Here is a 109,932-nt window from a genome sequence, read left to right as displayed (position 1 = left end):
TACATCGAGCCGTTTTATAATCAGAAACGGCGACATTATAAATTGGGGAACATCTCACCAGCAGAATATGAGATGAAATTAAGAAAAAGAGCCTAAAGAAGTCTCCAAGTTTATTTGACTGTTACAAGCTGATACCGAATGCTGATGTGGTTTGTCTAGCTGAAGTTGGTCACTACCCACAAGTTGAAAGCCCTGATCAGGTATTAATGTCTATTAATGAATTAATTGAACAGTAGCTTAAGCAGTATTAATCAGAGGCTAGCGCCTGTTTAATAAGAAGTAAAACTGGCTCTTGATAACTAAAATTTGATAACTAAGATTTGATAACTAAGGTATCAGATTAAAGTTGTCCATGGTGTCGAATTAAGTTGTGATAAACATGATGAAGTCTATCTAACTCGGCTCTATCCGCCGTCTGATGTGCAATAAGGTTTTGAATACTTTTATCTAACTGAAACAATATCTGCCGTAAATTGGCATCAGCAATCATGCTTTGCATCCAGGTAATTGCAGCAAGTCGCTTGCCTTTGGTTACTGCAGTAACTTTATGTAAGCTACTTGACGGATAAACTACCGCTTGCCCTGCTCTAAGTTTAACTTTTTGTTCGCCAAATTCAGTGGCAATGACAAGCTCGCCGCCTTCATATTCTTCAGGCTCATTAAGAAACACTGTCATCGAAACATCGCTACGCAATACTTCTTGGCTATTTGGCAAACGCATAATAGCAGCATCCACATGATAGCCGTACTGTTCTGACTCACCATACTGATTAAAGCACGGTGGAAAAATTTTGTGTGGTAAAGCCGCAGAAATTAATTGCGGCGTTTCGCCAATGCGCGCTAGTAACCGATTAGCTAGCGCACGAATATTAGGGTGTTCACCATCGGCTTGATGGTTGTTTTTAACATGACTGGCCATACCCATGGCGGTTTTCTTGCCATCTAGCCAAGGGGACTGTTCAAGTATTTGGGCAAATTCCTGAACTTCCGCTTGCGTTAATATCTGTTCAATAACAACCATCTTTTGCCTCTTAACTAAAATTCATAGTTCATGGTTAAACGAGCATTTTGAGCATCGCCTAAGTACATAAACGACCCTGAACGATATGCCGCTGTCCAATATTCTTCATCAAAAACGTTACCGACATTTAACCTAAATGATAAGGTTTCTGTTGGGTAATAATTCGCAAACAAGCCAACAACTTGATAGCTTGGTACGACAATGCTGTACTGATTATTTTCTTGATCATAGCCAGCTGCGGTATCAGGTTGGCCGCCATACATTTTACTTTGGTAAGAATAATCACCACCAACTACCCATTGCTCATTAATTTGGTAACGTAATTGTACAAATGCACTCTTGTCAGCAAAGTTGCTTAATGCTTTACCAATGTAATCTTCATTAAATGAATCAAGTACTTCTGAGTCCATTGCCGCAGCAGATAACTGCACACTTAATTGCTCAGTAATTTCGCCAACCAAACCAATTTCTAAACCTTCAACACGGTTTTTACCAGTATTTAACGAGCCTAAAGTTGAGTAGCTATCACCTACGCTTTCCATGACATCGTCTTTAGTCATACGAAATAGGGCAGCAGTGAACATCAGTTCATCACCAAACATCACTTTGGTGCCTAGCTCAATATTTTCAACTGTTTCTGGGTCAGCAACGGTTGCTTGTTCTGGATCACCACATAAACCGCCGTAGCCACAGTTAGCGCCTAAATCAGACTCACCGCCATTAATATTGGTTGCTGTGCTGTAGGTTAAATAAAAGTTAGTGTCTTTATTTAAGTCATAAACCAAGCCTAAGTGACCATTATAAAGATCGTCATCATAAGCATATAAGTTTGACTCACCACGACTTACCGTGTCATTGCTGTAGTCGAAACTATCTTGGCGCAGGCCAAAGAACAAGCTGGCTTTTTCAGTTAATTGAACGGTATCCATAAAGTAAATTGATACCGTTTCAATATCATATAAGGCATCAGCATCGCCGCGAGTATATGAGCGGTTCATAATGCCCGAAATATTGTCTAGGGTATTGCCGTTGCCATCAACTATACAGTAACCAGCAGAAACACCACGACGACCATTAAGTAAACAGTTACCTTCATTACCGTAACTAATGTTATAAACACCGTTATCAACTGATTCGTCGCTGTATTCCAAACCAAACACTAATTGATGTTTAAAATCAGCCGCAGTGAAATCCCAAAATAGGTTAAATTGCGTCGCAAAATAATCAACATTCTGCCAGCCTTGGTGCGAGCTTAATGACATAGTTGCCGCATTCGGCGCTACTGGATCAGTATCAGCACGATTGCCACCACGAATACCTGTGGTGATGTAGCCATTTTCTGTTTCACCATAACGGGTAGCGTTATAAAAACGTAAGTTATCACTAATATTGTAATGAGTGCGTAAGGTAAAGGTAGTCACTTCCGAGTCTAAGAAATCTGAATCTTGTGCATATACCGGAATATCCTCAACTGGCTTTCGGGTATCACGGTCGAAATAACTACCTAAATCAGGAATATCATTCGCCTGTAAGTAATAAACATCGGCAAGGAATTTTAATTTTTCAGAAACGTCATAAACACCTGAAAGCTGTGCACCTTTGCGTTCGCGTTCAATACCTTCTCTACCTGGCTTATCTTCTTGGGCATGCAAGGCGTTTATCCGCAGCGCTGCACTTTCTGCCACTGAAACATTATAATCAAGCGTTAATCGAGTATGTTCGTCGGTACCAATTGCGGCATCAACACGTCCAAAGTTGTAAGAAGTTGATGCTTGCTTAGTAATTGAATTAACCGCACCACCTGCAGAGCCGCGACCAGCAAATGTTGCACTTGGCCCTTTCGTAATTTCAACTCGCTCAGTCGCAAAGCTTTCACGCGTGGTCATGCCAGGATCACGCAAACCATCAACAAAAACATCGCTGCGTGCTTCATGACCGCGAATAATGTAACGGTCACCAAAAGCATTGCCGTTTTCACCAGTGCCTAAGGTCACACCAGCTTGGGCCGATAAAATATCTTTAAGATCAGTATTTCCTGATTCTTGAATTTGGTCTTGAGTCAGTACGGTAATAGTGGTTGGTGTGTCGACTAAGTCAGCAACGCGGCGAGGGTCGCCTGATTTGTCAAAACGATAAATAGAACTGCGCATTCCGTGTACTTGAATGCGTTCCATGGCGTCTTGGGCTTCACACGCCTCTTGATCAACTTGTTCACAGTTTGATTTTACATCTTCAGCAAACGCTGTTGGGGTAGCAAATACCATTGCTGCGGCAAGTGCGCTAGCACCAAACAATTGATTTTTATCTTGGCTTACTTTTTTTGTTGTCATTGCTAAGGCTCATTTGAAAAATTAACGAGCCGTAGTGTAATCAAACGTAAATCTCATGCAAATAACAATCGTTCTCATTTGTATTAATATTTATAACTAGCCGTTTTTAGTTATAACCAAACTGATTACTTACACTCTGTGCATAGCTCCGCAAATGCAAACTTCTTTGTCGCGTAATAGTTATTAATTGATGTTGTTATAAATAATGTTCTCTCATAAAAGCTAAGTAGTCTTGCTCATTAACCATCTCAAAGCCCTTGGCCGCAAAGTCATGGCAGTCTTGCAATGTTGGAAAAGTAAAATAACTATCGCTACTTTCTTGGGGTAAGGTCGTAAGTTTTTGTCCCTTAGCTAAGCAATCAACGGCAACGATAATATCAACCACGCCCTGACGATAAAGCGAAAGCACATGAGTTAAATAGCATTTGGCAGGTACAACCGCATGCTTAGAAATTTTAATAATTTCTCCAGTATCTATACTGCCATCATCGATAGTATGTAACGTAGTACCAATTTGGCTGTCGCCATTTTTCATCGCCCAAAACGTCGCCATCACCCCTCGATATTTTGGCAAAATACCAGAATGTAAATTAACAACCCCCTGTTTAGGTATTTGAATAATTTCATCTTTTAAAATGCCACCAAAGCGTATGGATATAATTAAATCTGGCGCTAGTTCATGCACTGCGCTTATAGACTCAGCTGAGTTAATTTGACTGACCTGCTTAATCTCCGACGACAACCAAGTAGTAAAGTTCTCAAATGTTTGAAAGCTCGCTGTACTCCTACCAGCCAAGGCCGGACTAAGTATCGAATTAAATAAGTCTTGCTCAAAAAATTTTAACAGCTGAAGCTGGCGCGGACGCTCACTTTGTTTACCAACCTGTGCTGACAGCCATAAATGCACTTGGTGTTGTTCTCTGAGTTGAGGTAATAACATATTAAGCGCATAATTAGTCGCAAGGTCTTTGTTGCCTAAAATCAGTATATTCATTAATTTTTATTTCCTTCACTCAATTAGGCTAAGTTAACGCGTAAACTTAATACCTGCGTTTCTCACTTATTGTGTCATCATAAAACTATCGCGACAAAGCCATAATATATGGTTTGAAGTTTTTAGCTAAAAATGTAATAACTAAAACAACTCCCTTCAATTTCTGAATTCGCAAGGCCAAGCTATCATTTTGAAAACGTTGTTGATTTGTTTAACCCTTAGCTACTTTATTTTTAGCCATGCCTCGGCTAACGCGGCAGAAATTAACCTCACTAGTTATAATCAAGCCATTGCCATTCAACCTGAACAAACCTTTTACGAATTGCAGGCACAACTAAACAGCGAAATGTCGCCAAAAGAACAAGCAAAATTACTGGTTCTGTTGTCAGAAGTGGCGTACTTCGTTGATCAATCAGAAAAAATACTCACTTATGTTGAACAGGCAATGGCTTCAGGCATGCTTGATAAAGCTTGGTACTCAAGTGCACTCGTTAACAAAGCACGCGCACATTACCAGCGCCGAGAGTACGAGTTGTTTTTACTCACCGCACAAGCGGCCTATGAAAGTGCCAAACAAAGTAGTACACCAACGATAGAAGCAGCGGCATTAATAGAACTAACCTTTGCCAACGTAATTTTAGAAAAAGATAATCAATTAGAACTCAATTTAAAATTGATCCAAAAATACTTATCGTATTTAAAAGATGACTTAGACAAAGGCGTGCTTTTACAACGATATAGTGCGGTATTACGCAATTTAAATCGCTTTGATCAAGCCCGAATCCCGATTCAACAAACCATTCCAATTTTTGAAAAAATTGGCAGTAAACATTTTATATCAATCAGCTATTACAACTTAGGGCGAATTGAACAAGAGCAAGGCCATTATCAGCAAGCGGCCGACGCCATGGAACTTTCTTATCAATGGGCGAGTAAAGATAAGAACTTTTTAAATCAGGCATTTTCATTATCCAGACTGGCTGAATATCAAGAACATCTAGGTCAAATAGAGTCGGCGAAAAAATCACTTGAGCTGGCAAAAGACAGCGCGACGAAAGTCACTTCGACCAGAGTACAGCTATTAGTGTATAAAAAAGTGGCCGAATTTAGTTGCAGAAATGAAGCCAGTACTTTGTGTTATCAACAATTAAATGACGCTATCACGCTTGCCAAAAATAGCGGACTAGTAAAAGATGATATTGAACTGACGCGCTTTTTGGCCACTATGTATGCCAAAGATAAACGCTACCAACAGGCCTATGAAACGCTTGCTGCTAGCATTGAGTCATCATCAAATTAAGGACAATACTTGCTCCGGTCTACTGCTCTGTGGTACTTTTCCTGCGTGTTTCTCTATGGGATCGGGTTTGGAACTCGCTAATGTTAACGTCGATATCTAAAGTATTCGTAATTGTCAGCTTTATGTTTGCACTAATTGGGCAAGCATTAGCATCGTCTGCGATGTCTTGTGATATTTCAATGCACACCAAACATTCAGCTAATACCTCCAGCCATCATGAAATGATGTCGATGGCATCAATGACCAATCATGATCATGCTAATATGAAAAGCCCTATGGCTGCTAATGTTCAACCTCATAGCCAAGATAATAAAGAATGCTGTGTAAATGATTGCTATTGCCCGAAAACGGGCTGCGGTCATGTGGTATTCTTAACAGCAACGCCAATTAAGCACCCTAAAGTGAACAACATTGAGCGTGCATTTTATATCGATCCTGCCCAACGCCTTACTTCAATTTCCGAGCTGTTTCGCCCACCAATTTTTGCCTAATCTAGGATCAGTGCGCCTAAAATTTGCTGCACTGAGTTAAGCTGGCTTTTATTATTTAGTTATTTTTCATTCAGTTAATTTTTTAATTCGAATAACTTAAGCCAAAAACTTACACAAATTCCAGATTTTCTGGAGGTAAAATGAAACAACTCTGTTATTTACTATTTTTATTTTTGCCGATGTCGTTAGTGGCTCAGCCATTAACCTTACAACAAGCAGTTGCACTAGCGCAGCAAAACGATCCTTGGCATCAAGGCAATAGCGCTAAACAAGCTGCAACATTAGCCCGCAGCAAAGCAGCATCAACCTTACCCGATCCACAACTGTCGATTAGTGCGATGAATTTACCCACTGACGGTTGGCAATTTAATCAAGAGGCCATGACCCAACTGAAAGTTGGTGTCAGCCAAATGCTGCCACGTGGCGATAGCTTGGCGATTAAACAAGCACAGCTTAGCACTCAGGCCAGTAGTTTCCCGTTATTAAGTGCTAATCGTGTTGCACAAGTAAAACAACAAGTCAGCCAATTATGGTTAGATGCCTATCTTGCCCAAACAACGATTAATTTAATTAACAAAGACAAAGTGTTATTTGAACAAATGGTGGAAATTGCCGAAGCCAATTACACCACTACGTTAGGCAAAACGCGCCAGCAAGATGTTATTCGCGCGCAATTAGAATTAGTTCGCCTCGATGATTTGCTAGTGACCGAACAACAAAAATTAGATACAGCAATTGCCACACTGTCAGAATGGCTAACGCCAGTTGAACAGAATCAATCACACTCAAATAGTGCTGAGCTTTATCAGCATTTGCAATCAGTTGCTATAGCACAGGAGCTGCCTAAGCTTACCGTAAACTATAGCCAGATAGTTTTAACCGAGCAGTATAACCAACAGCAATTAGCTCAAATTATTGCTCAACACCCTGCGGTTCAAGCAATTGATGTTAAACAGCAAGTGGCGAAAAAAGGCGTTGAATTGGCTAAGCAATCTTATAAACCGCAATGGGGGGTTAATGCCAGTTACGCTTATCGTGATGATGCGCCAAACGGCATGAGCCGTGCCGACTTTTTTTCCGTTGGTGTAACTTTTGACTTACCGTTATTTACTGAAAATCGTCAAGATCAAGAAGTCACTGCCTCAGTTGCAGAGTCTGAAGCCGTATACACCGAAAAGCTATTACTAATGCGCAATATAATGGCGCAGGTTGATAAAGAATTACGCAACCTTAATCGGATTCACCAACGCCAATCGCTATACCAGCAGCAACTGGTAAGCCAAAGCCATGAACAAGCTCAAGCGGCATTAACCGCTTATACCAATGATGACGGAAGTTTTGCTGATGTCGTATCGGCTCGTATTACCGAATTAAATACCACTATCGCTAAAATCAAAATTGACGTAGATGCATTAAAAACTATCACCCGATTAAATTATTTGCTTACCAAGCCACATACGCACCTAGCAATGGAGTCAAACCATGCCAACTAATTCTAAAACCTTAATAACACTTACCTTAGGTGCAGCACTTGGCGCAATTATCGCTGTGACATTAACGCCAAGCAACCCAGCTTCAGAGCAGCAAGCCAGCAACAGTGACGAGAAAAAGCCGCTGTATTGGGTGGCACCAATGGATGCTAACTATCGCCGAGATAAACCGGGTAAGTCACCAATGGGCATGGATTTAATTCCGGTATATGAAGAAGCCAATTCTGCCGATGAACACGGCCCTGGTGCAGTAAAAATTGCACCTAATGTTATTAATAACCTTGGTGTGCGCACAGCACCCGTTGCACTAAAAGCGATGCGCACCGAAATTAATACCGTCGGTTATGTGCAATATGATGAAGACAAATTAGTGCATATTCATCCAAGAGTGGATGGCTGGATAGAACAGTTATTTATTAAAGCCGAAGGCAATAAAGTCAAACAGGGCGAGCCACTTTACGCACTGTATTCACCAGAGCTAGTTAATGCGCAAAAAGAAATGTTGATAGCCCTGAATCAAGAAAGCCAACATTTAGTAGGGGCAGCTAAAAAGCGTTTGTTGGCATTGCAAATGTCACCTAAGTTTATTGATAGCTTAATTGCCACCAAACAAGTTCAACAAACCGTAACCTTTTATGCACCGCAATCCGGTGTAGTTGAAAACCTTGCGGTACGAGAAGGTTTTTATGTTGGGCCAGGCACCACCATTATGAGTATTGGCCAACTTGATCAAGTCTGGGTAGAAGCCGAAGTATTCGAGCGTGATGCCGCGCTTATTACAGCCGATTTACCGGTAACCATGACCTTAGATTATCTGCCCAACAAACAATGGCACGGTGTGGTCAATTATGTTTATCCAACACTGAATAATGAAACCCGCACCCTACGAGTAAGGTTAAAGTTTGATAACCCCAGTTATCAATTAAAACCGAATATGTTCGCGCAAATTAGTATTTCATCTGATGCCGATCACAATGCACTGGTTGTGCCCAAAGAAGCAGTAATTAGAACGGGTAAACAAGACCGCGTCGTATTGGCATTGGGCGAAGGACAATTTAAATCAATTGAAGTTAGTGTCGGGCAAGTGGGTCAAGAGTACATTGAAATTGTCAGTGGCCTTAATGAAGATGATGTAGTGGTCACTTCTGCGCAGTTTCTTATTGATTCAGAATCAAGTAAGAATTCTGATTTTAAACGTATGACCGCAGACCAAACACCTAACTCGGTATGGCTTGAAGGTCAGGTTAATAGCGTAATGACTGATCACCGCATGGCTAATATCAGCCATGGTCCTAGTGATGAATGGGATTGGCCAGAAATGACCATGGATTTTATCGTCGCCGACAGTGTTGATATTAATGCATTAAGCGCTGGGCAAAGTTTACATTTTGAAGTAACGAAATCTCAAGATGGCGGCTATCAAGTAACAGGCATCCATATTATGTCTGAACCTGGGCCTGAGTCCGACGAAACCATGCAAGTACCATCGGCCACGGTTAACGGTGTTATTAATACGATTGCCCTTGAAAGCCGAGTGTTGAATATTAGCCGCGACGCCATTGAAAAATGGGATCGCCCTGCTGCCACTATGGATTTTATTGCTGCTGAGCAAATTGACTTGTCACAACTTCAGCAAGGGCAAGCCATTACCTTTACCTTTGAAGTACGCGATGACTTAGTGATTATTGATTTAAAACCAGCTGATTCAAAAGCTGAAAATAACGCTATGCCAGAGATGGAACATAGCCAACACATGAACCATTAAGCGAGACTGACATGATAGAACGTATTATACATTGGTCAGTCTTCAACCGCTTTTTTGTGTTGCTGACCACGTTAATTTTAGTGGGCGCCGGCTTATTTGCTTTTAAAAATACACCGGTTGATGCCATCCCAGATCTGTCGGATGTACAGGTCATTATTAAAACGTCCTACCCAGGGCAAGCACCGCAAGTGGTGGAAGATCAAGTAACTTACCCATTAACCACGGCAATGTTGTCGGTGCCGGGGGCGCAAACTGTGCGAGGTTACTCATTTTTTGGTGACTCCTACGTATACATTATTTTTGATGATGATACCGATCTGTATTGGGCGCGATCGCGCGTACTTGAATATTTATCGCAAGTCGCGCCGAGTTTACCTGATTCGGCCAAACCGCAGTTAGGGCCAGACGCCACCGGTGTCGGCTGGGTCTATTTATACGCATTAATTGATAAAACTGGTCAGCACGATATTAGCCAACTGCGCAGTATTCAAGACTGGTTTTTAAAGTATGAACTGCAAACCGTTGACGGCGTTTCAGAAGTCGCGGCAATTGGCGGCATGGTTAAGCAATATCAGGTGATGGTAAATCCTGATAAATTGCGCGCCTACGATATTCCGTTAAGTTTAATTCAAACCGCGATCAGCCAAGGTAACCAAGAAGTTGGCGCGTCAGTAGTGGAAATGGCAGAAGCAGAATATATGGTTACCGCTTCAGGCTATATTCAATCGGTTGCTGATCTCGACGCTATTCCGCTTGGTCTAAACGTTAATGGCACGCCACTGCTATTAGGTGATGTAGCTGATATTAAAGTGGGTCCGCAAATGCGCCGCGGCATTGCCGAACTTAACGGTGAAGGTGAAACCGTTGGTGGTGTTGTGGTGATGCGTTATGGTGAAAATGCGCAAAAAACCATTAACGGAGTAAAAGCCAAATTAGCAGCGCTGAAAAAAGGCCTACCCGATGGCGTAGAAATCGTTACCGTTTATGACAGATCTGGCCTTATTGAACGAGCAGTTGATAACTTATGGTCAAAGCTGATTGAAGAATTAGCCGTTGTTGCCCTGGTGTGTGTGGTGTTCTTATTCCACGTCCGTTCATCCATTGTCGCTATTATCAGCTTGCCGCTCGGCATTTTAGTGTCCTTTATCATCATGTATTTTCAGGGCATTAATGCCAATATCATGTCACTTGGCGGTATTGCCATAGCCATTGGCGCTATGACTGATGGCGCTATTGTCATGATAGAAAATATGCATAAGCATATGGAAGCCTATACCAAAGACAAGCCACTCACTAACGAAGCGCGCTGGCAGCTGGTTGCTAAATCAGCCAGTGAAGTCGGGCCTGCGTTATTTTTTAGTTTATTAATTATCACCGTAAGTTTCTTACCGGTATTTATTCTGGAAGCCCAAGAAGGCCGAATGTTCGCGCCACTGGCGTATACTAAAACCTATGCCATGGCAGCATCCGCTGGCTTAGCCATTACCTTAGTACCAGTATTAATGGGCTATTTTATTCGCGGCAAGGTTATTTCCGAACATAAAAACCCGGTTAACCGCGCCCTTATTGCTGGCTACAAACCAATTTTAAAGTTAGTACTAACCTACCCTAAAGCGACGATAGTTGCTGCATTAGTAATCACTTGGGTTGGCTTTTCACCACTAGATAAAATTGGCAGTGAATTTATTCCGCCACTTGATGAAGGTGACTTAATGTATATGCCAACTACCTACCCCGGCATATCCATAGGTAAGGCTCGTGAGCTATTACAGCAAACCGATAAACTGATCCGCACTGTACCTGAAGTACAATCGGTATTCGGTAAAGTGGGACGCGCTGAAACCGCCACCGATCCAGCGCCGCTGACCATGATTGAAACCTTTATTCAATTAAAGCCGAAAAGTGAATGGCGAGACGGGGTAACTACCGAAAGCTTAAAACAAGAATTCGACAAGCTGGTGCAATTTCCGGGCTTAACCAATGCTTGGGTAATGCCAATCAAAACCCGAATTGATATGCTCGCCACCGGTATAAAAACACCGGTCGGTATTAAGGTGGCAGGCAGTGATTTAGCGGTTATCCAAAAAATAGGTCAGCAACTTGAAACTGTACTTAAAGATTACCCAGGCACCGCCTCGGTTTATTCTGAGCGCGTTGCTGGCGGTCGTTATATTAAAGTCGATATTGATCGAGTTAAGGCTGCACGCTTTGGCCTTAATATCGCCGATGTTCAGCAAGTGGTGGCAACCGCCATTGGCGGTATGAATGTGACACAAACCGTTGAAGGATTAGAGCGTTATCCGGTTAACCTGCGCTATCCGCAAGATTACCGTGACTCGCCAGAGCAATTGCAAAAGCTGCCAATTGTTACGCCGAAAGGCCAACGTATTGCCCTAGCTGATGTTGCCAATGTTTATGTCGAAGACGGGCCGCCAGGCATTAAAAGTGAGAATGCGCGAATTAATGGTTGGACGTTTATTGATATCGATGGCGTCGATATTGGTAGTTATGTCGCTGGTGCCAAAGCAAAAGTAGCCAGTGAAGTTGACTTGCCTGCCGGATATTCCATTAGCTGGGCCGGACAATATGAATATATGGAGCGCGCGCAAGAGAAGTTAAGTTATGTCTTGCCGCTGACCCTAGCCATTATCATTGTCTTGCTTTACTTGAACTTCCGCAGTTTTGCCGAAGTAGCCATTATTATGGGTACGCTGCCACTGGCAATGATCGGTGGCATTTGGTTGATGTATCTTGAAGGCTTTAATTTCTCAGTCGCCGTTGGTGTTGGCTTTATCGCACTGGCTGGGGTTGCCGTCGAAATTGGCGTGATCATGCTGGTCTATTTAAACCAAGCCTACAATGAAGCACAAAGCGCGGCAAAAGCCGAAGGTCGAGCATTTGATCATCAAGCGTTAGTTGCTTCAATTATCCAAGGCGCAGGCTTACGTGTAAGGCCAGTCATGATGACAGTAGCGACCATTATTATTGGTTTAATGCCAATTTTATATGGCAGCGGTACTGGCTCTGAAGTGATGAGCCGCATCGCTGCACCTATGGTAGGCGGCATGGCCAGTGCCATTGTGCTGACGTTATTAGTGTTACCGGCTGTCTATTTATTGTGGAAGTCGACCAAGCTCGAACACCATCACAAAGCACCATTTAGTTTGCTAAAAACCAGTCGTAAATATCATAAATGGTTAATGGCATTTTTAGGTGCTCAATTTGTTATTTGGTCGGTAACCGGCGCTTATATGGTGTTCTTTGATATTGACTATATTCACGGCGATAGCTTAGTGAACAACCAGCAAACCAAAATCAATAGTAACAAGATCAATTACACCTTGGCCGAGTTAGCTACTAAGTACGGCACACCTGATGACTTATCACTTGGTGTATTTATCGATACACCGGTTTATCGCTTTAGCCAAGGGGAAAATAAATATTTAGTTGATGCCACTAACGGTGAACTACTATCACCGTTACCCAAAGCGCTAGCGGTAAAAATAGCGCAGCATGAATACACCGGTGATGGCGCGGTAATAAATACCCAGTTAATTGAACAAAACCCTCCATTTGAATTGAACCCCAAAGTATTACCTGCGTGGCGTGTGAATTTTGATAATTTTGGCGCACCGTCAATTTATATCTCTGCCACGACAGGTGAAATTGTTGGTAAGGTCCACGAGTGGTGGCGCTTATTTGATTGGATGTTCCGTTTTCATGTCATGGATTACCAAGACAGTGAGGCCGATAACCAATTATTATTTTGGACGGTACTATTCGGGTTATTGGCCGCCACTTGTGGTTTATGTTTAACCTTTTACCGAATATTTAAAAGTAATACTCCCTTTGTGACTCCGGTTAAACAGCCGCTAACCAGTAACTTAAGCTCTAGAGGTGCCATTAATGAATAAGCTTAAAAAAATTCATAAATGGCTGTCGTTGCTTGTTGGTATTCAACTGCTGATTTGGTTGCTATCAGGTTTTTACTTTAACTTGATGGACCATCGCAAAGCCGCAGGTCACCAATATCGCGCCCATCATCAACAAGCCCCACTTAATAGTGCTCAATTGTTAGAGCCAGCGAGTATTTTAGCTAAAGCAGATGCTGCGACTTCAATTAGCCTGATTCAGCTACTCGGCGAACCGTATTATTTGCTTAACCATGAGCATGGTTTATATCGGCATTTCCGTAATCGCTACAGCCTTTATCACGCCTACAGTGGTGAACGATTAACCATTGATAAAAACTTAGCGAGCCAATTGGCTATGCAGTCATACAATGGCCCAGGAACCATTGACTCAGCTACGCTTATTAATGGCGCTATTGATGATTTTCCCAAGCAGAAAAACGCCAGCTGGCAAATTAACTTTAGCGATGATGTTAATACCAGTGTTTACATTGAAGCAGGCTCAGGGCGATTAGTCGGACATAGTGACGATGATAAACGGCTCGCCGATATTTTCTTTATGCTGCATTTTATGGATTACACCAATGTTGGCAGCTTTAATAATATCCCGATGATGTTATCTGCGTTACTGGTGCTAGGCTTGTCGATTACTGGCATTATTTGGACTGTTAACCTAGCGATCAACGGCCAATACAAATTGCCGTGGTTTACCAAAAAAAGTAAGGTCAAGCTGTTTGATAATCATCAACAAAGCTTAGGTGAAGTGTCGTTATCAACTGCTAACAACCTGCTGCATGAGCTTGCCGAACATCATGTTGTCTTGCCTTCAAGTTGCGGCGGCGGTGGTACGTGCGGTCAATGTCAGGTGCTGATCAGCCCCAATACCCGCATCACGTCTGCCGATGCTCAGCAATTTAGCCAAGAACAGTTAGCCGAAGGCTACCGACTAGCCTGTCAACATTTTGCTAGCGATGTTGATCATATGACCTTAATTGATGTCAGTGACGCGAAAAAACACACGCTGAAATTGGTGGCAAATCGCTTTATCAGCCCTGATATCAAAGAGCTTACCTTTACCGTGCTGGGTGATAATGTCAGTTACCGTGCTGGTGCCTTTATGCGCTTTTTAATTCATGCAGGTCAAGGCCAAGCTCGTCCGAAAGACTTACCCGTTGAATTTCAGGCTCGTTGGCAACAAACGCCTGATCAAAGCTATGCATTTGATGCTTGTTCACGAAGTTACTCAATTGCTAATACCGGCGATGGTCATACACTAGTTTTTACTATCAAAATGCAGCAAGCGCCAACTCAAGAAAAAGACAGTAAATACTTGCCCGGTATTGGCTCAAATTACTTGGGTAATCTTGCGATAGGACAAGCCATTGAAGCGTTAGGGCCATTTCAAGATTTCGCGATAACCCCCCAACACAAGTTACCTGACGCGAACACAACATTAGTGTTAATTGGAGCAGGCTCTGGTATTGCGCCATTAAAAGCAATTATTGATGAGCAACTTGTGGTTAATAACCCAACCAAAATCATCTTTATTTATGGAGCGCGCACTGAACAAGACTTGGTATATCAACGGGAGTTTAAGCAATTAGCGCAAACCAATCAGCGTTTTCGCTATCTGCCAATATTGTCAAAGCCAACTGATCATTGGCAAGGCGCTACCGGCTACGCCCAATCATTATTGGCAGAAATCTGGCCACAGTTACCTGAACCATCAAGCCTAGCGTTCTATTTATGCGGGCCTGCAACTATGATGTCTGAAACTATAGAGATGCTAAAACGACGTCAAATTAGTGAGCAGCAAATTGCATTTGATGATTTTAGTTAATAGGAAATCAGTTTTAACACAGTTAAGCAGTTAACAAGTTAAACCGTTAATCTAGCCCCTAATTGTTGGGGCTTTTTTATAAACAATGTTAGATTAAAAACAGCGACTAAAACGCATCCCAATAAGGTGGCGACCCAAAAAATCCGTCAATGGTGTCGATAAATGCTCTTACTTTTGAGGTGATTAATTTTCGATGCGGATAAACCGCGTATAACCCTATCGCTTCGGGTTCGAAGCCTTCAAGCATGGTTTGAAGTTTCCCCTGCTTTATTGCCTCTCCAACAATAAAAGTAGGTTGTAAAGTATAACCCTCGCCAGCAATAGCAGCCGCCATCAGTAGCTCACCATTATTAGCCACCATAGTCGCTCGTTTAGTTTGGCTATACAATTTAAAAGTTTTTAATAACTCATTATCGGGTTTATCAAAATCGGCATAGCGATAATGTAGTAAGTGTTCAGGGTTTAGTTCAGTAGGGTGTTTCGGCATGCCATTGGCTTTAATATAATCTGGCGAGGCACAAACCACTAGCCTAACCGGTGCTAGTTTTTTAGCGATCAACGACGAGCTTTTTAACTGCCCAATCCGAAGTGCAATATCATAACCGTCTTCTATAACATCAACTTTCCGGTCATTTAACTGAACATTTAGCGCTATTTTCGGGTATTGCCGTTTAAACTCACAAAGGAAGTTAGCTAAATGCAAAGTAGAAAATGATACCGGCGCGCTAATATTTAATGTGCCCTTGACCTCTGTTTGCAGCTCACCAAACTGCTCTTCCATTTCATTAACGCTTTCCAAAATATGCTTAGCGTATTGAATACATTTCTCACCCGCTTCGGTTACATATACTTTTCGGGTGGTGCGATTAAGTAAGCGAGTATTCAGGTGCTCTTCCAGTTGAGCAACATATTTGCTCACCAATTGATTAGACATTCCCAACCGCTCTGAAGCCTTGGTAAAGCTGCCTTCTTCTGAGACAGTAACAAAGACATTTAATAAATCGACTCGAATCATAATACTCAACTTACCTACAATAATTACTCACGCCAATTATCAACGCACTGTTGATAGTTATACAACCTAAGCGCTATTAATCATATAAAAGATTAATAGTACACTTATTTTCATTGGTAAAGCCGTTAGCTTTGATCGCTAATCGTTTAACAACATGCAGAGGTAGAAATGATTAAAAACACTACAACAACTTATGGTTGGCTAGCCATTTTTTTTCACTGGCTGACCGCTCTTGTTGTTATTGGCATGTTCACCTCAGGTTGGTGGATGGTCGAGTTAAACTATTACAGCCAGTGGTATAAAACTGCACCTTACCTGCACAAAAGTGTTGGCTTGCTGCTGTTTGCTCTGCTGATCAGTCGCATGGTTTGGAAAAAAACAAATCCTGCACCAGTGGCAATGGGCAGCTCAATAGAACAAGCTGGGGCTAAGATTGCCCATACGCTGCTGTATCTATTAGTGCTGGTGATTTGTTTAACTGGTTATTTAATTTCTACCGCTGATGGCCGAGGCATAGAACTGTTTTCTTGGTTCACCATTCCAAGTGCCGGCAGCTTAATTGATCAACAAGAAGATATCGCTGGGCTTATCCATCAATACAGTGCTTATGGGTTAATGATTTTAGTCGCGATTCATGCGCTTGCCGCAATAAAGCATCACTTTATTAACAAAGACAATACCTTAAAACGTATGCTGTCGCCTCGAATAGAAACACATTAATTTACGACATTAACTTAAAACATTAACAATTACCTTAATTTACAACTGGAGAACTAGGATGAAAAAAACACTAATTGCTGCCCTATTGTTAGGTGCATTATCACCGTTGGCCAATGCCGCAGACTATATTATTGATACCAAAGGCGCACACGCTAGCATCAATTTTAAAACCTCGCATTTAGGTATTTCATGGCTTACCGGCAGATTTAACACCTTCGACGGTAAATTTTCATACGATGAAAGTAATGTCGACGCGGCCAAAATTGAAGTAAATATCGACACTACTAGCCTTGATTCTAATCATGCTGAGCGCGATAAGCATTTACGCAGTGATGACTTTTTAAATACCGCTAAATTCCCTAAAGCTTCATTTGTCAGCAGTAAAATTACCGATCACGGTAATGGCAAATTAACGGTAAACGGTGACTTTACCTTACACGGCACCACCAAAAATATTGTGATTGATGCTGAGAAAATTGGTGAAGGTAAAGATCCTTGGGGTGGCTACCGTGCTGGCTTTTCAGGTACCACACAAATTCGCTTAGCCGATTACGGTATGAAAGAAATTTTAGGGCCAACGACTGTGCTATTAGAGCTGCATGTAGAAGGTATACGCCAGTAACACCTGCTAGCTTATCAGCCTATTTTTTAACATGTACTGGCTAATTGGGCCCTTTTTCTAGCTAATTGGAGAAAATCATGACAGAAAATAAAAACATATTTTATATCTCTCATGGCGGTGGCCCAATGCCATTACTTGGCGACCCTAAGCATCAAGCCATGGTCACCACGTTAAAGCAACTGGCACAAAGTATTCGCAAACCAAGCGCTATTCTAGTAATTAGCGCCCATTGGGAAGCATCGATGCCAACAATAACGGCAAATCCTAAACCTGCTTTAATTTACGATTATTACGGATTTCCCGAAGCAGCCTATGAAATTCAATACCCAAATTTAGGCGAGCCAGCATTAGCGCAAGCCATTTATCAAAGCTTGCAACAAGCAGGTATTGATTGCCAATTAGACCAAGATCGCGGCTTTGATCACGGCATGTTCGTGCCGTTAAAAATCATGTATCCCGATGCTGATATTCCTTGTGTGCAGTTGTCATTGGTACAATCGCTCGATTCAAATTTACACTTAGCTATTGGTGAAGCCCTTAGCAAATTAGCATGGAATAATTTGTTAGTGATAGGCTCTGGTTTTTCGTTTCACAATATGGCGGCATTTTTTGCGCCTGATCAGGCAGCAAGTAACCTTAAAAACATCGCGTTCGACAATTGGTTGACCGAAACCATCACCAGCAACAAACTATCGGAAGCAGAGCGTAAGAAGCGCTTAAACAACTGGCATCTTGCGCCTGATGCTAAGTATTGTCACCCGCGAGAGGAACACCTATTACCGCTGCATATCTGTTATGGCTTAGCGCAAAAGCCAAGCGATAACAGCTACACAATTAAGATATTGCAAAAGCAAGCATCGATGTTTAGTTGGCACTGTTGAAAATTTGGCGATAGCCTTTCAAGCAATGAAAAATATTGCCGATACATCAATGCTTTCACAACAGCTAACCAGCTTTCAAAATCAGCTCAATAACTATCGTTTAATGCAAGACAACTACTTTCAATTGATCGACAAATGTCTGTTAAATGATACTCGCACGGAAATGCTTGAGCCAATGTTGGCGCCGTTTAATCAAATGGTTGAATTATTAACCACCATGCAGTCTGAGTTGGAATCTGAGTCGTTAACCGGTACCGCGAATATCATCGACGAGGTTGCCGCTCAAAGTGAGAAAATCACAGTGATCACCGATGTTATTCGAACCATCACCGAACAAACCAATTTACTGGCACTTAACGCTGCGATTGAAGCAGTCCGAGCAGGTGAAGCTGGTCGAGGTTTTGCGGTAGTTGCTGGTGAAGTACGTCAACTTTCATTAAAAACCCAAGAAGCTTTAGCCGATATTGGTGAAAATGTTGAGCTGCTCCAAACTAAAGCTAAAACAGCAGTAAGACAAATGGCCGAAAGCCAAAGCCAGATGACCTCAGATTTAGAAGGTGTTAAAGATGCCGCTGACGCTTTCAACGATATTCGTCAGGCGTCAGAGCAAATCGCTGAATTAGGTAGTGATATTTCTGAAGCGACTGAGCAACAAATTCAATCGGCGAATGCACTAAATAATAGTGTTACTGCCATTCATTTAGCGTCAGATAAAATTGGCAAAGGCGCCAATGACACTATGGCGTCATATCAGCTGCTTCGAAAAAGAAAGTGATCACTTAAAAATGTTGGCAAACAAATTTAACCAATAATGTTTGTTTCTGACGCTAGCATGTATTAGCTAAAGGCTAGCCTCAAATATCAACGAGGTATCCCCGATGATTCGTTATTAGAATTTTCTACGTCTTACCAATAAACCAATTAAACCTGCCAGCATTAGATGTAGCAGTGATGGCTCAGGTATATTAGCTGTCGGGTCTTCAGATATCGGCGTAGTATTGGTGACATCAAGCAGTTCTACTGAGAGAGAGGCTGTTCCCATAGCTGTAGAGTTAGGGTTAAAATTTTCGTCATCTAAGGAAACGGAAAAAGATCCAAAAAAGTTATAACTGCTACCTGCAGCCAGAGAGCGGCTAAAGGAGTCTGAACCAAGCATTTGATAATAACCGCCATATTGATCTGGAAATGTCGTACCATTAATTGTGTTTCCACCACCTCCTAACTCAATCAAATTAGACAAAATACTTCCGTTACTGTCGCCAACATAAACATCTACTAGCGAATCCGCGCCTATGGGTGAAGATTGTGGCCCTGCGTTAGGATCAAATGCCATAACATTTGCATAGGCTTCAAGGAAGAAATCCAGTCCAAAAGTCACATCAAAGCTGTCTGTTGCAGAGTTATTCAACACGCTGAAACTAAAATACATATTGAAGGAACTTAGCTCAGAAAAAAACTCACTCCCCGTTATTGCATTTGAAATGTAGGCCTCAGCATTATCACCGGTTTCGGTAAACGTCTTATCAGATGAAGCACCTTGATCAGAATCATTAAACCCAATTCCATTTATCTGGCCGTTATAGGTAACATCGGTTCGAATAGGTGGGAGTTTAGCGCAACCCGTTCCGAAACAAATGTTGGATTCAATTGATAAGTCCGCTGGAATTAGCGTAGCATTTACACTGCTGGAAATGAGTGTAAATACGCTTACCACAGCAGCATAAAGTAGTGCCCTTGTTTTATTGAGAGGTTCCATCTTGGCTTGCCTATAGTTGAGTGAAGAGATGATTTGTTTTTGTTGTCTTTCAGAACCATGCAAGATTTGCTCTCAATTTAAATTTATTTATTAAATCAACAACCTAGTCCAACACCTATGTTGTTCACTGTAGGTAAGTGCATATTTCTCTGACACTTTGAAGCACAGTCTCGGTAAAGTTTTGTGGAGTGTTAGGTGATCCCGATTTGTAAAAGGTGGCTATATTTGCACCTCAAGACTAGTCGAGATTAGTCCTAAGAAAAATCTGATAAAAACAGCAAACTGCCTTACACAACACTAACACGCCTGCCCACAGGCGACGCCACTGCTCCAAGCGAACTGGAAATTGTAGCCGCCAAGCCAGCCGGTAACATCGATCACTTCACCGATAAAATACAAGCCTTGCGCTTTTTTCGCTTCAAAGGTTTTACTGGAAAGTTCATCGGTATCGACACCACCTAAAGTGACTTCGGCTGTGCGATAACCCTCAGTGCCATTGGGTTTAATTTGCCAGTGGTGCAAATATTGAGATAAATAGCGTACTTCATCATTACTTAACTGGCTAATAGCTTTGTCGGTAATGTCTTTATGATTAACGAGGCTTTCAATAAAACGCTTTGGTAGCACTGTTGATAGCATATTTTTCAGTGATTTTTGACCACTGGTTTGGCGCCATGTTGCCACTAATTCACTGATTGGCGACTCGGGTAATAAATTAATGGTTACCGCTTGTCCAGCTCGCCAGAATGAGGAAATTTGTAAAATAGCTGGCCCTGATAGGCCGCGATGAGTAAATAAAATATTTTCGCGAAATGCCGTACCGTCTTCACTACTAACTAAGCAATCTATGCTAATGCCCGATAAGCCTTCAAAGCGTTGCTTGTCGTGATCGTGCAAAGTAAAAGGCACTAATGCCGCCATAGTCGGCAACACAGTTAAGCCAAACTGCTCCGCAATTTTATAGCCAATTGGCGTAGCGCCCAGTTTTGGCATAGTTAAACCGCCTGAGGCCACAACCAGCGACTGACATTGATAACTGTCACCACTAGTATTAACTAAATAGCCTGACTCGTTTTTTTCAACCGATAGCACTTCACTGCGCAGCGCAAGATTAACGCCAGCCCAATCACATTCGGTCAGTAAAATATCGACAATATCTTGGGCGGAATTGTTGCAAAATAGCTGACCAAGCGTTTTATGGTGATATTCCAGACCATGACGGTCAACCAATTCAATAAAATCTCGCGCGGTGTAACGGCTTAATGATGATTTAACAAAATGCAGATTTTGGCATAAATAATTTTCAGGGCTGGCATTTTCATTGGTGAAATTACAACGGCCACCGCCACTGATCAAAATTTTTCGGCCAGGCTTTTTGCCCATATCAACCACGGTAACCGAGCGCCCGCGATAACCTGCAGTAGCGGCACACATTAGCCCTGCGGCACCAGCGCCAATAATTAATACATCAATTTGTTTAGCTGACATCAATATGCCCAGTGAATAAGGAAAGCGCTATTATAAAGCGATAAGCTACACCAGAGCGATAAAAAAAAGGGAGCTAGTCAGCCCCCTTGTTAAAATCAATTACTAACATGTTTATGCTGGCGAATTAGTCATGATACTTTCTGAACCTGTTTTGGCTAATTCCGCAAGGTCTTTATCAATAAAGAATAACGCTTTGCCATCATTACCCACTAATTCAATTTTATCGATAATGCCTTTGAATAGTTTTTCTTCTTCATGCTGCTCGGCAACATACCACTGTAAGAAGTTGAATGTTGAATAGTCTTGGCTAGTAAATGCCGCATGCGCTAAGGCATTAATACGCTCGGTAACTAAACATTCGTGCTGATAGGTAGCTTCAAACACTTGGCTTAATGAATCAAAGTCATGTGGTGGCGCTTCAATTGCCCCTAAAATTGGCATAGCACCGGTTTCACTGACATAAGTGAAAAGGCGATTCATATGACCCATTTCTTCATTAGCATGCTTACGCATAAATTCAGCGGCACCTTCAAAGCCTTTTTCTTCGCACCATGCGCTCATTTGTAAGTAAAGGTTAGAAGAATAAAACTCTAAGTTAATTTGATCGTTTAGTTGGTCGACCATCGCTGGTTTAAGCATGTGAATACCTCGTGTTGGTTCAATCGGCGCATTTTGCCTTTTCCGATCACAAAAATCAAACAAATCCAATAAAAACAAATGGATACACAATGATAATTGTTATCGTTTGTATTATGTTATCGATATAGATAACTGCGATTACAAAGCGTTAAGCGTTACTTCTGCGCCACTTACTTCAAATTCTTTTGGCTTTTCAATATTTAAGTGAGTGACTACACCGTCTTCAATGATCATCGCATAGCGCTGCGAGCGTAATCCTCCAAAAGTCCCTGTTTCCATTGCTAAGCCTAACGCTTGGGTATAACTACCGTCACCGTCAGCCATCATGGCAATATGCTCAGCGTTTTGCGCTTCACCCCAGGCTTGCATGACAAAGGCATCATTTACTGATAAACAAATAATTAAATCTACCCCCTTAGCTTTTAATTCATCGGCTGACACCACATAGCCTGGCAGATGTGCAGCTGAACAAGTTGGGGTAAATGCGCCAGGTACGGCAAATAACACCACTTTTTTACCGGCAAATAATTCGTCAGTATTGTGGGTTAACATATTGCCGTCTTTTAATTCTTGTAATTGGCCACTTGGCATTTTTTCATTTAACGCAATCATAATTTCTCTTTATCGTTCGCTATTGGTTAAGCATTGATTAAACATTTGCTAGGCATATATTAGGCATTAGTTACGCCAATTTAATTGGCTTGCATAAAAAGCCTTTATCGTGTGCACTTCGGGCACAGTCTTTACAGATAAACCTAGGTTTATCAACAATGTGGATTAATTCATGGATATTTTTTTCAATATCTTTCTTTTTCCACTTACACAGTGATTTAGCCATAAAAAAACCTCTGATCCTATTGTAGAAGATCAGAGGTTAGTTTGCAGTGCTTAACTGCTGATTATTACCAGAAAAATGCTATGAAACCAGCTTCAAGGTTTCGCTAATATCTCGCATTTGCGTAGCAACATCATGGGAAATAGTTTCAGCCAAGGTTTTTGAATGCCCTACTTCATTATTAACGCTAGCCATGGCTTGCTCAAACTCTGCAAAATGATGACGCTGTTGAGTAATTTGCTCTAAAGAATCTGCCGCTACCGTAGCTGAAGCAATTGCCTGCGCCACCACTTTTTCTGCATTATCTTTTAACACTTGCGAAATTTCTTGCTGGCGACCTGATGCTTGCTCAATACCAAAAATATTTTGCTCTAGTGCGCTGCTAGCAGTATTTAACTGCGCTAAACGTTCACTGACCTGTTTCAGCGAATCTTGAGTTTTGCCAGCTAATTGACGTACTTCATCAGCAACCACCGAGAAACCTCGACCATGCTCACCTGCTCGTGCCGCTTCAATCGCAGCATTTAGCGCTAGTAAATTGGTTTGGTCAGCAATGGCGCTGATCACATCAACAATAGAGCCAACACTATCTACCGACTGCGTTAACGATAAAATGGCTTCTTTACCTGATTGTGCTGCGCCATTGGTTTCCTCGCTAGCTTTAAGCACTTCGGTAACTTGCAGTTGGCTATCATTCATCGCACTTTCGGTTGCTTGGGCATTTTCCACTACCTGCTGTGACAACGTATGAACAGTATCTGTTACCTGAGTTAAAGCCTGCATAATTTCACCAGCTGCCACTAAATGTTCATTGGTGGTTTCTGAGGAATTTAAAATGGTTTGCGCCTGAGATTCCATGGTTTGCATGGCACTAGAAACCATCGATAACTGCTGTGCTTTCTGCTTATCTTCTTCCGCTAATTGCGAGACCATTTGGTTAAAGCTAGTGGAAATTTGGCCAAGCTCGGTGCCTTGATCAATACCGGTAATTAAATCAACCCGCCCTTCTTGCACTAAAGTAACAAAACTGTCGCGTAATCGGCGCAGGGGTTTAAGCACGACAGAGCGCGTTAACCAATAATTAGCCGCAAGGAAAATGACTAAAATTGACATCAACATAATAACCACCCAAGTGATGCGATTATTAATATTTTCTTGCTCCGCCAGAATGGCTGATTCACCTGCCAAAATAATAGTTTCCAACGCTTGTACGTCTTGGTTAAGTAGCTTTAAACCTTGCTGCTTCATTACTTGTTGCTCAAGCGTGTTAGCAATTTCACCACGGTATCTGGCGACTAATGAAGTTAGTTCACTTAGCGCTTCTTCACTTAGGTCAACTTGTTCGTCGTCATCACCTAGCAGTAAGTCATCATCGTCAACTAGGCTGTCCTCGTCATCATCGCTGGTTTCAATAATATTTAATGAAGGAAATTGTGTTAGCTGATCTGTTAAACGAGCTAAGGTTTTTAGTGGTTGGTCGATCAGTGCGACATTAGGTTCATCACTAGCAAAGAGTTTTTCCCGAATATTAATGACTGCACTTAACGCTGACGATATTTGCTGGGTAGTGCTGAGGTAATTAAGTTGCTGTTTGCTTTCTAGCTCGGATGATTTAAGTGCATAGTCGGCCAGACTGGCGGTTAGCGACAACATGCCTTGCTCGCTATTTCTCAGCAACGCCATTGGATCGCCACTTAATTTCCCTAGCGCGCGATATTTAGTGTCGATATCAGTTTTTAACTTGGCAGATTTTTGCGCCAAGGTTTCGGTAAGCTCGGCAATCGCTAAACGCTCACCACTTTGATTTATTTGGTCAATTTGCTTTTCAGCTGTGGTTAATAAACTAGCATCGCCAGATTGTAAATAACGAGCAATGGTGCGATAAAAATCAACCGTCGTTAATGATTTTAGTTGTTGATATTCAGCAATATGAAGCCGGTTTGCTGCCAAAGTATTATCCACTTGATACATGGCTAATAAAAAGATCACCGCAAAGCAGCTGATCGCTATAACTGACGTTCGGGAAAAGGTAGAAACTCGCACTAAATAAACTCATCGCAAAAATAATGAGCGAATTTTAACGCCAATATATTTCACTTTTGTTACGGCGCAAGACAATACCCTACGCTTGCTAGCTATAGTAACAATAAATGTTTTCTATCAGATTTAGCTAAAGCTAGCTGAATTTAGTGCTTAGGAATGCCTTGATTAACATAAATATCAAAGCGATTTTTTTTCATTTTTATTTCAGTGCTAGGTTTAGTATTGGCAATTGGCGATGCATAACTGGGTCGTTTAACTACCACCCGATATTTTGCCAATGCCTTTGCTGGTGCCAGCAGTAGATCGGCATCATCATCAGCGCCGACCAGCGATTGAAACACCCGCATTTCTTTTTTTACTTGCGCCGACTTTTCTTTATGCGGATACATAGGATCAAGGTAAACCACATCAATATCATTAAGCGTTGTCATTTCGTCGATCGATGATTGATGAATAAGTGTCATACGTTCGGCAATTTCTGCAATATCCGTGTTAAGTTGCGCTCGAGCAATACCGTCTTCTAACAAAGCCGCTACCACCGGGTTACGCTCAATCAAAGTTATCTTACAACCTAGCGAAGCTAAAACAAATGCATCACGCCCTAAGCCGGCGGTGGCATCTAACACATGTGGAGTAAAGCCGTGTTTTAGACCAACGGCTTTAGCAATATCTTGGCCGCGACCACCACCAAATTTCCTTCGATGAGCGACCGCACCTTCAACAAAATCGACCTTAATTGGCGTGAGCTTAGGTTCATCGGTTTTGGTGAGCTCAAGCACCTGATCATTTACCTGAAGCACAAAAGCTAAGTCAGGGTGATTAGTTGCTGCAGCGATATCACCGATGTAAGTAAACTGCCATTTTTGCGCAATTTTCTTGGCATATTCAGCATCTGATGAATGGACATAACCAACAGCCACATTTTCCATTACGCTTCGACCTGAATATGGTTATCGCCGGTGGCGTAAGCGACGAGGCGACTTAATTGCGTAAGTGATAATTCAGATTCTTGTTGCCACTGGTTAAACGCTGCTTGAATAGTGGCTAAGCTTTTCTTGGTTTGAATGCCGCCATCAATCAGTTGATGGGCACGAAAATAACCTTCAACATCACGCGATAATAAAAAGGTATCTTTGCCCAAGGCGCGCAGTGCGTAAGGGCCAGTATTTCCCCCTAAGCGCGCACCATGTTTTTTCAAGTATTGCCAAAGACCAATAATATCGTCACTTGGCCACTGATAAATAAACTCAGCAAATGAATAGCCATTTTGCTGCTGTTCAAAAATCATTTGGGCATTGGCTTTAATGGTTTTAACTTTATTGAAATTACGAATAATTTTCGGATCGCCAGCTTTTCGCTCAAGCATATCGTCTGGCATCATTAATATTTTTTCGATATCGAAGTCAAAAAATGTTGCTTCAAAATCTGGCCATTTATTTTCAACGACACGCCAAACAAAGCCCGATTGAAACACTTTTTTAGTAAACGCTGACAAGTAGCGATCATCGGTTAGTTCCAGCAATGCTTGCTGGTTTTCTGTCGCTGGCAATAATTGATTCAGCGCCGAAACACCGCCTTTTCGTTCAGCGGCACGTTGATATAACTTGTCAAACGTTTCTAATTTCATAGTTCGTTCCGTTGTTATCCACTATTAGCCGTTATTGACAAGCAATACCGCTGTGACGAAGTAAAGGTTCAATATCGGGTTCACGACCTCTAAAGGCAGCAAATAACTCGCTTGGTTCTTGTGAGCCGCCCTTTTCTAAAATATTTTCTAAGAATGACTGGCCAGTCTCGCGATTAAATACGCCCTCTTCTTCAAAACGTGAAAAGGCATCGCTCGATAACACTTCTGCCCATTTATAACTGTAATAGCCAGCGGCATAACCACCACCGAATATATGACCAAAGCTGTGTTGGAAACGATTAAATTCCGGCGCTTTAACAACCGCGACTTCACTGCGTACCTGATCTATCACTGACTGAATATGATCGGTGTTAGCAGGGTCATATTCGGCGTGCATTTTAAAATCAAATAAGCTGAACTCCAGTTGACGTAACATTTGCATAGCCGACTGGAAGTTTTTCGCTGCCAGCATTTTATCCAGCATTGCCTGAGGTAACGGTTCACCGGTTTGATAATGACCCGAAATAAACGCTAGCGCTTCTGGTTGCCAGCACCAGTTTTCTAAAAATTGACTTGGCAGCTCAACAGCATCCCAAGCAACGCCATTAATGCCGGAAACCCCCGACGCATCAATTTGGGTAAGCATATGATGCAAGCCATGACCAAATTCATGGAACAAGGTCACGACTTCGTCATGGGTAAATAATGCTGGTTTGTCGCCAACTGGGCCATTAAAGTTACAGGTTAAATAGGCCACTGGCAGTTGCACGGTATTAAGACTGGTCGCGCGACGGCCAACGCAATCGTCCATCCAAGCACCACCGCGTTTTTTCGCGCGAGCGTATAAATCTAAATAAAAACTGCCACGTAATTGCTGCTGTTGATCGTAAACATCGTAGAATTTAACGTCTTTGTGCCAAACATCAACACCTTCGCGCTGTTTAATGGTTAAACCAAATAACCGATTAACTACGGTAAATAATCCTGAAACTACCGTTTGCTCAGGGAAATATGGGCGAAGTTCTTCATCAGAAATAGCATAGCGTTGCTGTTTGAGTTTTTCACCGTAGTAGGCTAAATCCCAAGCATTTAATGAACTTACACCATGTTCAGCTTCGGCAAATTGCTTAAGCTCATCAAGCTCTGCTTGACCTTGCGCTTTTGATTTATCGGCTAAATCGGTTAAGAAAGTTAATACTTGCTCAGGCGTTTCTGCCATTTTAGTGGCCAATGATTTTTCAGCGTAATTGTTAAAACCTAATAGCTGAGCAAGTTCATGACGCAATGCCAATAGTTCATCCATAATTTTTGAATTATCAAATTCACCGGCATTTGGCCCTAAATCTGAAGCACGGGTGACAAATGCACGATACATTTGTTCGCGCAACGCCTGATTATCACAGTACATCATAATTGGCAGATAGCTTGGGAAGTCTAAAGTAAATAACCAGCCTGATTTTTCTTGTGACTGTGCTAAGGCAGCTGCCGCATCCTTAGCGCTTTCTGGTAAACCCGCTAATTCACTTTCATCTGTGATATTAACGGTAAACGCTTGCGTTGCATCCAATAAGTTATTGTTAAACATTGAGCCAAGCTCAGACATGCGGGTAACAATTTCGCCATAACGTGCTTGTTGATCTTTCGGTAGAGCAATACCCGATAATTGAAAGTCACGTAACGCATTATCAATCACTTTCTTTTGAGCGGTATCTAAGGTTTGATAGTGCTCACTTTCCGCTAATTGCTTATAGGCTAAATACAGCCCTTGATGTTGGCCAACGAAAGTGCCGTACTCAGATAGCAGCGGTAAGCAGCTTTCATAGGCTTCGCGTAATTCATCGTTACTTACCACAGAGTTCATATGTGACACTGGCGACCACAGCTTACCAAGCACATCATCGACCTCATCAATAGATGCGACTAAATTGTCCCAAGTAAATTCAGAATGCTCTGCTAATACTTGCTCGATGCAATCTTTACAATTGGCAATGGCTTGTTCTACAGCAGGTTTTACGTGCTCAGGTTTAATCGCTGAAAATTTTGGTAAGGTATCGAATGCTAATAACGGATTGGTCATACTGTTGGCCTTGGGAGAATATATAACTCCTATACATTTATAGCCACGCTCGACAATATTCAAGGTTAAGGCAAATAATTTTGGCTTCTATACCAAATATTTTGTTAAAGCCCTTAATATTTGTTTGATTTTCATCCAAGCTAAATTCTGTATTCAATTTTATTAGGCTTATTAGTAGAGCAAGCTCTTTTACAAGCCTTTAGTTTAAGCACTTGTAAAAATGGCTTTCACCCATATTTAGTAAAGTTATTGATAAAAGTATTCGTTAAGGTTGATATATGACACAACATTTTGATTTTTTAGCCATTGGTGCAGGTAGTGGCGGTATTGCCTCAGCTAACCGCGCTGCCAAACTTGGTAAAAAAGCGGCAGTTATCGAAGCAAAAGTCATTGGCGGAACTTGTGTTAATGTCGGCTGTGTCCCGAAAAAAGCCATGTGGTATGCCGGCCAAATAGCTGACGCCCTGCACTATGCCCGTGATTACGGCTTTAATGCCCCTTTACAATCTTTTGACTGGGCTACACTGATTAAAAACCGCGAAGCTTATATTGAACGTATTCATGCAGCCTATCAACGAGGCTTTAGTGCTAATGGCGTCACTGTTATTGAAGGCTTTGCCAAGTTTGTTGATAAGCATACGGTTGAAGTGAATGGCCAGCATTACACCGCCGATCATATTGTTATTGCCACAGGCGGCCGCCCCAGTATTCCCAATATTCCTGGTGCTGACTTAGGTATTGATTCAGATGGTTTCTTTGCATTAACTGAGCAACCTAAATCAGCCGCAGTCATTGGCGCTGGCTATATTGCCGTTGAATTAGCGGGTGTGCTTCATGCGCTAGGCAGCGAGTCTCACCTGATTGTTCGAAAAGAAAAACCGTTACGAAGCTTTGACGATATGCTTAGTGATACCTTGGTTGAACAAATGGCTAAACATGGTCCAAGCCTACATACCAACAGCGTTCCTAAAGAAATTACCAAAGATGAACAAGGCCAACTCACCATTCACCTAGAAAATGGTAATAGCGTTGGTCCTGTTGATACATTAATTTGGGCGATTGGCCGAGAACCTGCCACTGACACTATCAACCTTGAAGTTACTGGCGTTGAAACCGACAGCGTCGGGTTTATTCCTACCGATAAATACCAAAATACTAATATTGATGGCATTTATGCGGTTGGCGACAATACTGGCCGTGTTCAGCTAACACCTGTAGCAGTTGCCGCTGGGCGAAGATTATGTGAGCGCTTATTTAATAATAAACCAGACGAGCATTTAGATTACGACAATGTTGCCACTGTCGTATTTAGTCACCCGGTTATTGGTACAGTTGGCTTAACCGAGCAACAAGCAATTAATAAATTCGGCCAAGAGCACGTTAAAGTTTATAACTCACAGTTTACTGCGTTATACCAAGCAATTACCGAAGATTACCGCGACCCTACCCGCATGAAACTAGTGTGCGTTGGTGATAATGAAAAAATTGTTGGTATTCATTCGATTGGCTTTGGCTCTGATGAATTACTACAAGGCTTTGCGGTTGCGATGAAAATGGGCGCGACTAAAGCAGACTTTGACAATACCGTTGCTATTCACCCAACGTCGGCGGAAGAATTTGTAACTATGACGTAAGTGGCGAGCTAGTCACTTCATTTTGCTCAACGCGATTTTTTATAGAAATTTAAGGCCTGTTTTACTTATGTGGAATAGGCCTTAGTTTAGAATGCTATGCTAACCTTGGCTTTTGTGCGCTAATTTATGGGCATGTTGCTCCCAGTTTTGACCATCAAAAGCAATAATCGGGACATTTTCTGGCGGCTTATCTAGGCAGCGAAAATTAACATCAATACCATCAGGGTTAGAGCGCGGAATATAAAACGGTTTAATACCGCAGACCTTACAAAAATAATGCTGCGCTACACCCGTATTAAACGTAAAAGTGGTTAATTGGTCTTGACCTTGAATTAAATTGAATCGCGCTTTTGGCACAATTAAATGAAGAAAGCCTGACTTTTGGCAAATCGAGCAATTACAGTTATCCACTTCAATGGGTTCATCAACAGTTACTTCAAATCTCACAGCGCCACAATGGCAGCCACCAGCTAATTTCATAAGTTAATCCATTTTTTTGTAAAAAGTATTACTAACTTTATAAAAAATTAATTTGAAATTTACCAATTTTTGTCCAGCAATTGATTTTACTGGCTTATAAATTTTGGTTATTTAGCACTGTAAAAAAACAGTAAAAATAATTTAATAATGATCTGGTAATCATTTTTCAATCTGGTAATCTCTTATGCCTTGTTCAAGGAATGTGCGATTTCAACACATATTTTGAACAACACGAGATAAATATTTTATCCACAAAAATAAAAATAATAAATGTTGTGTGTAAAAAGGATTTTTGCCTCTCCTTTTTGAAATATATCAACTACTTACAAACCTTAATCCGACTTGAACTCAACTTCATCTTGGAGGTTCACCATGTTTGCTCACAAAGTTATCCACAGAAGTTGCTAAGTTTTCTCATTAAAAAAGACATAAGTATTTAGTTCTATATGGAGACAATCGCGCCGATATGGCATGCTTAGCGAAATTTTCTATCAGGCAATGTAACCAATGGCAAGTTCGACTCTTTCACCACTAATTTTAGTGGACGGCTCTTCGTATTTATTCCGTGCATATCATGTTCCTTACCTTCAGGCACTTTCCACTGCCGATGGCCATCCAACAGGTGCAATTACCGGCGTATTGAATATGATCAAAAGCCTGCAAAAGGAATATCCTCACGGAAATATTGTCGTGGTCTTTGATGCCAAAGGAAAAACCTTCCGCAATGATTTATACCCTGAATATAAAGCCAATCGACCACCAATGCCGGAGGACCTGCGCTGCCAAATTCAACCACTGCATGAAATGATCGCCGCCATGGGCTTTCCATTGTTAGTCATTGAAGGGGTAGAAGCGGACGATGTTATCGGCACACTTGCGGCTCAAGCCACTGCCAAAGGCTTAGAAACGGTTATTTCAACCGGTGATAAAGATATGGCACAACTGGTTACGCCTCATGTTCGCCTGATCAATACCATGACCAATGTTGAAATGGATGAAGCTGGTGTTGTTGAAAAGTTTGGCATTAAGCCTGATCAAATTATCGACTATCTTGCATTAATGGGTGACAAAGTTGATAACATTCCAGGTGTTGAAAAGTGCGGTCCTAAAACCGCAGTAAAATGGCTTACTGAACACGGCACCCTTGAAAACGTTATCGCCAATGCCGACCAAGTAAAAGGCAAAATAGGTGAAAACCTGCGCGCGGCACTTGAGCAATTACCGCTTTCTTATGAACTCGCCACCATTAAGCTTGATGTAGAACTTGAACAATCGGTTGAAGATTTAGCGCCAAATGATGCCGACATCGACAAATTAACCGAGCTATTTAGCAAATTTGAGCTACGTCGCCATTTAGCTGATCTACACAAAGCAAAAGCAAGTAGTGACGAGCATCCAGAGTCAATCGCAGAAGAAATTGCCGAAGAAGCTGAACAGGTAGTAGCGGCACCAGAAACTACAGATTACGACATTGTTTTAACTGAACAACAATTTAATCACTGGTTAACCCAGCTTGAAAACGCCGAACTATTTGCCCTTGATACCGAAACCACCAGTGTTGATTATATGGCGGCAGAGCTCGTTGGTTTATCTTTTGCTATTGAGCCAGGAAAGGCGGCTTATGTGCCAGTAGCTCATGATTACATTGACGCGCCACAGCAGTTAGATCGCGATTGGGTGCTGTCAAAATTAAAGCCTCTACTTGAAAGCGACAGCCATAAAAAAGTGGGGCAAAACATTAAGTATGATGCTCATGTCCTTAACCACTACGATATCGCATTAAACGGCATTGCCTTTGATACCATGCTAGAGTCGTATTGTTATAACAGTGTTGCCACACGCCATAATATGGACGCATTGGCAGCAAAATACCTAGATGTCCAAACCGTTAAATTTGAAGATATTGCTGGCAAAGGTGCCAAGCAGTTAACTTTTAATCAAATTGATTTAGAAAAGGCCGGTCACTACGCCGCTGAAGATGCCGATATTACATTACGCCTGCATCAAGTGTTGTATGGAAAGTTAGCCAAAGAGCAGGGGCCAGCAGCTATTTTCAATGAAATAGAGTTACCGCTGAGCAAAGTTTTAGAGCGCATGGAAAGCCATGGCGTATTAATTGATAGTGATTTATTAGCCGAGCAAAGCCAAACCATTGGTACACGTTTATCTGAGCTGGAAATTGAAGCCCATAACCTAGCGGGTAAAAGCTTTAATTTAAGTTCGCCAAAACAACTTCAAGAAATTTTATTTGATGAATTAAAAATCCCGGTCATCAAAAAAACACCAAAAGGTGCGCCTTCTACCGCTGAAGATGTGTTACAGGAGCTGGCATTAGATTATCCGCTGCCAAAAGTAATCTTAGAGCACCGCGGTTTAGCCAAATTAAAGTCAACTTATACCGATAAGCTGCCGTTATTGGTACAAGCGAAAACAGGGCGGGTACATACTTCTTATCAGCAAGCCGTTGCCGCAACTGGCCGATTGTCATCAACTGATCCTAACTTACAAAATATTCCAATTCGTAGCGAAGAAGGGCGCAAAATTCGCCAAGCGTTTATCGCGCCTGAAGGTTATAAAATTGTCGCTATCGATTATTCCCAAATTGAATTACGAATAATGGCGCATTTATCTGACGACCCAGGTTTAGTTAAAGCCTTTAGCGAAGGCAAAGATGTGCATAGTGCTACCGCTGCGGAAATTTTTGGTGTTGATGTTGAAAGTGTCACCAGCGATATGCGCCGCAGCGCCAAAGCCATTAACTTTGGCCTAATTTACGGTATGTCAGCATTTGGCCTATCCAAACAAATTGGCGTCGGGCGTAATCAAGCACAAGAATATATGAATAAATATTTCGAGCGTTATCCAAACGTTATGCAATATATGGACGACACTCGCCAGTTAGCGAGTGAAAAAGGCTATGTCGAAACGTTATTTGGTCGCCGTTTATATTTACCTGATATTAAAGCCCGTAACCAAGCACGGAAAAAAGCCGCTGAACGTGCAGCTATTAATGCGCCAATGCAAGGCACAGCGGCTGATATCATCAAAAAAGCGATGCTGGCGGTAGACCAATGGATCAGCACTCAAAGTCCAGATACCGTGAAAATGACTATGCAGGTACACGATGAATTAATCTTCGAAATTAAAGCATCGGAATTAGAAACTGTGACTGAAAAGCTAGTAGAAATTATGAATAATGCCGCCGAACTAAAAGTGCCATTAATCGCCGAAGCAGGAAGTGGCGACAACTGGCAGCAGGCGCACTAAATGTTACTTACTTTCCATTTAGGATGAAAAATTCATGATTTTTTCGATTATTTGTCATTAAAATTTAAAATTCCTGTTTCTTTACAACATTTATGTAAATTAATTACAAAAACCACTTTACAAGGCTAGAGTGGTTACTCTATAATTCATTTCGTTCCTCAACGTGAACGCTTGTTGTAATAATTGTAATTCTAGCTTTCCTCATAGCTAATACGCCGGTGATAGTTTTATCACCGGTTTTTTTATGCCTGAAATTTAATGACGATTGATTATTAGGATTATAAATATGAAGAATTTCTTCGGGTTAAAAGTTTTAAGTTAATGCTGAAACTAGGCATTAAGCAGTAGATTAATTACCGATTAAAGTTAAATATTTCATCCCATTGCTGATCTAATTGTTGTTTGGCTTGAGCAAGAGGAATCGCGCGATAAATACCATCTTGACAATTAACTAAAGAAAATCGCTCCAACTTGGCTAATGCGTCACTAACTTCAAAATCAAACTGACACTGATATTGGCTATCAAAATAACGTTCAATTTTACTATCGAGCGCTTGCGAGCAAAGACCATGTTGTTCATTAAGTAAAAAGCTATACGCTAAAATAGCTTCTTTAAAATCTTCATCTTCGGCGGCATCAACTAAGGTGTGAAAGACACCAGCATTATTATCGAGATTTTTAAAATATAAATTATCTGCTAATGCCTTCATAAACTTAATTTTTCGGCTTTTAAATTTGCTCCATTCTTTAAAAATAAAACCACCAAAAACACCTACGCCTAAGGCAAACGACAACATATGCTGCTGTGTCATTTCTACATTTTTATCACTTAACCCTAACCAGAACGCAAATAAACCAGCAAGCAATAACAGTGAAGCGCCAAGCTTAGTGACTAATACCACACTGCCGCCGACCACGGCCGATGCCCCAATAATCACTTTGTCTATTTTCCGCATCCGCACTTCGCTATTAGGAAAGAGCATTTCTAAATCAGCCTTAGGCACATTTTGGAATAATTTGACAATGGTCGAACCCGGCTCAAAACCAACCACTTGTTGGCGCTTTTGTTGAAAATGCGCTTTATCTTTTAATGTTAAAAATATCGCTACCCGCTGGTAATTCGTGAAATGTATCGTTTGTTTACGTAGGCCGAACAGCGAAGAAAGGGTTTCTGTTTTTTGCGATTCACCACGTCGATAAAACACCACCTGTTCAAAATCATCAAACTCAACGGCTAAGCGCACTTTAAACAGTGACTCTTCATGCAAAGCATCTTGTAAGTCTTGCTCGGTAATTTTTTCATAGTTGGCGGCATCCAATACTTTCGCAAAGTTATCGGCGAAAGCTTGCTGTTGCAGTGCTCGCTGCTGAGGATTTATTTGATGAAGCTGACGCAAATCATTACTCGGATCAAACGGTGCGTAATCTTGTTTTAATGATTCAACAACTTCATGATATTGAAAGTGAATATAACTGCCAAGCAACTCGCATAGCTGCTGGAACGATTCAACAGAGACATCAGTCGGTAACTGCGACTGACAAATCTCTACTACATCCTGCTTGCTATAGGGAATAAACCGCTCTTGTATCATTAATTAAACCTTAAACCTAGCTTTGCGAATAAATATTACAGATAAAGCCAGCTTAATAAAAACGATAAGGTTACCCACATCAAAATGATCAAAGGTGTACCGACACGAATAAAATCAGAAAACTGATAGCCACCAGCATTCATCACCAGAATATTGGTTTTATAAGCCATTGGCGTGGCGTAACTTAAATTTGCGCCAAATAATACTGCCAGAATAAACGGTTCAACCGGCTGGTTAAGTTGAGTCGCAACAGAGATAGCGATAGGAGTGCCGATAACCGCCGCAGCATTATTCGACACAATATTAGTCAGCACCGCCAGCATCAACATTAACGCGGCAATAATGCCACCTGGCGGTAAGTCAAAGGCGAGGGCGACAAACAGCTGCGCGATATATTCTGCACCGCCTGTTTGCATCATCGCCGAGCCTAACGCCAGCGATGCCACAACAATGAGAATAACTTGGCTACTAAGCGCCGCTGACACTTCGCTCCAATCCAAACACTTAGTGGCCAGCAACACTAAAATTCCACACATTGAGCTGATCGCAATTGGTAATAAGCCAATGGCTGCAACCGCTATCACGCCAAATAACACAAACAATGCCATTGGCGCTTTTTTCGAATAAGGTAAATCTGCCGCGCCATCAATGATTAAAAAGCCCTGCGAGCGACGTAATTCTTCAATTTGCTCAGGATCGCCCTGTACCAATAAAACATCACCGGTATTAATGACGATATTGCCGATACTGCGGCGTCCAACTTCCATCGCTTTACCATTACGGTGCAATGCCAGCACAGATATACCGTAACGCCTTGCAAACTGCATACTTTTCAGGGTTCTACCAACTAACGCCGAAGATTGGATCACAACAATCTCCGCCAACATTTGTTTATCGGCATTTAACGGGTGATCATCATCGACTTTATGATTACCAGAAAATAACGTCGCCTGTAATACCGATTCAAATTCAATCAGTTGATCAGGCGTATCTTTAACGAGTAAGCGATCACCTTCTTTAAGCACAGTATCAGGAAAGGGTCTGATTGGACGATAATCTGGGCTGCGCTGAATGGACTCTATCGACATTTGATCGTCAGTTAGCTTTAAGATTTCCGCAACAGTTTTACCATTGGCAATACTGTCTTCGTTAATATTTAAGTAACCACTAAATAGCCTAGGAGAGGTATCTGGCAATGACGCAGAGCGATTAGGCAATAGTTTAGGGGCAATCACCCACAAATAAATCACCGCTATCACCGCAGCAATTAATGCCGGTAAGGTAAAATCAAACATCCCCATCCGTGGCAAACCCATATCACTGGCAACGCTTACCACCAGTAAATTGGTTGAAGTGCCGATAGTGGTGGTCATACCGCCAACCAAAGTTGCTAACCCCATAGGCAGTAACATAGGCGAGGTCGACATTTTTGTCCGCAAAGCCACGCTAGTTAATATCGGTAATAACAACACCACAATAGGCGTGTTATTCACAAACGCACTTAAGGCACCAGCCAGTAATAGGGTGATCAATAATGAAAAAGTTGGGCTTATTTTCCACAATTTAGCCAAGCTTCGCCCAACTGGAACTAATGCGCCAGTGCGCACCAAGGCGTGACCAATAATCATTAGTGCGCAAACAGTGACTAATGCTTCATGACCAAAACCAAAAAACAACGATGACGGCTCAAGATGCTGGCCATTAATATCAAAAGGAAAAACTGTGAACAGCAAACATAAAATCACCAGTACAGCCAGTGAAGAAGTTTCAAGGGGAATATCGTCTCGACGAAATAAGTAAAGAGCGATTACGGTAAGCACTAACATCGCCAGCGCATGCTGATTAGGCAGGTCAGGTATAGTCACGTACGTTCAACAATCTTTTTTTAAATGCTGAGTTAACGTTAGCATCAGCCAGCCAAAAAAGCGAAATATCTATTTTGAGTTAACAATGCTACAAATTATTAACAATGTAATTAATAACTTACACTCGCCATTCAAAACTGATAACAGGCCTTTTATCACAAACACATTTCAAATTGCTTAGAAAACGAACTAGCTTATAACGTGGAACTGATGAAACATTGAGAGAAGGATAGCAAAATGAAAATGTTCGTTTATTTATTACTATTGGGAATCAGTGTACTAAGCGCCAATTTAGCCAATGCTGGCTCACCCATTAGCGAATGCAGCACTGATGCATGTCAGCAAATGTTTAAACAATATCATGCCGCCGCGGCCAGAGGACATACTGGCGCTATTTCTATTTTAGGGCAATTTTATCAAGCGGGTTATGGCACTAAACCAGATATCGACAAAGCATTATTTCTTTATAAAAAAGCAGCAAGAAGTGGTGATATTGCCGCTAACTATAAGGCTGGGTTATTTTATTTAAGTGACTCTCAGCAGCAAGATATAGACAAGGGCATACGTTACCTTGAAGAAGCGGCAGCGGATAACTTTAAAAATGCTGAATTCCTATTAGCCATTATTTACGTTAACCCCAATTTTGGCCCTTACAATTTAAAAACTGCCGATCCCTATTTAGCAAAGCTTTATCAAGAAAGACATCCAGATATACCAGCGGTCATTGATTATATCGAAGAAACCACCAAGATTAACGAAAATACGCTGCCACAATTAACGTCAGCAATGACACACACACCGCTGGCGCTAAATGAAATAAATCAACACGTATGGCCGAAAGAATTCACCGAAGTTATTACTATTACGTCGCCGCCAATTGAGCAAATACTTGAACAAAACCTCATGACGTTTCGTAGTAAAAGTAAAGCCCTAGGTTCTCGTTTACCCAGTGCAAAGTGTGAAAATAAACTTGGCTGTTACAGCACAATTAATATGGAATATTTAGCTGACTTTACCTTTCTTCGCCTACAATAACGGGTTTGCGCTGGACCTACTAAGCCAAACTTACTAAGCAGATCTTAGCTGGTTTGGCTTAGTCTATTGTTTTTCATCGCTAATAAATCCCCAATGATGGCAAAACATTTGCCTGCTGCCATTAACGTATGCTGAAATTAGCCCAATAAAAATAAACTGCTATGGTTAATTTATCGTATTGCCGATATTAGCCAGTTATTAGTACAGCATAAGGAATCAAAATGGATACCACTGGGTTTATCAAGTCAAAAGCCGCTATTGCTTGGGCACCTAATCAACCTCTTTCGATTGAAGAAATTGATGTTATGCCACCGAAAGCGGGCGAAGTACTAGTTAGAATTATTGCTACCGGTGTTTGCCATACCGATGCTTATACACTTTCTGGTGAAGATTCAGAAGGCAAGTTCCCTTGTATTTTAGGCCATGAAGGTGGTGGTATTGTAGAACAAGTCGGCGAAGGCGTTACTTCGGTTGCAGTTGGCGATCATGTTATTCCACTTTATACCCCTGAATGTGGTGAATGTAAGTTTTGTTTGTCGGGCAAAACCAATTTATGTCAAAAAATTCGAGAAACCCAAGGCCAAGGCCTAATGCCAGATGGCACGACGCGCTTTTATAAAGATGGCCAGCCAATTTATCATTACATGGGCACTTCGACTTTTAGTGAATATACAGTTTTACCTGAAATCTCATTAGCCAAAATCAACAAAACGGCAGACCTTAAAGAAGTGTGCCTACTGGGCTGTGGCGTAACTACCTGTATGGGCGCAGTTATCAATACAGCAAAAGTGAAAGCTGGTGACACAGTAGCCGTTTTCGGATTAGGCGGTATTGGCTTATCGGCGATAATTGGCGCGCAAATGGCAGGTGCTAGTCGCATTTTAGCGATTGATATCAATGAATCGAAATTTGAATTAGCTAAACAACTAGGCGCTACCGACTGCATTAATCCAAAAAATGTCGAAGGACCAATTCAAGATTATATTGTCAAAATTACCGATGGCGGCGTCGACTTTTCATTTGAATGTATCGGTAATGTTGATGTGATGCGCTCAGCACTTGAGTGCTGCCATAAAGGCTGGGGTGAGTCAGTGATTATTGGTGTTGCTGGCGCCGGACAAGAAATTCATACCCGCCCATTTCAATTAGTTACTGGCCGTGTGTGGCGCGGCACCGCTTTTGGTGGTGTAAAAGGGCGCAGCGAATTACCTGATTATGTTGAACGTTACTTAAATGGTGAATTTAAATTATCAGATTTTATTACCCACACCATGTCGCTAGAACATATCAATGAAGCTTTTGATTTAATGCACGAAGGTAAGTCAATTCGAAGTGTTATTCATTATTAAGGGCTTGATAGCTTATGGAATTACTTAGCGAAAACAAAATGTTTGATGGTTGGCACAAACGCTATCGTCATCACTCAGATACGACAAACTGTGAAATGACCTTTGCTATTTACTTGCCGCCTAAAGCAATTGCTGGAAGCAAAGTGCCAGTAGTATATTGGCTGTCAGGTTTAACTTGTAATGACGAAAATTTTTCCCATAAGGCTGGAGCGCAACGTATTGCCAGCGAACTTGGGCTTGCATTAGTGATGCCGGATACCAGCCCACGTGGCGATAGTGTTCCGGATGATCCTGATAACGCCTATGATTTTGGTCAAGGGGCTGGATTTTATTTAAACGCTACTGAAGCTCCTTGGCAACAGCATTATCAAATGTATGATTACGTGGTATATGAATTACCGGCATTAATTGAAGCGAATTTTCCAGTGACGAATAAAAAATCTCTGGCTGGTCATTCAATGGGTGGGCATGGCGCATTAACCATAGGTATCAAACAATGCAACGACTATCAGTCGGTATCAGCATTTAGCCCCATTGTTAACCCAATTAACTGTCCTTGGGGACAAAAAGCATTCAGCCATTATTTAGGTAAAAATCAATCTACTTGGCGTGCATATGATACTTGTGAGTTGTTAAAAGAATTAACCAACGAACAAGTTGAAGCCTTGCCACCGATGTTGGTCGATCAAGGTTTAGCTGATAATTTCCTAATTGAGCAGCTTCAAACCGACAAACTAGCGATAATTGCTGAAGAAAAAGCACTAAATATCATCTTCAATAGCCATCAAGATTATGATCATAGTTACTTTTTTATTGCCAGTTTTATTGAGCAACATTTAAGGTTTCATCAGCAATATTTAGATTAGGATCTGTTGATCTTTCATTTATTACTGAGTTATACCAAGTGTAGTAAACCCAATAACAAAAAGCCCAGCCAAGCAGGTAAAATTGCAAGGCTGGGCTTTTTAATATTTAACCGGTGTCAGTTAACAACTAATGGCTATTCATCATGGAAACCATGTGGAATTGGCTTCATAGTTTCTGGATCAACCACCACAAACGTCACATCGTGAACTTCACAAATCACACAATGGGTTGATTTATTACGCACCAATACATCAACAGTAATAGATGTGCGCCCTAAATTGGTGGTTTTCATACCGAACTCGATAATATTGCCTTTAAATGCTGGCGAACGGAAATTGATCTCGCCAAAGCGAGCGGTCACCATGGTCATTTCATCTTGATTACCTAACTGGCATTTCGCGTAGATATAAAGCTCTTCATCTATCCATGACATCATGGTGCCACCAAATAAGGTGTTATTGTGGTTTAAATTTCCCGTTTGTACCAAACGTCGCCCATAAAAAACCCATTCTTGGTTTAAGTCATTCATTGTTACCGCCCAATTAGCTGATGTCATCGATGTTTATTTTAATATACCCGATAGTTAATTGAATGCGAAAGCACTTACTTTCAGCGCAAATGCTGATTTTAGCTTGAGCTTGCAGTACACTAGCAACAATTCGATCATGTAAGTGAATAGTTCATGTCTCAGCACCAAGAAAATAGTCAGCAAACTAACGACGATAAAACCCATTTTGGTTACCAAACTGTCGACAAAAATGCTAAAGAATCGCTGGTCGCGGGTGTTTTCCACTCCGTTGCTCAGCAATATGACATCATGAATGATTTAATGTCATTTGGCATTCATCGGTTATGGAAACGATTTACCATTGATGCTTCAGGTGTACGTCCTGGCAATAAGGTCCTTGATTTAGCCGGCGGTACTGGTGATTTAACCGCAAAATTTTCTCAATTAGTTGGCAAAGATGGCCAAGTCGTTTTAGCGGATATCAATAGTTCTATGCTCAATGTGGGTCGTGACAAATTACGTGATCGCGGCTTAGTGCAAAATATTGATTATGTCCAAGCCAACGCTGAACATTTACCGTTTGACGACAATACTTTTGATATTGTTACCATCGCTTTTGGCCTGCGTAACGTCACCAATAAAGATCAAGCTTTAGCTTCTATTTTCCGTGTACTTAAGCCAGGTGGTCGCCTGTTGGTACTAGAATTTTCTAAACCTGATCACGAATTACTGTCAAAAGCTTATGATTTTTACTCGTTTAGTATTTTACCGAAAATGGGCGAGTTGGTTGCCAAAGATAGCGAAAGCTACCGTTACCTTGCGGAATCTATTCGTATGCACCCAGATCAGGAAACCTTAAAAGGCATGATGGAAGACGTTGGTTTTGAGCAAACCAGTTATCATAATTTAACTGGCGGCATTGTTGCACTGCACAAAGGTTACAAATTCTAAGTGAGCATGAATTTTATGCACCCTCAGTTACTTTGCAGTACCTTAGAAGCTATCGTTAACCAAGCGCTGGCTATGAGTTTGCATCAACCGACGCTTTATCAAAAGCTTGAAGGAAAAAGTTTATGCATACTGCTCAGTGAGATCGGTATGCCAATACAGTTGCATTTCACCGAATCACGAATTTTGATCAGCAGCCTTAGTGAAATGAACGCTGACTGCAGTGTTTATACCAGTTTCGCCACGCTTAATGACATTAGAACTGAGCACCAGCTTACCGATTTAATCAAGCAAGATAAGCTTAATATTGACGGAGATATCAAGGTTGCTCAACAATTTGCCGCATTAGCAGAGCATATTGATATTGACTGGGCCGCACAGTTGGAACGCCACTTAGGCGATATCGCCACCCATAAGCTACTTAACCTTGGCAAAAATATCTCAACTAAAATTGGCTTTGTAAAACAACAGATCACCAGTGATGCCAGTGAATACTTAATTCACGAACAAAAGCTCGTAGTGACTCAGCCTGAATTAGCGCGATTTAATCAATCAGTGAGCTTATGTCAGCAAGCGCTTAGTTCGTTAGAACAACGTATTAAGCTTTTAGAACAGCAACCATTAACGCCATCGTCTCATTAGCAGGGAAGTCATAAGTGCGCAGCCTTAGAATATATAAAATAATCAAAACCTTTTTAAATTATGGCCTAGACGACTTATTACCAAAAAAATCACTACCTTGGTATGCGAAACTAGCGCGATTATCAATATTTTGGTTACGCAACAAGCACAAAGATAAATCTTCCGCCCAGCGTTTTCGCTTAGCGATTGAATCACTTGGTCCGGTATTTATTAAATTTGGCCAAATGCTGTCAACAAGACGCGATCTACTGCCACAATCTTTTGCCGAAGAGCTTGCTTTATTACAAGATCAGGTGCCGCCGTTTTCCGGAGACTTAGCTTTAACCCAAATTACCGCAGCAATTGGCGCAGAAAATTTCGAACAACACTTCAAAGAATTTGATCCAAAACCGCTGGCATCTGCCTCAATCGCCCAAGTGCACACCGCACAACTACTGGACGACAACGGCGATCATCAAGATGTGGTAATTAAAGTACTAAGACCAAATATTGAAAAAACTATTATCGCTGATCTTAAAGTGATGTTGATGTTTGCCGGTATCGTGGCTAAATGGCTACCTGATGGTAAACGTTTACGCCCGAAAGAAGTGGTGAACGAATACAAAAAAACCATTTTAGATGAACTAGATCTTAATCGAGAAGCCGCGAATGCTATTCAGTTAAAGCGCAATTTTACTCAGGGGCGACCGCAAGACCACCATTTATTTGTGCCAGATATTTACAGCTCTTTTAGCCATAAAAACGTACTGGTCATGGAACGTATTTACGGCATCGGCGTTGGTGAAATCGAAAAGCTGCATAGCCTCAATGTTAATATGAAACTGCTGGCAGAACGCGGCGTAGAAGTGTTCTTTACCCAAGTATTTCGCGACAGTTTTTTCCATGCCGATATGCACCCGGGCAATGTTTTTGTTAACGCCACTAATCCTAATGACCCTACTTGGATTGCCATTGATTGCGGTATTGTTGGCACCTTAAATAAAGAAGATAAACGCTATTTAGCTGAAAATTTTGTCGCATTTTTCAACCGTGATTACCGAAAAGTAGCCGAGCTCCATGTTGATTCTGGTTGGGTGCCTAGAAACACCAGTGTTGATGAATTTGAATTTGCTATTCGCACCGTTTGCGAACCAATTTTTAACAAACCTTTAGCAGAAATCTCATTTGGCCAAGTGCTGGTGAATTTATTTAATACCGCTCGTCGCTTTAATATGGAAGTGCAGCCTCAGCTGGTATTGCTACAAAAAACCTTATTATATATCGAAGGCTTAGGGCGTCAGCTTTACCCACAATTAGACTTATGGCAAACCGCCAAACCTTTCCTTGAAAACTGGGTTAAAGAGCAAATGGGAGTTAAAGCGGTATTTACTAAGATCAAAGATAACCTGCCATTTTGGAATGAAAAACTGCCTGAAATTCCTGATCTGATATATGACTACCTAAGCACCGGCAAAGCAGCTTCTGAGCGACAAGTTGAATTACTTGAGCAACTGCAAAGCCAACAAAAAGCGAATAGCCAGCAATTAATTTACGCGGTATTAGCTTCTGGTACCGCTATTAGCAGTGTCTTACTAACAGAGCATTCATCAGCTTATGCTGCTATTGCCGCAGCATTATTGGCGGGCTATTTTGCATTGCGAGCACTTCGCGCTTAATGTTGCAATTGGCTTTGCTAAGGCAAAGCCTTTGAATAATGCCCACTAGTTACACGTTCAATAGCTATACTAAGTGAATAATGAGTAACAATACGCCTTGTAATGGTTAAACAACGCTTTTGGCGAGTATTGTTATTAGTGTTAAGCACTAATGCCTATGCTCGCGAAGATATTAGTATCCAACACACACTAACCTTAGCAACCACAGCTTGGTGTCCGTATACTTGTGACTCCAACAACTACCCACATGGCGTTATCGGTCACTACCTGACGACAATTTTAGCTGAACAAAATATTTCACTGCGAATCGTCAGTTTTCCTTGGGCCAGAGCAATAAAGTTAGCAACCGATGGCAGTATTGACGGCTTGTTAACAGCTGTACCATCAGAGGCACCACAATTAATTTTCAGTGGCCAACCAATTAGCCATTATCAAGTATGCTTTTACACCGCCAGCAACAGCACATGGCAATACCAGCAACCTTTAAATTTCTCAGGCTTAACCTTGGGTGTGATCAAAGGCTATGGCTACGGCTCACCGCTTGATGAATACCTTACTTCGCCGCCCGCCAACAATGCTATTGTCGAATTGTCTGGGCAACAAGGAGCCACTCGCTTAGCTGAGATGATATTGGCCAAACGAATTGATGTTTTCGCCGAAGATCAACTGGTGGTCAGCTCCTTACCAACTACTAATAAATTTGCGCCAAGTATGTTGCGCAATGCTGGCTGTATGAGCTCAGAACCTTTTTATCTTGCGCTATCGGATACTGAACAACACCGGGCCTTACTTCATAATATCAATGCAATACTTGCCGATGATACGAATCAGGCTTGGCTGGAAACTTTGTTTAAACAGCTAGCAAAGCATTAGTCTAATCATTTAGCTAAGTTATTGATTTAATTTAGCTGTCGTGTAATTGTCAGCATAGTGTCGTGGTGTTAATCCTGTAAAAACTTAATGATGAGCCCGCAAATGACAGCCAAGGAACTTTTAATGATTATCAAAAAATTACGCTTACAACGAGGTTGGTCTCAGGAACATTTAGCACAATGCTCAGGCTTAAGTGTTCGCACCATACAACGTATTGAACGCGGCCACAACGCGGGCTTAGAGTCATTAAAATCTTTAGCTGCAGTTTTTGAAGTAGAACTTACGACATTACAGCAGGAAAACAACATGTATACCGACAATTCACAAAACACAAACCAACCAAGTATCAGCGTAGAAGAAAAACAAGCCATGGCATACGTACAGGGCCTGAAAGAATTTTATTTACACTTAATTATGTTTAGCACTGTTATGCCAATACTCGTTGCCGTAAATTTAGTTTTGACACCAAATTATCAATGGTTTTGGTGGGTATTGATGGGGTGGGGTATTGGTTTATGTAGCCATGCTATTGGCACATTTGACTTAATCAATATCTTTAACAGCGACTGGGAAAAGAAACAGATAGAAAAGCGTATTGGACGGGAGCTATAACCGGCTTTGCCGGTTAACCATATCTTATCTATGAACGGTTAACCAAAAACAGATAATCTAAAGCCAACAGTAATCTGAGCTGATATGAACTGACAACCATCAGGTTCTTCAGCTCACCGCTAACTATGGCAGCCTGAAACTAATTTAACCGGGAATCGGCAAGTTATGCGCTTTTAAAAAGCTTAGCTTATCCCAATAGCCACGTTGAAAGACGATAAGCCCATCAACCACGTGAAAAAAGCCACAACCTCGCAGACCAATGGGATCTTTCCACTCTAAAATAGCCCATTCACCATCTTGAAAAATTTGTTCAACAATGCACACCATATCGGCTTGAGAAAATTCTTCAGCGAACATCTCAGCAATGGCTTGTTTGCCAACAACCGGCTCATTGGCCACTTGGTGGTTGACCGCATGTTCAGCATAAAATGTTGCTATTTGCTGAGCATCTCCGGCATTAAACGCCTCAACCCATTGCTCAACTAAAACTTTTGGCTGCATTACAGTTTTCTCCCCTTGGCCGTTATTGCCCTTATAATCTATCTGCCTATCATTCGACTAAATGTGCGATCTTTATCGATGATTTGATGCTTTGAGCAAGTAGTTCAAACTTCTACGCACCACGAGGTAATTCTACAATATAAAGCACCAGCGCAAATACCGCCGCCCGCTAGCCAGTGAAACAATACCGTTGACTTAGATAATTCTGGTTAATCATGCTTACCACCATCAATAACCTCAAATTCACTTTTTTGATGGCTTTTATCTTTATTTAGCATCTTCACCAACGCCAGTGCCGAATGACATGAAGCATTAACTTGTTCATTGCCAATATCGCTGTCAGCCTGAGTTTGAAGCATTAATTGCAGCGTGTTGATATATTCTGGTGGCAGCACTTTAAGTAGGCCAAAGATGATCTGACTTTGGGTATTAAGTTGGTGACTAAGTTCTTGATTCGCGGTAATGAGCTCTTTAATAATTTTACTTTCCATGCATTACCCTCCATTTAACCATTTAATAAATACATAGCTTAGCACAGTATTTAGCCAGCTCGATTTAGCTTAACTTAGGCCTAGCTTAAACTTGGCTGGGCAAGCTGCGCTTTAATCGAATTAAAACCAACATAATGGCAAAGTAGCCAATAAATTGCCCAAATGAATAAATAACAAGTTTAGGAGTAAACGGTAATTCCTCGCTAAAAAAACTTAACGCTAACATTGCGGGTGCCATAAAGAATTGGTAACCCCAAAGGCTAAAGTCAGCAAATTGGTAATGTAAGAAATTCGCTAAAAGGCCCATTGCCACACCAACAACGCCAGCTAATGTCGCCATTCGATATTTTGAATATTTCAAACCATTCATTTTTTATGTTCAACTTCTATAGCTAACGGAATATGTTAGCTGATACATGAGTGTTCACTAGCCAATATGGCATAGAGGTATTCATCTCCCCATGCCCCTTTAAAAAAGATATTCTGCTTAAAATGGCCTTCTTGGCGAAAGCCCAGCTTTTCCAATAATTTTACTGAAGCAATATTGCGAGTATCAGTGATTGCCGTTATGCGATGGCAATTTAGTTGTCCGAATGCATAATCGAGAAAACAGCTAACCGCTTGAGTTGCAATATTTTTTCCTTGATATTGTGGAGCCACAGTAAAGCCAACTTCTAGTTGTTCACAATCAATAAAATGTACGGCGATATCACCTAGTATTTCGTCATTAACGGCATCAGCAATGGCTAATTGATACCAATTTCCTTCTTCGCCAAATGTTGAATAATCCATAGCATTAAATAGTGCCAAGGCATCTTGATACTTATAGTCACTCCAGCTTTGATACACAGCAACAGCCTGATTTGAGCGATACTCAGTAAAACGAGTAAGATCTTTTCTCTCAAATGGTCGAATGTCTAAGTTCGCTGTTTGGATGTATGGAGCTTGCAAATCTGTACCTTTGAAAGTTCTTGGTAAGAAAGTAAGTTTTTGTCTGATTTTTTAACAGTTTTAAAAAACAAAAAACTCAAACCAAACTAACTAGTTGTTTTATCTGAGATTAAATTCATTGGCATATAGTTCGCTTATAGTTACTGATGGAAAAAATAATTTAACTAGAGGGCTATCTAAAATGAATTTATTTTTAAGGATATCACTGTTCGCTTCATTAACAATATTGAGTTTATTGTGCGGCCAAGCCAAAGCGGACTTAATATATGACGAGGATGTTACACCCGGCATCATTTTTGGTTCAGGTAATAGCAATGGTTTTTTTGTTGTAGATAGAAATAACAATATTGAGGTAGGCCTTAGAGCTAAGGTGCCCTATGCCGGTGAATATAATAGCGATGGTTCTGGCATTTACAATATGACTACTGGTGTTCACCCCAAATGGGGAGCACCAGGCGTAGGTTGGAATTATGAATTTTCAATTAATACAAATTTAGACGGAAGTGTTGATAACACCATTATTCTAGATGATTTATTTTTCGTTTTAAGTATTGATATGGATCCTAGCGATGGCGTTAATTTAATTGAGTTCGATCCTATTGATGTTTTCAGTGATAATGCGATAAGTAATGCCAACACCCTAGCTCAAAACTCTATGAATATTGGTTGGTTAGGTCTACCTGTAGATCCATTTGCAACAGGTGTATACGATTTTCAATTGTCTGTGTACGCTCCTCTTGTAGATCAGCAAAGTAGGCTTCTTGCTTCAACCGAAATGTCTGTACGAGTAGCAGCGGAGGTACCAGAACCTTCAAGTTTAGCCATCTTGGCATTAAGTGCAGGACTATTAACTTTTAGATTAAGAAAAGCATAAGTAATGCAACCTTGAATTAGGAATAGCTATGTTGATCACTTGGCTATTCCTATTAACTGCTGAATATTCTCCCCATTTATATTTTTATAAAATAAGCATTACCGCGACATACAGTATGTAATACGCAACTACCGGATGTTCTATCAACTTGACAGGAATCAAACACTAAGGCATTACCGCCCAATAACTGAGCCTCAATTTCCAGTTGCTCAATTAAGCCTTCAACACTGGGCCCTCGGTTGCCATCATATTGTCGGCAAAAGTCTGACTCAACATAACCCACCAAAGTGCCGCCACGCTCCCATACTTCATAATTGGTATAGCGTTTAACGACACTTTTTCTAATACTATTTTGGACTTTGTGTTTAGCGTACTTACCTAAATTAGAATTAAAGTTAGCGCTAGAGCAACCAACAAGCCCCGTGGTTACCAAGGCCAAAATCACAACCATATATTTCATGATACTTCCCTGTTTTACTTAACTTAATTGAGATGATAACACCGGCGTTACTGCAAAAACCTGTCCTTTTCATCTATAGCACAGTGCTCCACTTCTACGCTTTTATTGTTTCTATCGGTCAGCCAACATTCGTCATAAATAGAGCAATAGCATAGGGTGATTGTTAGGGAGTCATTTAATTTAAGCAGATCAGCTATTTTATCTCCTTGATATAACAACGGCTTAATAGTTTGTTGAGCAGGTAAAATACGGCGACTAACTTGCGATTGAGTAAAAACAGGTAGCCCTTCAATATCGTGCCAACTTTTCACTACTTTCCCGTCAACAGTTACTTTTACCTGTTGAATTAATGCTGGACCAGTTCCCGCATTAAATATGGAATAATAAAAACTATCTAATGTTGAGCTTTTCATGATTTCAACGCGCGGCCAAACTGACGCGCGAGCATAAGCACGATCAATATACGCCGAATAAATACCCACTACCGTAGTCACGACGCTAGAGCGCGTTGAACTTTGCTGTATGATTTTGCAGCAGTCAATTACGTTTGTATACAAGGCTAAGCTTATGTAGTGTGGTTATTCCACATAAATAAGCGAAAACGAAGTAGACAGACGTAATTGACGCTGTCTATCGATTCGTTTTAAAGGCTTTTATTCGTTGTTACACCGCATTTATTTGGAATAACCAAACCTCATTTGGTGTGCCTAGACTAAAAACCATTAAATTCGAACAAAATTTATACCACAAAGGTCAACACGCTCTATTAATAATGCAGAAAACGCGACAATCATTTCTGGTTGGCGATACCACTTAGCTTTCTCCATTTTAGTTTTTTCCATAAGCGCTTTAATTCCTTATTACGTTTAATTGTTATTATCGTGTTTGTTGATATTGAGTCAGTGATGGCTCAGCACAATCCATCGTTTTGATATATATGTTTCGCTCAGCCCACATCACTTCCATATCGTATAAGCAAAATGAGTAAAGGCTGGCATCTTCAACCCAGCCATGTTCGGTACGCACAGAAACTGAGGTAAATAGTTCATTATCATTTCCCCACCAGACAAGCACTAAATAATCACAACTGGCACCATCATGAAAAATGGCAAATGCTGCTGTGCTTTGCCAATCGATATGCCATTCAATATTTCGCGCAGCTTTGACTTGCTTTAATCTTGGCAGGTATTTTTCAAACTCAACATCTTGATTACAAGCCGAAATGGTATAAATTTTTACGCCGGTTTCATCAAGCCAGTCAGCATGGCTTGCAAGGGTTCTTGGTTTATACATTGCCAGATAAAGAAGTGGTAAATTATTGTTCTAGCATAATATTTTTTTGCCAATCGTCAATATCAATACCGTATTGCAGCAAAATAGCCAGCAACAGCGACTTCTTCTCATTCAGTAAAATCGCCATCCCTTGATCAAAAGCCTTAGCAAAGTAATTCGATTGTTCCGGATGTTTAGGTGACAAGGCAAGATAACCTACATTATTCACCGCCAAACAACCGGCAGGGTGAATATCATCACCAATCACTTGAGTTTTACTTAAGTAGCTAATTAATAAAGTATCATCAAGGAAAGCATCAAAGCGTTGAGTTTGCACCATTTTATACATGCGCTCAGGCACTTCACTACCTTTCATTAGCTTAACGTTATTTCCATCTTGTGCTTTTAAGTACTGATCTATGACTGCATCATATGAATAACCAGATGTGGCCAATAACTTGACATTATTAAGTGAATTAAGCCCTTGATATTGCCAGTTATTGTCGCTGGTATAAAAACAAAATTGCGACGCTGAAATAGGTTGTTTAGGAAAAATAAACCCTGGCACTTCTTGTTTAAAGGTAGGTAGCACGGCGTCAAACTCACCTTGCTCGACACTAGAAATCGCTCGGTCATAAGGGCGATTAACATACAACATTTCAATTCCAACTTGGGCAAATGCCGCTTTGGTAATTTCAATAACAAAGCCTTGCTGGTCACTTTTCGCATTGCAGGAATATGGGCACCAATAATCTGGCGCCACAAGCTGAATCTGCTTAGGCATTTCAGCCATTGCCAACAACGGCAAAACAGTTATCGCGAATAGCGCAAGCCTCATTATTCTCCTTACTCAAGTTCAATCAAGTTAGCCGCTCAAAAAAGAGTCTAGCGTATTGCATTTTATAATAGTGCTTTTTTAATAAAATACTTAACCAGCTCGTTATTTTTATCGTCCATTAGTCATTCAGTGTTTTCGAGAAGATTTGCTACGAGTTTTTATAACCAAGTCCCTGAGACTATTTAGTTAAACTATTGTGCGCTTTAATTAACGACAAAAACGACGCGCCATAACGCGCAAGCTTGGTATCACCAACACCGCTAACCATCAACATTTGGCTTTCTGTTTCCGGTTGACGGCGGGCAAGCTCAGACAATGTGGCATCATTAAATACAATAAACGGCGCAATATCTTCAGCGTCGGCAATTTCTTTACGAAGTGAGCGTAATTTAGCAAAAAGCTTACGATCATATTGTTTTTCCGCAGGTTTTTGTCGCCAATAGCTCGCTTGCTGCAAGCGAGGTGCTGCTAACATCAGTATTTCTTCACCTTTGAGTACGCTACGAGCCGCTTCGGTAAGTTTTAAGTGGGAATTTTGAGAAATATCTTGCTGTAAATAACCCAAATGAATTAGCTGACGTAAAATAGCAAACCAGTAACTTGGGGTTTTATCCTGACCAATACCAAAGGTTGAGACTTTTTCATGCCCCAGTTTTTGCATTGCTGGCGTTACCTGACCACGCAAAACAGACACCACATACTGGACATCACCACTTTGATCGATACGATACACACATGATAAGACTTTTTGCGCGACTTCAGTGGCATCAAATTCGGTGGGTGGATCAAGACAAATATCACAGTTGCCACAGCGATTTTTAGTAAACTCAGCAAAATAGTTAAGCACCACTTGGCGGCGACACGTTTGAGCATCGACAAAGTCTGTCATGGCATGAAAGCGCTGCAATACCACCTGCGCTCTGTGCTCATCTTCATGATCATTGATACGTTTTTTAATACGTTCAATATCCTGATCGTCATACAAAAACAAGGCTTCGGCAGGCAAACCATCACGACCGGCACGACCAATTTCCTGATAATAAGATTCTATGGTCCGTGGGGGCTCAAAATGCACGACATAACGCACGTTAAGCTTATTAATGCCCAAGCCAAATGCCACAGTGGCTACAACAATTTGAATATTGTCTTTAGTAAAGCCATCTTGAACAATCGCCCGAATTTCTGGCTCTAGGCCAGCGTGATAAGCCGCGCAATTTACTCCAGCTTTGGCTAAAAATTCGGTGAGTTTTTCCACTTGCCAGCGACTGCTGCAATAGACAATGCCAGAGTCATCTTTACGCTGCTTGATATAAGCTAATATTTGCTTTTGTCCGTGATACTTCTCCGCCAAGGTAAAGCGAATATTAGGTCGGTCAAAGCTATCGAGGTGAACATAAGGATTGATTAACCCCAACTGGTTAAGAATATCTTTACGCGTGGTGACATCCGCGGTCGCGGTAAGTGCCATTACCGGAATATGAGGAAATTGCTGTTTTAAACAACCGAGCTGGGTATAGGCCCGTCTAAAATCGTGTCCCCACTGTGAGATACAGTGCGCTTCATCAATAGCAAAAAGTTTAATTGGTAAACTGGCTAGCCCTTGCAGAAAGTAATACTGAGTTAAGCGCTCCGGCGCAACATATAACAACTTAATTTGACCGGCGGCTAAACGCTGGAAAATATCGTTCACTTGCTCACTGGTCAGTGACGAATTAACGAAAGCCGCGCTGATCCCCTGACGGGTAAGACTATCAACCTGATCTTTCATTAATGAAATTAACGGTGACACGACAATCGTGATGCCATCAAATAAGGTTGCAGGCAATTGATAACACAACGACTTACCGCCACCGGTTGGCATTAGCACCAAACAATCTTGCCCTGCCAATGCACGCTCAATAATCTCCGACTGACCAGCGCGAAAGTCGGTATAACCAAAATGATGTTTTAAAGAGTCGAGCAGGGTTGCTTCGGTGGGTAAGGCCGCTTGTGTCAAAAGAAATCCAAGGAATTAATGCTGGCGAGCATTTTAGCCTAAGCACTGCTGTTTCCCTAGTCACAGGGTTAAAAAATTTGCAAAAAACTGCTAGTCTAGTTAACAGATCTGACCAGCATAACAATGCATTTTAGTGAGTTCCCAATACTCCAGTGGAAACAATATGGACAAAAAAGATATATATCAAATGGTTACTGATATTTGGAATCAGAATATACCGTTTAATAATTTAGTAGGCTTTCATATTTCTCGATTTGATAGTCAACGTTCAGAAGTGACTTTTGCATGGAATGACAATTTAATTGGCAACCCCAAACAAAAAATATTGCATGGCGGCGTTACTGCAGCAGCACTGGATATGGTCGGTGGCGTGGTCGCGGCAGCCAATATTATTGCCAATATGGAAGAAGTCTCGCCGCAAATTATTCAAGAAAACCTTAGCAAACTCGGCACCATTGATTTACGCACAGATTTTCTGCGTCCAGGTCGAGGTGAGCATTTTGTTGCCACCGCTCATATTATTCGTAGTGGCAGTAAAGTCGCTGTGGCACGGATGGAGTTGCACAATGAACAAGGCGACCATATTGCCTTTGGCACTGGTACTTACATGGTTGGCTAAGTGACGAAATAAGCTCGGCAAAGGCGTAGTGCCTTAACTTGAGTTTATGATAGAATTCGCGCCCATTTATTTACTTAAGCTCAACCAAGCTAAGCGCGACACGCCATGTCATCTTCTCCAACACAAGCATCAACACCTGAAGCCAGTGCCAGTAACGCTGGTATTATCAATGCCATTCTTGCCTATGTCATGTGGGGCATAGCGCCGGTTTATTTTAAACTTTTGGCAGATGTTGGCGCAGGTGAAATATTAGTGCATCGCGTTGTTTGGTCGAGTATTTTCCTACTGATATTAGTCGTAGCGATCAACAAATGGCAGCAATTTATTGCCATTATCACCAACAAAAAAACCGTTAGTCGACTGGCACTAACGGCAACCATTCTTGGCGTTAACTGGTTTTTATTTATTTGGGCGGTAAATAATGATCATATTCTTGATGCCAGTTTAGGTTATTACATCAACCCGTTACTCAATGTTGCTTTAGGTATGGTGTTCTTAGGTGAACGCTTGAGGAAATGGCAGGGCATTGCCGTTGCTATTGCAGTATTAGGAGTAATGATTCAGGTAATTATGCTGGGGACGTTACCAATTATCTCACTGGCGCTAGCGGGTACGTTTGGAGTTTATGGCTTACTGCGCAAAAAGCTGCATGTTGATTCTTTTGTCGGCTTATTAGTTGAGTCATTAATTTTACTGCCTATCGCGCTTATTTATTGGCAATTCTTTGTCGTTAGTGAAGCCAGCAACATGTTGGCAAATAGCTGGCAACTTAATACCACGCTAGTATTAGCCGGTGTCGTAACCACCGCCCCGCTTCTTTGTTTTACCGCGGCAGCGAAACGCTTAACACTGGCAACATTAGGCTTTTTCCAATATATCGGCCCAAGTTTAATGTTTTTAATTGCGACGTTCTGGTACAACGAGCCATTAGCGCCAGCAAAATTACTTACCTTTGCGCTAATTTGGGGCGCGTTGGTGATTTTTAGCGTCGACTCATTCAATGCCAGACGCCTACGAAAGCGAGCAGCTTAAGCACAGTTCAAGTTTAGTCTTGCCCTGCAATACAAATTTGATTGCGGCCACCTTCTTTGGCCGCATACAAGGCTTTATCCGCGGCAACCAGTTGTTCATTTAAGCTATCAGCGCTATTAAATACCACGCCAATACTCACTGATACTGAAATTTGCTGATTTTGATAGGGCACTTGAGAAATCGACAGTTCACGTCTGAAATCTTCTAATCGGTTATAAAGCTGGTCTTCATCAACCCCTTTAAGTAAAACGGCAAACTCTTCACCACCTAAGCGCGATAACATGCCACCCGACAAATGTCTGCGCATATATAACGCCAGTACTTTAAGGACATTATCACCAGCGTCATGACCATAGTTGTCATTAATTTTCTTAAAGTAATCAACATCAATTACCGCTAAACAATACGGAGTTTGCTGGCTGATAAACGCTGGAATTTGTGCTTCAGCATGCATAACAAACGCTCGGCGATTTGGCAGTTCAGTTAAATAGTCGGTATTAGCAATACGATGGATTTGGGCAATGTTATTTAAGTTTTCGATATTTTGGGTTATACGACAATAAAACTCTTCAGGACAAAACGGTTTACGTAGAAAGTCGTCTGCACCGTTTTTAATAAAACGCGCTGAATGCACGCCATTACTGGCACCAGAAATGCCAATCACCGCTAATTTATCTCTGCTATAGCGTTTACGTATTTCATTGGTGAGTTCAATGCCACCCATCACTGGCATTTCCATATCTGTGATCACCAACTTAATATCATCATGCTCGGCCAGCACTTCCAACGCTTTAACACCATCACTGGCAACATAGACATTAAAATTACGACGTTTGAGTAACTCAACAATATGATTACGCGCGGCAATACTATCATCCACCACTAAAATGCCATTAGCTTTATTGGTTAACTGCCAGTGTAAAATGCGTTTTAGGTATAAAAATGCTTGACTGTTTTCTTTCGGAATGTAGTCGATCACAGGTTGTTCGAGAATTTTCTGGCGAGTGGTATCATCCATTTTCCCTGTTAGCACTACACTGGGGATGCCATGAGATAATACGCAAGCAATGGCTTCGCCATCGGATGCATCAGGCAATGCAAAATCAATCGTTGCCGCAAAAAACTGAGTATTGCCCTGCAGCAAAGCTTCCACTTCTGCCAGGCTATAAGCTACGGTAACTTCCAACTCAAGCGATTTACCAATTTGTTCAATCACTTTTGCCAATGCTTTACTATCTTCAACAACCAATAAACGCTCTGCCATAGTTACTCCTAAATGAACTATTCAAGAGGTGTTAAATTAGCGTATGACACCACCAACCATTTAATACCTACTTGCTCAAAATTAACTTGAATGCGACTTTGTGCACCGGAACCTTCATAATTTAGCACTACGCCTTCACCAAATTTTTGATGTAAAACACGTTGCCCTAAAGTAAAACCAGTATTTTCAAATGTTTCTGTAGTAAAGGTAGACGAAAAACGGCCAGTTGACACGGGGCGAGACACTTGGCTTTGCAAACGAATTTCTTCAACACATTCACTAGGTAGCTCACGCAGAAAACGACTCGGTTTATGATATTTTTCCTGACCGTATAATCGGCGACTTTCAGCATGACACAAATAAAGCTTTTCCATCGCGCGAGTCATACCAACGTAGCACAGGCGACGTTCTTCTTCTAAACGGCTAATATCTTCTTGTGACTGCTGCGACGGGAACATACCTTCTTCAAGGCCAGCAATAAATACCAGTTTAAACTCTAGGCCTTTTGCCGAGTGCATAGTCATTAACTGTACCGCAGGCTCGTATTCATCGGCTTGCGATTCACCCGCTTCCAACGCGGCATGCGTTAAAAATGCGGTTAATTTGGTTTGCTCTTCTTCAAGCTCAGGTTCCATTTCAAAGGTTTGGCAGGCGGTCACTAGCTCATTTAAATTGTCAATACGCGCTTGACCTCGCTCGCCTTTTTCCGCTTGATACATGGCTTTTAAGCCACTTTGACGAATAACAAAATCGACTTGCTGATCCAAATCTAAATTTGTTGAATCATCTTCAAGTTGGTCAATTAAATCGAGAAATACGCCAACATTCTTAGCCCCTCGCCCTTTAAGTGATTGCTCAGCTATCATGTGCTTGCAAGCTTGCCATAAGGTCATATCTAAAGATTTAGCACCGTTACGTAACAACGCAATTGTTTGTTCGCCAATACCTCTTGTTGGGGTGTTTATAATACGTTCAAACGCGGCATCGTCATCACGATTATTAATGAGGCGCATATAGGCTAGGGCATCTTTAATTTCTTGACGTGAAAAGAATCGTACACCACCGTATATACGATAGGACAATTGCGCCTGCAATAATGCTTCTTCTAACAATCGCGACTGGGCATTAGAGCGATATAAAATGGCAACATCATCTAAAGAGCCATTGTCTTCACGCCATTTAGTAATGCGACCGGAAATAAAACGCGCTTCATCAATTTCATTAAATGCGGTGTAAACTGAAATTTTCTCGCCTTCGCTGTCCTGCGTCCACAGCTCTTTTCCTAAGCGATTATTATTATTGGCAATCAGTTTATTGGCCGCATTGAGGATATTGGCGGTAGAGCGATAATTTTGCTCTAAGCGTATGGTTTGCGCGTCAGCATAATCATTTAAAAAGCGCTGAATATTTTCAATTTTGGCGCCGCGCCAACCGTAAATTGACTGATCATCATCACCAACAATCATGACCTTGCTTTGCGCTTTACCCAGCATAGTTAGCCAAGCATATTGAATGGCGTTAGTATCTTGGAATTCGTCCACCAAAATATGTTTAAAGCGCTGTTGATAGTGCGCCAGCAATGCCGGATGGTTTAACCACAACTCATGAGCGCGCAGTAATAATTCTGCAAAATCAACAAGGCCTGCACGATCACACGCTTCCTGATAACTTTGGTAAATATTGATAAAGGTTTGTTCAGTTGGATCATAGCCAGCATCGATATGCTTAGGACGCAACCCTTCATCTTTTTTACCATTGATATACCAAACCGCCTGCTTAGCTGGCCACTTCTTTTCATCAAGGTTTAACGCGCGAATAGTACGTTTAACTAAACGCAATTGGTCATCGGAATCTAATACCTGAAAACTTTGCGGTAAGTTGGCTTCTTGAAAATGCATTCTCAGTAAACGATGGGCTAAGCCGTGGAAAGTGCCCAACCACATACCAAAGACATTACCACCCGTTGCTTGCTCTACTCGGGCACGCATTTCAGCGGCCGCTTTATTGGTAAAAGTTACGGCTAAAATGCTATGAGGTGAAGCGTGCTCTACTTGCATCAACCAAGCAATGCGATGCACTAAAACTCGGGTTTTGCCACTACCGGCACCTGCTAGTACCAACATATTTTGCAGCGGCGCCGCCACTGCTTCGCGTTGATGGTCATTTAAGCCATCTAATAAATCAGAAACGTCCATCGCAAAATTGCTCTAGTTTGAAATCTTGTACTTAAAAAAAATTGATTTAACAACTAATGTTAAAAGCTTACGTTAATAAATAAGTTAGCTGAGTAATATCTGTTAACTCTAGATGAGGTAAAGTGCTTATTGGCTTTCCAACGTCATAGCAAGAAATCCATGCTGCTTGCATTCCTGCGCGCAGTGCGCCAGTAATGTCAGCATATCCACAATCACCAATATGTAGTATTTGATTAAGCGGCAAAGCTAAATCAGCGCTCGCCAGATGAAATAAATCACTGGCTGGCTTTTTCGCAGCACCATTGCCGGCATGATAAATAAAATCAAAATACTGATGCAGACCAATTGCCTTAGTATCAACATTGCCATTACTGATCGCCACTAAACGATACTGCTGACTTAGCGCATCAAGTAACGACAAGCTTGATGCCGGCACAGTAAAGTCGCTGCGTTTTTTCAGGAAATACGCCATTGCCTGTTCAGCTAGCTGGCTAGCCGTTTTATCATTAAGACCTAGACTAGCAATACCTTTGGTATACGTCGCTAATCGCAATGCCGATACATCGTGTTTGATTTCCGGCTGCAAATTAATCACAGCATGACGAAATGGTCGCCAAAAGTTGCGATCAAAGTTTTGAGGTAAGTGTGGAACTAGCTTAGCTAAAAGCGCTGGAAAGAATGCCAGCATTGCCTGCTCAGTCGCCAGCATCACCGGCTGATTACTGTACAGGGTATCATCTAAGTCAAAGCTTAGTGCCTTAACGATATTTAGCTTGCGATAAAACTTCACAGTAGGCTTTTTCACCCAAAACCTTAAGACTGTTGACTCAGTTGTTGAAATAACAGCTTAGCCACCAATTTTTGGAATTGGCTTAATAGTAACGTATCCATACGTGGGTCAAAATGATCGGCATCGGCTGAGTTAATAGCTAAAAAGCCTAACGTTGCTGCTTCGCCTTCAGTGTTGGTGTGAGCCAACTTAATTAACACCACTGAGCCAGTATTGACATTGTCGAAAATCTGCTGCTGCTCACTTTGTTGTAAGCGGCCAAAGTAATAATCTTCTTTATCTAAACGGCTAGCCATAATATCCGCGCAGTCATTTGTAGTGATGCTGCCATGCGCGGTAGAAAAATCTGGTGTTAACCACAGTTTTAATGCAGATAACGATAACAACTCTAATGTCGCACGCTGCAAAATATCTAGTAATTGCTCTGCTGATTCACTGTCGATTAATTGCAGATATAAATCACTGTACAACCTAAATAGGTTTTCATTGTGATTGGCCACTGACATTAAGTGAGTAATTTCTTCTTCTAAGCCTGTAATTTTTTGACGAAGCTGTTGTTGTTGACGTTCAACTAAAGATACCGTACCACGCTGGCTATCAGTTAATCGTAAGCCATTAACTAACTGAGGGTTACGATTAAAAAATTCAGGATTATCTTCCAAGTAACGGGCAATTAATTCATCGGTTAATGGTAACTCGTCGGCTTGAATTGGGTTGTGTTCATTCATAGGTGTATTTGACCATCAAAAACTTGGGTGGCAGGGCCTGACATTTTCACTGGGTGGCCAGGTCCTTTCCAAAATATGCGTAATTTGCCACCGGGTAATTCCACGGTAACTTGTTTATTTAATTTTTTCTGTATTTGCCCAATAACCACAGCGGCACATGCGCCACTGCCGCAGGCCAATGTTTCACCCGCGCCACGTTCATATACTCTTAGCTTAATGTACTCGGGAGATACCACTTCCATAAAGCCAACATTGACTTGCTTTGGAAAGCGCTCATGCACAGAAAGTTCATGGCCGACTGTTTCAACTGGCGCCTGAGTAATATCATCCACCGTCACCACACAATGCGGGTTGCCCATTGACACCACGCCACAGAGTACCGTTTCTTCTTCAGTACGCAGAATATAAGTACCTTCGACTTTTTGCGCACTAAAGGGCACTTGGTTAGGCTCAAACTGCGGCACTGGCATATTAACTGAGATATTACCGTCACGCTCAATATACAAGGTCATTTTACCTGTTTGGGTAGACACTTTGATTTTATTGCGATTGGTTAAACCTTTGCTGCGAACAAAACGTGCAAAACAGCGAGCACCATTGCCACATTGGCCAACTTCACTGCCATCAGCATTAAAAATACGATAATGAAAGTCTAAATCAGGATCGTAAGGTGGCTCAACCACCAATAATTGATCAAAACCAACGCCAAAATTACGATCGGCTAACTGCTTTATTTGATCGTTCGGTAAATAGACATTTTGCGTGACATTATCAATCACCATAAAGTCATTACCTAAACCATGCATTTTTGAAAAATTTACCAGCATTGCTACTTTCTTACCTATTTATGGCGACCAATTTAAGGCAATAAATGCTCACCTTGCCATAACTGCTCAATGGTTTCCCGTTCACGCACTAAAACACTTTGCTGACCATCAACCATCACTTCCGCGACACGAGGGCGGCTATTATAGTTTGAACTCATGGTAAAGCCATAGGCACCTGACGACCTAACCGCTAATAAGTCACCTTCTTTAATTTGCAGCAAGCGATCTTTACCAAGAAAATCTCCTGTTTCACAAATAGGGCCAACGATATCGTAAGATTGTGCCTCAACATCATTGCGCTTATTCACCGGGATAATATTTTGCCACGCTTGATAAAGTGACGGTCGAATTAAATCATTCATCGCCGCATCAACTATGGCAAAATGCTTATCTTGGTTGGTTTTTAAAAACTCAACTTCGGTCACCAAAATACCCGCGTTAGCCATAATCGCTCGGCCTGGCTCATAAATTAACGTAATATTATAACCGGCAATTTTTTCCGCAATCGCTTTGGCGTATTCATTGGGATGCGGCGGTTGTTCGTCGTTATAACAAACGCCTAAGCCGCCACCCACATCAATATGCGAAAGCTCGATGCCTTGTTCTTTTAGTCGATCAACTAGCAATAATACCCGATCTAAGGCATCAAGAAATGGCTTCACCGCCGTAAGCTGCGAACCAATATGGCAATCAACACCTTTGATACTGATATTCGCCAGCGTTGCAGCATATTGATAAAGCTTTGGCGCTTCATCAATACCGATACCAAATTTATTTTCTTTTAAGCCAGTAGAAATATAAGGGTGAGTTCCAGCGTCAACATCAGGATTAACCCGAAATGATACTGGCGCAATCATGCCTTTTTCACCGGCAACACGGTTGATGCGATCAAGTTCAGAGGCCGATTCAATATTAAAACAGTAAATACCTTGATCAAGAGCATAGGCTATTTCATCAGAAGTTTTACCCACTCCCGAAAATACTACTTTTGCTGGATCGCCACCAGCGGCAATCACTCGCGCTAATTCACCTTTAGAGACAATATCAAAGCCTGAACCTAAGCGCGCCATGACATTTAATACGGCTAAATTACTGTTAGCTTTTACTGCATAACACACTAAATGCGGTAAATCACCGGCAGCGTTATCAAACGCATGCCAATGGCGCTCAATGGTTGCACGTGAATAAACATAACATGGCGTGCCATATTGTTTGGCTAATTCGGTGACATCACACTGTTCGGCAAACAATGCATCTTGTTGATAATTAAAATAATCCATTAATTATCTCCTTGCGCTTGCGTTGTTGAAGCTTCATCTGCCGGAGCTTGTTGTTCAGGCGTTTGATAAAGAGGCCCCTTAAGACCACAACTGATAATAAAACATAGGCTGAAAAGGCAAATAAGCAGTTTCGAAAAAATTGTCTTCATTTTTATTAATAAGCCACTAAGATTCAGGACAAAATTACCGTTATTGTCTGGTATTACGGTATGTGACTGGTATTATACGCACATGCACATCAACAAATACAAGTCTTATCATTTCTAGGACAAATAAATGAACGATAGCCAATATAATTTTATCGCTGATGAATTAATACTTGCCGTTGAAGAAGCAATTGAAGATTGCGGAACCGACATTGATTACGAAGGCGTCAGCGGTATGCTTACCCTTACTTTTAAAAACGGCAGCAAAATTATTATTAATAAGCAGGCGCCATTACACGAAATTTGGGTAGCGACTAAATTTAATGGCCATCATTTTTCCCTTGAAGATGATGTTTGGATGGACAAGCGTGGTGGCGGTGAATTCTGGCAGTTTTTATCAGATGCCGTTAGCACACAAGCGGAAACCGCAATCACATTAACTCAACCGTAACGCCAGCCTTAAGAGAATATTCATGACTACAGTAAGAATTGCTACCCGTAAAAGTGCTTTGGCGTTATGGCAAGCTGAATACGTTAAAGCGCAATTAGAACACTTTCACCCTGACATTAACGTTGAATTAGTCCCTATGACCACAAAGGGCGATATTATTTTAGATACGCCATTAGCCAAAGTTGGTGGCAAGGGCTTGTTTGTTAAAGAATTAGAAGTGGCGATGTTAGAAAATCGCGCAGATATTGCCGTGCATTCAATGAAAGATGTACCCGTGGAATTTCCGGAAGGTTTAGGTTTGGAAGTGATTTGCCCACGTGAAGACCCACGTGATGCCTTTGTTTCCAATAATTTTGACAACCTAGATGCACTGCCGCAAGGAGCAATTGTTGGCACTTCAAGTTTGCGTCGTCAATGTCAGCTAAAATCACAACGCCCAGATCTAGACATTCGCGATTTACGCGGCAATGTAAATACCCGTTTGGCTAAATTAGATAACGGTGAATATGACGCGATTATTCTGGCAGCAGCAGGGCTAATTCGCCTTGAAATGCCAGAGCGAATTAAAGCCTATATAGAGCCTGAGCAAATGCTGCCAGCCAACGGCCAAGGTGCGGTTGGTATTGAATGCCGCACCGATGATGACACCATCAAACAGCTATTAGCGCCATTAGAATGTGCCGAAACACGTGTTCGCGTGCTGGCCGAACGAGCAATGAATAAAGCCCTACAAGGTGGCTGTCAGGTACCGATTGGCAGTTATGCCATTCTTGATGGTGACCAATTGTATTTACGCGGTCTTGTTGGCGCTGTTGACGGCAGTGAAATTATTGAAAGCGATATCACCGGCTCAACAACCGACTATCAACAACTCGGCGAAAAGCTCGCTGATACCTTACTAGGTTTAGGTGCCAAACGTATTTTAACGCAGGTTTATGGCGACTAAGCCTGCGTTTCTTATTACTCGGCCGCAACCGCAGGCCGAGATTTTAGCTACCAAGCTAACTGCTCTTGGTTTCACTACCATTTGCCAGCCAATGTTTGACTATCAACCGCGGCAAAATGCCGAGGACTTAGCCAAGCTTTTGGCAAATACCAGCAATCCTATCCTGATTTTTGTTAGCAAAGCAGCAGTGACCTTTGCCAACAAATTGATACCAATTTCCAGCTGGCAGACTAATTCAATTATCGCCGTGGGTGATGCCACTAAACATGCGCTTAATGATCTTGGTGTACATGCATTTTCGCCACAACAACATGATAGCGAGGGCTTACTTGCACTACCTGAACTGGAACAAGTGAGTGGCAAAGATTGCATTATTATCCGTGGCGATGGTGGTCGCGAACTCATTGCTGAGCAGTTATCAGCGCGCGGCGCTAATGTTCATTACTTTGAAAGCTATCAGCGCCATTGGCTAACCTTACCCGCCAATATTGCCGAGCACTGGCAAGCTAAGCAAATTAACACCATTATTATTACCAGTAACGCTTTACTTAAAAGCGTTGTACAATTAATCAAAGATGGCGATAAATTCTGGCAAAACACATGCTTATGGTTAGTTGCCAGCCAGCGAATAGCTGAAAGTGCCAAGCAATTAGGGCTGAAAAATGTCGTTTGCACTTACGGGGCGAGCGATCAAGCCATTCTCAATGCGTTGAATAAATTGGAATTGATAGATGACAAATAAAAATACGCCGACAACACCCGATGAAAATGCGAAAGCGCCATTGGCTACAACGCCGCTAGATCAGAAAAGCGCTTCTGACGTTGCCGAAACTAACGTTGAAAGCAACACTGAAACTAATACCGAAACTAACGCTGAAAAAAAACAAGAAAAAGCCAGCGCAAACACCAGTACTAAAACCGGCGCAAAGACAAAACCAAAATCGGCAGCCGCTCAAGATCGTACTCAAGGCCAAACGACTCCAACATCTATGTCAAAAACACCTATTTCAAAAACTGCCGTATTCGCACTATTATGTGCATTTATCGCTATTGGCGGCTTAGTCGCAGCATATTTTTGGCAACAACAATTACATAATGCTTTAATTAACAATTTGGCTGAACGCAATGCACTGCAGTTAGTTGAAAATGAACAACAAATTCAGCAGTTACTCACACTAAAAGAGCAAAGCATGTTAGCCAAAGCACAAGCTAAGGCTAACGAGCTTGCCAATAATGCTGCGGCAAACTCTGTCGCACCAGTTCAAATTCAACTTGATGAATTAAAAGCAATTACCGCATCGCTGCAGCAAATAGAGTCCACCAGTTGGCAAGTTAAAGAAGCTGAATATTTAATTCGCGTTGCTGCTCGAACTATGTGGTTAGAAAAAGACGCGGCCAGTGCCATTGCCTTATTAAAAGATGCTGATGCTAGGCTAAAAGAATTAAATAACCCTGCCTATTTGGACGTGCGACAAATCATCAATCAAGATATTGAAGGCTTGCAGTTATTACCTGAACTAGCAACTGAAGATGTGATTTTAAAGTTAATGGCATTAAGCAGTAAAATTAACGATCTGCCCATTTCATTAGCCCATTTACCTGATGATACCGAAACTGAAGTCAGCACCGAATTATCCGATAGCACCGATGACTGGCAGGAAAATTTAGCAAAAACCTGGCGCAAGTTTTTAGCTGACTTTATCACGGTTAAGCGTCGCACCGGTAATGTTGAAGCCTTACTAACTCCAAATGCTCAACAAAATTTACGCCAAAATTTACAGCTAAAATTACAGTTGGCTCAATGGGCAGCCACTAAGCATAATCGCGATTTATATTTAGCTTCGCTAACAGCAGTACAAAACTGGCTTAATGAATATTTCGATTTAGCAAGCCCAGCCACTGGGCAGTTTATTCAAGCTATCGAGCAATTAAAAACCGAAATTGTTGCCTTAAGCTTGCCGCGTGAATTAGCGTCTCTAAAAGCCATTAATCTTGTGATTAAGCAGAGAGTTAAGCAGCAAGAACAACCACAAGCTTTGCCAGATACAAATTTACCCAGAGAACAATTACCTAGCGAGCTATTACCTAGTGAAAAACAGCCAAAAGTTAACACTGAGGCTGAAAGCGATAGCGGGGTAATCTAATATGCTTAAAACGATTATTTTAATTATTTTGTTTTTTGCTGCGGTAGCCATCAGCCCAGTTTTAATCGGTGAAAAAGGCTATATTCTTATCGCTATGGGCGATTTAACCATTGAGTCTACCGTCGTTACCGCCGGCTTATTTCTGATTATATTGTTCTTTGCCATACTACTGACGCTAAAACTGATCAAAGGTGGTATCCGATTTGGTTTTGGTACCTGGCACAAAATAGCTTTTGCCAGTAAGCGCCGTGGTCAGCGAGATTACCAAAAAGGGGTGGCCGCATACTTATTAGGTGATTATCAGCAAGCTGAGCATTTACTAGCAAAATCAGCAGAGCCTGCTGAGCAACAATCGACCGCTTACCTTATCGCGGCAAAAGCTGCTCAACACCAAGAGTTAACTCCCCATGTCGAGCGTTATATACAGCTACTTGAACATCATGGTGAGTCACTAAAAAATAAAGGCTTAGAAAGTGTACTAGTCACCATAGACATTCTTATTACGCAAAATAACCTAGCCAAAGCACGAGCAATATTAAATCAGCACCATAGCTACATAGGGCAAGACAATCGTTTGTTAGCTCAAGAGATAAAGGTAAGTATTGCTGAAAAACGTTTTGCTAATGCTATTGGTTACTTGCCAAAAGCGCAAAAAGCCAAAGACATAAGCACCGAACAAATCGCAAGTTGGAAACAACAAGCTTACTATGGTGAGTTTACACAATTAGTCGCTAACCATAGCAACCAAGCGTTGCACGAATATTGGCAGTCGTTAGCACGCAAAATCAAACAAGATGAAATAGTTTTAGCAGAATATTGTCGAGTGCTGGCTGAGCAAAATATTATTGAGCCGCTAACCAAATTACTATTGCCTATTTTTACCAAAGGCCATAATCACCCGTTTATTGACTACGCTAAAGGCTTACCTCTTACTCATACCGAAGCACTTATTTCTGCGGTACAGAAACACTTACACCACGATCAACATGATAGTTTTTGGTTAAGCTGCCTTGGCCATTTAGCCAATGCCGACAAACAATGGCCATTAGCAGAACGTGCTTTTAGTGCGCTAAATAGTAAGCAGCGTTCAAATAAAGACAAAAAAGGACTAGCCTTAGCGTTAAATGCTCAAGGTAAGTATCAACAAGCAGCAGAAATATTACTAATGAGCTAGTTGTATGCAAAAACATGCCCCACCTCAATCAACTGCACCATCGCAACGCTATCCACTTGCTTGTGCGGTATTATTGGGGTTAATTGGAGCATTCATAAACTGTTTTGCCATACCTTTTCTACCTGAAGTAAAGCTTATTTTTGGCAATGCCCTGATCATTATGGCGGCCATGTGTTTACGTCCTGCCTTAACCCTATTAACGGCACTCATTGCCGTAACACCACTTTACTTTGTTTGGGGTCACCCCTTTGGCTTTATTACTTTTAGCCTTGAAGCGCTAATTATTGCCCATCTCCGATCTAAAGGCATTTATGTACTGTTTGCCGATATCGGCTATTGGGTGATTATTGGTATGCCAATCACTGCGCTCATTATTTGGTTAAACTCCGACCAAGCAACAGTGAATTGGTTATTTATTAGTTTAAAACAAGGACTAAATGCCGCGTTATACACGTCCCTAGGCTGTTTAGTGGTGTTTGTGCTAGGCAAAAAGTGGCGATTTAGCTGGAATCAACAGCCGGTTATTAAAACGAAATTAAGAAATCAATTAAACTACGCTATGGTACTAATGATATGTTTGGCCTTACCTGCCGCTACATTATTCATTAGTCGCGGCTTAATTACTTCATCACAAAGTATCATTAAAACAACGTTAGAAGATCGCGCTGAGAAATTTAGTGAACTAATCAATATTTATATTGATAGTCAAAAGCATGCGGTATCAATCGCAGCCAGTTGGTTGTCTGAAGTACCGCCGTCCACTTGGCAAAGTACAATAAAATTAATTCATCAAAACTATGATGAATTTTCCACCATGATCACAGTAGATTTGGACGGCTCAATCACCAATGCTACACCACTAGAAATGCTAGAAGATTCAGATGTCGGTTCGGTGAGTGATCGCGACTATTTTCAACAAGCAATTGCCACCAAAAGCCTTTATGTTTCCCCTGTATTTATCGGAAGAGGCTTTGGTCAAGCAATCATATTTGCTATTAGCTCCCCCATCTTTAGCCCAGTAAATAACCAGCAACTGATCGGCGTGGTTGAAGGCTCAGTAACGCTGGACTTTATTGGCAACCTCAGTAATGCGCAACTTGGTGATGAACAAATCAAATTAGTTGTTACAGACAATAACAGCAATATTATTTTCGCACATCCATCATTAAATTATGGCGCCATGGAAAATTTCCAATATCAGGAGGTTGATGATATTGAGCGCCCAAACCGCTTAGTACTAGAGAAACTTCCTAACTATCAATTTAGCTTTGCTAAGTCCAGCACCGTTGATGGTTGGTCGGTCTACGCACTAACCGATTACAACTTAACCATTAAAGAAATAGAACGAGAGTATATGGTGATTTTAATCACCTTGCTGATTACTTTATTAATTACTGCTTTGATAGCTTATCGCTTTGGTCAACGAATCACCTTACCGCTGGATGACATTGTTAAGCAAATGAATAAATTTGATAAAGATGTTATTAAAAATTTTGCGCCTTTAGCCGCAGATGCTGCGCTGGAAATTGATCAGCTTTATGAGCAATTAAAATCAGAGAAAAGAGTAGTCAAAGAGCATCGTCATCATTTAGAAGAGGAGGTGCATTATCGCACCCAAGAACTCAAAGATCTCAACAAAAAACTTGAAGCTTTGGCGCTTAAAGATGGCTTAACTGAAGTGTATAACCGCCGTTTTCTAGATAATAACTTCCCTAACATTCAAAAAGCCGCGCAACGTAATTTGGCATTAATGGCAGTTATTATGCTGGATTTAGATCACTTTAAACGACTCAATGATAACTACGGCCATTTAATGGGTGACAAAGTGTTAAAGCGGATCGCGCAATTAATTAAAGAAGAGTTTAGTCGTGAAACCGATAAAGTAGTGCGCTTTGGTGGCGAAGAGTTTTTGATCATCGCTCCCTATATTACCGTTGCCGCGCTCTCTAATAAGCTTGAACTGCTGCGCGTTCGAATTGAAGAAGCGATTTTTACCGACGAACACCAGCAACGCTTCCATACCAGCGCAAGCTTTGGCGCAATTATCGCTGATGCCGAATTTTCAGAAAATTTACTGGTATGGGTGAAAAAAGCGGATGAATGCATGTATCAGGCAAAAGAGAGTGGTCGAAACAAGGTTGTAATTGTTGACGAGATATCCAGAGCAAATCACTAACGTTTGCTCTGGACAGTACTGTATGGTTTAGATAAACGCGAACGCGTCTGCATACATATGATTTAAATCTGCACCATGTTCAACAAAGTCGGTACGAACAATGCCAACCATATCAAAACGACCCGCCAAATAAATATCGTACGGCTCAAAACTCACAATATCTTTCATTGCGACTTGATGCACTAATCCAACTTTCCCTTGCCATGCCGCGTCTGCTTGTTCTAACACAGGAATAAAGCTAGCGTGAGGCATAGACTCAATTAACGCTTTAGTTTGTTCAAGCTCGTAACATGCTTCTTGTGTTCGCAATCCCCAGTAAACAATTAACGGTCTGGTACTGTTATGGTGCGCTAAATGTTCAAACATAGATTTGATGTAAGAAAATCCTGTACCACCCGCCAGTAATAATAATGGACGTTGGCTTTCTTCTCTTAAGTAAGCATTACCAAGCGGAATTTCTACCGTTACCGAATCACTATTTTGTAGGCGCTCTATAGCTTGCATTGCATAGCTATCTTCACCGAACGCACCAATTTGTAACTCAATCAAGTCTTGATGAGGCGCACTGGCAATTGAAAAAGCGCGTTTATCATCTTCCGCCATGATCAAATTTAAATATTGGCCAGGTTTAAACGACACTTTTTGCGCTGGTTTTAATAGCACTTTATAAACAAAAGGCGTCAATTTAGTTAATTGTTCAACCCGACATTCGACAATATTCATCTAGTTATTTCTCTTTATTTCAATACGTTAAATTACAGCTCACTTTTTAGCGTTATTTTGAGCTTTCAGACTCAAAAATCGCCAATTCTTGCCATAACTCATCAACTTGTTGTTTTACCTGCTCGTCCATAACAATCGGTAGTCCCCATTCCCTATCAGTTTCTCCTGGCCATTTATTGGTGGCATCCATCCCCATTTTTGAACCTAGGCCTGATACTGGCGAAGCAAAATCCAGATAATCTATTGGGGTATTATCGACCAATAGCGTGTCTCTACTTGGATCCATACGCGTGGTAATCGCCCAGATCACGTCTTTCCAGTCACGAGCATTAACGTCATCATCACAGACAATAACAAATTTAGTGTACATAAACTGACGTAAGAATGACCAAACCCCCATCATCACTCGTTTTGCATGACCCGGATACTGCTTTTTCATGGTCACTACCGCCATGCGGTATGAACAACCTTCAGGTGGCAAATAAAAATCAACAATTTCTGGAAACTGCTTTTGTAAAATCGGCACAAACACTTCATTTAATGCCACACCCAAAATCGCCGGCTCATCAGGCGGACGACCTGTATAAGTGCTGTGATAAATAGGCTTTTCCCGCATAGTGACATGAGTAACGGTAAATACCGGAAATTCATCTACTTCATTGTAGTAGCCAGTGTGATCACCATAAGGTCCTTCTGGCGCCGTTTCATCTGGTGCAATATAGCCTTCCAGCACAATTTCGGCTGAAGCGGGCACTTCCAAATTATTACTTATGCTTTTAATGACCTCAGTTTTTGAACCTCGTAACAGACCTGCAAACGCATATTCAGATAAAGTATCTGGCACTGGTGTTACTGCCCCTAAAATAGTGGCTGGATCAGCGCCTAGCGCCACAGAAACTGGGTAATTTTCTCTCGGGTTGGCTTTCTTAAATTCCTGAAAATCAATGGCGCCACCACGATGTGATAACCAACGCATAATTAATTTGTTTCTGCCTAGCAATTGCTGACGATAAATACCTAAATTCTGACGCTCTTTATGAGGTCCTCGGGTAATGGTTAGTCCCCAAGTAATTAAAGGAGCAACATCGTCAGGCCAACATTTTTGAATTGGTAATTTGGTTAAGTCAACCTCGTCACCCGACCAAACAATTTCCTGACACGGCGCTTTTTTAAGCACCTTGGTCGGCATATTTAGCACTTGCTTATACAGCGGTAATTTATCAAGCGCATCTTTAAAACCTTTGGGCGGTTCAGGTTCTTTTAACGTTGCCAGTAGCTTTCCCACCTCACGTAGCGCATTAACATCGGTTTGTCCCATTGCCAGCGCAACGCGTTCAGGCGTACCAAATAAATTAGTTAGTACTGGGATATCATGGCCTTCAGGATTTTCAAATAGTAATGCTGGGCCGCCTGCACGCAAAACGCGATCGCTAATTTCCGTCATTACCAAATCGGTTGATATTGGCTGGCTGATACGTTTAAGCTGCCCAAGCTGTTCAAGCTGCTTGATAAAGTCGCGTAAATCGCTGTATTTCATATTGATTAATAGCGGTAAATGATGGCGACATTATAACGTGCCGCGCCAAGAATATATAGCTAGCGTTCAACCCAGGCCAACATCGGCTTTAGTGCGTCATCTACGACATCTTTATTATTGATTGCTTGATATGCTTGCTTAATACGCTCAACTACTTCATTCGAGGTACTTTTACTCATGGCAAAATATAATTGAGTCGGTGGTAAGCCTAGTGGCGCTAAGCGCTTTATTAGTGAACAGTCCACGTTGAACTGAGTACACGACACTTTAAAACTAGTAATATTACCTGGAAAAACATCTATACGATGGGAAAGTAACTTTTCAAAATTCTGTTTAGCACTAGCTACCGGATAAAGTTTTGGGTGTTGTTGATTTTTAAGGTATTGATAAGTTGCGCTTTTATTTACTGTGCCTATGCGCATATCTTTAAAGTCTGCTTCTACATACTGCTTTTCTTTAAATTTTTCTGCCAAGCCATAATAGTAATATTCCAGCGTCATTAGTGTCCCTATCCAATTAAATAGCGACTCTCTTGCCGGCGTGCGAGCAATAGAAAAAATTAAGGTATTAGGTTGAGTCTCTGCAATTGAATACGCTCGAGCCCAAGGCACAACCTCAACGTAATAATCAATATTCGCTTCAGTAAGCACTTGCTCAACTAATTTGAATGCTGGGCCAACAAGTTGACCATCTTCCATATATTGAAGTGGATAGGCATCCTCAGTAACAACGCGCACTGTTATCGGTTTAGCTTGCGTTAAACTGCAGACAAATAACAATACTAGGCTCAAAAACAAACAGCGATTCAAGTCCAATTCCCCTCCATAAATACAGCGAATAGATAAAAAGGCGCGCAGTCTACACTAGTTTTGTCAAAAAGTCGTATAAAAATTGTTCAGCCTAAGTTAATTTAAGGGAAAGTTAATTTTACGGATTTGTTAACAACTTGTTTCAAAAGCCCGCCAAAGGAGTCCTTTATGTACGTAAACATGTTTCGGTTAATCTTAAGTTTAGTCTATTTTATCTCAATTAGCGCATCTGCAACTTCTAGTTGCTCATTAGCGGAGTATCGCCAATTTGATTTTTGGTTAGGGCAATGGACGGTAACAAATCACAGCAATAATCAAATTAGTCAAAGTAAAATCAGTGCGATTAATAACGGCTGCGGCATATTAGAAGAGTATCAAACACCATCAGGATATGTCGGCAAAAGCCTGAATATCTATGACAAACAGCGGCAACTGTGGCACCAAACCTGGATTGACAATACTGGGCTACTGCTTCAATTAGAGGGTAAATTTTCTAGTGGTAAAATGGTATTAACGGGAACTACGCAGGACGCTGAAGGCAACTCTTTATTAAACCAGATCAGCTGGCAGCAATTAACAGATGGTAAAGTGAATCAAGTTTGGCAAGTCAGCAAAGATAATGGCCAAAGCTGGCAACTATTGTTTGACGGTATTTATACTAAACAAAAATAAGCTAACAATAAGAAAAGACTGTAAAAATTCGATAAAAAAAGCTGACAATAATGTCAGCTTTTTAATAACTCTTAAACGGTGCTAACGCGGTTATTTGCGTTTCATTGAATCAAAGAATTCATCATTAGTTTTAGTCATGGCTAATTTATCAATTAAGAATTCCATGGCATCAATTTCACCCATTTCATGGACGATCTTACGTAATATCCACATTTTTTGTAATTCATCTGGCTTAGTAAGTAGCTCTTCACGACGTGTACCACTGCGATTAAAATGAATAGCTGGGAATACGCGTTTTTCAGCAATTTTACGAGAAAGGTGTAATTCCATATTACCAGTACCTTTAAATTCTTCGTAAATAACTTCATCCATTTTTGAACCAGTTTCAATTAACGCAGTTGCAATAATGGTTAAGCTACCGCCTTCTTCAATATTACGTGCGGCACCAAAGAAACGTTTTGGACGGTGTAAAGCATTGGCATCAACACCACCCGTTAAGATTTTACCTGACGATGGGATAACCGTATTGTAAGCACGCGCTAAACGAGTAATTGAGTCAAGTAAGATAACAACATCTTTCTTATGTTCGGTTAAACGTTTAGCTTTTTCAATCACCATTTCAGCCACTTGCACATGGCGACTTGCTGGTTCATCAAAGGTTGATGCGACCACTTCACCTTTAACTAAGCGCTGCATCTCTGTAACTTCTTCCGGACGCTCATCGATCAGTAATACCATTAATTCACAGTCAGGGTGATTGTGGGCAATACTCTGAGCAATATTTTGAAGTAATAAGGTTTTACCCGCTTTTGGCGGTGCAACAATCAAACCACGCTGGCCTTTACCGATTGGCGCTGCTAAGTCTAAAACACGCGCAGTAATATCTTCTGTTGAACCATTACCGCGCTCCATAACTAAACGTTCGTTAGCATGAATAGGCGTTAAGTTTTCAAAAAGGATTTTATTGCGAGAGTTTTCAGGGCGGTCAAAATTAACTTCATTAACTTTTAGTAGGGCAAAATAACGTTCACCATCTTTAGGCGGACGAATTTTACCTTGAATCGTATCGCCCGTTCGTAAGCTAAATCGACGAATTTGGCTTGGTGATACATAAATATCATCAGGACCGGCTAAATAAGAAGAGTCTGCCGAGCGTAAGAAGCCAAAGCCATCTTGTAAAATTTCTAAAACACCACTACCAAAAATATCTTCACCGCTTTTCGCGTGAGCTTTTAATATAGCAAAAATAATGTCTTGTTTACGGTTACGCGCTAGGTTGTCTAGTTTCATTGACTCGGCTAGGGCAACCAATTCGCTTATAGACTTTTGTTTAAGTTCAGTAAGATTCATAGTAGGTGTTCTTAGACTATTTAAAATTTGTTATGTGTACCAGCAAGGTGAGCTGGCATTAAAGAATAGGGTTTGGGTAAGTTTTTTCTAATACAGGCTAAAGTTAGCATTAAATATTGCTAAGGTAAAGCAACTCAAGCGCTATTATCAACAAAGCACCTGAATTTTCGTCTTTTATACGCAAAAAACCCGGTATAAACCGGGCTTTTATTATAAGTTGTTATCAATAAACTCTTTTAATTGAGTTTTTGATAATGCACCTACTTTAGTGTCAGCAACATTACCATCTTTAAACAATAACAATGTTGGGATACCCCGAATACCATACTTTGGTGGTGTACCGGCATTTTGGTCAATGTTTAATTTACCAACCGTTACTTGGCCTTCATATTCATTAGCAATATCATCAAGTAGTGGCGCAATCATTTTACATGGGCCACACCACTCAGCCCAAAAATCAACTAATACTAAGCCAGATGCATTAATTACATCCGCTTCAAAACTGTCGTCTGTAAGCTGAAGTATTTTATCGCTCATTTCTTTCTCCGTTAGTCAAAACCTTGCTCGTTATACGAGCAAGAGTATACCCGTCTCGCACGTTAATGCGAACAATTCAATAGAGTTTTTTATTATACTAAGTGCAATTTATTACTGTTTGGCAATTAAACGCTATTTTTATGTAATTTCATCGCTATCAATCGTTTTGTAACGCATGATAACCTGTTAAGCTTGCTGGATGAAAAAAACACATTTAACTGAAACCAAGTTCGCCGACCTTGGACTTGCTCCGCAAGTAGTGAACGGCTTGGAAGCTATGGGCTTTCAATTCTGTACCAATATACAAGCTAAATCTTTACCCGTATTGCTTGAAGGCAAAGACATTGCAGGCCAAGCACAGACAGGGGAAGGGAAAACTATTGCTTTTTTATCAGCAACTTTCCACCACCTGCTGCAAAAACCTGCACCAGAGCACAATCAACCTCGCGCTTTAATTATGGCACCAACTCGGGAGCTAGCGGTTCAAATCCATAATGATGCCGTTGCCATGGCAAAAAGTACCGGATTGCGTCTTGGTTTAGTATATGGGGGCGAAGGTTATGAATCTCAACGCCAAGAACTCGAACAGGGCGTAGATATTTTAATTGGTACCTGTGGTCGCTTAATTGATTACTTTAAACAAGGTATTTACCAGCTTAGCCAAATTGAAGTTGTGGTGCTTGATGAAGCGGATCGCATGTTCGATTTAGGCTTTATCAAAGACATTCGCTACATGTTCAGAAAAATGCCTGCGGCTACTGAACGCTTAAACATGCTATTTTCGGCGACACTTTCATTCCGCGTAAAAGAGCTGGCATTCGAGCACATGAATGAGCCGGTAAGTGTTGAAATTGAGCCAGAGCAGAAAACAAATACTCGTATTTCTGAAGAGCTATTTTACCCATCAAACAGCGATAAAATGGCGCTACTGCAAACACTTATTGAAGAAGAGTGGCCAGAAAAAGCCATTGTTTTTGCCAATACTAAGCATACGTGCGAAAAAATATTCCAACATTTAGACGCAGATCAAATTCGTGTTGGTTTATTAACGGGTGATGTTCCGCAGAAAAAACGCCTAAAAATATTAGAGCAATTTACGCAAGGCGTGCTTGATATCTTAGTCGCTACCGATGTTGCCGCCCGTGGCTTACATATTCCAGCCGTTACTCACGTATTCAACTACGATTTACCTGACGACTTTGAAGATTACGTACATCGCATTGGTCGTACAGGACGCGCAGGTGCAACTGGCCACGCCATCAGTTTAGCTTGTGAAGACTACGTTTTTAACTTGCCGGCAATCGAAGAATATATCGGTCATGCACTACCGGTGAGTAAATATGATCCCGACGCCTTGTTAACTGACTTACCTAAACCTAAGCCAAAACAACGACGTCATCGTCCACAAAATGCCGGACAACGAAGCAGAAACCACAATCGAAGATAATTTATGCCAGCTCATCAAGTCAGCCACGCCAATCCGCTTTATGCGGTTATTGACTTAGGGTCGAACAGTTTTCATATGTTAATCACCCGTTTGGTCGCCGATGGCGTACAAACGGTAGACAAAGTAAAACGAAAAGTACGCCTTGCTTCTGGATTAGATGAGCACAACCGATTATCAACTGATGCCATGTCTCGTGGTTTAGAGTGTTTGAGTTTTTTTGCCGAGCGCTTGCAAGATATCGCGCCGGAGAATATTCGCATTGTTGCTACCGCCACTTTGCGAATTGCGCAAAATGCTGATGAATTTTTAGCGAAAGCACAACTGATATTAAAGCAGCCAGTAGTGTTGTTATCAGGTATTGAAGAAGCTGAGCGTATTTATTTGGGCGTAGCCCACACCAGTGAGTGCGGTGCTAAGCGCCTAGTGCTAGATATTGGCGGTGCCAGCACTGAAGTGGTGATTGGTGAGCACTTTACCATACATCAAGCGATCAGCTTAAACATGGGCTGTGTCACCTTTAATCAGCAATATTTTACCAATGGTAAACTTTCAGCCAAACAGTTTGATCAAGCTATTGCGCAAGCTAAATCTCAATTATTGCCCTATTTAGCTACTTATGAAACGTTTGGTTGGCAAACAGTGCTTGGCGGATCAGGCACAATGCAAGCGCTAGCGGAAATATTGGTTTATAACCACAGACCGGCAATCATTACTTATGAATTCTTACAGGAAATTAAACAGCAGCTACTGCAGTTTGAACAATTTGATTCAATTAAAATTGCCGGTTTAACCAGCGAAAGGACACCTGTTTTTGCCAGTGGTCTTGCTATTTTAATTGGACTTTATCAAAGCTTTAATATCCAAAGTTTACAGCTTTCTGGTGGCGCGCTTCGTGAAGGTTTACTTTATGAGATGTTGCCAGATATGCGAAAAGTAAATATTCGAGAACGTACGATTCACTCGCTCGTTGAACGCTTTCATATTGACGAAGCTCATGCCGACCGCGTTAAACATCAAGCACAGCGTCTATACGATGATTTAGCAGCCGACTGGCAACTGAGCGATGAAAATTTGAAGCAGATGCTTTTTGCTGCCTGTAAATTACATGAAGTAGGGCTGTTACTGTCGTTTAAATACCACCAACGCCACGGCGCTTACATTATTCAGAATGCCGATTTACCAGGTTATGATCAAACCGAACGCCAGCTTATTGTTACTTTAGTTAATTTATACAAAGGTGACATCGAACCGGAAGCGCTTTCTAGTATGGCTATTACCGACCAAGTGACAGCGGCTAAATTGCTAGCGATATTTAGGTTGGCAGTAATTTTATGTCGACGCCGAAAGGATGAAGTATTGCCAGATTATCAATCGTCTATTGATGGCAATACCATTAAGTTATGTTTGCCCGCAACTTGGATAGAACAACACCCGCTAATCGCTGATGAGTTAATGCAAGAAAATCAACACTTAGCCAGCCTATCATTAGCCCTGCAAATTAGTTGCTAGCGGCGTGAATCAAAAGCCTGATAAATATTAACCGCCAATATACAGGCGCCACCAACAATTAACGACAAATTGGGCTGCTCTGCTAACATCAACAGCGCGGCAATCGCACCATAAATTGGCTCTAAGCACACCGCTAAACTAACAACGAATGCCGTTAACTTTGTTAACGCATTATTTAACAAGCTATGGGCAAAAGCAGTCAACAAAACACCCAATATCGCCAGTTCAGGTAATGTACCCACAAGCGCTTGCTGATCAACCCAAAACACCGCAAACGGTAAGGCAATGAAAAACGCAAAGCTATTTTGATAACAAGCGATTGTGGTGGCGGCATTGCTTTTAACTAACGTTTGATTTAAATGCAGCAACAACGCAAAAGTAAATGCCGAACTTAAACCGATAAATAGCGCCAATAAATTTGTGGTTAAATCTAAACTTGAAGCGATCAAGGCAATACCAAGGCCAATAACGATTACTTGAAGCAACTCTTTGGCTCTTGGCCAACGGCGCGTGGCGCAACTTTCAATCAGCAAAGAGAAAATAGGGAAACTAGCAAAAATAAATAGGCCAAAGGCGACGGAAGAATATTGGATAGCAGCAAAGAAACTCAACCAATGTACTAAAAGAATTGCCGCAGTAACGATCAATAGCTCGAAACTTTTTAATGAAATTTTTAAAGCAGATCGTTGGTATAAGCTAAGAAAAATAACTAGGGTCAGTGATGCAAAGCCGGTGCGGCCAAGAACAAGCTCAAAGGCAGATAACGGTAACCATTTAGCAAATAGCCCAGCTAAGGCAAACAGCATAACGGCACCATGTAATGCCGCTACTGCTGTCAGCCGACTAGCCGGCACTTATTACGCTTCCTTAAGCCAGCGAGCTACTTGTTTCGCAAAATAAGTTAAGATGCCATCAGCCCCTGCACGCTTAAACGCGAGTAAACCTTCCATCACACAAGGTTTTTCTGCCAGCCAACCATTTTGAATCGCCGCCATATGCATTGCGTACTCACCACTTACTTGGTAAGCATAGGTAGGCACAGCAAAGTTATCTTTAACTCGACGAACAATATCTAAATACGGCATACCAGGTTTCACCATCACCATATCAGCACCTTCAGCAATATCTTGAGCAATTTCATGTAGTGCTTCATCACTATTGGCCGGATCCATCTGATAGGTATATTTATTGCCACCTTTTAAGTTGCCGCTTGAGCCAACTGCATCGCGGAATGGACCATAATAGTTAGACGCATATTTTGCCGAATAAGCCAAAATACGCGTATTGACATAGCTTTCGGCTTCTAATGCTTCACGAATAGCGCCAACACGACCATCCATCATATCGGATGGTGCAACAATATCGGCACCGGCAGCGGCATGAGATAGCGCTTGTTTGACTAAAATATCTTTGGTGACTTCATTAAGTACATAACCATCGTCATCAATAATGCCATCTTGACCATGAGTGGTAAATGGATCCAACGCAACATCGGTAATAACCCCTAACTCAGGAAATTTAGCTTTAACTGCACGTACAGCTTGTTGCGCTAAGCCGTCAGGATTGTAGGCTTCTTCAGCCATCAGCGACTTATGCTCTGCTGGTGTTACAGGAAATATGGCAATAGCAGGAATTCCCAATGCAACTAGCTCTTCGGCCTCTTCAAGCAATAAATCAATACTTTTACGCTCAACACCAGGCATAGAGTCGACCGTTTGTCGTTGGTTTTCACCTGGCAAGATAAATACCGGATAGATTAAGTCATTAACTGTCAGTTGGTTTTCAGCCATTAAACGACGAGAAAAATCATCTTTACGCATACGTCGCATGCGACGAGCTGGGTACTGACCAAAAGCATTAGTCATCAGAATGTTCCTTTAGTAATAGTTCAGCAGATATTTCTTGGGTTTGCACCTGATTACGGCCATTGCGCTTAGCGCGGTATAAGGCTTTGTCTGCAGCAAAAAAGATATGAGAAGGTTCGATATTATCTTGTTGCAGATAGGTTGTAACTCCGCAACTGGTCGTAAGCGAAATATGCTGATCTTGGTAAATAAAATCAAATGATTCAATTGACTTGCGAAGCTCTTCCGCCAGCGCAACAGCGCCAGCAAGCTCAGTGTCTGGTAGAATTAAACAAAACTCTTCGCCGCCATAACGACAGCCAATATCAGTACTACGTTTTAAACTCTGTTTAATGTGTTGCGCTAGCCAACTTAAACACTGATCTCCAGCCAAGTGACCATAGGTATCGTTAACTTGTTTGAAATAGTCTAAATCCACTACAACTAAGCTAAGTGGCGTTAAATTACGTTTGCTACGGCGATATTCGGCCAACAGTCGCTGATCGTAAAAACGACGATTATAAAGGCCAGTAAGTTCATCTATCGTATTTTTTTGCTCAAGTTCTTGGTTAAGTATTTCCAACTCATTAAGCGCGATATTAAGCTCTAAGGTGCGTTCCTGAACTCGCTGTTCAAGCTCTTCTTGTGCTTCTGTTTGAACTTTTAGTAGTTTCTCATTGGCGTTTTTTGACGCTACCGCATTAAGTAATGCCTGTTTCTGCGCATGATGCTTATCGGTTAACTGATAGTAATACTGACGACAAATAAGCAACACCACCAAAATGGCATTAAAGGTAAACGATAAATTCATTATCAATAGCGTTTGTTTAAATAGTGCCAAGCCAAAATAAACGCCAGCAAACAAGCTTACGGTAAACAGCACCTGAATTGACATAGTGACAAAATACAAGAAAGCGATTCGAATTTTCTGTTGGTGCAGATATAAACCGTACAATGCCAGCATGAAAAATAGGCCGAGCGACATAACGCCAATAGCTAAGGAACTTATGCTTGCTGGCATAAAGAAACTAGCCACAATAAACACAACAAACACTAGGCTTACTAACCTAAACGCTAAAATAGCCCTAGGCATTTTGGTTTTTAAGCGGAATAAATAAGCTGTAAACCACAGATAACAAATAACCGAAGCTGAGGCATAAATCGATAGTTCTATACCTCGTAATTCTGGTTGCTCAGGAAATAAATAAAATAAATGACTGCCTTGTTGTACCGATAACAATAACGCTCTAAATATAAAATAGGCAGATAAAAACAGTAACGTAGCGTCTTTTGCAGCGAAATAGAGTAAGAAGAAAATAACCGCAATAAATATTAAGCCACCAGTGACAAAACCGGTTTGATATTGATTGGTACTTATTGTTGAAACAAAGCTCTGTGTATCAGTAACATCAAATGGAATGCTGGTATCTATATCGCTGTTAATTTCAATATAAATGGTTTTTGCATCATGAGAATCAAGCAACAACTCAGTTGCCCAACGATTATTTGGCTGAAGCTTAGCAAACAGATGCGTTAAACCACTGAAAGCGTCTGGCATAAACACATTTACCGAGCGCACATCCGCTTTATTTCCTAATAGTAAATACGCAGATAGTGAATTGTTTCCAGGGTTGTATATCGATGCCTTAAACCAATTAATACCTTTATGCAGGAACAACTGTTGTTTTTGCGAAGTTGCCTGCCAATTTTCATCAGTCTGTACTAAGACATTAGCAGGAGAGATATCATCAGCTAATGGTGATGAAAAAGCCATTACCGACAATAATTGAATTTGATTATTCGTATTAACTTTATGCGCAGGAACATAATAAGCGTTAGCACTGGCAGGTAAGCTCAACCAGGTTAACATAAGCAGGGTAATCAATATGCTCAGGCTTCGAGTTGGCGTCATAGCATAAACACCTTTTTAGCGTTATTGGTGCTGCTTTGAATAACCTCTTCAACAGAAACTTTTTTTAATTCAGCAATTTTTTCAACAACATAAGGTAAGTATTTAGGCTCATTGCGACTACTTTTAGGTCGAGGTCTAATTGTGCGAGGAGTTAAATATGGCGCATCTGTTTCAATCATCAAACGCTCAAGTGGTAGCGCTTTTACCGCTTGCTGTAACTCAGCGCCACGACGTTCATCACAAACCCAGCCTGTTATGCCAATATACATTCCCGCATTAAGACATTGCTGCAGCTCGTCTTCATTGCCAGTAAAGCAATGCGAGACCATTGCCGGCACAGCTGAAATATAATCAGATAAAATTGCTAACCAAGGCTCAAAAGCATCACGTTGATGTAAAAACAGCGGCAAATTTAGCTCTGCCGCTAATGCCACTTGTTGCTTAAAAACCTTTATTTGTTGCTCGGGTTTAGAAAAGTTTCGATTGAAATCCAAGCCACATTCGCCTATCGCTTTTACTTGGCTATGCTTAGCCAAACGCGTGAGCTGTTCAATATAATCGTCGGCGACATTATCGGCATAATGAGGATGGACACCAGCAGTGCAAGAAATTACTTGCGGATATGTTTGGGCACAAGCCAGTGCTTGCTGACTTTCCTCTACACTTGTTCCAGTAACCAGCAAGTGCGTAAGACCATGAGCTAATGCATCGTCGACTACTTGCTGACGGTCATTATCAAATCGCTTGCTAGTAAGGTTTACCCCGATATCTATCACGCTTAATTCTTATTTAATTCGTTTTACTCTGATCGTGCGGTTAGTATCTGTTTTCTTCAAATAGAAAGCGTTCATAACACCGCGCTTTATGATAACTACATCACCTGATGCATATTTAACGAATTTTTCAGTATCCTTTTGTTCCCACTGCTGACCATTTTCAAACTCAAACTGCCATTTTTTTCGCAAATTTTGCTTAGCAGACTTCACAACAAACTCCACTTCATCAACGGAATCAATGTGCTTTTGTTCTTGACCAAAAATAGCTTGCGCTGAACCTGCTTGCTGAGTAACAGTTGGCTCTGTAAGTACTTCTTTCGGCGTAATATCAGCCGCTTTAGCTTGTTCAACTTGAGGCGATGCTTGAATATTTTTCCCGACACTTTCTTTTGCTTCTAGCGTTACATCATCAGCAGTTTTCGCCGTTAACGACTCAACAACCTTGTCGTAACAAACAAGGCGTTGCAAGCTATCTTGCTGCCCTTGGCAAGCAAGTAACGCGGTTTCTAATGACTGCTGTGCAAAAACTGACCATGAACAAAGGGTCAGCATTAATACATATTTTTTCACTTCTCTTCCTCTAACTCTTGTGACGAGTCTTGTTCTTTTTTGTGGTAAAAGGACGCCAAAATTAACCCTAATTCAAATAACATTAGCATCGGCACCGCTAATAATGTTTGAGAAATTACATCCGGTGGCGTCAACAACATCCCGGCAACAAACGCAGCAACAACAATATATGGGCGCTTTTTTCTCAAGTTGTCAGGGCTAGTAAAACCAGTCCAGCACAGCAACATTATGGCAATAGGAATTTCAAATGCTGCGCCAAAGGCAAAAAATAGTTTAAGCACAAAGTCTAAATAACTACTTATGTCGGTAGCGATAGTAACGCCTTCAGGAGCAACTGAGTTAAAAAATGAAAAAGCCAGTGGAAATACGACAAAGTAAGCGAAGCTAATGCCACCATAAAACAGTAACGTGCTGCCAAACATCAGCGGCGCCACTAGCCGTTTTTCATTGCTGTATAAACCCGGGGCAATAAAGGCCCAAACTTGAAAAAGAATTAACGGCATCGCTAAGAAAATTGACAGCACTATGGTCAGTTTAAATGGTGCAAAAAACGGCGACGCAACGTCGGTTGCGATCATCTGCGTACCTTCTGGCATGGTTGCTAATAATGGCTCTGCCAAGTATTGGTAAATGTCTTGAGCAAAATACACTAAACAGCAAAACACCACTAGCACACTCACAACCGCTTTCAACAAACGACTACGCAGCTCGATAAGATGATCAAATAATGTGGAATTAGCTTGGCTGGTTGTCATTAGCCGATTTATTCTCTTTGGTTGTAGAAGCTTCTGCTGAGCTTTCCTCTGGTGAACTGGCTAAAGCTTGATCGAAAGACTCCTGAGTCGGTTGCTGATAAGGTCGATTTACCATATCAGCAGCTTCTTTTAAGCTTTTCACAGAATCGGCAACATCCGTCGATAGGTTCTTAAAGTCGCTTTGTTCTGCTTTTTTTAAATTTTCATGCAGCTCGTTAATTCTAAGCTCTTCTTTGAGCTCAGTTTTCACAGACTGGCTAAATTGGCGAATGCCATTAACCCAATCTCGAACTGTACGAATAGCTACCGGTAAGCGCTCTGGCCCTAAAACCACTAGCCCAATAATGGCAATGAGCAATAATTCCCAAAAGCCAATATCAAACATAAATTATGCTCGATCTTTAGCTTTTGAAGATTCTGTTTCTGCAGCAGTTGACTTGTCAGCAATTGACTCTGCTTCAGTAGTGGTAGATTTTTCCGGCTCATTTTCATCAGTAACCGCTTTTTTAAAGCCCTTAACTGCTGAACCTAAATCTGAGCCTAAATTACGTAACTTCTTAGTACCAAATAATAAAACCACGATCACGGCAATAATTACTAATTGCCAAATGCTGATCCCACCCATAAATTACTCCTATCACTAAATTGTGATTATTATACCCAAGCCATTAGCAAATGGTATTAATTTTAAGGTGGAATAGCAAAGGTAAGACTGGCAGGATTATTCACTTAGGATAATGGCTAACATCACCAATAAAAACTACGCTAATTTAAGCACAGCTTTGATCTTTATCTTGATTAGCTGTCGCCATATTTGCCAGTTTGACCGGTTTACTTATGTGGTAACCTTGACCAAAGTTACAGCCAACTGAGTGCAATAAGTTTAATACTTCTTCTGTTTCAATACCTTCAGCAACTAGGCGGTAGCCAAAGTTATTACCAAGCTCTTGCAGCGCCTTAACTAACGATAGTTGTTTTTCATTTGAACCAATAGCGCGGATAAAGCTGCGATCAAGTTTAATAAATTCAAACGGATAACTGTGTAAAAAATTAAACGATGACATGCCAGCTCCATAATCATCTAAGGCCAGTTTAACACCAAATTCTTTAAGCTTACGTAACCCTTTAAGGGCAAGCTCATTGTGTTGAAGAAATGCTGACTCATTAAACTCCAAAATTAACCGTTGCGGTTCAATTTGCTGCTCGGTAATTTGTGCCATTAATTCCGCTAGTTGATTGGGTTGAGAAAGGTAGCGGCCAGAAAGGTTAATTGCGATCAGTGCATTTTGGTATTCGTCTTCCGACTGCCATAACCTTAAGCGCTGTCCAACTTCGGCAATGATCCAGCGCTCAATTTCGACAATCATTCCTGTTTCTTCAGCAAGGAATAAAAATTCACTAGGGGTTAATAGCCCTTTTTTCGGGTGTTGCCAACGAAGTAAGGCTTCAAAACCAACTGTTGCTGAAAAATTCAAATCAGCAATTTGCTGATAATGTAATTCAAATTGCTGCTGTTTAATTGCTACTCTCAATTCTTGCTCTAAGGTCATGGTTGCTAGCAATTGCTCCCGCATGCTGTCATCAAAGAACACATATCGACCACGGCCTAAGCTTTTTGCTTGATACATTGCAGCATCAGCATCTCGCAATATCTCGCCGGCATCTTGATAGTTGGGATTACATAACGCAATACCTATACTTGCACTTGAATATAAGCAATGTCCATCTATCTCAAATGGCTGAGATATAGCGGTAATAATTCTATCAGTAACCTCTTCAATGTCATCAACAGCATTTAACGAATCAAGCAAAATAACAAATTCATCGCCGCCCAATCGCGCCAGTACATCATTATCACGCACACACTTTAATAATCGACGGGCTATTTCCTTCAGAAACTCATCACCCGTGTGATGGCCTAACGTATCATTGATAACTTTAAAACGATCTAAGTCTATAAATAGTACGGCAAAGCTATGCTCATCATGGCGTTTAATATGGCGTAGTGCATGTTCTAGACGGTCATTAAACATTGCTCGATTTGGCAATTGCGTTAGCGCATCATGGTGCGCTTCAAAATATAATTGCGATTCCGCTTTTTTGCGCTCTTCAATTTGCATACGCAAATTTAAATTAGTTGCCTGCAGCGCTTCTGTGCGCTCATCAACTAATTTCTCTAATGACTCTTTACTTTGCTCAACAATAGCTAAGTCACGCTCACGTACCATTACGCTAGTAATTTGTTGAGCGACAAATCGAAAGAGTTCAATATGCCGCTCTTCGAATGACCCGTGATCAAATCGCTGAGTAGCAATTACACCAATAGCTTTACCTTGGTACATCAAAGGAGCCGCTAGCCAAGTTTGTGGATGCCCCTTTTTATCTTCACACCAGTCAATCGTGCCTTGCTCTTTTTTGCCATTACTTAACAAAGTGGTTAATTTTCCCTTTGATAGCAGCATTGGTTTAGCTATTTTTATTGCTAGCGCGACAAAACTTTCAACTTGCTTAGCTGCGCCTATCCCCACAACGTTATTGTCGCGGTAGTAAGGATAAACGCACTTTTCTTCGTTCTCAGTAATAGAAGCAATATATAAATTTTGCAGAGGAATAAGCTTAGCAATATGCTCATGAACTTGAGCAAACGTCACCGCTAGTTGCTTAGAAGTCGCAACACTTTCAGAAATTGATAGAAGCACTTGTTGGACACTATCGATTTTTTGCCGTTCATTTATTTCTAACTGCAAGCGGCGATTGGCATCGGTAAGCTTGCGAGTACGCTGCGCTATCTTGTCTTCAAGTAATGCTCGGCTTTTTACCCTATCGATCGCAGTCACAATATGCTCTGCGATAAAACTCAGTAATTGACAGTCTCGGTCATCAAAATAAAGGTTTTCATCGTAACTTTGGAGGGCTATAACCCCAATGACCTGGTTACCACGCCTTAACGGCACACCTAACCAATCTATAAATTCAGAGCCATATAATACGATTTTTTCAGCTTTGGCCAGCGCCTTACGCTCGGCAGCATCACAATGCAAAGGCGCTTTATTAAGATAAACCAGCCCAGTCAAGCCTTTACGCCAATTTGTAAATTCAACGTGTTCAACTAAGCGATGTTCAACCGGGTTGTGGCAAAAAACAATATCTAAATTGTTATTGTTGGCAAGCGCGATATGAACGCTATTAGTGGTAAGTAGCGAGTCGATAATATCAACCAGCGCACAGTAAAAATCATCCAGATCAGTAACCGTGCTCGCCAGCTCCGACAATTGCAGCAAACTCGCCTGCATTGTTTTCACTTGACGATACTTTTTAAGAAGTGATTTTAATTTAGGAAGTTGACGTTGTGCTAACGTTATTTCCGTTGTATCCGATCCGTCCAAGGAAACTCTTCTTGTTATAATTATTAGTATTATTTTTAGGCAGCTAGTCTAACAAAATAAATGAGATTGGCTAGAGTAAGCTGATGCTTTTTTCACCAAAATTAACAGGTTTTTATTAATTTAACCTTTATAAGTAACAATCAATTAACATTGTTAGCATTAACATTAGGGTAAAGCTGAGTTTCCTTGGCTGTGAAACTAAGTTGAAAAAGCAGAGAATAGCTTATCTCTCAACTATATTTTTGACAATAAAAAGCCGGGACTAACCCGGCTTTTTAATCTAAATGTTTTTGGCAGTTAAACGAATTAAATTTATGCTTAAATACTCATAGCATTTTTTAATTTCGATAACGCATTTTTTTCTAACTGGCGAACACGCTCTGCAGAAATATCATACTTGTCTGCCAATTCTTGCAATGTTGATTTATCTTCATCTAACCAACGAGTGCGTACAATATCTTGGCTACGGTCATCTAACGTAATTAATGCAGAAGATAGCTTAGTATTTGCATGCTGTTCCCAGTTAGCTTCTTCAACACTCGTTGCTAAGTCAGAGTGCGTATCTTCCAAGTACTGAGCTGGTGAAAAGCTTGCGCTGCTACCGGCATTATCATCGTCATCTGAAGACAGCTCAAATGCTTGGTCTTGGCTGCTCATACGCGATTCCATTTCCAAAACATCTTTGGTGCTAACACCTAATGTTTCAGCAACATTGCTGACTTCTTCATTACTGAACCAACCTAGACGCTTTTTATTTTTGCGTAGGTTAAAGAACAACTTACGTTGTGCTTTTGTGGTAGCAACTTTCACAATACGCCAGTTTTTAAGCACGTACTCATGAATTTCTGCTTTAATCCAATGCACTGCAAATGAAACCAGTCGCACACCCACTTCTGGGTTAAAGCGTTTAACTGCCTTCATTAAACCTACATTACCTTCTTGGATTAAGTCTGCTTGTGGCAGGCCGTAACCTGAATAGCTTTTAGCAATATGTATCACAAAGCGTAGATGCGACATAATTAACTCTTGTGCCGCTTGTAAGTCATCTTGCTCATGTAAACGAGTCGCAAGCTCATGCTCACGCTCTGCACTAAGCACAGGAATGCTATACGCAGACTGGACATATGCTTCAATGCTACCGCTTTGCGGTACAGTTAATGCCATTGATTGCATTGATTTACTCATTTGAAACCTCGATTTACACTAAAAACTATTGAATGAATTCTATAGTAGGCTCGCGATACTAACATGGTTTTTACAATGATGCGACCTTGAGAATAAATTTTATTATTAGACCGGTCAGTCTAGTATAAACTTTCAATAGCTGCCAATTTAATTGGCTTATTTTATCTGGCCAATGATGTCATTTAGATGACAATGCCATACTTAGAATAACGATTATAAGCATAGACTGGGCTAAACCGCAGTATCGAAACGTAAGAATATGTTACTAAGGTTGTTACAAATCAACTTTGATTGAAATATTTGCTAGTAATAACGTTTAGTCTGCTGTTGGTTCTATCGCTTTAATATGTTGCCTTACAGAAAGGTAACTACCCGCTAAACCTAAGCTTATTGCAGATAAGATTAGCGTAATATTTTCTTTAAATGACAGCGTTTCTAGTGCGAAACTGCTGTGGTAAAGGTTAGTAAGCTCTGTCATAGCAATTGATAAATAGTGGGCTAGGGTAAATATCGCTATATTGGCAAACAAGCCACCTAAAATGCCGTACCAAAAACCGGCATACATAAATGGACGCTGAATAAAGCTATCTGTAGCTCCCACTAGCTTCATCACTGCAATTGCATCTTTTTGACTTAAAATTGCCAGCCTTATGGTGTTACCAATAATCAATACTACTGACAAACATAGGAGCAAGGCTACTGATAACACAATATCTTCAATAAGCTTAGCCATCGCCTCTAAACGGGTCAGCCATTCTAAATCAAGTTTGCCTTGATCGACCTCACGCTCTTTTTCAAGCTTGGCTAATAAGTCTCGCGCCGCATGGGATTGACCGGCACGCTTAGTGGGAGTGACCAGTACAGTAGCCGGCAGCGGATTACTACTTAAATACGCCAATGCATCACCAAAACCTGAATTCTTCTTAAAGTCAGTCAACGCCTGATCTGAAGAAATATAAGTGACCGATTCCACTTCAGGGTAGAGCTCTATCCTACTAACAAAGTTTTTTGCTGCTTTATCATCGACCGACAATTTCAAAAACAAGGTGATTTCTGAAGCTGAGTCCCATTGGTTGATAACATTGTTAGCGTTTTTAACAAATAAGTGCAAAGTTGCTGGCAGTGTTAAGCTAATACCGAGTACCAATAACGTCATCAAGGTAGTAAAAGGGGTGCGCCATAAGTCACCTAAACTGCCAATAGCCTGCTGCAAATGACGAATTGGCAATGAGATCAGTCGTTGCTTAAGACTTACTTTTTGATCAGGGCTATTTTGAAAGTAATTATTCACTTACCATTTCCTGCTCTGTATTTAAGCCCTGAACTACACCATCGGTGATCATGGCACCATTTTTTAAGGTTAGTGTTCGATAACGCATTCTGGCAATTAATCCCAAATCATGGGTTGCAACCAACACAGAAACCCCAACTGCATTAAACTCTTCAAACAGCTTAATAATATCTAACGATAATTTAGGATCTAGGTTCCCCGTTGGCTCATCTGCCAGAATAATAGGGGGTTTATTGACAATTGCCCGAGCGATACCAACACGTTGTTGTTCACCACCAGACAGGGTATATGGATAACACCTTAGCTTACTGCGTAGATGCACTTTATCAAGCGCTGCATCGACGCGCTTTTGAATTTCTTTACGGCTATAGCCTTCAATAATCAGTGGCAACGCAACGTTGTCATATACGGTACGATCCATTAATAAATTATGATTTTGGAAAATCATGCCAATATGGCGTCGAAGATAAGGAACTTGGCTGTAGCTTAGGTTAGATACATCTTTCTGATTAATTAAAATACGGCCAGAGCTTGGCTTTTCCATTAAGCTAATCAACTTTAATAAGGTACTTTTACCGGCACCTGAATGACCGGTTAAAAAAGCCATTTCGCCAGGGGCAATAGTAAAGCTCACGTTTTTTAACGCGAGAAAGCCACCGGGATAGGTTTTATTAACTTGGTTAAAGCGGATCATTTTTAATTCTTATAAAAAAGCCACGAAGTTTACGTGGCTAAATTGATTAATACCGCTCTATTCTTATCAAGAACACAGCTAATTGCAATTATTCTTAACTAATTGGCTAAATAAATATGAGGATATTAAGACTCTTTGTCGAAAAGCGCTGCAATAAAGTCTTCGCTATCAAAACTACGCAAGTCATCAATACCTTCACCAACACCAATAAAGCGAATGGGGATCGAATATTTGTCAGCAATGGCAAAAACAACACCGCCTTTTGCTGTACCATCTAATTTTGTTAGCGTAATGCCAGTTAAGTTGACCGCTTCATCAAACAGTTGCGCTTGACTTAAAGCGTTTTGTCCAGTACCTGCATCTATGGTTAACATCACTTCATGGGGTGCATTTTCATCGAGCTTTTTCATGACACGCACTACTTTTTTCAGCTCTTCCATCAAATGACCTTTATTTTGAAGACGACCAGCCGTATCAGCAATTAACACATCAACACCGCGGGCTTTAGCCGCACTGATCGCATCAAAAATTACCGAAGCACTATCGGCACCCGTATGTTGAGCAACAACTGGAATGTCATTGCGCTCGCCCCATACTTGCAATTGTTCTACCGCAGCGGCTCTAAAAGTATCACCCGCCGCCAGCATTACTGACTTGCCTTGTGCTTGTAATTGCTTGGTTAATTTACCTATGGTGGTGGTTTTACCGACACCATTTACACCAACCATTAAAATAACGTATGGCGAATCACTTTCTGGGATAACTAATGGCTGTGCCACCGGCTCGATCAACTGCTTTAATTCAATCTTTAATAAATCATAAAGTGCTTCTGCATCGTTTAATTGTTTTCTTGATGCCGATTCAGTTAACGAGTCGATAATTTTCATCGTGGTATCAACACCAACATCAGCCAGCAGCAAATGCGTTTCTAGCTCTTCGAATAGCTCATCATCAATTTTCTTACCACGAAATAGATCAAAAATGCCACCACCAAGGTTTTGGCGGGTTTTTGATAGGCTTTGCTTAAGACGCGAGAAGAAACCAGCTTTTGGCTCTGGCTCTGGCTCTGGCTCTGGCTCTGGCTCTGGCTCTGGCTCTGGCTCTGGCTCTGGCTCTGGCTCTGGCTCTGGCTCTGGCTCTGGCTCTGGCTCTGGCTCTGGCTCTGGCTCTGGCTCTGGCAAGACAGCATCAGCAACTTCCGTTGATGGTTCAAGCGTTTTTTCCACTAATTCTTCTTCGATAGCGACCGATGTTTGCTCAACATTTTCGCTAACCGTCTCTTGTTCGTTTGCCTTGTCTTTATCAGAGCCAAGACCTAACCAGGAAAATAAACCTTTTTTCTTTGCCATTGTATTTACTATTAAATTCTTTGATTGTCGGCAAATTCATAGCCAACAAGGGGTGATTAGAGCTAAAATTGGCGGCTATATTATCATCTTATTTAGCCGCAAAAAACTAAAGACCGATTTCAAATGAAAAAACCCTCAAGAAGCTCGTCTAACGCTACTAAAAATCGACCGCAGCAAACCAGTGCCATCAGAATTATTGCGGGTAAACATCGTGGCCGTAAATTACCCGTCATTGATGCTCAGGGTTTAAGACCGACCACCGACAGAGTCAAAGAAACGGTATTTAATTGGTTAATGGCCTATGTTGACGACAGCCAATGTTTAGACTGCTTTGCTGGTGCAGGTAGTTTAGGTTTTGAAGCCCTGTCTCGCGGCGCTGCTCATATCACTATGCTAGAGCTGAATAAAACCGCAGCTAAACAATTACAAGCCAACAAAGCGTTACTTAAAGCAGATAATATCGATATTTATCAAACTGATACGCTAAATTTTCTTGAAAATCCGACAACTCAATATAATTTAGTGTTTATTGACCCGCCATTTCGCCAAGGGTTAGCGCAACAAGTTATCGAGAAACTAGCATCTGGTTGGTTAAGTGTTGGTGCAATGGTGTATGTAGAAACCGAAGCGGAAATAGCCTCGCTTTCTATTCCTGAAAACTGGCAACTACAAAAAGAAAAAACTGCCGGACAAGTGCGTTATCAACTTTATAAATTACAATAACTTATTTTTTATAAAGTTCCTTTTAACGCAGTGATTAAGTAAAAGTAAATAGTGCAACCATAGAAAGTATATTGCAGGTCATATGGGCAACAATAGATAGCCCAGTGCTATTAAAAAACGCTCGTACCCAAGCAAAATAAAGCCCCAAAACAAAGACCATTAACACACCTAGCATACTGTACTGACTATGAATAACAGCAAAAAGCGCACTAGTGATCAGTACAGCGCCAGTTAGTTTTAACTTTGTTTGCACCAAGCGTGCAAATAAAAAACCACGGAACGTTAGCTCTTCAACAACCGGCGCGAATACACAAATATTTAAGCAAATAAACCAAATGGGCAAAGATGAATTTCTAATTTGCTGCATAAATGGCTCTTCTGGTAGATCTATAATAAAGCTCAATAAAGTAAATCCCCCCCAAAAAGCCATGGACAGCAATATAACTTTTAGCCATAGCAGCATTGGCTGAGGTGATAACTTTAAATATTCCTTAATTGAACTGCCATCACCAATATATTTAGCCAATAAAAGTAAGCTTGGAAACACGATAAAGTAAATACTAAACGTCATCACCATCATGGTTTCAACTTGCCTAAACCATGCTCTGACATCAGCTATTTCTTGATACTCTGCGTATACCCCAAAACCTAGGCCGGCCAATGTAGTAGGAACAAAAAATAAAACTAACGCCCAAAAGCCTGTGACAATAAGAGAGGGAGAAGAGGGCTCCATCGGAATTTTAGCCTGCATCAATTTGCGAGGCGCCGTCTTTGGCACTTTTTTGACATCATCCATTGTCGCCCAGTTTTCCTTTAGTTAATTGATTTCTATACCAAGATTAGACAAACCTTCTTCAAGCACCATGGCTTTTGCCTGGTCTAAGGTCGCTTTAGTTTCTGGCGCATTTTTTAAAAAATCAAATAGCTCGTTTTGAGTATCTCGCTCCCAAGCCATCAATGGGTGCTGATTAATATCGGCTTCCGTTATATCTTGATCTTCATCTAGCGATTCAGCCAATAACAACTCTACATAATAACTCACGCTATTGTGGGATAGGCGCGACACATTGGCAAATTCTTGCAAGTCTTTACTTTGAAGCCCTTGTAGTAATGACATCATCGCCATGCAGACATCTAATGCTGGAAATACGCCGAAAAAGTCAAATGCTTCTGGATCTGGCGTTTGCATTTCAAGCTTTTCTAACTGCGCATCAATGTTAAATTTAACTTTCTGGCTAGGATCAAGTTTTTGCCAAAGTGTATTCAATTGATTTCGAATGACACTGGCATCACCAAACTCTGCCGCTTGTGAAAACATTTGGTAATTCGGCAACATGCGTTCTAGCAACGCACAGCAGAACGCAGTTTGTTGCCAATTAGATAACTTGGCAAACGGCAAATGAATAGCCATAAATTAAACACTCATCTATAAAAACAGCCGCCATTATATCAAAACGCGTTATAAAAGCTTGTAAAGCGAACTATTTAGCCCTAACAGCAAAACATAAAACCTAAGGTTTAGTTGTTGTGATAATTGGTAGCAGCGTAAGTCACCAATGAAAAAAGGGGTCAGTGAAATCTGGGTAATAAATAGCTTGTTAGTTAATCTTGCTGCAATTGTTGCTGCGCATATTCAAACCGCAGACGATATTCGCGAATTTGATCTTCTAACTCACTGACGACCGTTTCATGCTTGGTGGTCAATTCCATATTTTCATCGCGTAGATATTTGATGGTTTCTCGGGTGTTGTCGTTATCTTGCTCAAACTTATCTTTCGCTGTTGCCAACCTTTGAATAGCTTGCTGCTCAGCGTTCACAGCCTTTTGCATTTGCTGTTTAAGTTCATCAATCGTGCTTTGTTGCATCGCCACTTGTTCAGTCGCTTGTTGGTGATTGTTTTCTAGCGTGGCTACTTGTTCGGTCAATGCCTCTATTTGCTGAGTAAAATGAGACTCACCATTGCTAAGTTTTTGTGATAATTCATCATTAACTTGCTGATCCAATTCATGCTGCTTTTGCGCCAAGGTCAATTGATTAGTTAAGGTTGCAGCTTGCTCTTTAAAATCTTTAACATGTTGTTGTAGCACTTCAAGATTACGCTGAAGTTCTTGCTTATCTGCGTTAAGTTGTTGCACTTGTTGCTGATGAATTTCGCTTGCCGCTTGGTGTTCTTCATTTAATTTAGTTGCTTTATCTAGCGAGCCAGAAGTCATTTTTAATTCAGCTTCCAACTGAGCTATTTGCTGCGACATACTTGCTTGCGTTTGCTGGCTCTGCGCAACTGTTTGTTCGGTTTCAGCTAAACGCTGATTTGTTGCAGCAAGCTGCTGTGTAAGCTCTTCATTGGCAGCAGTTGAAGTAGCTAACTGCTTGCTTAGCTCACTATGTTGTTGAGCAGCCGTTGATTTTTCCGAGTCTAGTAGACTTTGTAATTCTGCAACCTGCTTAGCCAGTGATTCAGACTTTTGTTGTTCACTAGCCAATGCCAACTTCACTTCGCTGCTTTCATCACTTAACGTTGACTGTAAGTGCTCTAGTGCGCTACTCGCTTCGTTATACTTGCTATTTAATTCTGAAATTTGTTGGTTTTGAACTTCTAATGTAGCGGTTTTTGCTTTATCCGCTTTTAATAAATTGGCTTCTTTTTGACTAAACTCGGCATTTTCTGCAGTTAGGCGTTCAACATTACTTTGCGCATCTGCCAAGTGCTGTGTAGCCTGTTCGTGATCTGTTTGTAGATGTGTTAGTTGATCTTCCAGCTTCGCTAGTTTATCGAGCTTTTCTTTAAGTATCTGCTCAGTATCGGTTAATTTCGCCGAGTTTAGTTCTGTGAGCTTCTTAACTTCTTGCTCACTAACTTCGAGCTTTTCTGTAAGCGTGGTAATTGCTTGATTAAGCTGTTCTATTTCGGAAGTATCAGCATTTTGTGTAGCAGAAATGCTTGATTCTAGCTCTTGCTGTTTTGCTAATGCGGCTTGATATAGCGGGTGCTGTTTAATGACGTCATCAGTTACAGGTTGTTCAATAGACGATAAAATATTCGCTACTTTTTCTTCAACCTGAATATAAACCTCGCTAGCAAGGCTTTGAATTTGCTCTTCCAGTTCCTTGGAGAGTTTATTTGAATCTGCCATCTAATCCTCGTTATCAACCACATAACTTAGCAATGGAGTTAAAACTACCACAGGTCGTAATAGTTGTTAACATTTATCCAGCACACTCGACAGTGTGGTTGATTTTCAGCAATAAAAAAAGGGCGCATAGGCCCTTTTTTAATAATAAGATGTTTTTTGCTTATGCTTGCACTGGCAAAATTTGTACGCCAGCTACTTTCGCGTCACTCTTTTCATTGCGAATTTGCGCTAATCGGTTGATTTGGCCAATAGACGCTAACATTGAATGAATAGGAATAAATAAACCACGCTTGTGATAATCCAAAACAGTCTCATCAGATAATTCTTTTAATTTAGGTTCTTTAATCGTGTGAACACCAACAATTTTCTTTTTCTCGCCATTTTGGAACGAGATGACTAGCTCTACTTCTTCAAGTAGTTCTTTTTCTAACATTTCTTGAATAAATTTTTCAGTCATTACTTCGTTTTCATATAAACGACCTAATGTTTCCTGAATGTTTTTCATTAAATCTGTTTCATTGCCGTTGTCGTCAAATAACGCGAGTTCTTTGTCTTCACCAACAAACTCGCTGTCAATATCAACACAAGCGGTTAATGTTTTTTCTTTCTCTGGATCTAAACCTAAAGCAAATGGTGCCATGCCAACACTTTGTGGTGCATATAAGCCAGTCCAGTTATCGCCGTCTAAAAATAAGTTTTCGCCAGTTTCTAAACCTAACATCGCCACACTGCGGTAACGGTTAGTTTCTGGATCTTTTACGATAAATACTGGGTAGCTCATTGCGCCTTTAGCAAATTCTGACGCTGTAATTGGTACTATGTGCAAACCCGCAATGTGCTTTAAGCTGCGAGTTGCTGAAATTTTTAAATTTTGATGTTGTTCTTTTCTAAGTGGTACTAAATTTGCCATGGCAATAATTCTCTTTCTCTGACTACAACTAAATACCGCAATGGCATTAAGAAGATTTTTATTATGTTGCTTTAGACATGGTGTCGTGTTGAAACAGTTTCAAGCGATAATTTCAGTTTTTTTCGATAATTTATTTACCTAGGTTTATTTATTGGCTATTCAACAGGGCAAATATGCTAATATCTCAGCAGGTTATCTCGGTTATTAAGGTGTCACTTGAAAGCACTTATTTTTGTATCAATTCTTTGGGCTTTTTCATTTGGCATGATTAAAGGCGAATTAACGGGTATAGATCCAACTTTAGTCTCGGCAATTCGCTTATTACTGTGCGCCTTAGTATTTTTGCCATTCCTTAAAATAAACACCTCACAAAAGCTTAGCGTTAACTTACTTGCCTTAGGCGCAGTTCAATTTGGCGTAATGTATTGGGCATATATTCAATCTTATCAATACCTGCCCGGTTATTTAGTGGCGGTGTTTACTATTTTTACACCTATTTATGTTTACACGATAAATGGTTTTATAACCCGTCAATTCAGGTTTAGCAGTCTATTGCCAATTATTGGTTCGATTTTGGGTGCAGCAATTATAGTTTATAAATCACCGAACGCAGAACAGTGGCTTATAGGCTTTTTAATTCTGCAAATTGCTAATGTAGCATTTGCTTTTGGGCAAGTTGGTTATCAGCGGCTAACAACAAACAGTGTTTTGTCACAGCAAGCTTCTAACCATTTGAACAATATGGCGATAATGTATATTGGCGCAGCTATTTTTATGATGATTACTGTTGTAGCCGGACAGACATATCAAGGGCTATTAGACATTTCTGCGCGTCAGTGGCTGGTATTGTTATATTTAGGAGTAATAGCATCTGGTGTTGGTTTTGCGGCTTGGAATTATGGTGCTAAGCAGGTTTCCACCAATACGTTAGCCATTATGAATAACGGTTATATTCCATTCGCGGTGATATTTTCGTTAACTTTATTTAATGAATCAGCCGATATTAGCCGATTAGTGGTTGGAAGCGCTATAATGTTAGGTTGTTTATGGTTAATAGAACATCAGCAAGTGAGGGCAAATAATGACAGTAATTAATCGCTATCTGCGCTACTTATTATTGATACCCATGTTAATTTTGCCGCTTGAAGCTGTGGCGATACCCAATATCACCACCGAATTTGCTCGCAATATCGAAGGTTTAATGCGAGTGAAAGTGATCAACCAAACAGCACGGGTATTAGCTTGCTATGTAGCAATTGATGGCCACAAGATAAAATTTAAACTGGGTATCAGGGCACACTCTCGCTGGTATAAAGCATTAAACAAAAACTATAACGCCGACAGTTTTAGCGTATGGTGCGACTATATTGAATTACACCCTGACTACCAAAATTTAAAGTATTAAGACTTTCATTATTTTAACGCGACTTCTTTACCATTAATCACGTAAACATCATTACCTTGAGGAATGCCACTACATTGCTGTTCTGGCACTGGGCACCAATCGTCAACAACCAATAGCTGATCGCCAGATTTAACAATATAGCGCCAGCCATATATTAGTTTTTTATGTTGTTGAGCTGCTGTTTTAGCACCAATAATACCACCAAGTATTTTTGCCGCATCATTGCCACTACCACTGCCAATAGCCGAGCCAATTCCCACCCCGATTGCCGCCCCCAGTAACGGCTTACCATTTGAGCCTACATGGGTCGTAATGACATCCGCTTTATCAATAACTCCTTCAACTATTGTTGACTGAGCAAGTACTAAACTAGGAGCCATGGTGGCTATCAGTGCTAACGCAAATTTTTTCATAAATGCCTCTCAAGTAACTGGCGATAAAATATACTGCTAAACTAATACTAGTTGTTAATAAATAGTTAAACTATCATTTTTTGTAACTTTTGCCGATAAAGTTGTTTAATTTCTACTTTAATTAGAATAAACACCCCTTATTTTCGCTGGCGATAGCGCTTAATTAAGCCATTGGTTGAGCCATCCATAGTTAAAGGCGACGACTTATCAGAAAGTTTAGCCAAAACTTTATTACCTAGGGCTTTACCAAGCTCCACTCCCCACTGATCAAAGGAGTTAATCTGCCAAATCACACCTTGCACAAACACTTTTTGCTCATAAAGCGCAATTAAACTACCCAAAGTTTTTGGATCTAAACGGTCAAATAATAGGGTATTGCTAGGTTTGTTACCTTTCATTACTTTGTGACTGGATAGGTTAGAAATTTCCTCTGGCTTACTTTTGGCTTTTTTCATGGCAGCAATCACTTGCGCTTCACTTTGCCCTTCCATTAGCGCCTGACTTTGGCCAAAACAGTTGGCTGCCAACATATCGTGGTGGTTTTCATAATCACAATCTGGAATCAATGGCATAATGAAATCAACCGGAATAGGGGTTTTACTTTGGTGAATCAACTGGTGAAACGAATGTTGACCATTAGTGCCTTCACTACCCCAAATAATTGGGCCCGTATCATAGCTTGCTTCTCTATTTTCTAACGTGACTGACTTACCGTTGCTTTCCATATCCAATTGTTGAATATACGCCGGCAAGCCCCGTAAATAATGATAATAGGGCAGCAGCACTTGCGACTGTGCACCGTGGAAATTTCGGTACCAAATGCCAAGCAAGGCTAATATTACCGGCATATTTTGTTTTAGTGGCGCCTGTTTGAAATGCTGATCTTGCTCATAAGCACCAGTAAGAAATGCATGGAAATTATCATAACCAATGGCTAACGCTAAGGGTAAGCCGATTGAAGACCATACAGAATAGCGACCACCAACCCAGTCCCACATCGGGAAAATATTGTCTTTATTGATACCAAACTGTTCTGCAGCTTCAATATTGGTAGAAACACAAGCAAAGTTAAATTGAACATCGGCTTGGGTTGCAGAGGCTAAAAACCACTCTTTTGCTGATTGTGTATTTCGCAAGGTTTCTTGCGTGGTTAAGGTTTTTGAAGAGGTAATAATTAATGTTGTTTCAGGGTTCAAATTCGCCAATACATCACGCAAATGGCAGCCATCAACATTAGCAACAAAGTGAACATTAATATGTTTTTGTCGATAAGGTTTTAACGCTTCCGACATGATTTTGGGACCTAAAAACGATCCGCCAATGCCAATACTAACAATATCGGTAAATGCCTTACCTGAATAACCCGTTTTACGTCCAGTTGACACCGCTTCAACAAAATATTTCATTTGCTTACGGCTTGCTTCAATCATTGGCATAACGTCTTCACCATCAACATAAACTGGCTGACCACTAAAGTTTCGTAATGCCGTATGTAATACAGCCCTGTGTTCAGTAACGTTAATCTCGCTGCCACTAAACATCCGATCACGTTGTTGTTCAACTTCAGCGGCTCTTGCCAATGCTACCAATAACTTGATACTAGTTTCGTTAATATGGTTTTTTGAATAGTCTAGGGTTATTCCTGCTGCTGTTAAGCTATAACGCTCAAAACGCTGCTCGTCTTGCTCAAACATCGTTTTCATATGTAGATCACATATTTCTTGATAATGAGCTTGAAGTTCTTTCCATTCTTTCATCGACGAGAGCATAATTTTTGAATTCCTAATAAGTTGATAAACTTTTTCGCAACTAATGATTAGCGATTGCCAGCTTATTATCGAAATAAGAAAGCAATAAGTATTTTACTTTATATCTTATCAATTTATACAAACGTCCAGCATTTTCAACCGGCATAACAAAAAGAAATTACGTTCAAAACCTTTCATTACTAGTTGCAAATAATTAAACACTCACTTTATTGGTAACTAAATTGTGTTGACCTAAATGCCATATCTTAGCAATACTTAATGGCAGGGCTAATTGCTTACACATTTAAAACAAAAAAGCCGAGTATCAAGGTGACTCGGCATTAATTCTAATGCAGACCTCAGGTTAAATATTAAATTTTCATATAGAGCTCATGGCCAAGGTAAGATGCTTAGACCAGCAAGAGCTCAGTTAATCAGTTTAATTTTTTTGTTAAAATTTGATTTTAGCGCCCGCAAATGGGCCGCCAAAATCCAGGCTGTCAACAAGATCGGAATCCAACTCCCATTTTAAATAGCGATAGCCAAAGCTGAAATCAAAACTATTGAAGCGGTAATTTATTGCTAGTGACCCCTGAAAGGTCCAATCAGAATCTCCCGCCCCAATGTCCGCAAGATAGGAGGCATACCAGTTTTTGTTAATGTCAGTTTTACCGTGTAAGCCAATGAAACCATCAATAATATTATCAGTATCATTTTCCTTCAGCGTAAATGGTGACAGCGGAGGAGAGGATTTGGCAATGATTGTTGTTTCGAGGCTAAGATAGCGAAGCCCTCCATACAACCTTAATACAGATCGATCCGAACGAGCAATTTCATAACCGGCAAACGGTGAGACAAGCCATGCTTCCAGCTCTACGCTGTCAAGAGTAACATCAGTAGTTACCGGAGCATTAACATCATCTTTGACATCGAGGTAAATGATATCCGATCCAATACTCCATTTGTTCTTTTGCGCGACAACAGTCGCCATTCCGCCTAACTTGAGATTATCAATCAAATCATTAAATGAAATGTCAATGTCGTCGCCAGCTACCGTATCGAGCCCCACATCCGCCCCCCATAAATAGATTTCAGAGCCGAATTTCCAGCCATCTTCAGCCTCTGCAGCTGCTGCTGCACCACAGGCCAGACTTGCACTAACAATAAAAGCATTTAAGGCGGTGACACCTGTTTTCAGAACATCCTTTTTTACTTTTTGTTTAATAACCATATATAGTTCCTCAATGACATTAGAATTGAATAATTTGTTAGATACCTGCTAAACATTTACTGAACCAGGTTAGTTTTATAGACCCACTCTCGAGAACGAATTAATCACCAGAGGGTGGGTCTTGACTACTATAGTTCTTTCGCTTGTAGTAAACAGTTATAAAACTATTACCAAGGCAATGGCACAACTGGCGCAATCTGGAAACGAATCTGATAATCCGGCCCAAACGCATCAGCCTGCTCGACGTATTGCCAATATTGCACCGATAGTTTGAGTGGCATGTTGCCCACTTTGATGGTCTTTGACACACCAATACCTAAGGGAAAGGTCCAACGATCCCCACTCTCTGCCTCGTGGTTGTACGAGAACGTCGGCTGCATCTGAATCTGCCAGGCGTTTTTCAGGTTGTAGGTAAAAAAGTACTGACCGCCGGTGATACTGGTATCAAAATCATCATCACCGCCAATATCCCATTGATGCGTTAACAACAAACCATAAAAACCCCATGAAGAGCCCTTGCCAATGAGGACTTCTGGTCCCGCTAGGTACTGACCAAGACCGAGTGCATCGTCTGTTGCGGTATCTAAGGTGGCCACTACGCCGCCCACCAAAATAACACCATTGCTCATCGTTTTACCGATTGCCGCATCTAAGGAGATATCCCCGAGCTCAACATCAGATTGTTCAAATTCACCTGGTCCAACCGGAACCGGTTGACTGGAAAACACGGGAATTAAGGGGCGTAAAAAAAAGTTAGTGCCATCTCCCAATGAATAGGGCAAGGATGGCTGAAAATTTAGTTTATAGCCTGACTGCCCATCGGCATTGGGCAGGTCTCCTTGATAGCGGACATAATCCATTTGAAAGGCCAAAAAACCCAAATTGGTATTGGGGTTGGCTAACTCTTTTGCTACTTCATCTGCTGACATTTTTTCATGGCTGCTCTCTTGTGCATTAGCCAGTGATGACCAGCTCACAAAGACAGCTGCAACCAGAGTGGTCATGCCAAATATATTGTTGATGTTTTTCATCAAAAAATATCCTTTTTAATAATTCAAGCAATTTCTGAAGTAGAAAAAAAGCTGTTATAACAAACGCTGAATTTCTTGTAAAACAGCCATCACTCAATTGCTTGAAATTAGTTTCATCTAATTAAAGTGTATTCTTAAAAATTTTGCCATCTTTCATAATGATCTTCAGATTTTTCTGTTCTGTCACTGCACTCAGGTCTTCCAGAGGGTTGCCGTCAACCAGCAGCAGGTCTGCATACGCGCCTTCTTTGACAACACCCAGCGCGCCATCAGGATAAGGATCACGCAGCCCGCTCATTTTAAACAATTCACCCGCGGTTCCCGTTGCCATACGCAGGATCTCAGCTGGCTTATACCAGGGCAGTAAACGTTCCATCATTTGCGCCTGCTCTGTCGCAACTTCCTTCGGCACAAAGAATAGATCCGTACCGTAGGTGATTTTTAATCCTTTAGTTTCTTTCGCTGTTTTGTAGACGAATTCGGTGCCCTTACAAACAACTGCCAGCTTCGAGTTACCAAAATCATCCAACTGTGGTTCACTACACTCGGTAAACGGCTGCGTACTTAGAAAGACACCTTCTTTAGCCATTCTTTTAAGTGTTTTCTTATCGAGCAGTTGGCCATGGCCAACATCTTTAACACCCGCATCAATTGCTACATTGATGGTTTCCGGGTGATACGCATGAATGGTCACATAGGTTTGCCAGTTGGCTGCTGAATCCACAGCGGCCTTAATTTCATCGAAGGTATACTGATTACCCAATAATGGGTCTGACGGAGAAGAATACCCCCCCCCTGCCGCCAATTTAACTTGTGAAGCACCACGGCGCAGGTTTTCCCGAGCCGCTGCCATGACCAGTGGTACACCATCAGCAAGCGTGCCATAGTTTCTTTCGAAAACACTAGGAATTGAACCTCCGAACTGAGGATTACGCTGGTTTGGTAATCGAAAATCGCCGTGCCCGCCAGTTTGGGAAATGACACTGCCGGATGGGTAAATACGAGGACCTGATACTAACCCCATATCGATGGCTTTCTTCAGTCCAAAGACATCTCCACCCATATCACGCACCGAAGTGAAGCCTCGCATCAGCATGGCTTCTGCATCCACTACAGAATAGATGTATGCGAAGCCAGGATCACCCGCAATAAGTGCCATCTGTGGCAACGTAACCATGCCCATATGGGTATGGGTGTCCGAAAGTCCCGGCATTAAGGTTTTACCACCACCATCGATTACCAACCCACCGGCTGCCGCCAACTTCTCGGTAGAAACTGCAGTGATTTTATTGCCGGTAACAACGACATTGGCATTCCTGATCAACTTTTCACTATTGCCATCGAAGACGTTGACATTGGTGAACAGAATCGGGCCATCGGGTTGGTCTGCTTGTGCTACTACCACGTATCCACAAAATGCAATCACGCCTGCTAAGATATTTGATACAAATCGATTGTACTTCATTGTTTACTTTCCTCTTTTTAAATTTTTGCACTCATTTTCTAATTGGCTGCCCCGGCGCTGCATCCTGTAACAATTCACCGTTTTCAATAACAGGTTTACTCATTACCAAAACGTGAGACATCGCTTCGGATGCACGAACCGGGTTTACATAACTGGCATTAGCTTTGACATCATTTAAATCGAAAACCATTATGTCAGCAGCCATCGCAACTAAAGCCAACTTTTCTTTGTCATCTGAGGTAATTATCCTTCTATTGACAGATGAATCTCGGCTTATTCAACGATAGTCGCACGAACCGGCTTTCCTGGGAAAACATCCTTCAATACCTTCGAATCCTCGACAACCACGACTCCGCTGACCACGACGAATGGAATGCCGGTGGAAGGAAGAGTGTTTTTATCGAGCGGTAGATCCGAATTGTCTGTCACAGTCTTAGGATTGAAGACCACAATATCGGCATCGGCTCCTTCCTGCAGACGGCCTTTCTTTTTCATTGACTCGACTCCGTTCTTCCCGAGGTAGTCGGCCCACAGGTAGGACATCTTAGAAATGGCTTGCATCAGGGTAAGATCACCCAGTTTGCCTTCACGATGCCAACGCAGCACCCGAGCCCGGGTTCCGGCACCGCGAGGGTGACCAACCGCCTTAGCGAAGGGCAGATCCCATTCTGTCGCCTGTTTGCCGGTTTCCCTGTTGAAGTAAGGAAAGGCGTCAGAGCCAATAAGGATGTCCGGATGAGCCACGCCCTTGATGACCATTTCCTCAGGCGCATGATAAAGGTAAACCGGATGGGTGGGTTCCTCCTTCACCAGCCTCTCATAGGTTTCCTTGTCCAGTGGCTTACCAGTCAACTGGTCAACGATATCCTTGTATTCTCGGCCAAAATTACGCTGGTAGTTGTCCGGCTTCAGATAGTCTGCCTGAACCCCATTGCCGGCCGCGCCATAGTTGTAAGGATAGATTTCGAGGATGACCGGATGCCCTTCTGAGCGAACACTCTCGATGTAGGTCTCGATCAGCGGCATCTGATTCCCAGACGTCGAGTGGTAGTGGGCAAGAATGGTGCCCCCCCCGTAAACAAGCGCCGGATCAACGATCTCCTGTGTGGCCAACATACCCGACGTCGGTGGAGACTGGCTCATAAAGCGCACGTGGTCGTGGGAGAAGCGGCCATACTGCGCAACCAGTTTGCGCAGACCGATCAACTCGTCCGAGGTGACAGCCTCGCTCATGTAGCCAACCGTAGTACCAACACCGAGAGCTCCCTGCTTGAGGTTCATCTCGATTTGATTAAGGATCTTCTCAATTTCCTCCGGCGTAGCCAACTTTTTAATGTAATCGGTACCGAAGTCGAACCCACTAAAGAAATCGTTGGTTACCGCCCCATCAACGGAGGCGTAGTCGGGATCGAACACAGCTATCCTGGCTCCCAGAAGACTGGCAGTGGCTCCATAGTTCGCCTGCGACTTGCCTTTCTTGGCCGCGTACCACTTATTGGTATCGACAAGGCCCACTTCAAGGTCTAGGGGCGTGGTTAATCCATCACGAAGCCCTAACTTCACGCCAAAGGGGCTGTCGATATAGTGTACGTGCCCGTCGATAAAGCCCGGAGCAACTACGTGCCCGGTGGCATCCACGGTTTTCTTTCCGGTCAACTTTTCTGCGGTGATCTTGACGATCGTGCCATCGGTAATGCCAACGTTTACGACCTTGTCGAAGCCGGTTTCGGGATCCATGACCCGGCCATTATTTATCACGAGATCGTAATTCTGTGCGTGAACGACCGTAATCGCTCCCGCGCAGAGCACACCCGTAATTAACGCCCTTAAATTAGCTTTCATAAGTTTTCTCCCTTACATTTTTGCTTTCATATAAAACTCAGTTGTTCCTTGCTTTTCACAGCAAAAAATTTATTGTGTAGATCGATAAAGCCTGATGAAAAAATCTTGCCTGCAGCATCAATGGCTCCTTCACCCTAAATTTTATCTTAGGCTATTACGGCGATTTTGCCATCTTTGATACCGACATTAGCAATGCGGTCATTATTAATCACCAAATCGTAATCTGCTGCAGATACAAGCAGCACAAAAAAACAACACAGGCCATAGTCAAATAAAAATAAATGTACCTTCAGCAACCCAGATTAAACTTCCATTCTACTTTGTTAAGAGCCCAGAACATTCATTACCAGAATCAATACCAATGAGAACTATCTTCTATTTTTCTTTTAAATTTTAACGACTTTATAGGTCGCTTCACATTCTAAGAGCGTCTCTAATTCTCTAAGGTAAACGTAAAACTTAAATAAATTTCAGTTCTGAGGCATTGATTGAAATCAGCCAAAATATTATCACATTGTTACACCTAGTTACTACAACGTTATCATAATGTTATACCAAGTTACCATAATGTTATTATAACGTTATAACTATAGTGGGAGTTCAGATATAAATGCAAAAAATTTTTCAAACCTACAACCAACTTTTGGGTTCGGTGTCGAGACCAGCAAAAGAGTAAGCTTCCCCAGAAATAGGGCATATAACATATCAGGAACAATCGAGGCCGCGCTCGAACAATTGGTCATCTCAAATTTTCTACTCTGCTTCTCGAGCATGAATAACCCGCAATCATCATAATAATATGACATGTGTCGTCGTCATTTGGCGCCAATTTCGCGTAATTGGTTTGGTGCGACCCCAGAAATGCGCCAAAAAAGTTGCGAAAAATTCGACTTGTCAGTAAATCCACAATGACGGGCAATTTCCTTAAGTGGCAAATCCGTAGTCAAGAGCATTTTCTTCGCTTTGGAGAATTTTGCGTCATCGAGCAATCTGGCAAATGACTAAGGGGGGAGCGACAATTGCTTAGTGTTTCAGGTAGCGATATGTTGCGCTTACGCTGGAATACTTTCTTTGATTACGTCGAGGAAAAAATTTTGACCTTCACTCAACTTAATCAATAACGTAAAACTCTGACAATAACTCGGCAACATCGGCGTGATTTGAAGACGAACCGGCGTGATAAATAGGGCGCAACACTTTACTGGCCAGCTATCCTGCCCTAAAGCAAAAATCGCACTCTTAGCCCAACTAGGTAGATGAAATCCTCATCAGGGTTGCGCGCTGGATTTGAAATAAGTTGCACACTCGGCGTTAATTGCAGCGCTTTTGCCACCTGCCAGCGATAGAAGATTTCGCTGGTGTATTGGTCAACAAGCTCAGTACCAAAGGTGTTTTTATTGGGTCGGCCCCAGTTGATGGCAAGCCCTAATAGATTATCTTGCGTCTGTTGAAAGCCCAGGCCGATGGAAAGTGAGGCCTCTAAATCGCTACCACTATCTTCTGCCCAGCCGCCACGGATAAAAGGAATATACTTGTCAGCTATATCGGCGTTCAGTGAGAAGCTTACTCCCCAGCCTTCATTGATTTCAAGTTCGGTTCTTTCATCAATTTGCCATAAACTAACGTGCAAATTATTAAGATAGATTTGGTCATTCTGTGGAGTCCAGTGCAGATCAATATTTTTAAAGGTTTCGAAATCATTAAAAAAGGTATCGATACTCTGAAATACGTCGGTTGAATTACCGTTGGCATCGGCAATCCCGGCTACGGCGTACAAGGAATCTGAAAGCCAGGTTGCAACGACACCACCCAGCGCACCATCGGGCAGTACACCCATGGTTCCAGATCCAGTTAAAAAAACTGAATTGGTAAACGCTGTCCAGGGGCTAGCGAATAAATAAACGTCGGTATAGTCAGTTACATCCAGAAAACCGACAAAGCTCACTGCATTCGATTGGTTGAAGTTCTGTCGCCAATAAAAATTCGTGGTGCGAAAATGTTGATTGCTGAATCCTGTCACGATGGTTCCTATATAGCCCAATTCAGCGCCAACGCGCTGGGGTGCTACATCGCTATAGGCATCGCGGCTTTCAAATTTGTAAATTAAACTGCCGGTATTTGTCGTGTCGCTGCCAGTCAGATCCCACTTCCCATAGAATCGAAGCACTCCGCTAGTGGCATTATTGTCGCCAAGGCTTTCACTTGCTCTATATGTGATGAAGATATAATCTGTACTGAAGTTTAGACCAGTGTCTTCTGTAACTTCTTTTTTCCAGGTTTGCCAAGTTTCAAGATAATGGTGCGAGATGCTGGTATCTTTTGGGGTGTGGTCATTATTGAGTTGGTTAGTTACTGCTCCTGGGCTCGCAAACGTATCTATATTTTCTAATTGCTGTGTTTGGCCTTGGCTCTTTACGTCTTCTGCGGATTGCGCCGCCAATAAGGATGATGAGATAAAACATGCAATCACTGCATAATGCCGTTACTGAACGTTTTTTCCGTAGCTTAAAGTCAGAACGAATTAACTATCGTCGTTATCAAACAAGGCGTGAAGCGATGGCTGATATAATTGATTACATCGAGCCGTTTTATAATCAGAAACGGCGACATTATAAATTAGGGAATATCTCACCAGCAGAATATGAGATGAAATTAAGAAAAAGTGCCTAAAGAAGTCTCCAAGTTTATTTGACTGTTACATAGAGTAATACTCTTTAGAACCCTGAAAAGTAAGAAGACTCCACTAATGGAGACTTCCTGCTTTCCAACTTTGTTAAGTTGTTTCCATCTTTATTTAGACGTTTCCAACTTTATTTAGAATCTACACAACTCAGTAGGTTATTTGACCTTATTCTACTGTCACCGATTTTGCCAGGTTTCTCGGTTGATCAACATCTGTGCCTTTGATGATAGCTACATAGTAAGAGAGCAACTGTAAAGGCAAGGTATAAACAATTGGCGCGATAATGTCGCTGCAGTGTGGCACATTAATCACTTTCATTGTGTCATCACTTTCAAAGCGGGCATCGGCATCAGCAAACACATACATTAAGCCACCACGGGCGCGCACTTCCTCTACATTAGATTTTAACTTTTCAATTAAATCATTTTTCGGTGCGACGACAATTACCGGCATTTCAGCATCAATTAAGGCAAGTGGACCATGCTTTAATTCACCGGCAGCATAAGCTTCGGCGTGAATATAAGAAATTTCTTTTAATTTTAACGCACCTTCCATCGCAATAGGGTATTGATCACCACGCCCCAAGAATAACGAATGGTTCTTATCAGCAAAATCTTCCGCCAACTCTTCAATAGCACCTGCAAGTGCAAAGGTTTCTTCAATTTTATTTGGCAACATGCTTAATGCTTGCGTGATAGCTAACTGCTCATCATGACTCATGCCATGGTGTTTGCCTAACGCTAGCGTCATCATCATTAAACCAACCAGTTGGGTAGTGAACGCTTTAGTTGAGGCTACACCAATTTCAGCGCCAGCTTTAGTCATAAAAGCGAGATCAGACTCACGCACTAAGCTTGAACCTGGGACATTACATATTGCTAAGCTAGCGCTGTAGCCCAACTCTTTAGCCAGACGCAATGCTGCTAAGGTATCTGCAGTTTCGCCCGATTGAGAAATAGTGACTATCATGGCATTTTTCGGCACATGAGATTTGCGATAACGGAATTCACTGGCAATTTCAACATTGCATGAAACGCCAGCATATGCTTCTAACCAATAACGCGCCACCATGCCCGAATGGTAACTGGTTCCACAGGCAATAATTTGCACATGCTCGACATTTTTAAAGATTTCGTCTGCACCTGCGCCAAAGGTATCAATATTAAGCTCGGCGCCAGATAAACGACCTTCAAGCGTATTACGAATAGCACTAGGCTGTTCATAAATTTCTTTGAGCATATAGTGGCGATATTCACCTTTATCACCAGCGTCATGGCTAACATCAGACTCTTTAGCTTCGCGCTGTACTGGCTTGCCATTTACATCAAAAACATTGACTTCGAAACGTGTAACTTCGGCAACATCACCTTCTTCAAGAAAGGAAAACCTACGTGTAACAGGTAAAAGCGCCATCATATCAGACGCAATAAAATTCTCTCCTAAGCCATAGCCAATCACCAGTGGGCTACCAGAGCGCGCAACCACAATGCGATCTTTGTCATTGGTATCCATGATTACCGTACCGTAAGCGCCTTCTAGTTTACTTACTGTGCTTTGTACTGCCGCTAATAAATTGTCATGTGACTTAAGTTCATGGTGGGCAAGGTGAGCAATCACCTCAGTGTCGGTTTCAGAAGTAAACTCATAGCCTAATGCTTTAAGCTCTGCGCGCA

The 109,932-nt window shown here is 41.4% G+C and carries 100 protein-coding genes (1 of these 100 cut by a window edge); 37 read left to right on the top strand and 63 right to left on the bottom strand.

Translation table 11 applies throughout. The features are described 5' to 3' along the window. Window positions 1-3 precede the first annotated feature (3 nt). Window positions 4-96, top strand: a complete 93-nt coding sequence (locus ACOB82_RS07980) for an IS3 family transposase (RefSeq protein WP_448212447.1) — start codon at window positions 4-6, stop codon at window positions 94-96. Window positions 97-340: 244 nt separating this feature from the next. Here the strand turns inward: ACOB82_RS07980 and ACOB82_RS07975 are convergent, their stop codons facing one another. The 3 genes from ACOB82_RS07975 to ACOB82_RS07965 all read right to left on the bottom strand — a co-directional run bounded on the left by ACOB82_RS07975 (window position 341) and on the right by ACOB82_RS07965 (window position 4,345). Continuing rightward, entirely contained in the window at window positions 341-1,021 is a 681-nt protein-coding gene (locus tag ACOB82_RS07975) for a Fe2+-dependent dioxygenase (RefSeq protein ID WP_448212443.1), read from the bottom strand. Between the two features lie 14 nt (window positions 1,022-1,035). Then, the gene (locus tag ACOB82_RS07970) at window positions 1,036-3,351 is read right to left on the bottom strand and encodes a TonB-dependent receptor (protein ID WP_448212442.1); all 2,316 of its coding nucleotides are present in this window, start codon (window positions 3,349-3,351) and stop codon (window positions 1,036-1,038) included. A 196-nt stretch (window positions 3,352-3,547) separates the two neighbouring features. Next, window positions 3,548-4,345, bottom strand: a complete 798-nt coding sequence (locus tag ACOB82_RS07965) for a formyl transferase (RefSeq protein ID WP_448212441.1) — start codon at window positions 4,343-4,345, stop codon at window positions 3,548-3,550. A gap of 190 nt (window positions 4,346-4,535) precedes the next feature. Here ACOB82_RS07965 and ACOB82_RS07960 point away from each other — a divergent pair, with 190 nt between their 5' ends. From ACOB82_RS07960 to ACOB82_RS07935, 6 genes are all read left to right on the top strand, one after another. Further along, window positions 4,536-5,645: a hypothetical protein gene (locus ACOB82_RS07960; RefSeq protein WP_448212440.1), complete on the top strand. Its 1,110-nt coding sequence runs from the start codon at window positions 4,536-4,538 to the stop codon at window positions 5,643-5,645. Between the two features lie 80 nt (window positions 5,646-5,725). After that, window positions 5,726-6,136, top strand: coding sequence for a hypothetical protein (locus tag ACOB82_RS07955; protein ID WP_448212439.1), 411 nt, complete (start codon window positions 5,726-5,728; stop codon window positions 6,134-6,136). 140 nt (window positions 6,137-6,276) lie between these two features. Continuing rightward, the gene (locus ACOB82_RS07950; RefSeq protein WP_448212438.1) at window positions 6,277-7,629 is read left to right on the top strand and encodes a TolC family protein; all 1,353 of its coding nucleotides are present in this window, start codon (window positions 6,277-6,279) and stop codon (window positions 7,627-7,629) included. After that, window positions 7,619-9,391 (top strand): efflux RND transporter periplasmic adaptor subunit, encoded by a 1,773-nt coding sequence (locus ACOB82_RS07945; RefSeq protein ID WP_448212437.1) that lies wholly within the window; start codon window positions 7,619-7,621, stop codon window positions 9,389-9,391. The genes ACOB82_RS07950 and ACOB82_RS07945 overlap by 11 nt, the downstream gene beginning before the upstream one ends. Before the next feature lie 11 nt (window positions 9,392-9,402). Next, the gene (locus ACOB82_RS07940) at window positions 9,403-13,305 is read left to right on the top strand and encodes an efflux RND transporter permease subunit (RefSeq protein ID WP_448212436.1); all 3,903 of its coding nucleotides are present in this window, start codon (window positions 9,403-9,405) and stop codon (window positions 13,303-13,305) included. Next, window positions 13,298-15,142 (top strand): 2Fe-2S iron-sulfur cluster-binding protein, encoded by a 1,845-nt coding sequence (locus ACOB82_RS07935; protein WP_448212435.1) that lies wholly within the window; start codon window positions 13,298-13,300, stop codon window positions 15,140-15,142. Before ACOB82_RS07940 ends, ACOB82_RS07935 begins: the two co-directional genes overlap by 8 nt. 106 nt (window positions 15,143-15,248) lie before the next feature. Here the strand turns inward: ACOB82_RS07935 and ACOB82_RS07930 are convergent, their stop codons facing one another. Next, a complete protein-coding gene (locus ACOB82_RS07930; RefSeq protein WP_448212434.1) occupies window positions 15,249-16,157 on the bottom strand; it encodes a LysR family transcriptional regulator in 909 nt (302 codons plus the stop codon). Window positions 16,158-16,325: 168 nt separating this feature from the next. On the opposite strand from ACOB82_RS07930, the gene ACOB82_RS07925 reads away from it, so the two are divergent. From ACOB82_RS07925 to ACOB82_RS07910, 4 genes are all read left to right on the top strand, one after another. Continuing rightward, on the top strand, window positions 16,326-16,877 hold the full coding sequence (locus ACOB82_RS07925) for a cytochrome b (protein WP_448212433.1): 552 nt from the start codon (window positions 16,326-16,328) through the stop codon (window positions 16,875-16,877). Window positions 16,878-16,935: 58 nt separating this feature from the next. Beyond that, window positions 16,936-17,499 (top strand): YceI family protein, encoded by a 564-nt coding sequence (locus ACOB82_RS07920; RefSeq protein ID WP_448212432.1) that lies wholly within the window; start codon window positions 16,936-16,938, stop codon window positions 17,497-17,499. Between the two features lie 77 nt (window positions 17,500-17,576). Further along, window positions 17,577-18,380 carry a DODA-type extradiol aromatic ring-opening family dioxygenase gene (locus ACOB82_RS07915; RefSeq protein ID WP_448212431.1) on the top strand — a complete coding sequence of 268 codons (804 nt, stop codon included), beginning with the start codon at window positions 17,577-17,579 and terminating at the stop codon, window positions 18,378-18,380. A 4-nt stretch (window positions 18,381-18,384) separates the two neighbouring features. Next, window positions 18,385-19,155, top strand: coding sequence for a methyl-accepting chemotaxis protein (locus ACOB82_RS07910; RefSeq protein WP_448212430.1), 771 nt, complete (start codon window positions 18,385-18,387; stop codon window positions 19,153-19,155). A gap of 114 nt (window positions 19,156-19,269) precedes the next feature. Here the strand turns inward: ACOB82_RS07910 and ACOB82_RS07905 are convergent, their stop codons facing one another. From ACOB82_RS07905 to prlC, 9 genes are all read right to left on the bottom strand, one after another. Then, the gene (locus ACOB82_RS07905) at window positions 19,270-20,199 is read right to left on the bottom strand and encodes a PEP-CTERM sorting domain-containing protein (protein ID WP_448212429.1); all 930 of its coding nucleotides are present in this window, start codon (window positions 20,197-20,199) and stop codon (window positions 19,270-19,272) included. A gap of 234 nt (window positions 20,200-20,433) precedes the next feature. Next, on the bottom strand, window positions 20,434-21,624 hold the full coding sequence (locus tag ACOB82_RS07900) for an NAD(P)/FAD-dependent oxidoreductase (RefSeq protein ID WP_448212428.1): 1,191 nt from the start codon (window positions 21,622-21,624) through the stop codon (window positions 20,434-20,436). Window positions 21,625-21,735: 111 nt separating this feature from the next. Then, window positions 21,736-22,263 (bottom strand): non-heme ferritin, encoded by a 528-nt coding sequence (ftnA, locus tag ACOB82_RS07895; protein WP_448212427.1) that lies wholly within the window; start codon window positions 22,261-22,263, stop codon window positions 21,736-21,738. Window positions 22,264-22,401: 138 nt separating this feature from the next. Continuing rightward, window positions 22,402-22,875 (bottom strand): redoxin family protein, encoded by a 474-nt coding sequence (locus ACOB82_RS07890; protein ID WP_448212426.1) that lies wholly within the window; start codon window positions 22,873-22,875, stop codon window positions 22,402-22,404. Between the two features lie 70 nt (window positions 22,876-22,945). Beyond that, window positions 22,946-23,101, bottom strand: coding sequence for a hypothetical protein (locus tag ACOB82_RS07885; RefSeq protein ID WP_448212425.1), 156 nt, complete (start codon window positions 23,099-23,101; stop codon window positions 22,946-22,948). Window positions 23,102-23,179: 78 nt separating this feature from the next. Then, entirely contained in the window at window positions 23,180-25,087 is a 1,908-nt protein-coding gene (locus ACOB82_RS07880) for a methyl-accepting chemotaxis protein (protein WP_448212424.1), read from the bottom strand. 197 nt (window positions 25,088-25,284) lie between these two features. Then, the gene (locus ACOB82_RS07875; RefSeq protein ID WP_448212423.1) at window positions 25,285-26,070 is read right to left on the bottom strand and encodes a class I SAM-dependent methyltransferase; all 786 of its coding nucleotides are present in this window, start codon (window positions 26,068-26,070) and stop codon (window positions 25,285-25,287) included. Then, window positions 26,070-26,768 carry a DNA-3-methyladenine glycosylase I gene (locus ACOB82_RS07870; protein WP_448212422.1) on the bottom strand — a complete coding sequence of 233 codons (699 nt, stop codon included), beginning with the start codon at window positions 26,766-26,768 and terminating at the stop codon, window positions 26,070-26,072. Before ACOB82_RS07870 ends, ACOB82_RS07875 begins: the two co-directional genes overlap by 1 nt. A gap of 31 nt (window positions 26,769-26,799) precedes the next feature. Continuing rightward, a complete protein-coding gene (gene prlC, locus ACOB82_RS07865) occupies window positions 26,800-28,845 on the bottom strand; it encodes an oligopeptidase A (RefSeq protein ID WP_448212421.1) in 2,046 nt (681 codons plus the stop codon). Between the two features lie 278 nt (window positions 28,846-29,123). Here prlC and gorA point away from each other — a divergent pair, with 278 nt between their 5' ends. Further along, entirely contained in the window at window positions 29,124-30,479 is a 1,356-nt protein-coding gene (gene gorA / locus ACOB82_RS07860) for a glutathione-disulfide reductase (protein WP_448212420.1), read from the top strand. A 99-nt stretch (window positions 30,480-30,578) separates the two neighbouring features. Here the strand turns inward: gorA and ACOB82_RS07855 are convergent, their stop codons facing one another. Beyond that, the gene (locus ACOB82_RS07855; RefSeq protein ID WP_448212419.1) at window positions 30,579-30,959 is read right to left on the bottom strand and encodes a GFA family protein; all 381 of its coding nucleotides are present in this window, start codon (window positions 30,957-30,959) and stop codon (window positions 30,579-30,581) included. Between the two features lie 507 nt (window positions 30,960-31,466). On the opposite strand from ACOB82_RS07855, the gene polA reads away from it, so the two are divergent. After that, complete coding sequence (gene polA, locus ACOB82_RS07850; RefSeq protein WP_448212418.1) at window positions 31,467-34,226, top strand: DNA polymerase I; 2,760 nt, start codon at window positions 31,467-31,469, stop codon at window positions 34,224-34,226. 353 nt (window positions 34,227-34,579) lie between these two features. Here the strand turns inward: polA and ACOB82_RS07845 are convergent, their stop codons facing one another. Together ACOB82_RS07845 and ACOB82_RS07840 are read right to left on the bottom strand one after the other, a co-directional pair. After that, a complete protein-coding gene (locus tag ACOB82_RS07845; RefSeq protein ID WP_448212417.1) occupies window positions 34,580-35,818 on the bottom strand; it encodes a TMEM143 family protein in 1,239 nt (412 codons plus the stop codon). Between the two features lie 35 nt (window positions 35,819-35,853). Further along, a complete protein-coding gene (locus ACOB82_RS07840) occupies window positions 35,854-37,683 on the bottom strand; it encodes an SLC13 family permease (protein WP_448212416.1) in 1,830 nt (609 codons plus the stop codon). A gap of 237 nt (window positions 37,684-37,920) precedes the next feature. Between ACOB82_RS07840 and ACOB82_RS07835 the strand changes: the two genes are divergently transcribed. The 3 genes from ACOB82_RS07835 to fghA all read left to right on the top strand — a co-directional run bounded on the left by ACOB82_RS07835 (window position 37,921) and on the right by fghA (window position 40,933). Continuing rightward, window positions 37,921-38,718 (top strand): tetratricopeptide repeat protein, encoded by a 798-nt coding sequence (locus ACOB82_RS07835; protein ID WP_448212415.1) that lies wholly within the window; start codon window positions 37,921-37,923, stop codon window positions 38,716-38,718. 221 nt (window positions 38,719-38,939) lie between these two features. Next, window positions 38,940-40,067 carry an S-(hydroxymethyl)glutathione dehydrogenase/class III alcohol dehydrogenase gene (locus tag ACOB82_RS07830; protein ID WP_448212414.1) on the top strand — a complete coding sequence of 376 codons (1,128 nt, stop codon included), beginning with the start codon at window positions 38,940-38,942 and terminating at the stop codon, window positions 40,065-40,067. Between the two features lie 14 nt (window positions 40,068-40,081). After that, on the top strand, window positions 40,082-40,933 hold the full coding sequence (fghA, locus tag ACOB82_RS07825; RefSeq protein ID WP_448212413.1) for an S-formylglutathione hydrolase: 852 nt from the start codon (window positions 40,082-40,084) through the stop codon (window positions 40,931-40,933). Between the two features lie 134 nt (window positions 40,934-41,067). Here the strand turns inward: fghA and ACOB82_RS07820 are convergent, their stop codons facing one another. Then, a complete protein-coding gene (locus ACOB82_RS07820) occupies window positions 41,068-41,463 on the bottom strand; it encodes an acyl-CoA thioesterase (protein ID WP_448212412.1) in 396 nt (131 codons plus the stop codon). Between the two features lie 153 nt (window positions 41,464-41,616). Between ACOB82_RS07820 and ubiE the strand changes: the two genes are divergently transcribed. The 5 genes from ubiE to ACOB82_RS07795 all read left to right on the top strand — a co-directional run bounded on the left by ubiE (window position 41,617) and on the right by ACOB82_RS07795 (window position 46,172). Continuing rightward, window positions 41,617-42,393, top strand: a complete 777-nt coding sequence (gene ubiE / locus ACOB82_RS07815) for a bifunctional demethylmenaquinone methyltransferase/2-methoxy-6-polyprenyl-1,4-benzoquinol methylase UbiE (protein ID WP_448212411.1) — start codon at window positions 41,617-41,619, stop codon at window positions 42,391-42,393. Window positions 42,394-42,399: 6 nt separating this feature from the next. Further along, window positions 42,400-43,032 (top strand): ubiquinone biosynthesis accessory factor UbiJ, encoded by a 633-nt coding sequence (locus tag ACOB82_RS07810; RefSeq protein ID WP_448212446.1) that lies wholly within the window; start codon window positions 42,400-42,402, stop codon window positions 43,030-43,032. A 14-nt stretch (window positions 43,033-43,046) separates the two neighbouring features. After that, window positions 43,047-44,687 carry a ubiquinone biosynthesis regulatory protein kinase UbiB gene (gene ubiB / locus ACOB82_RS07805; protein WP_448212410.1) on the top strand — a complete coding sequence of 547 codons (1,641 nt, stop codon included), beginning with the start codon at window positions 43,047-43,049 and terminating at the stop codon, window positions 44,685-44,687. Between the two features lie 102 nt (window positions 44,688-44,789). Then, a complete protein-coding gene (locus ACOB82_RS07800; RefSeq protein ID WP_448212409.1) occupies window positions 44,790-45,560 on the top strand; it encodes a substrate-binding periplasmic protein in 771 nt (256 codons plus the stop codon). 123 nt (window positions 45,561-45,683) lie between these two features. Next, window positions 45,684-46,172 (top strand): 2TM domain-containing protein, encoded by a 489-nt coding sequence (locus tag ACOB82_RS07795; protein WP_448212408.1) that lies wholly within the window; start codon window positions 45,684-45,686, stop codon window positions 46,170-46,172. A gap of 144 nt (window positions 46,173-46,316) precedes the next feature. On the opposite strand, the gene ACOB82_RS07790 is transcribed toward ACOB82_RS07795, so the two are convergent. From ACOB82_RS07790 to ACOB82_RS07775, 4 genes are all read right to left on the bottom strand, one after another. Then, window positions 46,317-46,673 (bottom strand): nuclear transport factor 2 family protein, encoded by a 357-nt coding sequence (locus ACOB82_RS07790; RefSeq protein ID WP_448212407.1) that lies wholly within the window; start codon window positions 46,671-46,673, stop codon window positions 46,317-46,319. Between the two features lie 209 nt (window positions 46,674-46,882). Continuing rightward, the gene (locus tag ACOB82_RS07785) at window positions 46,883-47,164 is read right to left on the bottom strand and encodes a hypothetical protein (protein ID WP_448212406.1); all 282 of its coding nucleotides are present in this window, start codon (window positions 47,162-47,164) and stop codon (window positions 46,883-46,885) included. Between the two features lie 85 nt (window positions 47,165-47,249). Continuing rightward, the gene (locus ACOB82_RS07780; protein WP_448212405.1) at window positions 47,250-47,525 is read right to left on the bottom strand and encodes a hypothetical protein; all 276 of its coding nucleotides are present in this window, start codon (window positions 47,523-47,525) and stop codon (window positions 47,250-47,252) included. Window positions 47,526-47,569: 44 nt separating this feature from the next. Then, window positions 47,570-48,115 (bottom strand): GNAT family N-acetyltransferase, encoded by a 546-nt coding sequence (locus ACOB82_RS07775; RefSeq protein ID WP_448212404.1) that lies wholly within the window; start codon window positions 48,113-48,115, stop codon window positions 47,570-47,572. Window positions 48,116-48,296: 181 nt separating this feature from the next. On the opposite strand from ACOB82_RS07775, the gene ACOB82_RS07770 reads away from it, so the two are divergent. Next, window positions 48,297-48,989, top strand: coding sequence for a PEP-CTERM sorting domain-containing protein (locus ACOB82_RS07770; protein WP_448212403.1), 693 nt, complete (start codon window positions 48,297-48,299; stop codon window positions 48,987-48,989). Window positions 48,990-49,065: 76 nt separating this feature from the next. Here ACOB82_RS07770 and ACOB82_RS07765 read toward each other — a convergent pair whose 3' ends face one another. From ACOB82_RS07765 to recQ, 5 genes are all read right to left on the bottom strand, one after another. Beyond that, window positions 49,066-49,449 carry a hypothetical protein gene (locus tag ACOB82_RS07765; RefSeq protein WP_448212402.1) on the bottom strand — a complete coding sequence of 128 codons (384 nt, stop codon included), beginning with the start codon at window positions 49,447-49,449 and terminating at the stop codon, window positions 49,066-49,068. 47 nt (window positions 49,450-49,496) lie between these two features. Then, window positions 49,497-49,943, bottom strand: coding sequence for a hypothetical protein (locus ACOB82_RS07760; protein WP_448212401.1), 447 nt, complete (start codon window positions 49,941-49,943; stop codon window positions 49,497-49,499). Window positions 49,944-50,325: 382 nt separating this feature from the next. Then, complete coding sequence (locus ACOB82_RS07755) at window positions 50,326-50,742, bottom strand: hypothetical protein (protein ID WP_448212400.1); 417 nt, start codon at window positions 50,740-50,742, stop codon at window positions 50,326-50,328. Between the two features lie 22 nt (window positions 50,743-50,764). Then, window positions 50,765-51,559, bottom strand: a complete 795-nt coding sequence (locus tag ACOB82_RS07750) for a substrate-binding periplasmic protein (RefSeq protein WP_448212399.1) — start codon at window positions 51,557-51,559, stop codon at window positions 50,765-50,767. Between the two features lie 178 nt (window positions 51,560-51,737). Then, complete coding sequence (gene recQ / locus ACOB82_RS07745) at window positions 51,738-53,555, bottom strand: DNA helicase RecQ (protein WP_448212398.1); 1,818 nt, start codon at window positions 53,553-53,555, stop codon at window positions 51,738-51,740. A gap of 163 nt (window positions 53,556-53,718) precedes the next feature. Between recQ and ACOB82_RS07740 the strand changes: the two genes are divergently transcribed. After that, a complete protein-coding gene (locus ACOB82_RS07740) occupies window positions 53,719-54,174 on the top strand; it encodes a thioesterase family protein (RefSeq protein WP_448212397.1) in 456 nt (151 codons plus the stop codon). A 105-nt stretch (window positions 54,175-54,279) separates the two neighbouring features. Then, window positions 54,280-55,206: an EamA family transporter RarD gene (gene rarD / locus ACOB82_RS07735; RefSeq protein ID WP_448212396.1), complete on the top strand. Its 927-nt coding sequence runs from the start codon at window positions 54,280-54,282 to the stop codon at window positions 55,204-55,206. Window positions 55,207-55,219: 13 nt separating this feature from the next. On the opposite strand, the gene ACOB82_RS07730 is transcribed toward rarD, so the two are convergent. The 6 genes from ACOB82_RS07730 to lysA form a co-directional block, all read right to left on the bottom strand. Then, a complete protein-coding gene (locus ACOB82_RS07730) occupies window positions 55,220-56,470 on the bottom strand; it encodes a diguanylate cyclase (protein ID WP_448212395.1) in 1,251 nt (416 codons plus the stop codon). 17 nt (window positions 56,471-56,487) lie between these two features. After that, entirely contained in the window at window positions 56,488-58,665 is a 2,178-nt protein-coding gene (gene uvrD, locus ACOB82_RS07725; protein ID WP_448212394.1) for a DNA helicase II, read from the bottom strand. A gap of 67 nt (window positions 58,666-58,732) precedes the next feature. After that, window positions 58,733-59,470 carry an HAD-IA family hydrolase gene (locus ACOB82_RS07720; RefSeq protein WP_448212393.1) on the bottom strand — a complete coding sequence of 246 codons (738 nt, stop codon included), beginning with the start codon at window positions 59,468-59,470 and terminating at the stop codon, window positions 58,733-58,735. A gap of 8 nt (window positions 59,471-59,478) precedes the next feature. Continuing rightward, entirely contained in the window at window positions 59,479-60,183 is a 705-nt protein-coding gene (locus tag ACOB82_RS07715; protein ID WP_448212391.1) for a DUF484 family protein, read from the bottom strand. Then, a complete protein-coding gene (gene dapF / locus ACOB82_RS07710) occupies window positions 60,180-61,010 on the bottom strand; it encodes a diaminopimelate epimerase (protein ID WP_448212390.1) in 831 nt (276 codons plus the stop codon). Before dapF ends, ACOB82_RS07715 begins: the two co-directional genes overlap by 4 nt. A gap of 32 nt (window positions 61,011-61,042) precedes the next feature. Beyond that, window positions 61,043-62,290, bottom strand: a complete 1,248-nt coding sequence (gene lysA / locus ACOB82_RS07705) for a diaminopimelate decarboxylase (protein ID WP_448212389.1) — start codon at window positions 62,288-62,290, stop codon at window positions 61,043-61,045. Window positions 62,291-62,566: 276 nt separating this feature from the next. On the opposite strand from lysA, the gene cyaY reads away from it, so the two are divergent. From cyaY to ACOB82_RS07675, 6 genes are read left to right on the top strand one after another with little or no spacing between them, the layout of a single operon-like run. Further along, entirely contained in the window at window positions 62,567-62,887 is a 321-nt protein-coding gene (gene cyaY, locus ACOB82_RS07700) for an iron donor protein CyaY (protein WP_448212387.1), read from the top strand. A 22-nt stretch (window positions 62,888-62,909) separates the two neighbouring features. Beyond that, the gene (gene hemC, locus ACOB82_RS07695) at window positions 62,910-63,833 is read left to right on the top strand and encodes a hydroxymethylbilane synthase (protein ID WP_448212386.1); all 924 of its coding nucleotides are present in this window, start codon (window positions 62,910-62,912) and stop codon (window positions 63,831-63,833) included. Beyond that, entirely contained in the window at window positions 63,823-64,575 is a 753-nt protein-coding gene (locus ACOB82_RS07690) for a uroporphyrinogen-III synthase (protein WP_448212385.1), read from the top strand. The genes hemC and ACOB82_RS07690 overlap by 11 nt, the downstream gene beginning before the upstream one ends. After that, on the top strand, window positions 64,565-65,977 hold the full coding sequence (locus tag ACOB82_RS07685) for a uroporphyrinogen-III C-methyltransferase (RefSeq protein ID WP_448212384.1): 1,413 nt from the start codon (window positions 64,565-64,567) through the stop codon (window positions 65,975-65,977). Before ACOB82_RS07690 ends, ACOB82_RS07685 begins: the two co-directional genes overlap by 11 nt. A gap of 1 nt (window position 65,978) precedes the next feature. Beyond that, the gene (locus ACOB82_RS07680) at window positions 65,979-67,151 is read left to right on the top strand and encodes a heme biosynthesis HemY N-terminal domain-containing protein (RefSeq protein ID WP_448212383.1); all 1,173 of its coding nucleotides are present in this window, start codon (window positions 65,979-65,981) and stop codon (window positions 67,149-67,151) included. Window positions 67,152-67,155: 4 nt separating this feature from the next. After that, window positions 67,156-69,327, top strand: a complete 2,172-nt coding sequence (locus ACOB82_RS07675) for a sensor domain-containing diguanylate cyclase (RefSeq protein ID WP_448212382.1) — start codon at window positions 67,156-67,158, stop codon at window positions 69,325-69,327. Window positions 69,328-69,354: 27 nt separating this feature from the next. Here the strand turns inward: ACOB82_RS07675 and fre are convergent, their stop codons facing one another. The 3 genes from fre to ACOB82_RS07660 are packed head-to-tail and all read right to left on the bottom strand — an operon-like array spanning window position 69,355 to window position 72,396. Continuing rightward, window positions 69,355-70,050, bottom strand: coding sequence for an NAD(P)H-flavin reductase (gene fre, locus ACOB82_RS07670; protein ID WP_448212381.1), 696 nt, complete (start codon window positions 70,048-70,050; stop codon window positions 69,355-69,357). Between the two features lie 52 nt (window positions 70,051-70,102). After that, window positions 70,103-71,587: a 4-hydroxy-3-polyprenylbenzoate decarboxylase gene (ubiD, locus tag ACOB82_RS07665; RefSeq protein ID WP_448212380.1), complete on the bottom strand. Its 1,485-nt coding sequence runs from the start codon at window positions 71,585-71,587 to the stop codon at window positions 70,103-70,105. Between the two features lie 59 nt (window positions 71,588-71,646). After that, window positions 71,647-72,396 (bottom strand): substrate-binding periplasmic protein, encoded by a 750-nt coding sequence (locus tag ACOB82_RS07660; protein ID WP_448212379.1) that lies wholly within the window; start codon window positions 72,394-72,396, stop codon window positions 71,647-71,649. A 168-nt stretch (window positions 72,397-72,564) separates the two neighbouring features. On the opposite strand from ACOB82_RS07660, the gene ACOB82_RS07655 reads away from it, so the two are divergent. Continuing rightward, on the top strand, window positions 72,565-73,068 hold the full coding sequence (locus ACOB82_RS07655) for a hypothetical protein (RefSeq protein WP_448212378.1): 504 nt from the start codon (window positions 72,565-72,567) through the stop codon (window positions 73,066-73,068). A 90-nt stretch (window positions 73,069-73,158) separates the two neighbouring features. Here ACOB82_RS07655 and rho read toward each other — a convergent pair whose 3' ends face one another. Both rho and trxA read right to left on the bottom strand, forming a co-directional pair. Next, window positions 73,159-74,418: a transcription termination factor Rho gene (rho, locus tag ACOB82_RS07650; RefSeq protein ID WP_448212377.1), complete on the bottom strand. Its 1,260-nt coding sequence runs from the start codon at window positions 74,416-74,418 to the stop codon at window positions 73,159-73,161. A 210-nt stretch (window positions 74,419-74,628) separates the two neighbouring features. Then, a complete protein-coding gene (trxA, locus tag ACOB82_RS07645; protein ID WP_448212376.1) occupies window positions 74,629-74,955 on the bottom strand; it encodes a thioredoxin TrxA in 327 nt (108 codons plus the stop codon). A gap of 199 nt (window positions 74,956-75,154) precedes the next feature. Between trxA and rhlB the strand changes: the two genes are divergently transcribed. Then, window positions 75,155-76,402, top strand: coding sequence for an ATP-dependent RNA helicase RhlB (gene rhlB, locus ACOB82_RS07640; protein ID WP_448212375.1), 1,248 nt, complete (start codon window positions 75,155-75,157; stop codon window positions 76,400-76,402). A gap of 3 nt (window positions 76,403-76,405) precedes the next feature. Then, window positions 76,406-77,911: a Ppx/GppA phosphatase family protein gene (locus ACOB82_RS07635; RefSeq protein WP_448212374.1), complete on the top strand. Its 1,506-nt coding sequence runs from the start codon at window positions 76,406-76,408 to the stop codon at window positions 77,909-77,911. On the opposite strand, the gene ACOB82_RS07630 is transcribed toward ACOB82_RS07635, so the two are convergent. The 13 genes from ACOB82_RS07630 to ftsY all read right to left on the bottom strand — a co-directional run bounded on the left by ACOB82_RS07630 (window position 77,908) and on the right by ftsY (window position 91,673). Beyond that, the gene (locus ACOB82_RS07630; RefSeq protein WP_448212373.1) at window positions 77,908-78,765 is read right to left on the bottom strand and encodes an EamA family transporter; all 858 of its coding nucleotides are present in this window, start codon (window positions 78,763-78,765) and stop codon (window positions 77,908-77,910) included. The genes ACOB82_RS07635 and ACOB82_RS07630 overlap by 4 nt on opposite strands. 3 nt (window positions 78,766-78,768) lie before the next feature. Then, the gene (gene hemB / locus ACOB82_RS07625; RefSeq protein ID WP_448212372.1) at window positions 78,769-79,776 is read right to left on the bottom strand and encodes a porphobilinogen synthase; all 1,008 of its coding nucleotides are present in this window, start codon (window positions 79,774-79,776) and stop codon (window positions 78,769-78,771) included. After that, window positions 79,769-81,667 carry a sensor domain-containing diguanylate cyclase gene (locus ACOB82_RS07620; RefSeq protein WP_448212371.1) on the bottom strand — a complete coding sequence of 633 codons (1,899 nt, stop codon included), beginning with the start codon at window positions 81,665-81,667 and terminating at the stop codon, window positions 79,769-79,771. Before ACOB82_RS07620 ends, hemB begins: the two co-directional genes overlap by 8 nt. Further along, on the bottom strand, window positions 81,664-82,443 hold the full coding sequence (locus ACOB82_RS07615) for a TatD family hydrolase (RefSeq protein ID WP_448212370.1): 780 nt from the start codon (window positions 82,441-82,443) through the stop codon (window positions 81,664-81,666). Before ACOB82_RS07615 ends, ACOB82_RS07620 begins: the two co-directional genes overlap by 4 nt. A gap of 9 nt (window positions 82,444-82,452) precedes the next feature. Continuing rightward, on the bottom strand, window positions 82,453-83,013 hold the full coding sequence (locus ACOB82_RS07610; RefSeq protein WP_448212368.1) for a hypothetical protein: 561 nt from the start codon (window positions 83,011-83,013) through the stop codon (window positions 82,453-82,455). Next, window positions 83,010-83,768 carry a twin-arginine translocase subunit TatC gene (tatC, locus tag ACOB82_RS07605; protein WP_448212366.1) on the bottom strand — a complete coding sequence of 253 codons (759 nt, stop codon included), beginning with the start codon at window positions 83,766-83,768 and terminating at the stop codon, window positions 83,010-83,012. Before tatC ends, ACOB82_RS07610 begins: the two co-directional genes overlap by 4 nt. Further along, window positions 83,749-84,153 carry a Sec-independent protein translocase protein TatB gene (gene tatB, locus ACOB82_RS07600; protein ID WP_448212365.1) on the bottom strand — a complete coding sequence of 135 codons (405 nt, stop codon included), beginning with the start codon at window positions 84,151-84,153 and terminating at the stop codon, window positions 83,749-83,751. The genes tatC and tatB overlap by 20 nt, the downstream gene beginning before the upstream one ends. Before the next feature lie 3 nt (window positions 84,154-84,156). Continuing rightward, on the bottom strand, window positions 84,157-84,393 hold the full coding sequence (gene tatA, locus ACOB82_RS07595) for a Sec-independent protein translocase subunit TatA (protein WP_448212364.1): 237 nt from the start codon (window positions 84,391-84,393) through the stop codon (window positions 84,157-84,159). Window positions 84,394-84,538: 145 nt separating this feature from the next. Beyond that, window positions 84,539-87,154, bottom strand: coding sequence for an EAL domain-containing protein (locus ACOB82_RS07590; RefSeq protein WP_448212363.1), 2,616 nt, complete (start codon window positions 87,152-87,154; stop codon window positions 84,539-84,541). Between the two features lie 318 nt (window positions 87,155-87,472). Continuing rightward, a complete protein-coding gene (gene rpoH / locus ACOB82_RS07585; protein ID WP_448212362.1) occupies window positions 87,473-88,339 on the bottom strand; it encodes an RNA polymerase sigma factor RpoH in 867 nt (288 codons plus the stop codon). Between the two features lie 316 nt (window positions 88,340-88,655). Beyond that, window positions 88,656-89,630 carry a permease-like cell division protein FtsX gene (ftsX, locus tag ACOB82_RS07580; protein ID WP_448212360.1) on the bottom strand — a complete coding sequence of 325 codons (975 nt, stop codon included), beginning with the start codon at window positions 89,628-89,630 and terminating at the stop codon, window positions 88,656-88,658. Further along, entirely contained in the window at window positions 89,623-90,324 is a 702-nt protein-coding gene (ftsE, locus tag ACOB82_RS07575; protein ID WP_448212359.1) for a cell division ATP-binding protein FtsE, read from the bottom strand. The genes ftsX and ftsE overlap by 8 nt, the downstream gene beginning before the upstream one ends. Window positions 90,325-90,449: 125 nt before the next feature. Beyond that, window positions 90,450-91,673 (bottom strand): signal recognition particle-docking protein FtsY, encoded by a 1,224-nt coding sequence (ftsY, locus tag ACOB82_RS07570; protein WP_448212358.1) that lies wholly within the window; start codon window positions 91,671-91,673, stop codon window positions 90,450-90,452. 123 nt (window positions 91,674-91,796) lie between these two features. Between ftsY and rsmD the strand changes: the two genes are divergently transcribed. Beyond that, on the top strand, window positions 91,797-92,396 hold the full coding sequence (rsmD, locus tag ACOB82_RS07565; protein WP_448212356.1) for a 16S rRNA (guanine(966)-N(2))-methyltransferase RsmD: 600 nt from the start codon (window positions 91,797-91,799) through the stop codon (window positions 92,394-92,396). A gap of 34 nt (window positions 92,397-92,430) precedes the next feature. Here rsmD and ACOB82_RS07560 read toward each other — a convergent pair whose 3' ends face one another. The 4 genes from ACOB82_RS07560 to ACOB82_RS07545 all read right to left on the bottom strand — a co-directional run bounded on the left by ACOB82_RS07560 (window position 92,431) and on the right by ACOB82_RS07545 (window position 96,441). Further along, the gene (locus ACOB82_RS07560; RefSeq protein WP_448212355.1) at window positions 92,431-93,192 is read right to left on the bottom strand and encodes a CPBP family intramembrane glutamic endopeptidase; all 762 of its coding nucleotides are present in this window, start codon (window positions 93,190-93,192) and stop codon (window positions 92,431-92,433) included. Window positions 93,193-93,213: 21 nt separating this feature from the next. Beyond that, complete coding sequence (locus tag ACOB82_RS07555; protein WP_448212354.1) at window positions 93,214-93,807, bottom strand: YjaG family protein; 594 nt, start codon at window positions 93,805-93,807, stop codon at window positions 93,214-93,216. Window positions 93,808-93,998: 191 nt separating this feature from the next. Next, complete coding sequence (locus ACOB82_RS07550; RefSeq protein ID WP_448212353.1) at window positions 93,999-95,531, bottom strand: hypothetical protein; 1,533 nt, start codon at window positions 95,529-95,531, stop codon at window positions 93,999-94,001. 160 nt (window positions 95,532-95,691) lie between these two features. After that, window positions 95,692-96,441, bottom strand: coding sequence for a SapC family protein (locus ACOB82_RS07545; protein ID WP_448212352.1), 750 nt, complete (start codon window positions 96,439-96,441; stop codon window positions 95,692-95,694). A gap of 216 nt (window positions 96,442-96,657) precedes the next feature. On the opposite strand from ACOB82_RS07545, the gene ACOB82_RS07540 reads away from it, so the two are divergent. Both ACOB82_RS07540 and ACOB82_RS07535 read left to right on the top strand, forming a co-directional pair. Then, complete coding sequence (locus ACOB82_RS07540; RefSeq protein WP_448212351.1) at window positions 96,658-97,536, top strand: EamA family transporter; 879 nt, start codon at window positions 96,658-96,660, stop codon at window positions 97,534-97,536. Next, window positions 97,523-97,846: a hypothetical protein gene (locus ACOB82_RS07535; RefSeq protein ID WP_448212350.1), complete on the top strand. Its 324-nt coding sequence runs from the start codon at window positions 97,523-97,525 to the stop codon at window positions 97,844-97,846. Before ACOB82_RS07540 ends, ACOB82_RS07535 begins: the two co-directional genes overlap by 14 nt. A gap of 8 nt (window positions 97,847-97,854) precedes the next feature. Here the strand turns inward: ACOB82_RS07535 and ACOB82_RS07530 are convergent, their stop codons facing one another. From ACOB82_RS07530 to ACOB82_RS07495, 8 genes are all read right to left on the bottom strand, one after another. Next, window positions 97,855-98,259 (bottom strand): hypothetical protein, encoded by a 405-nt coding sequence (locus ACOB82_RS07530; protein ID WP_448212349.1) that lies wholly within the window; start codon window positions 98,257-98,259, stop codon window positions 97,855-97,857. A 137-nt stretch (window positions 98,260-98,396) separates the two neighbouring features. After that, the gene (gene pgi / locus ACOB82_RS07525) at window positions 98,397-100,028 is read right to left on the bottom strand and encodes a glucose-6-phosphate isomerase (protein ID WP_448212348.1); all 1,632 of its coding nucleotides are present in this window, start codon (window positions 100,026-100,028) and stop codon (window positions 98,397-98,399) included. Between the two features lie 430 nt (window positions 100,029-100,458). Further along, the gene (locus ACOB82_RS07520) at window positions 100,459-101,238 is read right to left on the bottom strand and encodes a hypothetical protein (RefSeq protein ID WP_448212347.1); all 780 of its coding nucleotides are present in this window, start codon (window positions 101,236-101,238) and stop codon (window positions 100,459-100,461) included. A 167-nt stretch (window positions 101,239-101,405) separates the two neighbouring features. After that, window positions 101,406-102,269 (bottom strand): hypothetical protein, encoded by an 864-nt coding sequence (locus tag ACOB82_RS07515; protein ID WP_448212346.1) that lies wholly within the window; start codon window positions 102,267-102,269, stop codon window positions 101,406-101,408. A gap of 121 nt (window positions 102,270-102,390) precedes the next feature. Continuing rightward, entirely contained in the window at window positions 102,391-103,734 is a 1,344-nt protein-coding gene (locus tag ACOB82_RS07510; RefSeq protein ID WP_448212345.1) for an amidohydrolase family protein, read from the bottom strand. 273 nt (window positions 103,735-104,007) lie between these two features. Further along, window positions 104,008-105,576: an amidohydrolase family protein gene (locus tag ACOB82_RS07505; RefSeq protein ID WP_448212344.1), complete on the bottom strand. Its 1,569-nt coding sequence runs from the start codon at window positions 105,574-105,576 to the stop codon at window positions 104,008-104,010. 815 nt (window positions 105,577-106,391) lie between these two features. Further along, window positions 106,392-106,565 carry a helix-turn-helix domain-containing protein gene (locus tag ACOB82_RS07500; protein ID WP_448212343.1) on the bottom strand — a complete coding sequence of 58 codons (174 nt, stop codon included), beginning with the start codon at window positions 106,563-106,565 and terminating at the stop codon, window positions 106,392-106,394. A gap of 230 nt (window positions 106,566-106,795) precedes the next feature. After that, window positions 106,796-108,046 carry a carbohydrate porin gene (locus tag ACOB82_RS07495; protein WP_448212342.1) on the bottom strand — a complete coding sequence of 417 codons (1,251 nt, stop codon included), beginning with the start codon at window positions 108,044-108,046 and terminating at the stop codon, window positions 106,796-106,798. On the opposite strand from ACOB82_RS07495, the gene ACOB82_RS07490 reads away from it, so the two are divergent. Then, complete coding sequence (locus ACOB82_RS07490; RefSeq protein ID WP_448212341.1) at window positions 108,037-108,246, top strand: IS3 family transposase; 210 nt, start codon at window positions 108,037-108,039, stop codon at window positions 108,244-108,246. The two genes, ACOB82_RS07495 and ACOB82_RS07490, sit on opposite strands and share 10 nt — an antisense overlap. A 178-nt stretch (window positions 108,247-108,424) precedes the next feature. Here the strand turns inward: ACOB82_RS07490 and glmS are convergent, their stop codons facing one another. Next, on the bottom strand, window positions 108,425-109,932 hold the 3' portion of the coding sequence (gene glmS, locus ACOB82_RS07485; RefSeq protein WP_448212340.1) for a glutamine--fructose-6-phosphate transaminase (isomerizing). Its footprint extends 325 nt past the window's final position; 1,508 of the gene's 1,833 nt are visible here — the last part of the coding sequence; its start codon lies off the right edge, out of view — the gene reads right to left on this strand; its stop codon occupies window positions 108,425-108,427.

This window comes from Colwellia sp. MEBiC06753 (assembly GCF_053470325.1).
Note: the sequence above shows the minus strand (reverse complement) of the source record. Positions and strands in the feature narration are given on the sequence as shown.

What these genes read in the sequence shown, in the direction of transcription:
- ACOB82_RS07975 (WP_448212443.1), bottom strand. Translation starts at nt 1,021, where the DNA reads ATGGTTGTTATTGAACAGATATTAACGCAAGCGGAAGTTCAGGAATTT.
- ACOB82_RS07970 (WP_448212442.1), bottom strand. Translation starts at nt 3,351, where the DNA reads ATGACAACAAAAAAAGTAAGCCAAGATAAAAATCAATTGTTTGGTGCT.
- ACOB82_RS07965 (WP_448212441.1), bottom strand. Translation starts at nt 4,345, where the DNA reads ATGAATATACTGATTTTAGGCAACAAAGACCTTGCGACTAATTATGCG.
- ACOB82_RS07955 (WP_448212439.1), top strand. Translation starts at nt 5,726, where the DNA reads ATGTTAACGTCGATATCTAAAGTATTCGTAATTGTCAGCTTTATGTTT.
- ACOB82_RS07950 (WP_448212438.1), top strand. Translation starts at nt 6,277, where the DNA reads ATGAAACAACTCTGTTATTTACTATTTTTATTTTTGCCGATGTCGTTA.
- ACOB82_RS07945 (WP_448212437.1), top strand. Translation starts at nt 7,619, where the DNA reads ATGCCAACTAATTCTAAAACCTTAATAACACTTACCTTAGGTGCAGCA.
- ACOB82_RS07940 (WP_448212436.1), top strand. Translation starts at nt 9,403, where the DNA reads ATGATAGAACGTATTATACATTGGTCAGTCTTCAACCGCTTTTTTGTG.
- ACOB82_RS07935 (WP_448212435.1), top strand. Translation starts at nt 13,298, where the DNA reads ATGAATAAGCTTAAAAAAATTCATAAATGGCTGTCGTTGCTTGTTGGT.
- ACOB82_RS07930 (WP_448212434.1), bottom strand. Translation starts at nt 16,157, where the DNA reads ATGATTCGAGTCGATTTATTAAATGTCTTTGTTACTGTCTCAGAAGAA.
- ACOB82_RS07925 (WP_448212433.1), top strand. Translation starts at nt 16,326, where the DNA reads ATGATTAAAAACACTACAACAACTTATGGTTGGCTAGCCATTTTTTTT.
- ACOB82_RS07920 (WP_448212432.1), top strand. Translation starts at nt 16,936, where the DNA reads ATGAAAAAAACACTAATTGCTGCCCTATTGTTAGGTGCATTATCACCG.
- ACOB82_RS07915 (WP_448212431.1), top strand. Translation starts at nt 17,577, where the DNA reads ATGACAGAAAATAAAAACATATTTTATATCTCTCATGGCGGTGGCCCA.
- ACOB82_RS07900 (WP_448212428.1), bottom strand. Translation starts at nt 21,624, where the DNA reads ATGTCAGCTAAACAAATTGATGTATTAATTATTGGCGCTGGTGCCGCA.
- ftnA (WP_448212427.1), bottom strand. Translation starts at nt 22,263, where the DNA reads ATGCTTAAACCAGCGATGGTCGACCAACTAAACGATCAAATTAACTTA.
- ACOB82_RS07890 (WP_448212426.1), bottom strand. Translation starts at nt 22,875, where the DNA reads ATGATTGCGTTAAATGAAAAAATGCCAAGTGGCCAATTACAAGAATTA.
- ACOB82_RS07885 (WP_448212425.1), bottom strand. Translation starts at nt 23,101, where the DNA reads ATGGCTAAATCACTGTGTAAGTGGAAAAAGAAAGATATTGAAAAAAAT.
- ACOB82_RS07875 (WP_448212423.1), bottom strand. Translation starts at nt 26,070, where the DNA reads ATGGAAAATGTGGCTGTTGGTTATGTCCATTCATCAGATGCTGAATAT.
- ACOB82_RS07870 (WP_448212422.1), bottom strand. Translation starts at nt 26,768, where the DNA reads ATGAAATTAGAAACGTTTGACAAGTTATATCAACGTGCCGCTGAACGA.
- prlC (WP_448212421.1), bottom strand. Translation starts at nt 28,845, where the DNA reads ATGACCAATCCGTTATTAGCATTCGATACCTTACCAAAATTTTCAGCG.
- gorA (WP_448212420.1), top strand. Translation starts at nt 29,124, where the DNA reads ATGACACAACATTTTGATTTTTTAGCCATTGGTGCAGGTAGTGGCGGT.
- ACOB82_RS07855 (WP_448212419.1), bottom strand. Translation starts at nt 30,959, where the DNA reads ATGAAATTAGCTGGTGGCTGCCATTGTGGCGCTGTGAGATTTGAAGTA.
- polA (WP_448212418.1), top strand. Translation starts at nt 31,467, where the DNA reads ATGGCAAGTTCGACTCTTTCACCACTAATTTTAGTGGACGGCTCTTCG.
- ACOB82_RS07845 (WP_448212417.1), bottom strand. Translation starts at nt 35,818, where the DNA reads ATGATACAAGAGCGGTTTATTCCCTATAGCAAGCAGGATGTAGTAGAG.
- ACOB82_RS07835 (WP_448212415.1), top strand. Translation starts at nt 37,921, where the DNA reads ATGAAAATGTTCGTTTATTTATTACTATTGGGAATCAGTGTACTAAGC.
- ACOB82_RS07830 (WP_448212414.1), top strand. Translation starts at nt 38,940, where the DNA reads ATGGATACCACTGGGTTTATCAAGTCAAAAGCCGCTATTGCTTGGGCA.
- fghA (WP_448212413.1), top strand. Translation starts at nt 40,082, where the DNA reads ATGGAATTACTTAGCGAAAACAAAATGTTTGATGGTTGGCACAAACGC.
- ACOB82_RS07820 (WP_448212412.1), bottom strand. Translation starts at nt 41,463, where the DNA reads ATGAATGACTTAAACCAAGAATGGGTTTTTTATGGGCGACGTTTGGTA.
- ubiE (WP_448212411.1), top strand. Translation starts at nt 41,617, where the DNA reads ATGTCTCAGCACCAAGAAAATAGTCAGCAAACTAACGACGATAAAACC.
- ACOB82_RS07810 (WP_448212446.1), top strand. Translation starts at nt 42,400, where the DNA reads ATGAATTTTATGCACCCTCAGTTACTTTGCAGTACCTTAGAAGCTATC.
- ACOB82_RS07800 (WP_448212409.1), top strand. Translation starts at nt 44,790, where the DNA reads ATGGTTAAACAACGCTTTTGGCGAGTATTGTTATTAGTGTTAAGCACT.
- ACOB82_RS07795 (WP_448212408.1), top strand. Translation starts at nt 45,684, where the DNA reads ATGATTATCAAAAAATTACGCTTACAACGAGGTTGGTCTCAGGAACAT.
- ACOB82_RS07790 (WP_448212407.1), bottom strand. Translation starts at nt 46,673, where the DNA reads ATGCAGCCAAAAGTTTTAGTTGAGCAATGGGTTGAGGCGTTTAATGCC.
- ACOB82_RS07785 (WP_448212406.1), bottom strand. Translation starts at nt 47,164, where the DNA reads ATGGAAAGTAAAATTATTAAAGAGCTCATTACCGCGAATCAAGAACTT.
- ACOB82_RS07770 (WP_448212403.1), top strand. Translation starts at nt 48,297, where the DNA reads ATGAATTTATTTTTAAGGATATCACTGTTCGCTTCATTAACAATATTG.
- ACOB82_RS07765 (WP_448212402.1), bottom strand. Translation starts at nt 49,449, where the DNA reads ATGAAATATATGGTTGTGATTTTGGCCTTGGTAACCACGGGGCTTGTT.
- ACOB82_RS07755 (WP_448212400.1), bottom strand. Translation starts at nt 50,742, where the DNA reads ATGTATAAACCAAGAACCCTTGCAAGCCATGCTGACTGGCTTGATGAA.
- ACOB82_RS07750 (WP_448212399.1), bottom strand. Translation starts at nt 51,559, where the DNA reads ATGAGGCTTGCGCTATTCGCGATAACTGTTTTGCCGTTGTTGGCAATG.
- ACOB82_RS07740 (WP_448212397.1), top strand. Translation starts at nt 53,719, where the DNA reads ATGGACAAAAAAGATATATATCAAATGGTTACTGATATTTGGAATCAG.
- rarD (WP_448212396.1), top strand. Translation starts at nt 54,280, where the DNA reads ATGTCATCTTCTCCAACACAAGCATCAACACCTGAAGCCAGTGCCAGT.
- ACOB82_RS07730 (WP_448212395.1), bottom strand. Translation starts at nt 56,470, where the DNA reads ATGGCAGAGCGTTTATTGGTTGTTGAAGATAGTAAAGCATTGGCAAAA.
- uvrD (WP_448212394.1), bottom strand. Translation starts at nt 58,665, where the DNA reads ATGGACGTTTCTGATTTATTAGATGGCTTAAATGACCATCAACGCGAA.
- ACOB82_RS07715 (WP_448212391.1), bottom strand. Translation starts at nt 60,183, where the DNA reads ATGAATGAACACAACCCAATTCAAGCCGACGAGTTACCATTAACCGAT.
- dapF (WP_448212390.1), bottom strand. Translation starts at nt 61,010, where the DNA reads ATGCTGGTAAATTTTTCAAAAATGCATGGTTTAGGTAATGACTTTATG.
- lysA (WP_448212389.1), bottom strand. Translation starts at nt 62,290, where the DNA reads ATGGATTATTTTAATTATCAACAAGATGCATTGTTTGCCGAACAGTGT.
- cyaY (WP_448212387.1), top strand. Translation starts at nt 62,567, where the DNA reads ATGAACGATAGCCAATATAATTTTATCGCTGATGAATTAATACTTGCC.
- hemC (WP_448212386.1), top strand. Translation starts at nt 62,910, where the DNA reads ATGACTACAGTAAGAATTGCTACCCGTAAAAGTGCTTTGGCGTTATGG.
- ACOB82_RS07690 (WP_448212385.1), top strand. Translation starts at nt 63,823, where the DNA reads ATGGCGACTAAGCCTGCGTTTCTTATTACTCGGCCGCAACCGCAGGCC.
- ACOB82_RS07685 (WP_448212384.1), top strand. Translation starts at nt 64,565, where the DNA reads ATGACAAATAAAAATACGCCGACAACACCCGATGAAAATGCGAAAGCG.
- ACOB82_RS07680 (WP_448212383.1), top strand. Translation starts at nt 65,979, where the DNA reads ATGCTTAAAACGATTATTTTAATTATTTTGTTTTTTGCTGCGGTAGCC.
- ACOB82_RS07675 (WP_448212382.1), top strand. Translation starts at nt 67,156, where the DNA reads ATGCAAAAACATGCCCCACCTCAATCAACTGCACCATCGCAACGCTAT.
- fre (WP_448212381.1), bottom strand. Translation starts at nt 70,050, where the DNA reads ATGAATATTGTCGAATGTCGGGTTGAACAATTAACTAAATTGACGCCT.
- ubiD (WP_448212380.1), bottom strand. Translation starts at nt 71,587, where the DNA reads ATGAAATACAGCGATTTACGCGACTTTATCAAGCAGCTTGAACAGCTT.
- ACOB82_RS07655 (WP_448212378.1), top strand. Translation starts at nt 72,565, where the DNA reads ATGTACGTAAACATGTTTCGGTTAATCTTAAGTTTAGTCTATTTTATC.
- rho (WP_448212377.1), bottom strand. Translation starts at nt 74,418, where the DNA reads ATGAATCTTACTGAACTTAAACAAAAGTCTATAAGCGAATTGGTTGCC.
- trxA (WP_448212376.1), bottom strand. Translation starts at nt 74,955, where the DNA reads ATGAGCGATAAAATACTTCAGCTTACAGACGACAGTTTTGAAGCGGAT.
- rhlB (WP_448212375.1), top strand. Translation starts at nt 75,155, where the DNA reads ATGAAAAAAACACATTTAACTGAAACCAAGTTCGCCGACCTTGGACTT.
- ACOB82_RS07635 (WP_448212374.1), top strand. Translation starts at nt 76,406, where the DNA reads ATGCCAGCTCATCAAGTCAGCCACGCCAATCCGCTTTATGCGGTTATT.
- hemB (WP_448212372.1), bottom strand. Translation starts at nt 79,776, where the DNA reads ATGACTAATGCTTTTGGTCAGTACCCAGCTCGTCGCATGCGACGTATG.
- ACOB82_RS07620 (WP_448212371.1), bottom strand. Translation starts at nt 81,667, where the DNA reads ATGACGCCAACTCGAAGCCTGAGCATATTGATTACCCTGCTTATGTTA.
- tatC (WP_448212366.1), bottom strand. Translation starts at nt 83,768, where the DNA reads ATGACAACCAGCCAAGCTAATTCCACATTATTTGATCATCTTATCGAG.
- tatB (WP_448212365.1), bottom strand. Translation starts at nt 84,153, where the DNA reads ATGTTTGATATTGGCTTTTGGGAATTATTGCTCATTGCCATTATTGGG.
- tatA (WP_448212364.1), bottom strand. Translation starts at nt 84,393, where the DNA reads ATGGGTGGGATCAGCATTTGGCAATTAGTAATTATTGCCGTGATCGTG.
- rpoH (WP_448212362.1), bottom strand. Translation starts at nt 88,339, where the DNA reads ATGAGTAAATCAATGCAATCAATGGCATTAACTGTACCGCAAAGCGGT.
- ftsE (WP_448212359.1), bottom strand. Translation starts at nt 90,324, where the DNA reads ATGATCCGCTTTAACCAAGTTAATAAAACCTATCCCGGTGGCTTTCTC.
- ftsY (WP_448212358.1), bottom strand. Translation starts at nt 91,673, where the DNA reads ATGGCAAAGAAAAAAGGTTTATTTTCCTGGTTAGGTCTTGGCTCTGAT.
- rsmD (WP_448212356.1), top strand. Translation starts at nt 91,797, where the DNA reads ATGAAAAAACCCTCAAGAAGCTCGTCTAACGCTACTAAAAATCGACCG.
- ACOB82_RS07560 (WP_448212355.1), bottom strand. Translation starts at nt 93,192, where the DNA reads ATGGATGATGTCAAAAAAGTGCCAAAGACGGCGCCTCGCAAATTGATG.
- ACOB82_RS07555 (WP_448212354.1), bottom strand. Translation starts at nt 93,807, where the DNA reads ATGGCTATTCATTTGCCGTTTGCCAAGTTATCTAATTGGCAACAAACT.
- ACOB82_RS07550 (WP_448212353.1), bottom strand. Translation starts at nt 95,531, where the DNA reads ATGGCAGATTCAAATAAACTCTCCAAGGAACTGGAAGAGCAAATTCAA.
- ACOB82_RS07545 (WP_448212352.1), bottom strand. Translation starts at nt 96,441, where the DNA reads ATGGCAAATTTAGTACCACTTAGAAAAGAACAACATCAAAATTTAAAA.
- ACOB82_RS07535 (WP_448212350.1), top strand. Translation starts at nt 97,523, where the DNA reads ATGACAGTAATTAATCGCTATCTGCGCTACTTATTATTGATACCCATG.
- ACOB82_RS07530 (WP_448212349.1), bottom strand. Translation starts at nt 98,259, where the DNA reads ATGAAAAAATTTGCGTTAGCACTGATAGCCACCATGGCTCCTAGTTTA.
- pgi (WP_448212348.1), bottom strand. Translation starts at nt 100,028, where the DNA reads ATGCTCTCGTCGATGAAAGAATGGAAAGAACTTCAAGCTCATTATCAA.
- ACOB82_RS07520 (WP_448212347.1), bottom strand. Translation starts at nt 101,238, where the DNA reads ATGGTTATTAAACAAAAAGTAAAAAAGGATGTTCTGAAAACAGGTGTC.
- ACOB82_RS07515 (WP_448212346.1), bottom strand. Translation starts at nt 102,269, where the DNA reads ATGAAAAACATCAACAATATATTTGGCATGACCACTCTGGTTGCAGCT.
- ACOB82_RS07510 (WP_448212345.1), bottom strand. Translation starts at nt 103,734, where the DNA reads ATGAAGTACAATCGATTTGTATCAAATATCTTAGCAGGCGTGATTGCA.
- ACOB82_RS07505 (WP_448212344.1), bottom strand. Translation starts at nt 105,576, where the DNA reads ATGAAAGCTAATTTAAGGGCGTTAATTACGGGTGTGCTCTGCGCGGGA.
- ACOB82_RS07490 (WP_448212341.1), top strand. Translation starts at nt 108,037, where the DNA reads ATGCAATCACTGCATAATGCCGTTACTGAACGTTTTTTCCGTAGCTTA.